Origin of the sequence: Aquimarina sp. Aq78, assembly GCF_900299525.1 — a bacterium.
Lineage (GTDB): Bacteria > Bacteroidota > Bacteroidia > Flavobacteriales > Flavobacteriaceae > Aquimarina.
Genome location: NZ_OMKA01000015.1, coordinates 57,672 through 156,955 on the forward strand (window position 1 = coordinate 57,672; position 99,284 = coordinate 156,955).

74 protein-coding genes, 1 other RNA gene and 1 pseudogene (1 of these 76 only partly in view) are annotated in these 99,284 nt (G+C 33.5%); 42 read left to right on the plus strand and 34 right to left on the minus strand.

Annotation, left to right across the window (positions count from 1 at the left end):
* Positions 1–89 carry the 5' portion of a DUF1684 domain-containing protein gene (locus tag DG435_RS10060; RefSeq protein WP_106792379.1) on the minus strand. The gene continues 526 nt to the left of window position 1, outside the view, so 89 of the gene's 615 nt are visible here — the first part of the coding sequence; its start codon is at positions 87–89; the stop codon falls past the left edge of the window.
* Between the two features lie 134 nt (positions 90–223).
* Here DG435_RS10060 and DG435_RS10065 point away from each other — a divergent pair, with 134 nt between their 5' ends.
* Together DG435_RS10065 and DG435_RS10070 are read left to right on the plus strand one after the other, a co-directional pair.
* Positions 224–1,438 carry an MFS transporter gene (locus tag DG435_RS10065; RefSeq protein ID WP_106792337.1) on the plus strand — a complete coding sequence of 405 codons (1,215 nt, stop codon included), beginning with the start codon at positions 224–226 and terminating at the stop codon, positions 1,436–1,438.
* 24 nt (positions 1,439–1,462) lie between these two features.
* A complete protein-coding gene (locus DG435_RS10070; protein WP_106792336.1) occupies positions 1,463–2,224 on the plus strand; it encodes a DJ-1/PfpI family protein in 762 nt (253 codons plus the stop codon).
* A 299-nt stretch (positions 2,225–2,523) separates the two neighbouring features.
* Here DG435_RS10070 and DG435_RS10075 read toward each other — a convergent pair whose 3' ends face one another.
* From DG435_RS10075 to DG435_RS10085, 3 genes are all read right to left on the minus strand, one after another.
* Entirely contained in the window at positions 2,524–3,843 is a 1,320-nt protein-coding gene (locus DG435_RS10075; RefSeq protein WP_106792335.1) for a hypothetical protein, read from the minus strand.
* Between the two features lie 178 nt (positions 3,844–4,021).
* Positions 4,022–4,558 (minus strand): RNA polymerase sigma factor SigZ, encoded by a 537-nt coding sequence (gene sigZ, locus DG435_RS10080; RefSeq protein ID WP_106792334.1) that lies wholly within the window; start codon positions 4,556–4,558, stop codon positions 4,022–4,024.
* 391 nt (positions 4,559–4,949) lie between these two features.
* Positions 4,950–5,414: an Lrp/AsnC family transcriptional regulator gene (locus DG435_RS10085; RefSeq protein WP_024772129.1), complete on the minus strand. Its 465-nt coding sequence runs from the start codon at positions 5,412–5,414 to the stop codon at positions 4,950–4,952.
* Between the two features lie 250 nt (positions 5,415–5,664).
* Here DG435_RS10085 and DG435_RS10090 point away from each other — a divergent pair, with 250 nt between their 5' ends.
* Positions 5,665–6,048, plus strand: coding sequence for a hypothetical protein (locus tag DG435_RS10090; protein ID WP_106792333.1), 384 nt, complete (start codon positions 5,665–5,667; stop codon positions 6,046–6,048).
* Positions 6,049–6,089: 41 nt separating this feature from the next.
* On the opposite strand, the gene DG435_RS10095 is transcribed toward DG435_RS10090, so the two are convergent.
* The 3 genes from DG435_RS10095 to DG435_RS10105 form a co-directional block, all read right to left on the minus strand.
* On the minus strand, positions 6,090–7,634 hold the full coding sequence (locus DG435_RS10095; protein WP_106792332.1) for a sodium:alanine symporter family protein: 1,545 nt from the start codon (positions 7,632–7,634) through the stop codon (positions 6,090–6,092).
* Positions 7,635–7,727: 93 nt separating this feature from the next.
* Positions 7,728–8,846 carry a hypothetical protein gene (locus DG435_RS10100; protein WP_106792331.1) on the minus strand — a complete coding sequence of 373 codons (1,119 nt, stop codon included), beginning with the start codon at positions 8,844–8,846 and terminating at the stop codon, positions 7,728–7,730.
* Between the two features lie 239 nt (positions 8,847–9,085).
* Positions 9,086–12,520, minus strand: coding sequence for a methylmalonyl-CoA mutase family protein (locus tag DG435_RS10105; RefSeq protein ID WP_106792330.1), 3,435 nt, complete (start codon positions 12,518–12,520; stop codon positions 9,086–9,088).
* A 284-nt stretch (positions 12,521–12,804) separates the two neighbouring features.
* Here DG435_RS10105 and purU point away from each other — a divergent pair, with 284 nt between their 5' ends.
* A complete protein-coding gene (purU, locus tag DG435_RS10110; protein ID WP_106792329.1) occupies positions 12,805–13,659 on the plus strand; it encodes a formyltetrahydrofolate deformylase in 855 nt (284 codons plus the stop codon).
* A 71-nt stretch (positions 13,660–13,730) separates the two neighbouring features.
* On the opposite strand, the gene DG435_RS10115 is transcribed toward purU, so the two are convergent.
* Both DG435_RS10115 and DG435_RS10120 read right to left on the minus strand, forming a co-directional pair.
* A complete protein-coding gene (locus tag DG435_RS10115; RefSeq protein ID WP_108840599.1) occupies positions 13,731–15,188 on the minus strand; it encodes an ankyrin repeat domain-containing protein in 1,458 nt (485 codons plus the stop codon).
* 200 nt (positions 15,189–15,388) lie between these two features.
* Positions 15,389–16,345, minus strand: coding sequence for an MBL fold metallo-hydrolase (locus DG435_RS10120; protein ID WP_106792328.1), 957 nt, complete (start codon positions 16,343–16,345; stop codon positions 15,389–15,391).
* Positions 16,346–16,473: 128 nt separating this feature from the next.
* Between DG435_RS10120 and DG435_RS10125 the strand changes: the two genes are divergently transcribed.
* Positions 16,474–17,187 (plus strand): DUF4197 domain-containing protein, encoded by a 714-nt coding sequence (locus tag DG435_RS10125; protein WP_106792327.1) that lies wholly within the window; start codon positions 16,474–16,476, stop codon positions 17,185–17,187.
* Between the two features lie 138 nt (positions 17,188–17,325).
* Entirely contained in the window at positions 17,326–17,502 is a 177-nt protein-coding gene (locus tag DG435_RS10130) for a Lacal_2735 family protein (protein WP_106792326.1), read from the plus strand.
* Positions 17,503–17,567: 65 nt separating this feature from the next.
* Here the strand turns inward: DG435_RS10130 and DG435_RS10135 are convergent, their stop codons facing one another.
* The 3 genes from DG435_RS10135 to DG435_RS10145 all read right to left on the minus strand — a co-directional run bounded on the left by DG435_RS10135 (position 17,568) and on the right by DG435_RS10145 (position 20,706).
* A complete protein-coding gene (locus tag DG435_RS10135; protein ID WP_106792325.1) occupies positions 17,568–18,353 on the minus strand; it encodes an ABC transporter substrate-binding protein in 786 nt (261 codons plus the stop codon).
* Positions 18,354–18,659: 306 nt separating this feature from the next.
* Positions 18,660–19,472 (minus strand): orotidine-5'-phosphate decarboxylase, encoded by an 813-nt coding sequence (gene pyrF, locus DG435_RS10140; RefSeq protein WP_106792324.1) that lies wholly within the window; start codon positions 19,470–19,472, stop codon positions 18,660–18,662.
* A 25-nt stretch (positions 19,473–19,497) separates the two neighbouring features.
* A complete protein-coding gene (locus tag DG435_RS10145; protein ID WP_106792323.1) occupies positions 19,498–20,706 on the minus strand; it encodes an NAD(P)-dependent oxidoreductase in 1,209 nt (402 codons plus the stop codon).
* 150 nt (positions 20,707–20,856) lie between these two features.
* On the opposite strand from DG435_RS10145, the gene ssrA reads away from it, so the two are divergent.
* Positions 20,857–21,254, plus strand: a transfer-messenger RNA (tmRNA) gene (ssrA, locus tag DG435_RS10150).
* Positions 21,255–21,613: 359 nt separating this feature from the next.
* Here ssrA and DG435_RS10155 read toward each other — a convergent pair.
* Entirely contained in the window at positions 21,614–21,934 is a 321-nt protein-coding gene (locus DG435_RS10155; RefSeq protein WP_106792322.1) for a hypothetical protein, read from the minus strand.
* 401 nt (positions 21,935–22,335) lie between these two features.
* On the opposite strand from DG435_RS10155, the gene DG435_RS10160 reads away from it, so the two are divergent.
* On the plus strand, positions 22,336–23,784 hold the full coding sequence (locus tag DG435_RS10160) for a glycosyltransferase family 2 protein (protein WP_106792321.1): 1,449 nt from the start codon (positions 22,336–22,338) through the stop codon (positions 23,782–23,784).
* A gap of 76 nt (positions 23,785–23,860) precedes the next feature.
* Here DG435_RS10160 and DG435_RS10165 read toward each other — a convergent pair whose 3' ends face one another.
* From DG435_RS10165 to DG435_RS10180, 4 genes are all read right to left on the minus strand, one after another.
* Positions 23,861–24,214 (minus strand): hypothetical protein, encoded by a 354-nt coding sequence (locus DG435_RS10165; RefSeq protein ID WP_106792320.1) that lies wholly within the window; start codon positions 24,212–24,214, stop codon positions 23,861–23,863.
* 101 nt (positions 24,215–24,315) lie between these two features.
* Positions 24,316–24,930 carry a response regulator transcription factor gene (locus tag DG435_RS10170; protein ID WP_106792319.1) on the minus strand — a complete coding sequence of 205 codons (615 nt, stop codon included), beginning with the start codon at positions 24,928–24,930 and terminating at the stop codon, positions 24,316–24,318.
* Entirely contained in the window at positions 24,927–26,741 is a 1,815-nt protein-coding gene (locus DG435_RS10175; RefSeq protein ID WP_159025542.1) for a sensor histidine kinase, read from the minus strand. The genes DG435_RS10170 and DG435_RS10175 overlap by 4 nt, the downstream gene beginning before the upstream one ends.
* A gap of 49 nt (positions 26,742–26,790) precedes the next feature.
* The gene (locus DG435_RS10180; protein WP_106792317.1) at positions 26,791–27,486 is read right to left on the minus strand and encodes a hypothetical protein; all 696 of its coding nucleotides are present in this window, start codon (positions 27,484–27,486) and stop codon (positions 26,791–26,793) included.
* Between the two features lie 472 nt (positions 27,487–27,958).
* Here DG435_RS10180 and DG435_RS10185 point away from each other — a divergent pair, with 472 nt between their 5' ends.
* The 9 genes from DG435_RS10185 to DG435_RS10225 all read left to right on the plus strand — a co-directional run bounded on the left by DG435_RS10185 (position 27,959) and on the right by DG435_RS10225 (position 39,333).
* A complete protein-coding gene (locus DG435_RS10185; RefSeq protein ID WP_106792316.1) occupies positions 27,959–29,170 on the plus strand; it encodes a caspase family protein in 1,212 nt (403 codons plus the stop codon).
* Between the two features lie 57 nt (positions 29,171–29,227).
* Entirely contained in the window at positions 29,228–32,494 is a 3,267-nt protein-coding gene (locus tag DG435_RS10190; RefSeq protein WP_106792315.1) for a hypothetical protein, read from the plus strand.
* A 63-nt stretch (positions 32,495–32,557) separates the two neighbouring features.
* Positions 32,558–33,325 carry a hypothetical protein gene (locus DG435_RS10195; RefSeq protein WP_106792314.1) on the plus strand — a complete coding sequence of 256 codons (768 nt, stop codon included), beginning with the start codon at positions 32,558–32,560 and terminating at the stop codon, positions 33,323–33,325.
* A 236-nt stretch (positions 33,326–33,561) separates the two neighbouring features.
* On the plus strand, positions 33,562–35,814 hold the full coding sequence (locus tag DG435_RS10200; protein WP_106792313.1) for a S9 family peptidase: 2,253 nt from the start codon (positions 33,562–33,564) through the stop codon (positions 35,812–35,814).
* Positions 35,815–35,964: 150 nt separating this feature from the next.
* Entirely contained in the window at positions 35,965–36,594 is a 630-nt protein-coding gene (locus DG435_RS10205) for a Crp/Fnr family transcriptional regulator (protein WP_106792312.1), read from the plus strand.
* 106 nt (positions 36,595–36,700) lie between these two features.
* Positions 36,701–37,534, plus strand: coding sequence for an alpha/beta fold hydrolase (locus DG435_RS10210; RefSeq protein ID WP_199852663.1), 834 nt, complete (start codon positions 36,701–36,703; stop codon positions 37,532–37,534).
* Positions 37,535–37,744: 210 nt separating this feature from the next.
* Positions 37,745–38,077 carry a cyclic nucleotide-binding domain-containing protein gene (locus DG435_RS10215; protein ID WP_106792311.1) on the plus strand — a complete coding sequence of 111 codons (333 nt, stop codon included), beginning with the start codon at positions 37,745–37,747 and terminating at the stop codon, positions 38,075–38,077.
* A gap of 66 nt (positions 38,078–38,143) precedes the next feature.
* Positions 38,144–38,368 carry a helix-turn-helix domain-containing protein gene (locus tag DG435_RS10220; RefSeq protein WP_255409722.1) on the plus strand — a complete coding sequence of 75 codons (225 nt, stop codon included), beginning with the start codon at positions 38,144–38,146 and terminating at the stop codon, positions 38,366–38,368.
* A gap of 71 nt (positions 38,369–38,439) precedes the next feature.
* On the plus strand, positions 38,440–39,333 hold the full coding sequence (locus DG435_RS10225; RefSeq protein WP_106792309.1) for a hypothetical protein: 894 nt from the start codon (positions 38,440–38,442) through the stop codon (positions 39,331–39,333).
* Between the two features lie 69 nt (positions 39,334–39,402).
* On the opposite strand, the gene DG435_RS10230 is transcribed toward DG435_RS10225, so the two are convergent.
* Positions 39,403–40,701 carry a S28 family serine protease gene (locus DG435_RS10230; protein ID WP_106792308.1) on the minus strand — a complete coding sequence of 433 codons (1,299 nt, stop codon included), beginning with the start codon at positions 40,699–40,701 and terminating at the stop codon, positions 39,403–39,405.
* Between the two features lie 143 nt (positions 40,702–40,844).
* Between DG435_RS10230 and DG435_RS10235 the strand changes: the two genes are divergently transcribed.
* Positions 40,845–41,804 carry an ornithine cyclodeaminase family protein gene (locus tag DG435_RS10235; RefSeq protein ID WP_024772103.1) on the plus strand — a complete coding sequence of 320 codons (960 nt, stop codon included), beginning with the start codon at positions 40,845–40,847 and terminating at the stop codon, positions 41,802–41,804.
* Complete coding sequence (locus DG435_RS10240) at positions 41,797–42,861, plus strand: proline racemase family protein (RefSeq protein WP_106792307.1); 1,065 nt, start codon at positions 41,797–41,799, stop codon at positions 42,859–42,861. The genes DG435_RS10235 and DG435_RS10240 overlap by 8 nt, the downstream gene beginning before the upstream one ends.
* A gap of 66 nt (positions 42,862–42,927) precedes the next feature.
* Here the strand turns inward: DG435_RS10240 and DG435_RS10245 are convergent, their stop codons facing one another.
* The 6 genes from DG435_RS10245 to DG435_RS10270 all read right to left on the minus strand — a co-directional run bounded on the left by DG435_RS10245 (position 42,928) and on the right by DG435_RS10270 (position 53,247).
* On the minus strand, positions 42,928–44,148 hold the full coding sequence (locus DG435_RS10245) for a Xaa-Pro peptidase family protein (RefSeq protein ID WP_106792306.1): 1,221 nt from the start codon (positions 44,146–44,148) through the stop codon (positions 42,928–42,930).
* Positions 44,149–44,171: 23 nt separating this feature from the next.
* The gene (locus DG435_RS10250; RefSeq protein ID WP_106792305.1) at positions 44,172–45,464 is read right to left on the minus strand and encodes an aminopeptidase P family protein; all 1,293 of its coding nucleotides are present in this window, start codon (positions 45,462–45,464) and stop codon (positions 44,172–44,174) included.
* 278 nt (positions 45,465–45,742) lie between these two features.
* Positions 45,743–47,326, minus strand: coding sequence for an aldehyde dehydrogenase (NADP(+)) (locus DG435_RS10255; RefSeq protein ID WP_108840600.1), 1,584 nt, complete (start codon positions 47,324–47,326; stop codon positions 45,743–45,745).
* An 81-nt stretch (positions 47,327–47,407) separates the two neighbouring features.
* Positions 47,408–48,337, minus strand: coding sequence for a dihydrodipicolinate synthase family protein (locus DG435_RS10260; protein WP_106794818.1), 930 nt, complete (start codon positions 48,335–48,337; stop codon positions 47,408–47,410).
* A gap of 259 nt (positions 48,338–48,596) precedes the next feature.
* Complete coding sequence (locus DG435_RS10265) at positions 48,597–50,033, minus strand: SusD/RagB family nutrient-binding outer membrane lipoprotein (protein ID WP_106794819.1); 1,437 nt, start codon at positions 50,031–50,033, stop codon at positions 48,597–48,599.
* 4 nt (positions 50,034–50,037) lie between these two features.
* Complete coding sequence (locus DG435_RS10270) at positions 50,038–53,247, minus strand: SusC/RagA family TonB-linked outer membrane protein (protein ID WP_106794820.1); 3,210 nt, start codon at positions 53,245–53,247, stop codon at positions 50,038–50,040.
* A 1,013-nt stretch (positions 53,248–54,260) separates the two neighbouring features.
* Between DG435_RS10270 and DG435_RS10275 the strand changes: the two genes are divergently transcribed.
* Positions 54,261–57,347 carry a basic secretory protein-like protein gene (locus tag DG435_RS10275; RefSeq protein ID WP_106794821.1) on the plus strand — a complete coding sequence of 1,029 codons (3,087 nt, stop codon included), beginning with the start codon at positions 54,261–54,263 and terminating at the stop codon, positions 57,345–57,347.
* An 88-nt stretch (positions 57,348–57,435) separates the two neighbouring features.
* On the opposite strand, the gene DG435_RS10280 is transcribed toward DG435_RS10275, so the two are convergent.
* Positions 57,436–57,891 (minus strand): Lrp/AsnC family transcriptional regulator, encoded by a 456-nt coding sequence (locus DG435_RS10280; RefSeq protein WP_234387186.1) that lies wholly within the window; start codon positions 57,889–57,891, stop codon positions 57,436–57,438.
* 489 nt (positions 57,892–58,380) lie between these two features.
* Here DG435_RS10280 and DG435_RS10285 point away from each other — a divergent pair, with 489 nt between their 5' ends.
* The 7 genes from DG435_RS10285 to DG435_RS10315 all read left to right on the plus strand — a co-directional run bounded on the left by DG435_RS10285 (position 58,381) and on the right by DG435_RS10315 (position 72,516).
* Positions 58,381–61,536 (plus strand): TonB-dependent receptor, encoded by a 3,156-nt coding sequence (locus tag DG435_RS10285; RefSeq protein ID WP_106794822.1) that lies wholly within the window; start codon positions 58,381–58,383, stop codon positions 61,534–61,536.
* Positions 61,537–61,645: 109 nt separating this feature from the next.
* Positions 61,646–63,322 carry a RagB/SusD family nutrient uptake outer membrane protein gene (locus DG435_RS10290; protein WP_106794823.1) on the plus strand — a complete coding sequence of 559 codons (1,677 nt, stop codon included), beginning with the start codon at positions 61,646–61,648 and terminating at the stop codon, positions 63,320–63,322.
* Positions 63,323–63,485: 163 nt separating this feature from the next.
* The gene (locus tag DG435_RS10295) at positions 63,486–66,485 is read left to right on the plus strand and encodes a GH92 family glycosyl hydrolase (RefSeq protein ID WP_106794824.1); all 3,000 of its coding nucleotides are present in this window, start codon (positions 63,486–63,488) and stop codon (positions 66,483–66,485) included.
* 107 nt (positions 66,486–66,592) lie between these two features.
* Positions 66,593–67,507: an ROK family protein gene (locus DG435_RS10300; protein ID WP_106794825.1), complete on the plus strand. Its 915-nt coding sequence runs from the start codon at positions 66,593–66,595 to the stop codon at positions 67,505–67,507.
* 99 nt (positions 67,508–67,606) lie between these two features.
* Positions 67,607–68,905: a sugar MFS transporter gene (locus tag DG435_RS10305; protein ID WP_106794826.1), complete on the plus strand. Its 1,299-nt coding sequence runs from the start codon at positions 67,607–67,609 to the stop codon at positions 68,903–68,905.
* Positions 68,906–68,993: 88 nt separating this feature from the next.
* Positions 68,994–71,336, plus strand: a complete 2,343-nt coding sequence (locus DG435_RS10310) for a GH92 family glycosyl hydrolase (protein ID WP_106794827.1) — start codon at positions 68,994–68,996, stop codon at positions 71,334–71,336.
* Between the two features lie 268 nt (positions 71,337–71,604).
* Positions 71,605–72,516: an ROK family protein gene (locus tag DG435_RS10315; protein WP_106794750.1), complete on the plus strand. Its 912-nt coding sequence runs from the start codon at positions 71,605–71,607 to the stop codon at positions 72,514–72,516.
* A gap of 32 nt (positions 72,517–72,548) precedes the next feature.
* On the opposite strand, the gene DG435_RS10320 is transcribed toward DG435_RS10315, so the two are convergent.
* The 4 genes from DG435_RS10320 to DG435_RS10335 all read right to left on the minus strand — a co-directional run bounded on the left by DG435_RS10320 (position 72,549) and on the right by DG435_RS10335 (position 74,585).
* A complete protein-coding gene (locus tag DG435_RS10320) occupies positions 72,549–72,944 on the minus strand; it encodes a rhodanese-like domain-containing protein (protein WP_106794751.1) in 396 nt (131 codons plus the stop codon).
* 11 nt (positions 72,945–72,955) lie between these two features.
* Complete coding sequence (locus DG435_RS10325; protein WP_106794752.1) at positions 72,956–73,273, minus strand: rhodanese-like domain-containing protein; 318 nt, start codon at positions 73,271–73,273, stop codon at positions 72,956–72,958.
* A gap of 120 nt (positions 73,274–73,393) precedes the next feature.
* Complete coding sequence (locus DG435_RS10330) at positions 73,394–74,020, minus strand: thioredoxin family protein (RefSeq protein ID WP_106794753.1); 627 nt, start codon at positions 74,018–74,020, stop codon at positions 73,394–73,396.
* A gap of 37 nt (positions 74,021–74,057) precedes the next feature.
* Positions 74,058–74,585 carry a TlpA disulfide reductase family protein gene (locus DG435_RS10335; RefSeq protein WP_234420905.1) on the minus strand — a complete coding sequence of 176 codons (528 nt, stop codon included), beginning with the start codon at positions 74,583–74,585 and terminating at the stop codon, positions 74,058–74,060.
* A gap of 327 nt (positions 74,586–74,912) precedes the next feature.
* Between DG435_RS10335 and DG435_RS10340 the strand changes: the two genes are divergently transcribed.
* From DG435_RS10340 to trpA, 10 genes are all read left to right on the plus strand, one after another.
* Positions 74,913–75,284, plus strand: a complete 372-nt coding sequence (locus DG435_RS10340; protein WP_369871890.1) for a MarR family winged helix-turn-helix transcriptional regulator — start codon at positions 74,913–74,915, stop codon at positions 75,282–75,284.
* 30 nt (positions 75,285–75,314) lie between these two features.
* Positions 75,315–75,881, plus strand: coding sequence for a YceI family protein (locus tag DG435_RS10345; protein WP_024772873.1), 567 nt, complete (start codon positions 75,315–75,317; stop codon positions 75,879–75,881).
* Positions 75,882–76,107: 226 nt separating this feature from the next.
* Positions 76,108–77,505 (plus strand): anthranilate synthase component I family protein, encoded by a 1,398-nt coding sequence (locus DG435_RS10350; protein ID WP_106794756.1) that lies wholly within the window; start codon positions 76,108–76,110, stop codon positions 77,503–77,505.
* 132 nt (positions 77,506–77,637) lie between these two features.
* Positions 77,638–78,210, plus strand: coding sequence for an aminodeoxychorismate/anthranilate synthase component II (locus DG435_RS10355; RefSeq protein ID WP_024772875.1), 573 nt, complete (start codon positions 77,638–77,640; stop codon positions 78,208–78,210).
* 94 nt (positions 78,211–78,304) lie between these two features.
* Positions 78,305–79,300 (plus strand): anthranilate phosphoribosyltransferase, encoded by a 996-nt coding sequence (gene trpD / locus DG435_RS10360; protein ID WP_106794757.1) that lies wholly within the window; start codon positions 78,305–78,307, stop codon positions 79,298–79,300.
* Positions 79,301–79,367: 67 nt separating this feature from the next.
* A complete protein-coding gene (locus DG435_RS10365) occupies positions 79,368–79,889 on the plus strand; it encodes a hypothetical protein (protein WP_106794758.1) in 522 nt (173 codons plus the stop codon).
* Positions 79,890–79,965: 76 nt separating this feature from the next.
* Entirely contained in the window at positions 79,966–80,751 is a 786-nt protein-coding gene (gene trpC, locus DG435_RS10370) for an indole-3-glycerol phosphate synthase TrpC (protein WP_106794759.1), read from the plus strand.
* Positions 80,748–81,434, plus strand: coding sequence for a phosphoribosylanthranilate isomerase (locus DG435_RS10375; RefSeq protein WP_106794760.1), 687 nt, complete (start codon positions 80,748–80,750; stop codon positions 81,432–81,434). Before trpC ends, DG435_RS10375 begins: the two co-directional genes overlap by 4 nt.
* Before the next feature lie 19 nt (positions 81,435–81,453).
* A complete protein-coding gene (gene trpB, locus DG435_RS10380; RefSeq protein ID WP_106794761.1) occupies positions 81,454–82,635 on the plus strand; it encodes a tryptophan synthase subunit beta in 1,182 nt (393 codons plus the stop codon).
* An 80-nt stretch (positions 82,636–82,715) separates the two neighbouring features.
* The gene (trpA, locus tag DG435_RS10385; RefSeq protein ID WP_106794762.1) at positions 82,716–83,477 is read left to right on the plus strand and encodes a tryptophan synthase subunit alpha; all 762 of its coding nucleotides are present in this window, start codon (positions 82,716–82,718) and stop codon (positions 83,475–83,477) included.
* Between the two features lie 68 nt (positions 83,478–83,545).
* Here the strand turns inward: trpA and DG435_RS10390 are convergent, their stop codons facing one another.
* Positions 83,546–84,469, minus strand: coding sequence for a zinc metalloprotease (locus DG435_RS10390; protein ID WP_106794763.1), 924 nt, complete (start codon positions 84,467–84,469; stop codon positions 83,546–83,548).
* A gap of 795 nt (positions 84,470–85,264) precedes the next feature.
* Between DG435_RS10390 and DG435_RS10395 the strand changes: the two genes are divergently transcribed.
* Positions 85,265–85,852, plus strand: a complete 588-nt coding sequence (locus DG435_RS10395; RefSeq protein ID WP_106794764.1) for a DUF1287 domain-containing protein — start codon at positions 85,265–85,267, stop codon at positions 85,850–85,852.
* A gap of 7 nt (positions 85,853–85,859) precedes the next feature.
* Here DG435_RS10395 and DG435_RS10400 read toward each other — a convergent pair whose 3' ends face one another.
* From DG435_RS10400 to DG435_RS10410, 3 genes are all read right to left on the minus strand, one after another.
* A complete protein-coding gene (locus tag DG435_RS10400; protein WP_024772883.1) occupies positions 85,860–87,284 on the minus strand; it encodes a flotillin family protein in 1,425 nt (474 codons plus the stop codon).
* A gap of 20 nt (positions 87,285–87,304) precedes the next feature.
* Positions 87,305–87,883 (minus strand): hypothetical protein, encoded by a 579-nt coding sequence (locus DG435_RS10405; protein WP_106794765.1) that lies wholly within the window; start codon positions 87,881–87,883, stop codon positions 87,305–87,307.
* A gap of 229 nt (positions 87,884–88,112) precedes the next feature.
* Positions 88,113–89,039 carry an endonuclease/exonuclease/phosphatase family protein gene (locus DG435_RS10410; protein ID WP_159025770.1) on the minus strand — a complete coding sequence of 309 codons (927 nt, stop codon included), beginning with the start codon at positions 89,037–89,039 and terminating at the stop codon, positions 88,113–88,115.
* Positions 89,040–89,456: 417 nt separating this feature from the next.
* Between DG435_RS10410 and DG435_RS25945 the strand changes: the two are divergent.
* Positions 89,457–89,531: pseudogene (locus DG435_RS25945) on the plus strand (30S ribosomal protein THX); the annotation flags it as partial.
* Between the two features lie 246 nt (positions 89,532–89,777).
* Here DG435_RS25945 and DG435_RS10420 read toward each other — a convergent pair.
* On the minus strand, positions 89,778–90,431 hold the full coding sequence (locus DG435_RS10420; RefSeq protein WP_106794768.1) for a uracil-DNA glycosylase family protein: 654 nt from the start codon (positions 90,429–90,431) through the stop codon (positions 89,778–89,780).
* 215 nt (positions 90,432–90,646) lie between these two features.
* Between DG435_RS10420 and DG435_RS10425 the strand changes: the two genes are divergently transcribed.
* The 3 genes from DG435_RS10425 to DG435_RS10435 are packed head-to-tail and all read left to right on the plus strand — an operon-like array spanning position 90,647 to position 99,186.
* Complete coding sequence (locus tag DG435_RS10425) at positions 90,647–94,990, plus strand: RHS repeat domain-containing protein (RefSeq protein ID WP_106794769.1); 4,344 nt, start codon at positions 90,647–90,649, stop codon at positions 94,988–94,990.
* Between the two features lie 21 nt (positions 94,991–95,011).
* The gene (locus DG435_RS10430; protein WP_106794770.1) at positions 95,012–98,647 is read left to right on the plus strand and encodes a DUF6443 domain-containing protein; all 3,636 of its coding nucleotides are present in this window, start codon (positions 95,012–95,014) and stop codon (positions 98,645–98,647) included.
* A gap of 2 nt (positions 98,648–98,649) precedes the next feature.
* Entirely contained in the window at positions 98,650–99,186 is a 537-nt protein-coding gene (locus DG435_RS10435) for a hypothetical protein (RefSeq protein WP_106794771.1), read from the plus strand.
* The last annotated feature ends 98 nt before the right edge of the window (positions 99,187–99,284 follow it).

Below are 99,284 nucleotides of genomic sequence, written 5' to 3' on the forward strand. Positions count from 1 at the left end.
TGAAAAGATAATATTTTTTTTATCGCTATAGAATCCTGAGCAATTATATTCCCAATAAAAAACACAAATAAAATTGATATTCTGAACACTTCCCCTTTATTTTTTTGCAAAAGTACAATTTACAATTAGTTAACTAATTAATTTTAATAAAATTATGCTTAAATAATAGATAAAAAGCTACTTTTATCTATTAATTGGAAGTCTAATACAAATCATAAATACATTGCTAAAACTTTTACTTCATTACTTCAACTCTTTTTCTGGATTATCAAAAGAGGTGTGGTGGTTAGCTTTGATCACACTAATCAATAGAGCCGGGGCAATGGTAATCCCCTTTTTATCTCTATACTTAACCGATGACCTGGACTTTTCGCTACAACAAGTAGGATGGATTATGACCAGTTATGGATTAGGTTCTTTTTTAGGTGCTTGGTTAGGAGGCAAATTATGTGATCAAATTGGTTACTATAAAGTCATACTTATTTCTTTGTTATTAACAGGAGTTTCATTTATAACTATTCAATATTTTACTAGTTTCTGGAGTATTTGTGTTGGTTTCTTTATTCTAATTGCAATTGCTGATATGGCAAGGCCTGCTTTTTTTGTAGCATTAAGCGCCTATAGTAAACCAGAGAATAAAACCAGATCATTAACTTTTATTCGACTTGCTATCAATCTAGGTTTCTCTGCCGGTCCTGCAATTGGCGGGCTAATTATAGCGTCTATAGGTTATTATGGTTTGTTTTGGATAGACGGGATTACCTGCATTATAGCTGGGTTTGTCATGATACAAACGCTTCATCCCAAAAAAGCAAAAGTATTGGATAAGGAAGTTGTTGTCGAAAACCCGGTAAGTGCTCATAGTGATGGCACTTATGTCTTGTTTCTAATTGCATTGGCTTTATTTGGTTTTATATTTGTGCAGTATTTTTCTACAATCCCATTGTATTATAAAGAAATACACCAATTATCAGAGCAGAAAATTGGATTATTACTTGCTTTAAATGGTGCTTTGATATTTTTCTTTGAAATGCCATTAATAGCATACCTAGAAAAAACCAAACTATCTAGAATAGGCAATGTTATTGGAGGTTTTGTCCTAACAGGTATAAGCTTTCTACTACTATTGTTTACTCCCTGGGCAGGAGTTTTGGTTATCGGAATGATTATCGCCACACTCGGGGAGATGGTCGCATTTCCCTTTGGAAATGCTTTTGCTTTAGATAGGTCAAAAAAAGGAAGACAAGGAGCCTATATGGCATTATATAGTATGTCTTTTTCTCTTGCTCATATCTTTGGTCATAATTCTGGAATGCAATTCATAAATAATTTTGGGTATGAAAATACCTGGATTTTTATGACCCTGATTGCTGCCATAGGAACATTTTTATTATACATCGTAAAACGAAAACTTAACCAGGAAAAAACACCTGGTTAACTATCATTTATAAAACTCATAGCAATGAAAAATTTCTTTTTCACCTTTTGTATTATATTAATTTATGGTTGTACTCAAGTACAGCAGGAAAAGCAATCCAATACTGTAGAAACAAAAATAGAAACAGTAAAAAAGAAAAAGAGTTTTCCCAAATTAGAACCTAACCGATATAATGTTGCTTTCCTCATTATGGATGGAACTTATAATACTGAGTTTACTGCTCCTTTTGATATTTTTCAACATACTCAATATCGTAAGAACATAAAACAAATGAATGTTTTTACAGTTGCAAATACAGATCACCCAATAACCACGTTTGAAGGTGTAAAAATTATACCTGATTATAATTATGTAAAAGATTCTTTGCCTAAAATAGATATTTTGGTAGTTCCTAGTGCCGAGCACCATTTAGATACCGATTTAGATGATAAAGTGATGATTGATTTTGTAAAACAAGTTGATAAAACTGCCTCGTTTATGACTTCGCACTGTGATGGAGCATTTGTTCTCGCTAAAGCTGGAGTTCTTGATGATGTGGTGTCCACTACTTTTCCTAGCGATATAGATCAAATGCGTAGTACATTTCCCAACCTGGATATCAGAAAAGAAGTCCTATTTGTACATGACAAAAAGTATATAACTTCTGCCGGAGGTGCTAAAAGTTTTGAAGCTGCATTATATTTATGTGAATATCTATATGGTGCAGAAATTGCAAGATCACTTGCAGGAGGATTAGTAATTGATTGGAACCTGAAAAATGTACCTCATCTTGTAGTTAATAAATAAAAATAATAAAAGCGATCTTATTCAGATCGCTTTCAGTATTTAGGGAAAATTACGTACTCTCTTTAGCTTCAAGATTCGGGGTCTTTAGACTAATGTCCTCACACTTAATTTATCCCTGATGTATTCCAAACTAATATTTTAAATCCATATCGTCATACAGTTTAAAATGTTAATTCTGGATGACACATCAAGTATTTTTTACTATTGTAAATATAATGTAAAAAAATCATACAAACCAAAAAAACTACGACAAAAAACACATAAATTCGATGAAATACACAAAATTTTATGATTTCAATTTATTTTGAAAAGAAGTATTTAGAATTTCCGAGGTATTTTTTCACTAATTCATTATACTTTTTAGATATTCTCAAGGCTAATGTACCTTCTATAGTATACAATGCATTTAGATCTTTATATCCATTTTTCAGCATTTGCTCTAAATAAAACAAAGCTGTTTCATTATCCTGATCCTGGGCACTTAATGAAATTATTTTTCGATAAGATTCAAAATCCTTTTTATCCACTATGGTACTCAATATATTAAGGAATAAATTTTCTTCCAGATTTTCTTCTTTTTCAGGAAGTTCATTTTTATAACTATCGACCAGATATCTCACATAACCTTTCATTCTATACCCCATATGACGGGCATGTTTTTCTTTGCCTAAAATCAAGGTATCTAATTCTGACATTTGATATTTCCACCACCCCAAGTTTTCAAACTCTTTTACTCCGATATCTTCCTCCATAGAAAGTAAATATGCTTCTCTAAGAAAACTTTCCTTGTTCAGGTATTTTGCCTCTAGTCGTTTCTGTTGTTTATACTCTTTAGTTTTTTTAATTTCTTTCTGTTTTTCTTTTAGATCATTAGTATTAAAAAAAACGCCGTATTTGAGTCGTATACGTTTTACTTCATTAAAAGCATTTAAGAATCTACCTTCACCCTGATAAGATTCTACTTGTTTCATTTCTTTCTGAAATAAACCTCGAACCCAAATTGAATCTATTGGCATCCTTCCTTTATTCATTGCGTGTAATGTAAAATCAGAAAGTGTTTTTTTTATATGTTTATTGAGTAGTAATCCAGAATCTTTCTCACATACATAAACCTCAGCAGGAACTGCCCTGCTTTTTAAGTATTTTTTAATATTGAAAAAATCCTGGTACCTATAATTATCAATACTTACAATACCCCGATAAGAGAAGTTTTTTTTAATCCTTATTCTCGAATCATAGAAATAAGTATCTTCTATTGCAATTACCCCAAATACTTCATTAGGATATAAAGCGGCTAGTAGACTTGCTAATTTTGCATCTTCCTGTATCCCCGCAATGTAGACTCTTCCTTTTTGAATCTGAAAAAGAGAAAAAATATGGCTCATAAAATCAGATACATACTCTACTCTTTTTTGTGCTTCTTGATCTTTCTGAAAATTACTAATAGCTACAATATACCCTTGTTCTTCAGCTGCTTCCCTATATAATTGCGCAGTTTTTCCTGTATTTCCCGAACTATCAAACCCCAAGAGTAAGGGCCAACTTTTATCTAAATCAAAAGATTTGGGTAAATAAATACTAAAATGATTACCTGTAGAAGGAATAATCAAAGAATCCATAACAACACCCTTTTTGAGTGTAAGCGTATTTTGCCCATAGTTTATGAAGCTTATGCAAAGTACAACAAAAAAGAGATGCTTTTTAAGAAACAATATTGACACAACACAATGAATTTATAACTAAATAACACAAAAAAAACACCACCTAATAGCTTTTAGCAGTATTTTAATATCTTTTTTATCTACATATTTTACAATTTTCCTTCCCTTTAGTCTCTCCTACTAATTTCCCTTCATCATTAAGTTTATAGTCACAGCAATCCATATACCCTTGTATGATCATTTTTCGAGCACGTTGTATTTGTGATTTAACAGTAGACAAAGGTATTCCTAATTGTTCTGCAATTTGTTTTTGCTTAAGACCTTTCACATCAGAAAGAAGTAATGGGTTTCGATATTTTTCTGGCAATCTATTTATTAATTCTGGGAGACAATCTTTTTCAGAATGATCAGTATCAGTCTCTTCATATATTTGTTCATTTATAAAATCTGTAGTTTGTCTATTTTCTTTAAAATAATCATATACTATATTTCTTGCAATTGTAAATAACCAGGATTTGATTTTAGAATGATCTCTAAGTTTATTTTTATTACTATGTACCTTTATAAAAGTCTCTTGTATCAAATCATCAACAATTTGATCGTTTTTCACTTTACTTTTTATAAACAATCTAATGTCTTTATGATAGGTTTTCCAAAGATTCGAAGTTTCCATAAATCAAAACAGAAATATCCCTATTTCTATTTTTAATAGAAATAGGGAAGTTATTGTTAACAGCTACATCCTGTACATTCGCGTCCTAGTAATGGAGCAGTTAGAACATTGCCCTTCTGCGCAACTTGAACATGTGCAGGTACATTCTTTATTTTTCATAATGCTATGATTTAATATAATTATATATCTATAGGACTAAAAGGAGTACAAAAAGATGCATAATTATTCTATAAATTTAATGAAATCTGGATTAGAACAATAAAAAAACGTCTGAATGCATTCAGACGTTTTTCACCTTTTCCCTGTACTCTCTTTAGTTCCCCATACTAATGTCCTCACACAAGATAAAGATTGTTCTTTGTATAGATATAATCAAATCTCATGCCATAAATTAGATGTCTAATTCTCTAAATTCGGCATGACCAGTAATTGGATTATTCTCGATAAGATTAGAAAGTATAATATGTGTTTTGACTTCTCCATAAGTAATAAGTCTATCTATAAATTCTTGCAAATGTATCTGATCTCTTAATACTACTTCCATAACTATATTTTCATTACCTGTGATTCGATAACAATTCATGACTTCCTTAAATTCTGATACTTTTATCAAAAATGGTTTTAATCTTCCCATAAATGCTCGCAGCGTGATTATTGCCTTTAATTGATACCCAGTTTTGGTATATGAAACATCGGCAATATATCCTTTTAAAACTCCATAATCTTCCATCTTCTTTATCCTTTCGGCAACTGCAGGAGAACTTAAACCTACTTTTCTTCCTATCTCAGTATTAGATAATCTTGCATTTTGTTGCAAACATTTTAGAATATCCCAGTTTATAGCATCTATTTTCATTGGTGTATTTTTCATTTTTTTAATGATCATTTAGAATTTGCATAAGCATCTTTTTTCTATCCTTATCTATACTTTTATGCTCTGTATTATATATAGCTACATCTTCTAATTATTATTTCATTTACAAAAATTTCATTTTTAAGCAAAAAATAACAAAAGTCCTTAATTGCTAATGTAAATTAATCATTTGACTTTAAATAATAAAGAAAAAATACTAAAAATAACATTATTTTTGAAGTAACAAACTAATATGAGATTACAGCCCCGAAATAAAAGATTATACAAGAAAGCTCTTGAGATATTTACACTCTCGAGAAGCATTTCAAATTATCTTGTTCATGACTTGGCTGCATTACAAAATAATGGGAGTGAGAATCCTCATATTTATTTTACAGGTGACATCATAAGACAATCAGATGCGCTGGCTCCTAAAATAATTAAAGCCGAAAACCAAGTCTTTCAAGATGAGCGTATAAGGCATGCTACTTCTCTAATACATATTACCAATAAGCTTTATAAAAATTGTGAGCGTCTCGAGCAATCCGAAAGTAACGGAAAAGAATTCTTAATTCTATTGCGTAAAGAACTTAGAAAATTTAAACATCTGCAACGTTCCTGGATGATGAGTTTATAAAGTATACTTTTTATAGATTTCTATTTCATGATATTTTTTGATTATTTTATCCTTCCGGCAATACTTTTTTTGTAGCGTATTAATTCATCTTTTACTTTAGGGCTTAATAAAAATAAACCTATCATATTAGGTACCATCATAGCAAAAATCATTGCATCACTAAAATCTGTAACTGCATTTAATGTAGCTGCAGCACCTATTACTGTAAAACAGCAAAAAATAAACTTATACAAGTATTCTGTGCGTTTGCTTCTTCCAAAAAGATAGCTCCAGGCCTGGTATCCATAATATGACCATGAAATCATAGAAGAGAAAGCAAAAAGTAATACTGCAATTGTGAGGAGATACGGAAACCATGAGACACCACTCTCTAATGCAGAAGCAGTAAGGAGAACACCTTGTTCAAAATCAATTTCGGTACTTGTATCTACCTGCCCGGTTATAATTAACACCAAAGCAGTCATTGTACACACAACCACAGTATCGATAAAAGGCTCGAGCAATGCCACTAGTCCTTCACTTGCAGGAAAACGTGTTTTTACAGCACTATGAGCTATTGAAGCACTACCAACTCCTGCTTCATTACTAAATGCTCCTCGTCTAAACCCTTGAACCAATACTCCTACAAAACCTCCCATTACTCCTTCAGGATGAAAAGCACCTTCCCAAATCGCTCTAAACGCTGCAGGAATAGCAGAGCTATACAATACCAAAACAATCAAAACTGCTGCGATATAAATCAATACCATAAAGGGTACAATTTTATCCGTGACACTTGCTATTTTTTTGATTCCGCCAATGATAACAACACCAACTAATATTGCCATGATAACTCCAAACACCCAACCTTGTCCATGTAACATTGAGTTATCCGAAATTATCACATGATCAAACAATTTAAATGCCTGATTTACCTGAAACATATTACCACCACCAAACGATCCACCTATACACATAATAGCAAAAAGCACAGATAGAACTTTTCCTAATTTGGCATAACCTTTTTCTCCTAACCCTTTGGTTAAATAATACATAGGACCACCAAAAACTTTTCCATCACTATCTACCTCCCGGTATTTAACTCCCAATGTACATTCTACAAATTTTGAAGACATTCCCAACACTCCTATAATGATCATCCAGAGTGTTGCTCCCGCACCACCAATAGATAAGGCAATTGCTACACCAGCAATATTACCCAGTCCTACTGTAGCCGAAACGGCTGTAGTTAATGCCTGAAAATGACTAACTTCTCCATTTACATCATCAGTATTTTTTTCTTTTACTAAAGTGCTTTCAGAAGATAAATCATTAGAACCTTCCTGATCCAAATTTTCTACAGCATCATATTTTCCCCGAACCACTTGTATCGCGGTATAAAAACTTCTTACATTAATAAACTTAAAATACAGCGTAAAATATCCAGCTCCTAATATCAATACCACAACCACCCAAGGAATTCCTACAGTCTCTGTGATTGGGATTTCGGCCAGAATTGCATCGACAAACCAACTGGTAGCATCACCAAAAACACGATTGATATTTTCATCTAAATTTTGTTCTGAAATAATACAAGGAAATAACATAGTGAAATTTTTAAAGCAAATTGCTCTAAAAACCAACACTACAAAAGGTTAAGTAGTATTCAAAATTTATGACCAGAATGGTTAAGCATACGGTTACGTATCATCTTTTAGTGAAGTATACTGAAGAAAACTATTAGCCTTTGCAAAAGCAATCAACTGTTCTTTTCCCCCTGTCCCACTTATGTTAAGCATCTTTTTTATTTGATGGATATGGGTCTGAAATCCATCTGTACTAATGTGCATTTCCTGGGCAATTTCGGTATATGATTTATAGCTTCCATAATACGCCAGGTATCCTAAAACCTCTTTTTGTCTTTCGGAAAGTTCTATTTTTGATGTTGCTTTTATCGTTTTTAGGTTATTTTTTAATGTCTTGATCGTATCCAAATGGCTTTCGTTTGCCAATAGCAATTGTTCTTTTTCTTTTTCGAGTTTAGCTTTTTGAATTTCCAGTTTTTGAGCCAGACTTTGCTGTTGTTCTTTTTCTGAAAGAAATTTCCAACTGTATAAAAGAATAGAAAATAAAAGAATAAAAAGAAATTTGAACGAAATAGCAGTAATACTACCTAATACTCCCCAGAATTGCTGATCAATAAATTGTAAAACTCTATCCTGCGGTATCATACGATGGCAAACAGCGATTACAATTAAAACAAATAATGCAAACGTGGGTAAATACATAAATCTCATTTGCCTTCCTACAAAAGCTTTATTAAGCTCATAAAGCAATGAAATAGCCACCAAAATAGAAATAGGGATATCAATCAACCAAATAAAATTATTACTAATCTCGGGATTGCCATAGGAAGATGCGATGAAAACAAAAGTGATCATTCCTAAAACACCGCAAAAGAGCCCTATAAATTCGCGAACACTAAAACGTTGTACCAGTCGCACTACAATCCCAGGTTTTTGAGGATGTTCTATTGAAGGAAGGGATAATAAAATAAACAATGAGTTTGCCAAAGAAACCAGTACTCCAAAATAAATCAGGATTTTATTGGTCGAAGGCCATTGTAATCCTTCAACCATAATCAAGTTAACCAAGGCTCCAAGACCCCAAACAAATATTGCCAGTCCAAACCACTTGATTCCATGAATAGCTTTTTTATCAGCTCCACGAAGTTTTTCTTTGCTAAAAATACGTTGAATTACTATTGCCGAAATAAGGCACACAATTGCGGTTACTGTATATTCTATGGTACTAAACACGAATTAGATTTTTATACCAATTTCAAAGTTAAAATGGTATTACTCATGCCTAAAGATATTGAAATTTTGATCATTATTAATCTTTCTTAGATAAACCCTAAATAAATCGAGTATTGAATTGAGTTCGTCTAATGCTACAAACAATAAACCTCACAGGGATACCGAAACAAGCTAAGTATCTCTGTGAGGTTTTGTTAAAAGAATTCTATATTATGCTTCGCTCTTACGAGTTAAGCAACTTACATATTTCGTCTATACTGCCCTCCTACTTCAAACAGTGCTGATGTAATCTGGCCTAAAGAACATTTTTTACATACATCCATTAAAGCTTCAAAAATGTTCTGATTACTGATTGCTTTTTGTTGTAAGTTTTTTAGTAGTTCTGCTGTAGTGTCAGCATTTCCTTTATGCAATTCGTTTAGCATTTTGATCTGATACTGCTTTTCTTCTTCTGTTGCACGAATTACTTCTCCTGGTGTTACCGTTGGTGATCCTTTAGAGCTTAAAAATGTATTCACTCCAATAATCGGAAACTCTCCATTATGTTTCAACGTTTCATAATACAAGCTCTCTTCTTGTATTTTACTACGTTGGTACATGGTTTCCATAGCTCCAAGCACTCCTCCTCGTTCTGTAATCCTGTCAAACTCTGCTAATACCGCATCTTCAACAAGATCTGTTAGTTCTTCTATAATAAAAGATCCCTGAATTGGGTTTTCATTTTTAGCTAGTCCTAATTCTTTATTAATGATTAATTGTATTGCCATTGCTCTACGCACAGACTCTTCTGTTGGCGTGGTAATCGCTTCATCATAAGCATTGGTATGCAATGAGTTACAATTATCATAAATCGCATATAAAGCTTGAAGTGTTGTACGAATATCATTAAAATCAATTTCCTGGGCATGTAATGATCGACCCGAGGTTTGAATATGATATTTCAACATCTGAGCTCTAGAATTTGCTCCGTATTTATTTCTTAAAGCTTTTGCCCATATTTTACGTGCTACACGCCCAATAACTGCATATTCTGGATCAATACCATTAGAGAAGAAAAAGGATAAGTTAGGTCCAAATTTATTAATATCCATTCCACGGCTTAGATAATATTCTACATAAGTAAAACCATTTGCCAATGTTAATGCTAACTGTGTGATTGGATTTGCACCTGCTTCTGCTATATGATATCCAGAAATGGATACCGAATAGAAGTTACGTACTTGTTTGTCAATAAAATATTCTTGTACATCTCCCATCAAACGCAGTGCAAATTCTGTAGAGAAAATACAAGTATTTTGTGCTTGATCTTCTTTAAGTATATCTGCCTGTACTGTACCACGAACAGTATTTAAGGTTGTAGCTTTAATGTCATTATATACATCTGCGGGTAATACCTGATCTCCTGTAACACCAAGAAGCATTAGTCCTAATCCATCATTACCTTCAGGGAGTTCGCCTTGATATTCTGGACGTTCTACTCCTTTTTTGGTATATATTTTTTTGATTTTCGACGCTACTTCGGTTTCAAGGTTATTTTCTTTAATATATTTCTCACAGTTTTGATCGATCGCTGCATTCATAAAGAAACCTAGTAACATTGGTGCAGGACCATTAATGGTCATACTTACCGAAGTCATGGCGTGTGTTAAATCAAATCCAGAGTATAATTTCTTTGCATCATCAAGACAGCAAATTGATACTCCTGCATTACCAATTTTACCATAAATATCAGGTCTTTGGTCGGGATCATTTCCATAAAGTGTTACCGAATCAAAGGCAGTAGAAAGTCGCTTAGCCGGCATTCCTAAACTCACATAGTGAAAACGACGATTGGTACGTTCGGGACCACCTTCTCCAGCAAACATACGTGTTGGGTCTTCTCCGGTACGTTTAAAAGGATATAAGCCCGAAGCATAAGGAAACTCACCCGGTACATTTTCTTGTAAACACCATTTCAAGATATCACCCCAGGCTTCATATTTTGGTAATGCCACCTTAGGAATCTGACTATGCGACAGAGATTCTGTATGTGTTTCTATTTTAATTTCTTTATCTCTTACCTTAAAAGAATAAATAGGATCTTTATATTTTTTGATCTTAACAGCCCACCCTGTAATAATTTCCCAATTATGAGGATCAAGATTAAGTTTTACTCTATCAAACTCTGCTAAAAGTAACTTCAAAAATGATGCATTATCCTCGGTTTTTACATTTTGAAGACTCTCTTCTTCAATACCATTCTTAGATAAAGCAATAGAATCAACATTAGCAACGCTACAGATCGTTTTATAAATACCATATAATTTTTGTGCAACTTCTACCTGAGTGTTTGCAGTTTTATCATATGCTCTGTTATTCTCTGAGATTTCTGATAAATATCGAGTTCTACTTGGTGGAATAACAAATATCTTTTCAGACATTTCTTTAGAAATATGAAAATCAGACTTCAACTCAACTCCGGTTTTCTCTACAATTTTATCCATAATTGCCTTGTAGAGTGTATTCATCCCCGGGTCATTAAACTGCGAAGCAATAGTCCCAAATACTGGTAACTCATCTTGTGGAATATCCCATAATTGATGATTACGCATATATTGTTTTTTTACATCTCGTAATGCATCCAAAGAGCCTCTTTTATCAAATTTATTGATGGCTACCAAGTCTGCAAAATCCAACATATCTATTTTCTCTAATTGCGTTGCTGCACCAAATTCTGGTGTCATTACATATAAAGAAGTATCACTATGCTCTAAGATTTCGGTATCAGACTGACCGATTCCCGAAGTTTCGAGAATGATAAGATCAAACTCAGCAGCTTTAAGCACTTCTATAGCTTCTGCCACATACTTAGACAATGCCAGATTAGATTGGCGTGTAGCCAGAGAACGCATATATACTCTTGGAGAATTAATAGCATTCATTCTAATTCTATCTCCTAATAATGCTCCTCCCGTTTTACGTTTAGAAGGGTCTACAGAAATTAATCCGATTGTTTTCTCTGGAAAATCAATTAAAAACCGGCGAACCAACTCATCAACTAATGATGATTTACCAGCTCCACCAGTACCAGTAATACCAAGTACAGGTGTTTTTGACGTTTTATTTTTTATATGTATTTGATCTAAGGCTCCTTTAGCTATTTCAGGAAAATTTTCTGCTGCAGAAATAACTCGAGCAATAGAACCGATTTCTTTTTCTACCAGATGCTCTACTTCTCCATTAAGCTGATCTCCTATAGGAAAATCCGACCTTTCTACAAGGTCATTAATCATTCCTTGTAACCCTAATTCTCTTCCATCATCAGGAGAGTATATACGAGTAATCCCATAATCCATCAGTTCTTTAATCTCTTCGGGAAGGATTACTCCACCACCGCCACCAAATATTTTAATGTGAGTTGCTCCTTTTTCTTTTAGCAAATCATACATATACTTAAAATATTCGTTATGCCCTCCTTGATAGGAAGTCATAGCTATAGCATTAGCATCTTCTTGTATGGCACAATTCACAACCTCTTCTACACTACGATCGTGACCTAAGTGAATGACTTCTACTCCTGTAGATTGGATAATACGGCGCATAATATTAATAGCCGCATCGTGTCCATCAAATAATGAAGCTGCGGTAACTATTCTTACTTTATTCTTGGGTGTATATGGTGCTTTTTGTTCCATTGATAATAAAAAGTGGTTTTAGTGCTGCTAATTTACGAAATACGCATCAAAAAGGATTATTTTTTTAGAATTATATAATTTATTTAACCTATCAAATGCTTTCATTATTTATAGTTCAAATTTAATACTTATTATGTTAGTTTTCTAAAAATCATACATTGATCAAGGCAATACAGTTCAAATCAATAAAAGAATAAGGCTAATTCATAAAATTTAAGAAAAAAACAATTTCTAAAATCAGTTCAATAATAGTAAGTTTATGTCTTGAGAAAACACAAGTCATAATGAAAAAAACAACCCTATTAATTAATTGCCCCGACAGAAAAGGAATTATAGCAACAGTCACCAATTTCATTCTGGCCAAAAAAGGGAATACCATATACATAGAACAGCATGTAGATCGTGAACTAAAGGAATTCTTTATGAGATTAGAATGCGAATTTGATGAAGACGAAGAAAAACTTGCGTTATTTAAAGAGTCCTTTACTACACACGTTGCAGAAAATTATAACATGCATTGGGAAATGTATGATACAGAAAAGAAGCCTCGAATGGCTCTTTTTGTTTCTAAATACAATCATTGTCTTTATGATATTTTGGGAAGATATGCCTCTGGAGAACTAAAAGTATACATCCCTATTATTATAAGTAATCATGAAGATCTTAAGCCTATCGCTGATGCTTTTGATATCCCATTTAAGCATATTCCGGTAACAAAAGATACCAAAAAACAAGCTGAAACACAGCAAATAGAACTTCTAAAAGAACATAATATTGACTTTGTAGTTCTGGCGAGATATATGCAAATTATTTCTTCTGATTTTATAGAGCAATTTCCTTATAAAATCATAAACATACACCGTTCTTTTTTACCTGCTTTTCCTGGAACAAAGCCATATCACTCTGCTTATGAAAGAGGTGTAAAAATCATTGGCGCAACAAGTCATTATGTAACTTCTGATCCAGAAGGCGGACCTATTATTGAGCAAGAGATTGCGCGTGTATCGCACATTCATAATGCACATGATTTTGTTCTTAAAGGTCGTGATCTCGAAAAAATTGTATTATCTCGAGCTATTAAACATCATCTTGAAAGAAAATTACTGGTCTATAATAATAAAACTGTTGTTTTTTCATGAAGGAAAAACTCCCTTGTTTAAATGTATTTCTGTTTCAAAGTGTAGCGCTTTAAAACGAGAGATACCGCTTTTTATAAATATTTACGTTGTTTTAACCACTTTACCATTTTAGGATTAATCTTATGTCGCGGTAATTTCCTAAGTGGTTTGGTCTTTGCCCGATTCTGTACAAGAAGGGTAACCATCTCTGTATGATTATTTAAGACCGCAATACATAGTGGCGTTTCTGTATATAAACCCGTGTGGGTTCCATGTTCAATCGGCACCTTATGTTCTAATAGTACTTTTACTGCTTCCAGAGCATTTTCTTGTGCTGCTATCATCAAAGGTGTTTTATGAAAGTAATTTGGTGTGTTAGGATCTGCACCATGATCTAATATTAATTTTATAACAGTTGCATTATTTTCCTTAACCGCAGATATAAGTGGTGTTTCACCTAAGCCAAACACAGCTGTGTTCTGAAGATTGATATCTGCACCAGCATCAAGAAGCATATGTATTAACTTGATATTATTCTTAATGACTGCCATATTCAACGCAGAAAACCCTAATTTAGAAGTCGTATTTATATCTACCCCTATTTGTAGTAAATGCTTCACTAATGGAATATCTTCTTGAGCACAAGCTTCTACCAAAGATATCTTCTCTATTCCCTCAATAGTATCTATTTTGAATTCTTTAGCATTTTCGGGTGTTTCCTGTTGTATTTCTTCCAAAAAATCTTCTTTAAGCCTGGTAGGTGTTTTTACAACTTCTTGTGAAGTCTTAATTTCTTTTACAGAATTCGAAACAGAATCTGTTACACCATTTTTTTTAAGATACTTTATACTTTGCTTGAAATATTTTGCTACAGTTTTATTTAGAAATTTAGCATAGTCAATAGATTCTCCTCGTTTAATTGATAAATATGCCATCGAATAGGCAATAACTTGCTCTGGTAAATACCCTTGTTTACTCATTTTCCAATTGTTCCCAATTCCTATTTGTTCTGAAGAAAAATTAAATTTAGAGTTTCCAATAAAAATTCCAAAACCACATACTATGGCCAGAAGATCTGTGAGATACTCGTCATTATCCTTAATCCATTGTTCTCCTAAAAGCAGTTGATGTGATAGTTCGTGAGCTATTGTAGCAATTAGAGTTTCTAAGTTGTTAAGCTGATCGGTGGCTATAAAAATCGTAGTAACATCATTTAAATTTTGATACATCCCTGCCGTACCTTTCCATCTCCCATTGATATCGGCTGGAGTAGTAAGAATGCTACCATCTTCCATTTTTACTGCCCCCTCATTGAATAATTTCAACTGAATACTTACATCCTCTATTCCCATTAGTTGCATAACCTGATTCAATACAAACTTAGCATCTGATAGCGTGCCTTCAAACTTCTTACTAAAATAAGGATGAGTTGGTAATACAGTTTTCGTCTCTCGTCCTTTTAACTTATCATCAAGAAACGCAATACTTTCTTCTACCCACTTTTTATCTTCTGGAGTAATAGGCAATTTCAAGTTCTCTTTCCAAAACATATATAGTTTTTCACTTTATAAATTATCTATAAAGATAAAACGATACTCAGTAGTAGCATCCCCCATTTTCAGTGATTTTATGTTTCAAATTTTATCACTAATGTTTATAGTTTTTATATTTATAAAGAATGTGTTTTCCCAATTAATTAAGATCTATACAACAAAATAAGCAATCACTTATAACAATAATACTGTAGTTTTTATAGCGGAAAAACATCCTTGGTATTTGCAAAATGATATCCTTGTTCTTCCAGGGCTGTTCTTCCTTTGTAATCTTTTTGAAGTGCCGGATTCGAATGATTAAAATGAATAAATATTATTTTTGATTTTACTTCTTTTGATTCATTTTCAAATAAAGCAATGGTTTCTTCGATAAAAGGATGTGGCACCTCGGACATTGGTCTTGGAATTTCTCCATTTTGAAAGAAAGTAGCATCAATAAAGGCATAATCTACTTGTTTGACCTGATCTACTATATTTTTCTTCCAAAGAGACCACTTATTAATATCCGGGATAAATAACGCTTTTTTACTATTTCCGATAATTTTATATCCTACTGTTTCAGAATATTCATCTCTATGAGGTACCAAAAAGGGAATTACCTGTATCGCATTTGTTAACGCAATTGTAGAATCTGCCTGTATAGGTTTAATGGTTATATTCTTCAAAGAGACCAATTGTGACCATGGGCCGTTAGTTTCTAAAAAAGATTGCATTCTTGGCATTGCATACACAGGTATTTTATTTGCTCCCATGGCTTCTCTCCCAAAATGCATCAATCCTGTATAGTGCCCTATATGAGCATGTGTTAAAAATACGCCATCAATAATAGCATCATTTTTTAGATGTTCATTGTCTAAAACTGCCAATTGTTCTGGCATATCTGGTGTTGCCTCGAATATAAATTTTTTATGGTGTTTCTTATCAATCACACCTAATGCAGTAACCAATTCTTTATCAACCTTACCTTTTTGAACAGCTACGTATTCATTTGTATTATTAATATGAGGAAACCCTCCGTCCTGTGCAATTCCTAATACAGCAATATACTGGTCAAATTCATTTTGTGGAACAGATTGGCTTTTTATCGATACTTTTTCATTTTTACATGAAATAATTAGAATAGATAGTATTAAAAAAATTAAATTTGATTTCATCTGACTACATTTATTAATTTTAAAGGTTAGGTAAAATTCGCAATACGTAATTATGATTGGATATCAACCTAATCATAATTACGTATTACATATAGTTATAATTACAATCTCAAATCTAATAAGAAATCATGAAACAAATTTTTATTATACTCGCTATCTTTTTATTATCAAGTTGTGCAGAGTTACAACAAGTCGTAAATAACCTTCCGCAAACTACCGGAGGTTTTGGATTGAGCAATATTGATATCTCTAATGGATTAAGAGAAGCTTTAGATAATGGTATTGATAAGCAAGTCACAAAACTTACCCAAAAAGATGGTTTTTATAGAAATCAACTTGTTAAAATTCTTCTTCCCCAAGAGTTACGAAAAGTAGATAAGACATTAAGAGATATTGGATTAAGCAAACTTGCAGATGAAGGGTTAAAAGCAATTAATCGTGCTGCAGAAGATGCTGTAAAAGAAGCAACACCTATATTCGTAGGTGCTGTAAAACAAATAACGTTTAATGATGCTAAACAAATACTGCTAGGTAATAACAGGGCAGCTACTCAATATCTTGAGAGTAAAACGCGAAGTCAACTATACCAAAAGTTTAATCCTGTAATCAACAAATCATTTTCTAAAGTAGGTGCAGATAAAATTTGGTCTAATATTATCACAAAATACAATGCAATACCACTCACCAATAATGTAAACCCGGATCTAACAGATTATGTAACGGGTGAAGCTCTTAAAGGAGTGTATGCCATGATTGCCGTAGAAGAAAAAGACATTCGAACTAAGCTTAGCTCCAGAACAACCGATTTATTGCGACGGGTATTTGCTTTGCAAGATCGATAAAATCTTAAATAAGCCTCTTAATCAATAATTAAGAGGCTTATTTACATTTATAACAATTTTAGGCTACCTTAACTGATCCTTAAGAAACCTCCTTTCTATTATCCAGTATCTTTGCATTATAAATGTAAGAGAAGAGAAATGTTTGCCTGGTTAAAGAACAAAACTGAATTGCAAAAGTTACAGTATACCTACTGTAAATTAATGAAGAGTGCTTATAAATTAGCACTTACAGATAAAAATAAAAGTGATCAGCTTCATCAAAAAGCTGGTGAAATCTTAATCCAAATAAAAGAAATCGAGGGACAATCTATCTAATCGATATTTGTCTAATTGCCTATTGAAGTTTATTATTTATTCTCATAAGAAAGTATAGGTTTATTTTAAACTTCATGCAGTGTTTTGAAGTATGAAAAAGCTTGGGCTAAACGAGATCCGTACCACGAAAAATACTCTCCATCAACCAAAATAACCTTTGCATTGGATATATTTGCCAGTTCATCAATATGCTTTTCTGAAAAAGGATACGGTTCTGAAGATAACATGATCAAATCCAAATCTTGTATTGAGCTAAGTTCCTCTTTTGACACTTCTGGATAACGTTTTTTATCATCAAAAACGTTTATGAAACGATTTGCTTTTAGCAGATAATCTACAAATGTATCTTTACCGGTTACCATCCAGGGATCCTTCCAGATGAAATATGCCACTCGTTTTTGGGGCATTGTAGACACAAAATCATCAAAAGATTCTTTTTCTAATCTTATTTTAGATATAAGTGCAGTTGCTTCAGTTTTTTTGTTAAAAATCTCTCCGTATTGCTTAATCATTTCTAAAGCTTCTGATATCGAAAAAATATCTGAAACATGCACAGGATATTCTTCTTGCAAGTACGCTACGATCTCTTTTGTGTTTTCTTCCTTATTACAAAGAATAATATCCGGGTTTAGCTTTTTTATTTTTTCATAATCGACTTTTTTAGTCCCCCCTACAATAGCTTTTTGAGTTCTTATCGCTTTTGGGTGAACACAAAATTTAGTCACACCAACAATATTATCTGATAATCCTAACGAAACTAATAACTCGGTTTGCGAAGGCACCAAAGAAACAATACGTTTTGGAGGTTTTAAAAATTCAATTTCCCTACCCAATTGATCTATACATATCATAGCACTAGCGGTGTTACTTTTAAGAATTTTCAAAAATCATAAAAAAATCATAAATACTTAATAATTAGATACTTAAAAATAGGATTTTAGAAAACATCTTCTTATCTTAGAAGATATTAATATTAAAATTTTGGGGCTATGAGTTCAATATTACTAAATGTTATCATTTATGGTATAATGGCATTTTTCGTTATTTTTATTGCATACGGACTTTACGGGTATGCAAAACACGTTTTTAACGCTAATAGGCGTTAATTCTATCCTTTTGGAAAGGAACAAGAGTATACACTATTCTTGTTCCTTTTTTTATTTCAAGATATCTTCCATTTGCTTTTGAAGTTCTAATGCTTTGTTTGCTGCTGCTTCGGCATAATCAATTCCGTCTGAAGCATATATAATACCTCTTGAAGAGTTGATTAACAATCCTACCTGATCATTCAATCCATATTTACATACTTCTTGTAAATTTCCGCCTTGTGCTCCTACACCGGGAACCAAAAGAAAACTATCAGGTATAATTTTTCTAATTTCTCCAATAAACTCAGCCTTGGTTGCTCCAACCACATACATTAAGTTTTCAGAGTTCTTATATGATTTAGAAACTTCTAATACCTGCTTGTATAGTTCTTTTCCCTCTACATCTTTTGTTTGAAAATCAAAAGCTCCCTGATTAGAGGTTAGTGCAAGAAGTATTGTATGTTTATTTTTAAATGCCAGAAATGGTTCTACAGAATCCTTACCCATATAAGGAGCAATAGTAACCGAATCAAACGCTAAGTCTTCAAAAAAAGCTTTGGCATACATTGTACTTGTATTACCAATATCTCCACGTTTGGCATCTGCAATCGTAAAAATCTCAGGATAATTTGCATTTAGATAGTTAATCGTTTTTTCCAGAGATTTCCACCCGTTGATACCATAGGCTTCATAAAAAGCAGTATTAGGTTTATAAGCAACAGCAAGATGGTGTGTTGCGTCTATAATTGCTTTATTAAACTCAAAAATAGGGTCTTCCTTATCCAATAAATGCTTAGGGATTTTATTTAAATCCACATCTAATCCTATACATAAAAATGATTGTTTTGCATGTATTTGGGCAACCAGTTCTTGAGTTGTCATATTGTATTGATCTATTTAATAAAAATTATTCTTTACCCTCTAGATAATCCTGAAGGTAACTATATCTTTCTGTCAGTTTTCCGTCTTTGGTCATTCTTGCTCTTTCGAGAATACCATCTTTATCATCGTTAAAAAATGCAGGGATTACATGTTCTAAAAACATTTCTCCAAATCCTGTACTAGCATCCTTGGGTAATTCGCATGGCAAATTATCAACTGCCATTACCCCTATTGCATTTGGGTCTTTAACATCGGTTTCTGTTTCGGTCTGCGGATCATATCCATATATAGGGTCTGCAATTGTAGAAGATCTGATTGTAGTTGCTACCGGCCCATCAATATCACATGAAACATCTGCCACCAACTTGATTTTAAAATCTTTGGACTTGGCATCTTCTCTAGTAAAAATAAAAGGTGCTCCGTCTCCAAAAAAGTGGCCAGCAATATACATATCACTCACTTTTGCAAATCGCATAAAGTCTCCTTCATATTCTTGTGGGTTCGTATAAAAATCACCCTTATCTACAGTACGCCCGTCTTTGCGTTTATTATAATCCAACACATCGATTTGAACATAAACTGGTTCATCAAACGTCGTATTCAAATATTCATCTACAGAAACTTCTTTAATATTCATGGCATCAAGAATCTCTTTGGCCCCACTTCCTACTTTTCCATTTCCTGTAAGTACAATCTTTATATTTGGCAATTTGATTTTAGACAATTCAGATTCTAATGCTTTCTGATCGTTAAGTGTTTCGGCCTTAGGTAAGGCAAAAGTATCAAACTTAAGTCCCCAGGCTCTAAATCCATTATATGCACCAACGATCCCAGCGTATTTCCCAAATCCTATTAATCTAAAACCATGCTGCCCCACAATGACTTCGTGATCATACAGTTCTATATTATTTTTAAGGATAGCATTAAGTAAATCTCTATTATACGTTTGCTTTTTGATCGTATGCGAAAAGAAAAAATACTTTTTGTTAGGTAATAAAGCCGTAATAGGTACTTCTTTTACACCAAGTAAGACATCACAATCTGATAAATCATCAGAAACTGCAAAGCCAGCTTTTTCGTACTCAGAGTCATTAAAAACTCTAACACTAGAAGGTTCTACAATAAAAGAGGCTTGAGGAAATTTGGTCACTACTGATTTTAGGCCATCTGGCGAAAAAACTACACGACGATCTGGCGGGTTTTTTCGCTCTTTAATGACACCGAACTTAGTCATATGAATTGGTATAAATTTTGTACTAAAAAAACGAGGGTAAAGATATGATAATTATGATTATATTTGCTGCCCGAAAGTATTTTTGATCAAATTGAAAACAGATTCTGTTTTAAAAAGAAATATAATGATCAAATTTCGGAAAATACTACTGGGGTCGACTGGTTTTGACAGCGAGATTAATAAGGTAGTAAGCACGTCGAGCGCTGAGATATAGCTCGTAAATATCATATTTCACTTTTTTAAACGGCGAGAATAACTACGCCCTAGCTGCATAATCTGAATTTTAGTAGGATAATGCCTCGGTCTACAAGGTAGACAAGCAGGATACTCTTCAAAAGCCTTGGTTTATGGCGTTTGGTTTTGAGTATCGTAAAAATAGACCTAGAAATTATAGGATCTTGATATAATTTCGAAACTTAATTGAGAATAAGCGATAAGTTGGCGGTTTTTGGTCTTTCCTATCGACGAAAATTAAACAAAAACTAAACGTGTAGAAAGCTATTGTATTACTTGTTTGGACGAGGGTTCGAATCCCTCCGACTCCACTACAAACCTGCCAAACGGCAGGTTTTTGTGTATCCGGGGGATTCGGCCAATACATCGGCTGGCTCTTTCGCTGCAAATGTCCTAAGGACATTTACTAATCACTGCAGCCCTCTCCGACTCCACTACAAACCTGTCAAACGGCAGGGTTGCAGTGTATCCGGAGGATTCGGCCAATGCGCCAGCTGGCTCTTTCGCTGCAAATGTCCTAAGGACATTTACTGATCGCTGCAGCCCTCTCCGACTCCATTGCATTAACAAAAAACCTCTGTATTTGCAGATGTTTTTGTTTTTCACGGGAAAGTAAATAGGAAAGTAATTATTGTTTCATTATTATTTTTTAAAATTTAAACAAATATCCCTTCTATTTATCCATTAGTATAATGTCATTATTTAAACTAGACCAGTACTCTAATGAATGAATAGATGAAGTTGAATTCAGGTTTTTAATTTTAAATACCTTCTTTAATCGATACTCTACTCCGTTTAGTATCATTTCTTTTTCATTACTTTTTTCATTTTCAAAATGAATCATCTGCATTATAATGTATTTTTCTTTCTCTATATGTAAGAACGATAAATCACCTTCTCTATAAAATTTAGATACATTTACCTGTGTTTTTCGCTCTTGGCTATAACCACACAAGGATATTAAAAGAATAAATACTATAATTAGGTTTCTCATTTGTTTATTGAACTTTAGTTTTTTAATTTTTTCTATAAATTTCTACTCAGTCATGAAAATATAAAAAATCCCATAATTCCGATTCATTTATTATAGTTTTATTCAATCCCTTCTCATTTTTTTGTAATACCTGAGTTTCTCCCTCATAAAGCGCAAACCTATTCTAGGATTAAATAAAAACTTGTAAACTTTTTTCAGGACAAGATATCTGATGCCTTTTTACTAATAAAAGCATACGTATCACATTTAATTTTATACAATAATGATGTATAAATACACACAAGTGTGTAAGATTTCTACACCCAAAAAATTAGAACAACCGCCTAAACACTTGTTGTTCAAATCATACTAAAAATGGCATCAATGTTGTTTTCTCTCACGAGTAATTTAAGGAAACATTCATGAAGCAATCAACATCTTGCGAATCTTTGGAAACATCAATATCTATAAATAAATCCCCTAATCTTCTAGAAAAATTTATTTCAAATGTATCATCACCTCTCATTCTAATAGCAACATTTCTATTAATATTTGGGGGTGTATCTTTATTTTATTTTCTACAACCTTATTTTGAAAAAGTGTATTTAGAAAGAATGAATACCATCTGGGGAATCCCCCTAATGATCACTGGTATCATGCTACTTACGGTTAAGATTAGTTTTTTAATTTATTTGCTGTTTTTATATCTACGTTATAAGGTCATTAAACCAGTATCACATGAAAAATTACCCTCGTGTACAGTTATAGTACCTGCTTATAATGAAGGAGAATTGGTTTATAAAACTTTAATTAGTCTTGCCGAAAGTGATTATCCGAAAGAAAAATTACAGTTAATTTCTATTGATGATGGAAGTCAGGATAATACCTGGCAATGGATGCAAAAAGCTAAAGAAGTATTAGGCGATCGTGTTTCGATTTACCAACAACCAAAAAACAAAGGAAAAAGGCATGCATTATACCGTGGGTTCAATTTAGCCACAGGAGAAGTATTTATAACTGTTGATAGTGATTCTATAGTTAAAAAAGATACGTTGCGCCTTATGGCAAGTCCTTTTGTTGTAAATAAAGAGTGTGGAGCTGTAGCAGGAAATGTACGTGTATTAAACAGAGAAAAAGCTGTAATTCCACGTATGTTAAATGTGAGTTTTGCCTTTAGTTTCGAATTTATACGTTCTGCACAAAGTAGATTAGGTTCAGTATTATGCACACCAGGCGCTTTATCTGCTTATCGCAGAGAGGCAGTCTTCAATTGTCTTCAAGACTGGATTAATCAGACTTTTATGGGAGAAGTTTCGAAAATCGGTGAGGATCGTGCTATGACTAATATGATTTTGAAGCAAGGTTATAAAGTATTTTTTCAGCGTGAGGCATACGTTTATACCAACACTCCAGAGCGTTATAAAAACCTATCTAAAATGTTTATCCGTTGGGAGAGAAGTAACATTCGAGAGAATATTGCTATGAGTAGATTTGCTTTTACAAATTTTAGAAAAGGGACTAAAATTGGTACCAGAGTACTACTCTTAAACCAATGGTTAAAAATGATAGCAGCATATCCAGCCATGCTGTTAATGTTATTTTTTATAGGTACATATCCACTATTATTCTTTAGTTCTACATTGGTGAGTATATTAGTTTTTTCGAGTATCCAAGCTTTATTTTATGCCAGAAAACATACTATATTAGAGTCTTTTTGGGCGTATCCATATAGTGTTTTTTATGCATTTACTTTATTTTGGATTACTCCTTATGCAATAGCTACAGCTGGTAGAAGCGGTTGGTTAACACGAGACTTAAACGAAGATGAATTAAAGAAACAACAGATCGTTACAGTACCACTTAGTAATTAGTAAGCACAACTAGTTGTATTTGCTTCAATTAGTACTAACAAATACAACTAAGTTAAAACTTCAACTTCGTACAGCTTTACACACTTTTAAAATAATCTTTCATTTTAAATGGGGCTGGGTCAGATTTCGTTGTAAGAGAACGAGGACCATCACCAGCCGGTAGCCATCCCAGTACTACTTTAACTAATTTCTTTAGTACCGAAGGAAACGCAAAAGCAACCACCAGGTAATGCCAATTTTCACTTCCCTCAAAGCTATCTACCAAAATGGGAGTGGCAAATGTGAATAGCACTATTGCAACTAAAGTTATTGCCCAATAATCAATAGATTTTGTAATTTTCACTTCTTCACCTAGTTTCTGTTTTAAGTCCACCCAGTGTAGTACTTCTTGAAGGCATGCGCCTAAAAAACATGTTATATAAATGCTCATAATTTCTATATTTTAGTATAGCTAAGCTACCACCATTGATCGAAAAAAAAAATCCCCATTAGTGGGGATTTTCCAATTCAATTCTGTGATCAATACGGTGTTTAAAAATCATATTTTCGTTCCAGAGCAAACCTAAGTAACTCCCCTGCACCATTAAGTCCTAGTTTTCGAATCATATTCTTACGATGCGTATCTACTGTGCTCTTTCCTATAAAAAGTTGATCTGCAATTTCGTGTGAAGTTTTGCCTCTGGCAATTAGGCCTAAAATTTCCTTTTCACGAGAGGATAAAACACTTTTGGAGTTATTTTTTTCGGCAGAAGGCAGATGGATTTTTTTATCAAAATAAGTTTTCCCTTCTGCAACCGTACGTATAGCTTCCAGAACTATTTGTAAAGGAGAATTTTTTAGGATATACCCTACAGCTCCAGCTTCTAACATCTGCCGGATTGCTTCTTCCTGGTCAAACATCGTAAACGCAATTACCTGGATTTCAGGATATTCATTTCGAATACGTTTGGTTACTGTAATTCCATCCATTTTTGGCATTCGGATATCACAGAGTACTATCGAAGGTGTGTGTCTTTGAATAACTTCTAGCAAAGCATCTCCATCATTAGCATGGCCTACAACTTTAATATCGTCTTCATACTCAAGATAAGATAGAATTCCATCTATAAGCGCCTGATGATCTTCTGCAATAACGACCTTAATCATAATGGTATATCGATTATAATGGAAGTTCCTTTCCCAGGGGTACTATCAATTGTAAAATTACCTTCCAAATGTTCTATTCGTTTTTCAATATTATATAGACCAATTCCTTCAGAAGAGGCTTCTATTTTCGAAAAATTAAAACCTCTTCCGTTATCTTCAATTAAAATATTTAAACTTTCTTCATGCTTTGTAAACTGGATACTTCCTGCGGTTGCCTCTGCATGCTTAACAATATTCGTAACCAGTTCCTGGATAATTCTAAAAATAGTAAGCTCCAAAGAATTTTCCATACGTTCTTCCATACCAAAATTGTGAACTTCCAACACTATTGTATTGGTTTCTGAAATGGATTTGGCCATCCTCATCACTGCCGGAATTAACCCCTGAGAGGCAATAACTCCAGAGTTTTTAGAATGAGCCATTCCTCGTATCTTCTGGTATGCTTCTTCTAACAACTCACTTGCTTTTTCTAGAGAATTATCTTTTTTATCAACTTTAATATTTTCAAAATAAAGCCTAACCGTAGCCATCAAGCTTCCTAAATCATCATGCAACTCATTTGCCACTCGTTGTCGTTCTTTTTCTTGCCCTTCAATCATGGCATCTATACTTAACAGCTCTTGCTCTTTTAGTAATGTTGCTACTTTTCGCTTTTGAATCTCACGCTCTTGCTCTGCTAGTTTCTGTTTTTTTGAAGTGTTTTTTTGAAGTAAAATAGCTACCAAACTTCCCAAACCAATGATCACCAGAGCTATAATCAGGAAATTTTGATTTTGTTTTGTCTTTTGACGTTCTTCTAATAGCTGTCTTTCTTTTTTTTCAGTCTCATACAGAACATTCATCCGAGAAATTTCGAGAGAATTTTTACGATATTGTAATTGATACTCGGCATCAAGTGACTTATTTAATGAAACATAAGCCGAATCGAATTGTTTTGACCTGGCATAAAAATCTGCCTTATATCTATCTATATAAAAAAAACTTTTTAACGTATCTCGACTATCAATATATCTACTGGCAGAATCCAGATGCTTGAGCGCATTATTCAAATTCCCCTCCTCACTATCCATGACTCCTAATCGTATAAAAGAACCAAAAGCCATATATTTCAAAAAAGGTTTTTTAACATGGGGAATCACCTTGGCATAATAAACTCGTGCATCTTTAAAATTCCTATCGAAACCATAATAAACGGCCTTTTCGTAATAAAATTTTGTGAGAAGGACATCACTTATTTCATTCGTATTTGATACCAAAAGAGCTAGCTTATTAAGACTGGAAGAAGATAATTGGTCTATCTCACTTATCGTTTTTGAATCTAAAATAGAGGTATACAGAAGAAACCAAAACCTATCAATATCATCTTCAATCAAATTCTCAAAATCAGATAAATAAGAAATATACTGTTGATTGCTTTGTAGAATCTCTGAATGATACAATTCTAATAAACCAAGAAGAAATTGTTTCTCTAGTGGCTTATATCCAATCTTTTTCGCAAGAACATATCCATCACTAAAATACTGATAAGCATTTGCTTGCACAGGGTGATAATAAAGTTCTTTGTACCCTTGTAGCAGTAAATATATACTGTTATTAATTTCGGTTGAATCCCTTAACTGTATACTATCATAATACGATTCATTCGTTGTTTGTCCGGCATCATATAGCAAATCCAATAAAACTGTTAATAATTCGGATGCTTTATCATCTTGAACAGATGTTATATCTTCTTTCGCCTTATTCAATTCTAAATTCTTAAGATGATAGAAGAATGTATCGAAATTGGTTACATCTGTTTTAGCATGCCCCATTAAACAGAGCATACTAAAAAAGATAAGTATAATATGAGTATTTTTTTTTCTAATATTTAGCAATACTTTTTGATTTAGGGCACCTGCCTCCAGGAGCTTTGGGTATAACTTGTTTATGAGGAATAATCAATATGCCAGAGTGATACTTAATGGTATTTGCCATTCTTGCATCATTCCTTTCCAGAGTTGCGGGAGTACTTAACCATCTTCGCAGCTCACCATCAGAATCGTGCGAGATAAAACCCTTTACATTATCGTCATCTAATCGTAAAGTTCTTTTTCTATTATATAAACCATCTCGCTCAAAAAATTCACAATCATGTACAAGATTATCACCTACTCCTGTATATGGTTTAACATCTATAGGTTCAAGAACTCTTTGAAAATCAATACGGTCAGAGTTTTTAACAGGTACTGCTTCATCAAAACCATAATATTTTAAAATTCCCGATGGCATCATCGCCTTAACCTTAAATCGTATTTCAATTCCATTTTCAATTATTATGGGGTTACTTACTCCAATAATCCCCAGGTTTATCATTCCTTTATAGTTTATTAACTGCAGAACGATTCCTTTCAATTTAAGGTCGTTTGGATCGGTTCTATCCACATCAAATGCTCCAAATACAGCAAAAAAGGTTTGATATAGCTGTGAAGCATATACTAATTGCATTCGATCCTCATCTGCCTCACTAAGGCTTATTGTTAATGTTAAGTCTAAAGGATTTAGTTGTTTTGCATTCATTTCTTATTTTTTTTGATTACTCTCCAAAATTGCAAAAGGAAAATGCTTTTAGAAATACCCAGTTACGGGGATTTTTACACTTTGAATATACGCTGAAAATAATTTAATTTCTTATTTGTTTACCAAAAAGTTACCTCTTCTCTTTTTAAGAAATTAATACCATCTCAAAATACCCATAAGTAGGTATTGAAATGTATATCAGCATTATATAGTTTTAGCATACCAAATAATCATAATGATTGATACATATAAATTGGGAAAGGAATATATGATCAACAATCTGTGAATCATTTGGAGTAATGAACTTGGGATAACGGGGATAGAAATCAATGTATTGATTTACTAAAATAAAAGTAAAGGATTCTTTTTTAAAATAACAGTAATTGTTAACTCCATTTAAGTAAAGAAACTTCAGTAAGCGCCTTAGAGAATCCGCAGAATAGTAAACTAAATAATCAAAACAAAAAGTATCATGAATTTAGAAAATGCACATGCCTTACTAATAGGAGTTGGTGGAGATCTTCCGGTAACCATAGATGATGCCAATGCTATTGCAAAAGTTTTAGGAGACAATAATAAAGCGGCTTATGATCCAAAAAATGTAATCCTTTTAACAGAAAAAAATGCTACCCGGGAAAATGTCTTGTCTGAGCTTCAAAACATAGTAGAAAAAGTAAAAAATATCGAAGATGCTACAGTGGTAATTTTCTATTCTGGACATGGTGGAAAATATAGAGGCTCTAATGGTAGTGACTATTATCTGTTAACTAATGGTTATGATCCTTATGATAGAGATAATACTATGATCAAGGGTGATGAATTTTCTGAGTTAATTAATAGCATAGAAGCTAATAGACTCCTGGTGATGTTAGACTGCTGTCATGCCGCAGGAATGATAGACGAAAAACCATTAATCAAACTAAAAAGTGCTGATGAACAAATTGTTAATTCTAATATAGAAATACTAAAGAAATTGAAATCCGGAACAGGAAAGGTCTTTATTACCTCATGTGATGATGATGAACAATCTGTAATTCTTCCCGAATCAAAAAACAGCTTGTTTACCGAAGTCGTTCTAGAAGCTCTTGAAGGTTATGCCAGTAATGGCGAAGAATATGTGGGGATCATAGATATACTTTATCATGTATTAAGACAAGTACCTAAAAGAATTGAAGCTTATCATCATGTACAAAGACCTATAATAAACAAAATAGATGATTTAAGTCCAGATTTTTTTATTTGTAGGGTAGCTAAGTATTTACAAACAGATGAATTTAAGAGTACATCAAATCCAGTAGATAAAGGCCAGCTAACAACGTTAACACACCTATTTAATATTGAAAACAGCAACAAGCCAATTGCAATTCTTGATCATGCTGATCCTACAGAAATAAACCTGGACAATAACCTAATATCAAAAAACCTCAAAGGGATCCAATCATTAATAACTCTGGGAGAAACAGAAAAAGCTATATCACAATTTGTAGACGTCACAAAAACACAGTTCGTTGATTACAGGGCTCAATCACATTTATTAGCCTATAGATATAATGTGCTTCTGAATGACAAAATGATGGATGATATTGATGATCAAACATATAGAAAAGAGCTGACAAAAATTGCACGAGCCCTACATTTTTTTATTGAAAAAGCAGAAAAAGACCTCAATTCTCTTACAGAATAAATCTTTTTAAATCATTAGTAACAAACTCGCAGTATTAAACCTTTAAACCAAAGTATTATGAATCTTCTTCTCACATCTGTAATCGCTTTTTTAATCTGGTTGTTTTTTAAAAAAACAATAATCCCCTGGACTCTTAATAGGAGTTTCAAGTATAAGAAATTTGGTGAACTTACTAAAATTGGGCGACTAGCTGCATTTGGGTATCTAAAAAAACTCTCCTTTATTGCTTCGATAACTTATTTTTCTATTTGGTTATTTCTAAAAATATTAAATCTATTTACATCTGTATTCAAGGATTCTTCGGGAGTAATCGATAACGTACTTAATACGTTGACATGGTCTGAAAAAGCCATTGAAAGCATAGACAATCGCAAGTTTTATTTTTTACTAATCATTCTGTGCATTGTGGTGATTGCATTGATTATCAGGAATGCCAAACAGTTTGGAAAATCTGTGTATGTAGAATTATATGAGAAATATCAACGAGGAGAACTTGCTTATGAAGCTCCTTCACTAAAAATGGATGAGATATCAGATAGTATTGCTAAAGCCGAAGAAGAGCATAGACGAATCTCTTCGATAAATCTTGATAAGTTAACCTCAAAAGAAAAGGAAGAAATAAAAAACAACCTGGAATATCTGAACAATATCATATGGGCGCTTAAGTATCAATTGAAAGAAGAAGATATCAAACGTCGAATTATACCAAGTATAGAAAAGGTGGATAATGATTCAGCCTCAAAAAACTCTTTTAGAGAAAAAATAGTACTATTTTTTAGCAGCAAAGGTTTGGTAAACTCCTTGTACCGAACTAGTAGAGCCATAAGTTCACTAGGATTGGTGTTTATTTTACTATCCTTTATGGCGGCATCTTCACCTATTATCACTTCTGATACTAATAAGGCGGCTACCAAACTTGCAGAACTTCAACTACAGACACACCAAAGTAAACTTGATAAAGAATGGAGAAAAATCGTTAATCCAAACAATACTCCTCAAACAGATAATGATAAAGAGTGGAATGATGAAGATGAAGAAACTGTAAATCAAATAAGTATCATTTTTGAGCGTCAGATCGCTAAAGTATTGGCCAAAAATGCTGATGATATACCTAATTCGACTGATGCTTTCAAAATAAGAGCTAATACAGTACGAGAAAACATTCTAAAGACTTATGCCTCAGAACCTGATGGTGCTTCCAAAAAAGGATATACAGTTTATGAGCAAAAAACGAAAGGAACACCATCTAATGCTGAGTATGCAAAGAAATATAGTCAAACATATGCCGAAAACATAAACCCCAAAGAGCCTACAACGGATATAGGAAAGCAGTTTAAAGAAAAGCTTAAAAAAGATGTAAAATCTAATAGAACAGTATTAGAGCAATTAAAGGTAAAAGTAAAAAATTACAAAGGTACTTTTAGCAAGCCTGCAAGCATGAGAGAAGTGGCAGGTATGATTTTAGGAGAAAGCTATGAAGAATTTTCAGGTCAATTGGGGCGCATGTTACAATCACAGAATATAGAAGCAAAACTTGGACAGGATTTAGCAGAGCATATTGGCAATAAGACAGTAAAAAACTGGATTCAAAAACAAGGAAAACAATTTCCAATTGATTTAGTAAAAAAAACTGTAAAAGAAGCAGTCGATAATATTTCTACACCCAATATCCAGGCAGATCAATTTATGGCATATGCTGTCGAAGATTTAGACTTCCCAAAAGCAGTAGATATTGCCGTAAACTTATCAGAAGATCATAAACCTTCTCTTTCTCATAATCAATTGAGCAAAACAAAAATTAATAGCTCAAAACAAGCCATCAAAAAATTAGCAGGTTTAAACCCGGAACAAGGTTTGCGAATGACAGAGTCCCTGGCAGACTTAAATCATTATTTCCCGGGGCAAGTAGGTACAGATCTCGGTTCGACTGCAGCCCAAGTTGTTGGTGAATTATCAGGGAATATTGCATCTCTTGATGGTTCGGGAGGGAGTTCTATAAATTCTCCCAGATCTACTTCCAAAAAAAGTGTAACTCGGGCCAGAAGTTTTAAAAGGTTAAAAGGTTTTCGTAGAGTTGGTGGTGTATTGATTGGACAGGACCCTACCAATACCGGAAAAACAGACGTTAACTTTACAGATATCACTTGGAGAACTAAGGGCAAAAAACTGGAGATATACCTAAAAAGAGCCGATGGTAAAATAGTATTTGCAGGCAGCTATGATAAAGATATTATACAACAAGCCTTAAGTTATGTTGCCGATGGGAGACCCATAGCTGTAACCATGGTACAAGCCAATCCTTTACCATTTTTTAAAATATTATTACACCCATCATTGGTAAATACAGACTTGGGTTGTAAGGCAATTGGTCTGGACAGACTAGTGGATAAATATGCTGGGGCAGATTCTAACTATCAAATTAAAAAAGCATTGAAATCCTATCGATACCAGGAACTCTTATACCGTTATATAAGTTTCCAAATCATTGCTATGCAAAATCAGGAAACAAGACTTGCACTATATGACAGAATAATCGAACTGGAAAAAACGCTGGAAAGTGAATGGACAAACATCTATACGCTTCTATCTAATGGGAAAATATTAAATAATCCCAATCTATCTCATATGAAAAACAAACCTAAGTATTTCAGTCAAAGTGTAGTACAATTAATTAAAACAACTGTTAAAAAATCGAATGGACACTTTTTTATGTTTAAATACTATGTAAAACAAAATAATATCGATAGTAACCCGGATGTTCTTATTTTATCTGAAACAGAACTTTGGTCGGGAGTTCGCGAACTACCATACAAAGTAGACAAGGAACTTTCTTTCTTAAGACCTCGCGACACTAAGAATGTTTCATTCTTCCCTCTTCGTTTTATTCGTCAAATCACCTATAGTCCAATATCAAAAGATAACACACTAGATGAAGATACTATAGACCCCTGGGAATTTCCCCAACTCAAAGCTTCAGGAACCATCGAACGGATGGTTCGGAATGGAATTTATAACAACGTTTCAGATCATGCTGTAGTGAAACGGATGCAGTCGTTTTCATTAGTACAACGACTATTTAGAGTGATCTTAAACGGAGATCTAGGGAGCTCTTTTCCTGTAGAAAGATTAGCCACCTTAGCAGAAAAAACACAAAATGACATCAAAACATTACCCACACCTACCTGGAATTCTAGTGGGATTACATGGGCAATTGCAAAACAGCAATACGGTAAAAGCATGGATACAGAAGTATTAGAAAATTTTAAATTACTATGGTACGCTCAAGAAATTGACGCCTTTAAAAATAGATTTCCTTGTAATTAAAAAACAGCTTATTTAATATCAGGGTATTAACCGTATAAAAATCAGCATGAAAACACAAATCCAATGAATTTCGATGTAATAAGAGAACTAATTATCGATAACAAGATAGAAGAGGCTATTAAGATTTTGTTGGATGAGGGTAATTCTGAAATAAAAAACAAAATTACGCTACTGGGTTCTCAATACAATGCCTGGAAAAGTAAAGACGTTATGGATATTGGAGCTCCAATTGAAGAACGTAACAGGATTATATATGAGATCCTTACTTTGGTAACCGAGACTGAAAAAGCAACTGCCACCGGCAGAAAATATAAAAAATTAGAAAATCTTGCTGCGGTAGAAAAAGAACTCTCTACAACCTTTGACTCGTTATCATCGTTACGTAGTAAAGGAGCGATAGATCTTTTTATGGAATGGTTTAGGAAAACTAATCCAGAAGTCTATACTGCAGTATTAGCCCAAGAAAAAACTACCGGAAAAGCAACCAGCCTCAATACAATTCTTTCCACTTTAAACCTCAACGATTTTATCCTTGAGTACGGACTTAGTGCACCAGCAGAACAAATACAGGAGTATATTTCTAGAAAAAATGATGAAATTCCTAGGTTTTTCAATGGTTGGATGGATTATAATAAACAGAAGAATTATAAAATAAAAGTGCTAGTTAATTCTATACCAGAAAAATTCAAAAAACATAAGATGTTACTATCTGGTATGCTTGGCAGTTTAATAGGTACACTTGCATTTAGTATAATTGAAAACTACCTGGATGACATTTCAGATGATGACGGGCCTGAAGAATCAGAAATGGATGATGACGATGATGATTAGTTGGTCGTCATTATAATTGAATACTTTGTATGCATTACACTACATAAATATGTACAAATTAGATGACGAGCACGAATAGTTTAGCATTATTTTCTCATGATTTTCAACAAAACAATATCAAAAAAGGTAATATAATATCACATTTAGCTAACTTATAGTATAAAATCCATACGATATCACTATATCTTTGAGAAATCACCAAATTAGATATCTCTTTAAAATTAAACTTCCGATTAATGATACATTGTAATACGATCAAAAAGATTTGCTGCATATTCTTTGTTATACTAAATGTAAGCATCTTATCTGCTCAACAATCAAAACTTTCACTAGAACAAATCTTTAGTAGCAGAGATTTTTCTTCAGAACGATCAAAAGCCTTAAAATGGTTTGAAGGAGGGGATTCCTATACCACATTAGTAGCTTCTTCAGAAAACAAAGGGTATTATGATATTATTAAAACAGATACCAAAACAGGAGAGCAAAGTATTTTAATTCCAGCAAAATGGATGATTCCTGAAGGAAAAGACACTCCGCTTCGTATAGAAAATTACACCTGGTCTACCGATAAAAGTAAAGTCTTATTCTTTACCAACTCTTCGAGAGTATGGAGGTATAACACCAAAGGAGATTATTGGGTATTACACTTAAAAACAAAAAAACTGACCAAACTGGGCGGTGCAAAGGCAAAATCATCTTCGCTTATGTTTGCCAAGTTTTCACCAGATGGAAATAAGGTAGGGTATGTAAGAAAGCACAATATTTATATCGAATCACTAACCGATGGAAATATCACTGCATTAACAACAGACGGAACAGATAAGATCATTAACGGAACTTTTGATTGGGCATATGAAGAAGAGTTCTCATGTAGAGATGGTTTTAGATGGAGTCCCGATGGTAGTAAGATTGCATACTGGAGAATCAACGCCAGTAAGATTAAGAATTTTCTTATGATCAATACTACAGATTCTATCTATTCGTATACGATACCGGTACAATATCCTAAAGCAGGAGAAAAACCGTCTGAAGCAAAAGTTGGAGTCGTTAATGTATCTGGAGGATCTACAACCTGGATAAAATTACCGGGAGATGCCAGTAATCAATATATTCCCAGAATGATTTGGAAACCAGATTCTAAATCATTGCTTCTGCAACACCTCAACAGAGCACAAAACCATAATAAAGTAACACTTTGCAATGCTCAGGATGGTAATACTCAGATAATTTATGAAGATAAAGAAACTGCCTGGTTAGAAGCTGTAGATGATTTTAAATATCTTGAGGATGCCGGTACATTTACCTGGGTAAGTGAAAAAAGTGGATGGAAAGCTCTTTACCTTGTTAAAGACGGTAATGAAACCCAAGTATCTCCTACAGATTTAGACATGATTAATATTGAATTAATCGACGAAAAAAACGGATGGCTATACTATATGGCAAGTCCAGAAAATGCTACACAAAGATATCTGTATAGAATCAAACTTAATAAAAAAGGAAAAGCAGAAAGACTATCACCAAAAGATCAACCGGGAACGCATCGATATCGTATTGCTCCAAACGGAAAATTTGCTCAGCATACGTATTCTAAATCTGGCCTTCCTCCTACTACCGATATTATCTCTTTACCCGATCACAAAGTGATTAAAACTTTGGTCTCTAACCAAAAACTAAAAAAACAAATAGCAGCTATAGATCATAATCCACAAGAGTTTTTTAAAATTTCTTTAGACGATGGTACATCACTAGATGCATATATGATCAAACCTCTAGGATTTGATCCATCAAAAAAGTACCCTGTCTTATTTCATGTATATGGTGAACCTTGGTCTCAAACTGTATTAGATTCCTGGGGTGGAAGCAACTATTTATGGCATACAATGTTATCCCAGCAAGGGTATATTGTAATGAGCATTGATAACCGAGGCACTCCTGGTCCTAAGGGAAGAGAATGGAGAAAATGTGTGTATGGACAAATTGGTGTTCTTTCTTCTTCAGACCAGGCTCAAGGAACAAAAAAAATCATTGAAATGTTTAATTTTGTAGATCCAGATCGCGTTGGTATTTGGGGATGGAGCGGTGGTGGTTCTATGACCCTTAATGCTTTATTCAGATATCCCGAAATTTATAAGATGGGAATGGCAGTAGCCCCTGTATCTGATCAAAGATTATATGATAATATCTACCAGGAACGATACTCGGGAATACCGCAACTCATGCCCGAAAGTTATGAAAAAGGATCTCCGGTTAATTTTGCCAAAAATCTTAAAGGAGATTTATTATTGATACACGGGACAGGAGATGATAATGTTCATTATCAAAGTATAGAAGTACTGGCTAATGAGCTTATCCGTCATAATAAAATATTCTCTATGGTATCGTATCCTAATCGATCTCATGGTATATATGAAGGAGAAAACACCTCTCGACACTTGCGTGAAACACTAACCCATTATCTTAAAACAAATTTACCAGGCGGAGGAAAATAGAGGTTAGTATTAGATTTATATACTAAAGCTTAACACAGCAATACTATATAAAACATAATGGTTATTCTAAAATAGATGTACTATAAGTATACACCACTTGTATATATTTGTACTAATTAAGGTGGTACTAACTATTTTTTATTCATAAAAATGACCGAGTTCGAACAGTTATTTAAAGGCTTGAATATTGTAGAAGAAAAACTGCAGGAACATATTCTTAAAGAAGGAATAGTACAAACACTACCTAAGAATACTTTTATTGTAGAACAGGATAAATACATCAAGTGGTTAGCTATTGTTATTTCAGGAAAGGTGAGAGTCTGGCAAGAAAATGAAGATCGCCAAATTTTGCTGTATTATGTTAATCCGATCCAGACCTGTGTATTATCATTATCTGCAACATTTAGAGATTGTAAAAGCCTTGTGCATGCCAAAACAGAAATGGAAACTATAATCATTAAAATTCCAGTACGATTTGTATCCGAATGGAGTTTTACATTTAAATCCTGGAATATCTTTACCACTAACTCTTTTATTATAAGTTATGAAGATTTACTACTTTCTTATAAAGACCTGGCCTTTAAAAAAATAAATGAAAGGTTAATAGACTACTTAAGATCCGAAGCTAATAGAAATAATTCTTCAATCATACAGATATCACACCAACAATTAGCCAAAGAAGTAGGTACTACCCGAGAAGTAGTTTCAAAAATCTTAAAGCAATATGAATTAGATCATATTGTAAAACTTCAATTCAAGAAAATAGAGCTTCTTTCCTAGCATCTTCAGAAAAAAATAAAATGTATTAGCCACTTGTATCAAAAGGTACAAGTTTAAGGCTGTTTCCTCATATACATTTGTGCCATAAGTAATACGCTAAAAATTTATGAAACGAAAATTAAAATTAGTTGCTGTTTTCCTAATCGGAATAGTAACATTTAGCAATGGTGCAAACAACAATGTAAACGCAAAAAAAGGAAACATTATGGAAACAAAAAAAGAAACTTATGTATTGGTACACTCTGCCTGGTTAGGTGCGTGGCAATGGAAAAATGTAGCTTCAAAGCTAAAAGATGAAGGGCATAATGTAATCACTCCCGATCTTCCCGGGCATGGAAAAGATAAAACACCTCCCGCCACAATTACAATGATAGATTATGTAAAAGCAATTACTGATATTCTTGACAAGCAAGAGCAACCTGTAATATTGGCTGGACACAGTTTTAATGGTATTACAGTGAGCAGGGTTGCAGAGGTACGACCTAATAAAATAAAAAGTATTGTCTACCTCTCTGCTTTTTTATTACCCAACGGAGGTTCTTTTTTCAGTGCAGCTCAGGGAGTAGAAGGCTCTGTAGCTGTTGATAATTTCTACCTATCTGAAGATAAAACTTATGCTATGATAGATGAAAATGAAATTCAAAATGCCTTTGCTCATGATATTCCTAAAGAAGCTTTTAATAATGCTAAACCCTATATCGTTCCTGAACCATCTGCCCCGCTAATGTATGAGTTAGAAGTTACAGACAGCAATTTTGGGCGAATCCCAAAGTACTATATAGAATGTACAGAAGATCGAGCTATACCCATCGAAGTGCAAAGAGCAATGTATAAAGGAAAAGTAAAAAAAATATTTACTTTACGCTCCAGTCATACTCCGAATTTCTCTCAACCAGAAAATCTAGCTAATATTCTTCTTGAAATTGTAAATGAAAAATAAAAACCTATAAAAATGTAGAAAGCGCAAATCATAAAGGTTTGCGCTTTTAATAGTTAAATTAATGATGTCATAAACTGGTAAGGTTTTAAAAACATTAATGACTACTTTTATCATCGCTCATAATTGACTTTCAGATACGGTACAAATTAGAAATATCAGTATTATAAAACTTTGAAAGACTATTCTTAAAAACGAAAACACCCCCGGATTATGTTAGATCATGTATTTCGAAAATTACATATAACAGAAGAAGAGCTCAAAAAAGAGCTTCGTGAAAAAACTTCTTTTTCAAAGCATCAAAAAGGTGAGTTTTTAATAAAAGAAAATAAATATATCAAAGTTCTGAAAATTGTAATCAGTGGAAAAGTTAGAGTGTATCAGGAAAATGAGGAACGTGAAATTCTTATTTATTATTTAGGAAATATGGAAACATGTACTCTCTCTTTATCTGCCTGTTTTGAAGATTGTAAAAGTACCGTTAATGCTATTGTTGAAGAAGAATCAATGGTATTAAATATCCCTGTGAGATTTGTAAACGATTGATGTTTCACATATAAATCCTGGAATCGATTTACCATAAATACATTTAGAGATAGCTACAACGTACTTATTAATAACTACTCAAAACTTGCTTTTAACCCCCTTAGAGAACGTTTACTCGAATATTTAATGTTAGAATCTGACAATGCTGTTTTACAAAGATCACATCAACAATTAGCCAGAGAATTGGCTACTACAAGAGAAGTGATTTCAAGACTTTTAAAAAAATTAGAAACAGAAGGAATTGTTGCATTAGGGAAACAAGAAATTAGAATTTTAAAAAAAAGTACGTAGTGTGATAAAAGTCACAAGTATGACATCCTCTCTCCTGCTTTCTTTGCATTTATAATTTAAAAAATAAACAAATGAAAGTAGTAAAAACAATAGCATTATGTTTGATTCTGGTTATTTCTATTGCCTGGATACAACATAAGCCAACCGAAAAAAAGGAAATTGTAAAACAATCCTATGTAGAACATTCTCCTACAGCACATCATGAAATAGCGCTAGAGGTACTTAATGCCAGTGAAAAATGGATAACAGCATTCAATGAAGGAAAAAGTAATATTTGCATTGAGGGCTATGATACAAAAGCTGTGATGAATGCTAAACCTTTTGGTATAAAAAAAGGAACTCAGGAAATAAAAGATTTCTGGCAACCTTTTATAAAATCAGGGGCAACGAATTTAATTTATACAGATCTAAGTATTGAAGTCGTTAATGCAACAACTGCATTATTATCCGCAAATTGGAGTATGAATGTAGGAAGAGGTGTTATTTTTCAAGAAAAATGGGAGAAAAAAAATGATAAGTGGGTCCTTACTTATGATGATTTTGAAGTACTAGAACAATACAAAACACCTACAGAAAATAAAACAAATCCTATTGCAAGTCATCAAATGCTAGAAGCTGTAATTAAAGCATCAATAGAAATAACCAAAGGGTTTAATACACAAAACAATGAAATTTTTACAAATGGATATCTCGAGAATGCTACAATGAATGCTATTCCTATGGCTAAATTGTTACATGGTAAAACGAGTATTAAGCAGTTTTGGCAAAAATTAATCGCCTCTGGCGCAAAAAACTTAACCTATCACAATCCAAGATTTAGTATAGTTTCTCCAGAAGCGGTTAAGATCTCCTCTGATTGGTCAATGAATATTGGAGAAGGAAAAATTTATCAGGAGAAATGGGTGAAAAAAGATGACGCATGGATGCTTAGCTATGACGAATTTCAGGTATTAAAAATGTATTAATCCATCATTAGTTATTATTTTTTTAAGCCTGTAGCATGCTACAGGCTTAAAATTTATTGCAAATATAGTTTAGTCATCCTTGGACAACCACGTTTGTAACTTGTCATAGATTTTTCTTTGATCTTCTTTTGAGAAATTTTTAATTCTGGTACTATGACTTCCTTTGGGCAACACCATTTTTAAAGCGTTTACATGAGGTTTTGGATTAGGTGAACAAGCTCCCCACGGGTCATATTCTCCATAAATGTAAATGACATGATCACCTTCATTCTCTACATAATCCCTAACCTTTTTAATATAATTTTGATCATAAATCATAGGAATATTTTTTGGAGCAAATCTCATATTAGTTGGCTGTTTTACCACTTTAACTAAGTCCTGTACAGGAGTAGTGTCAAATCCATAATACCCAAGCTCTATCATATGTTGATAATAAGAAGGTAACAGGTCGTGATATGTTTTATCATTATAGAAACCGATTCCTACCACTTTATTAAGATAAGCAAACAATGTAGCAGCGTCGGCATGCCCATTAGGAATTTCATCACACTTTCCTCCCCATTGCCAAAATGAAAAAGGAAACTCTAATACTGCATATTCAAGAGCCTCCTCTGATGATACTTTTGTAAAACTCATTTTCTTTTTTCTGGAATGCTGATCAATTTCCTTCAAAAGAGCTTCTCTTCGAGTCAACAATAATCGTTGAAAATTAGTGATCTTAGTTCTGCATTCTTCGGTTCCAACGGTAGCAATATGTTGTTGTGTTCTTGGATCTTCACGAGTATTGATCAAAGGAGCAACATAAGAAACAGCAGCGTCCATATCTTTTGGGTACTGCGATTTATAGATCAATACCGTCTCCCCTCCTTTACTTATTCCTGTAGAAATCCACTTATTAGTGTATATTTTTTTTAGCTTCATAACCAGAAGATGATAATCCTGAATTGCCTGATCATTAGTCAAATACTTCCATGGAATTGGATTAGGTCTTGATTTTCCATAAAACCTATATTCTACCATAACCTGATTTGCTTTTAGCAAGGTGCTCAATTCATACGTTCTGTGTTTTGCAGAATATCCTTCGGTAACTAATACTGTGGGTTGCGAATAATCAGAATGTGATACATATACATAATGATCAAAAGTTCCTGCATCTGGATTATTATGATCTAATGGCTGTTTTAATATCAACCGATACGATTCTGTAAAATGATCATTCACCTTTATTGCACTTATCTCTGCAGTAGGGAATAAATTCTTTAATTTTTGCTCAAACGATATCTCAGTAGTAGATGGTAATGAACTTTTACAAGAAAAAAGAGAAAGATTAACAAGAAGTAGTAATAATATATACTTAGCTCGATTCATAAAATAAATAGTTTTTAATATTTTAAAGATAGCTTAAAAGAGTACTGACTTAATGATACTATATTACCTAAGAATAATATCATTTTAATAACATTTGAGTTAGTATGTCATTACGAATTGGGATTTGTTTACATTTATAACCTATGGATACAATTGTTCAGGTCAGTACCGATTTTATTGAAAACAACACTAATTTTAATGAGCTAATTGCTGAATTAAAAGACAAATTTGCGTCAAATTCTATTCTGGTGCCCATGCGTCATCATCATGATTTTCCAAATCCAGCGGTTCAGGAAGACTCTACTTTACTATTGATGCCGGCCTGGAATCCTGGTAAAGAGGCAGGAGTCAAGGTTGTAACGGTAAGTCCAGAAAACGGTCAGTTTGATCTACCGTCGATCCAAGGCACATATTTATATATGGACGCCATCAAAGGTACCATAAAAGCTATAATGGAAGCAAAAAGTTTGACCGTAAAACGAACAGCTTCGGCATCTGCCTTGGCATCATCGTATTTATCTAAAACTGATGCTTCTTCCTTATTAATGATTGGAACGGGAGCGCTCTCTACGAATTTAATTAAAGCCCACGCCAGCGTAAGGCCTATTAAAACAGTCTATATCTGGGGAAGGAATTATGAAAAAGCTAAAAAAATATCAACTGAATTAGAAGGAGAAGATTTTGAAATTCATGCTATACATACAATAGAAGAAAAAATTTCTGAAGTAGATATTATATCCTGCGCAACATTATCCAAAACTCCTTTGGTTTTGGGTAAATACTTAAAAACCGGGCAGCATGTAGATTTGGTTGGAGCTTACAAAAAAGATATGCGTGAAGCTGATAATGAAAGCATAAAAAAAGCGACTGTCTTTGTGGATACTTTTCAGGGAGGACTTAAAGAAAGTGGAGATATTGTTATTCCTCTTAAAGAAGGTATTCTAAAAGAAGGTGATATCGGAGCTGATTTATTCGAACTCTGCTCTAAGGCTAAGCAAGGAAGAACCAGTGATAGTGAAATAACTATTTTTAAATCTGTAGGACATGCCCTCGAAGATTTAGCAGCAGCTACTTATTACTATAATAAATATACACATGAGTAAAACTTATCAAAATATCCTAAGAAATATTGATTTCAAGCCAAAAGAAGATTGGTTGCAAATCAAAACAATAGATATGCATACAGGAGGAGAGCCCCTTAGGGTTATTGTTGATGGTTTTCCCGAACTGAAAGGAAATTCGGTCTTAGAATACAGAAGATATTGTAAAGAGCATTATGATCATTTACGTACCTCACTTATGTTTGAACCTCGCGGTCATGCCGATATGTATGGATGTATCTTACTACCGCCTAATGATGATGATGGGGATTTTGGTATCATGTTTATACACAACGAAGGATATAGCACCATGTGTGGTCATGCTATTATCGCGATTTCTACATTGGCTGTAGAGATGAACTGGATAGATTATAATGAAGGAGATAATACCATAAAAATTGATGCTCCTTGTGGTCGAATCATATCTTATGCACAAGTAAAAAATGGAAAAGTGACCGGAGTTCGTTTTCATTGCGTTCCCAGTTTTGTAGTTGGGTTGGATAGAAAAGTAAAGGTAGACGGTATAGGAGAAGTAATTTATGATTTAGCATACGGAGGAGCTTTTTATGCATATGTAGATATGGCTAAAAACAACTTTGATTTTGATTTGACTTCAAATTCATATAGAATGTTGATTTCCAAAGGAATGGACATAAAACATGCCGTAATGGAGCAAGATTCTAATATTTTACATCCTTACGAAGAAGATCTTAGCTTTTTATACGGTACCATTTTTATTGGAGATTCTACAAAAGAAAATATCGATAGTAGAAATGTATGTATTTTTGCTGAAGGAGAAGTTGATCGGTGTCCTACAGGATCAGGAGTTTCTGGTAGAATGGCAATACATAAAATGAGAAATGAAATACAATATGGAGATACGATGACTATAGAAAGTATCACAGATTCTGTATTTAAGGGTTCTGTTATTTCTGAAGAAGAGTACGGCCCCTATAAAGCGGTAATACCACAAGTTGAAGGAACAGCCCACATTACAGGAATGCATACTTTTATGATCGATCCTGATGACCCTATGAAAAACGGATTTATTTTTAGATAACAAACAAAACTATCCCAAAGTATTATCGATGATACTTTGGGATAGCTTTGTTTGCCCTATATCTCTTTACAGAGATAAACCGAAAGGATCTTCAATTGAATGCGCAGGTTGCGTAAACCATTTTGGTCCTTCGTCGGTCATATAGATATGATCTTCTAATCTAATACCAAATTCATCAGGTACACAGATCATAGGTTCATTACTGAAACACATTCCGGATGTAAGAATCGCCTCTTCATGTCTTGCTATATATGGCCATTCATGGATATCTAATCCGATTCCGTGGCCGGTGCGGTGAGGCAAACCCGGTAATTTATAATCAGGACCAAGACCTTTGGTTTCTAATGTTTTTCTTGAAGCATTATCTATTACAGCACATGGTTCTCCTAATTGAGCAGCAGCAAATGCAGAGAGTTGAGTTTCTTTCTCAAGATTCCATATCTTACGCTGTAACTCATTGATTTCACCATACACATATGTTCGAGTGATATCTGAAATATAATCATGTAAGACACATCCTGTATCTACTAGTACTACTTCGTTTTGCTCAAGGTTTTTTGGTGTTTTTACGCCATGGGGAAAAGAAGAATCTACACCAAATAACACAATACAAAAGTATGATCCCGAAGGAATACCGTATCGTTTATGAGCTTCATTAATAAAACCAGTAACTTCTTTAGCACTAATCCCAGGTTTCAATATTCTTGCTGCAGCTTTTTGCACTTCCATAGTAATATCCATAGCAGTTTGCATGATGGCAATTTCTGCTTTAGATTTTATCATTCTACAACCTGCTGTAATCGGTTTTGCATTAATCAGATGATAAATGGATTGTTCTTTTAGGATTCCATCAATAATAAAAAAGGGTGTTGCTTCATCCATAGCCACATCCTTACCACTAATATTTTTCTTTTTAAGAATATTCACAAATAAGGTATATGGACTTTCATGTTCTTCCCAGCAATGAACAGGGCCTTTTATTAACATAAAATCCAAAATAGTTCCTTCTTCAAATTTAGGACCTATATAATGCACCTCACCATCAGGAAATAGTAATGCTCCGACCATTCGCTCACTCGGATTCCATCGCATTCCTGTAAAGTAAAATAGATTTGTTCCTGCATGCAGATATACTGCAGGAATCTCTTGCTTTTTCATAAGATCACAAGCTTTATGTATTCTGGCTTGAAATTCTTCTTTTTGGATGGGTTTGGCAAGATGAGCTTTTGGCTGTATAGCATTTAATTCTTTTTCGATAGTAGAACCGCCTATTCCTAATGCATTCATAATTTATAATTTTGTAATTAATACTATACTGTCATCAACTTCTCAATTTCTTCAATTTCTATAGGCATAGCTTGTGTAAGATTTATGTTTCCGGTTTCTGTAATGAGGTAATCATTCTCGAGGCGACAGCCTATTCCTTCTTCAGGAATATAGATGCCGGGCTCACAGGTAAGTACCATCCCTGATTCTAAGGCCCTGGAGTACAAACCTACATCGTGAACATCTAATCCAAGATGATGTGCTGTACCATGCATAAAATACTTTTTATACAAAGGTTTATCCGGATTTTGAGCAGCAACTTCAGAAGCATCAAGTAATCCGATTTTAATAAGTTGCTCTTCGACTAAACTGGCCATTTGTTTTTCATAATCTGCTGGGATAACCCCTGGCTTAAGTAACTTGCTTCCTTCTTTTAAACAATAAAGAACCGCAGAATATACTTCTTTTTGTCGATCTGAAAATTTACCATTTACAGGAATACAACGTGTTGTATCACTATTATAATTACCATAGCAAACTCCAAAATCCAACAGTATCATATCACCATCCTGGCAGGTATTATCATTGGTATTATAATGTAATGCACAAGCATTTTTTCCTGAAGCCACAATAGGTTTAAAAGCATGTCTTGTTCCTCCATTTTTAAGAAGTGCATATGTTAATTCTGCTTCTAATTCATACTCTTTGCAGTTTGGCTTTACTGTTTTGAGCACCCTGTAAAAACCTTTGATACTAATATCTGCAGCTTTTTGTATCAGTGTTACTTCTTCATTTGATTTAATAGGACGTAAGGCTCTTGTAATTTTGGCGGCTCGATGATACTGATGCAAAGGATATTTTTCTTTACACCAGTTAATCATTCGATCCTGTTGTGTTTGTTTGTTATATGTAATTCGCTTTATGTGCTCGTTATGTCCTAAATAAAAACCATCTGCTTCGAAGGCCATTAATTGAAGTATTTTTTCAAAATCGTGTACCCATTCTATACGTTTTACCCCAGAAATCTGATACGCTTCTTCTTTGGTTAATTTTTCACCATCCCAGATCTTAATATGTTCATTAGTTTCTTTTATGAACAAAATTTCTCTGTTTTCTGGCTTATAAGCATCTGGATATAATACCAATATTGTTTCTTCCTGATCTATTCCTGACAAATAAAATAAATCATTGTTTTGAGCAAACCCCATAACATCATCTGCATTGGTATGCTTGATATCGTTAGACGTAAGAATAGTGATCGTATTCTCTTTGGTTTTGGAAGCAAAATTATTTCGGTTCTGTATAAAAACGGTATTTGGTAAGTTTTCGTAACGCATATTAGAAATTCTATCAGAATAAAATGATTAATAGTTATTTTCCAGTTGTCTCCTCTTCTCTTTTAGTTGTTAAAGGTACAGCCGTCAATTTATAAGTTGTTTTACTCATTTCATTCTATTTCCTGTTTTTTTTGTAAACAAAATTCATTTCTACATCTTATTCTTTTACAAGTTTACACCAAAAAGGTATGATAAAGAACCATACCCTCTTGATTATAAACTCAACAATACCAACATTTAAACAGATTGTTATTAGAATATTGTTCTAGAGTCAAAACTTATACTTTCTCATTAGAATGAGTTCCATCTACAGCTCTTGTTATTTCATAAGGGTTTTCATTTTTAAGTGCATTTGGGAGCAATTCATTTGGCCAATCCTGATAGCTAAATGGTCTTACCCATCGTTTTATAGCATTTGTTCCCACAGCAGAAAATCTGGAATCAGACGATGCCGGATATGGGCCTCCGTGTGTCATAGAAGGACAAACTTCTACTCCTGTGGGTACTCCATTAAAAATTACACGTCCAACTCTGTCTTGAAGTGCATCAACGATATTACCTAAGTTTTGATAATCTGATTCTTCTGCCAGGATAGTTCCTGTTAGTTGTCCTTCGAGGCTATTGATGATTTCTACTAGTTCTGCTTCATCTTTACATCTAACTACTAATGAAAAAGGACCAAAGACTTCCTGGTGCATTTTTGGATTAGTTAAAAAATCGGCTCCAGAAACAGCAGAAATTTGAGTAGGGGCAAAATTAGGTTCTACCTCATCGTCTAAAGAAGCTACAACTTCTACGCCTGATTGGGAAGATATTGTCGTTCTATTTTCTACAAAATCTCTTTTTATATTAGGATGCAGCATGCACTGAGGAGCTATTGCAGTACTTTTTTCTGCTAAGTCCTTGATAAAATTTCTTGTTTTATCGTTATCAATAGTTAAGATCAAGCCTGGATTTGTACAAAACTGACCTGTACCCACTGTAATAGAATTAGCATAGGTAGTTGCAATTTCGTCTGCTCTTTTGGTAATTGCTTCGGGTGTAATAATTACAGGATTAACACTTCCCATTTCTGCAAAAACAGGAATTGGTTCTTCTCTATTTGCTGCCAGATTAAATAAAGCTCTTCCTCCCGAGATACTACCGGTAAAACCAACAGCTTTTACTTTTGAATGTTTTACCAGGGCAGCTCCCACTACTCTTCCGCTTCCGGTAATATTTGAAAAAACTCCATTTGGCATTCCTGTTTTTTCGGCTGCTTTTATGATAGCAGATGAAACCAGTTCTCCTGTTCCAGAGTGCATCGCATGTGATTTAACGATTACCGGGCATCCTGAAGCCAATGCGCTAGCGGTATCTCCTCCTGCAGTAGAAAATGCTAAAGGAAAATTACTGGCTGCAAATACTACTACCGGCCCCAAAGGAATATTAGTTTTTCTAATATCTGGTTTAGGAGCAGGTGTTCGTTTGGTATCTGCCAAATCGATTGTATTTTCTCGCCACTCTTCATTAGAGACCAATTCTGCAAAAGAACGTAATTGAAAAATTGTGCGACCTCTTTCTCCCATTGCTCTTCCTTCTGGCAATCCAGTTTCTGAAGTATATGCCTGAATCAGTTCATCATCTAAAGCCAGAATCTCATCTGCAATAGCATTTAAGAATTCTGCTCTTTTAGCTCCTGTAACGTTTCTATATTCTTTAAAAGCCTGATGTGCTAGTTCTGTAGCTTCATTTACTTCTTCTAAAGTAGCTTCGTAAAATTCGTATTCGTTCTCAATATTTAGTTTTGGATTGAATGTTTTACGAGAAACTGAACCTGCGGCCGATAATCTATTTCCTATATAATTTTTTCCAGTTATCATATATTGATTAATGGTTTTAATATAAAATGAATTAATAATAAAATTGTTTAAAATAAAAACAAGATGTTGAGGAGCAAAAATCTAACTCACTACAGCATTTAGTTCTTTATACTCTGGTAAGGCAGGTCTTGTTTTTAATCCATTTTCAATAATTCTAAGTACATTTTTACGTTCCTCACCAATAAGTGGTAGTCTTGGTGCACGTACATTTTCTGTACCGATTCCTGTAGCTACTTCTGCAAGCTTAATATTTTGTACTAGTTTTGCATTTATATCCAACTCTAATAACGGTAAAAACCATCTGTATATCTCAAGTGCTTCCTGAAGTCTTCCTGCTTTTTGTAATTCGTAAATAGCAACAGTTTCTGCAGGAAAAGCATCTACAAGTCCAGCAACCCAGCCATCTGCTCCCATCAAAAGACTCTCTAAAGCTAAAGTATCAACACCAGAAAGAATTTTTAGACGGTTTCCGAATTTATTTTTGATTCGTGTAATATTAGATATATCTCTTGTAGATTCTTTTACAGCTTGTATATTATCCATTTCTAATAACTCTTCAAACATATCCAGAGTTACTTCAATCTTATAATCTACAGGATTATTATATACCATAATCGGTAGCTCTGTACTTTTAGCTACTTCTTTAAAATACACTACTGTTTCACGATCTCCAGCTTTGTAACGCATTGGAGGTAGCATCATTAATCCCTGAGCACCATCTTCTTTAGCTTTTGCAGCTGCATCGATTGCATTTTTGGTCGTTTGTTCTGCAATGTTCATGATTACAGGAACTCTGCCATTAACAATTTCAACTGTCTTTTTTACCAATATTCTCTTTTCTGTATCACTTAAGGTACTAGCCTCTCCCAGCGTTCCTCCCAGAATAATTCCGTGAACTCCAGCTTCTAGTTGAGCATTAATATTAACTTCAAACATATCTAGGTCCAAAGTATCCTCATTAGTGAATTTAGTTGTTACTGCTGGCATTACGCCTTTCCAATTTATAGCCATAATTGTGGTTTAATATTTCGGGTCAAATATACCATGAATTTAAAGTGTAAAGTACCTAGAAATTATCCATGTATGGTATTAAATTACCCTACACAACGGTAAATATTGATTTTTTGATTAATATTCATTCAGATTAAAAAAAAGTAGGTCAAGTTCTAATTTTGTTTTATAAATCAAAATTCCCTCTTAATTGATCAGGTTATACTGTCTATTAAGAGGGAAAAGGACTATCACAAATTAAAAATGAGTTCTATATCTCTTAATTCACATCCCAGAATATTTTGGTACTCAATTCATCTCCTCCAATATTTGAAGCAGCGTTTGCTACATTTGTACCATTAGTATTGTATTCTCTAATAGGGTATTTTATTCTTCTTGGAATAGGATTACCTTCTGAGCTATCGTTTAAATTAGGGAAACCTAATCTTCTATAACTTGACCATCCTTCAAAACCTCTGTTATAAAAAGCGATCCACTGCTGAGTTCCTATCTTTTGTCTATAGTTTCCGGTTGCAGTTGTGTATGCCACACTTGCTTGTCCTAGATAAGTTGTTGCATCACCTGATGAACCTCCCCAATACGTAATAGATGCTGTAATTGCATTATTGTAATGATTTTCTGCATCTGCCGGAGATCCAACTAAAGAACGTTCTGCTGCTTCTGCCAATAAAAACTCTACTTCTGCATAGTCAAATAACAACCCTTCTAAATCTGGTTGATGAAAAGCTGTACCAATGTGGGTAAAATTGTCAAATACATTAAGATTTCCTAGTATTCCTCCTACATAAGGAGTTAGGTTATTATCAAAATAACCAGATTGTCTCGGATCATTAATCGGTTGCATAATATCTACTATAGCCTCTGCAACAACATAATCTTCTCTACCGCTATTTACAAGAGTTTCCCATATTGGATTTGTATTAGGTGTTGTTGTCTCATATACTAATGACGCATTGTCTGCATTAGCAGTAAATACTCCAGAATTAACCGCCTCTGTTGCTAATGTTCCAGCTTGATTAGAATCCACATCAGCAATTCTTAGTGCTAATCGTAACTTTAAGGAATTTGCAAATTTTGCCCATTTAGAAACATCTCCTTGATAAATCAAGTCTGAATCACCAAATGATTTTCCGGAAGTATTAAGGTTACTAATCGCAGTATTTAGCTGATTTATGATATTAGTATATATATTTTGATCATCATCATATGCTGGATTCAAAATATTTTCATCCAAAGACAGTGCTTCAGAGTAAGGAACATCTCCAAAAAGATCTACCAAAACATGAAAAGTATATACTTTCAAAATTTCGATAATCGCTAATCTATTTTGCTTATCTATTTCGGTAAAACCGAATACTTCTTCTTCTGGAATTAATCGAGCCGCTTCGTTAAGGTCACTTAGAACATCTCTATAAAGTGTATTCCAATAATTTTGTGGAAAACTCTTAAGATCTTGAAAATTAGTTTCAGGACCTATAAAACCAGTACCCGCCCAATATTGCGCATAAAATTTCAGATGATTATCAAAAACACTTTGAGTAACCATTTGGTCAACCAAATTTCGTTGCCCATTAGTAAATAATGTTGTTGAAGGAACTTCAGAAATCTGTTTATCACTCACGTTAAGATCATCTACCTTACAGGAAAAGATCGTAAACAAGCAGAATAGTATGGCTAAAATTTTACTATTTTTCATTTTTTTAGAATTTTACTTTTAGGTTAAAACCATATTCTTTGGATGTGGGATATGCAGAAGATTGAAATCCTTGTAAGTTACCTGCACTTAATCCTGCTTCTGGATCAGAATATGGAATGTTTTTATCAATAATCCATAAGTTTCTACCAATTACAGAAACCACCACATCATTAATAGGTAGGTTATCTAATAACTTTGTTGGTAGAGAATAAGAGAATATTACTTCTCTTAATTTTACAAAAGAAGCATCATAAACATCCTGTTCATCTGTTGATCTGTAATAAATAAATGGGCTATCAAAACTATTTACGGGGGTTCTTACTGTATTAGGGGTCCCATCTTCTCTAACGCCAGGAGCAATTATTCCTCCTCCATCGGCAACAGCATCTCTTATAGGATTACCTAAATCATTAAGTCCTGCAGTTTCAGGGAATATTCCGGTAGCATATCCATATGTATGATCGAGAGAATAGATATCTCCTCCTTTTTGCATATCAATTAAGAAACTAAGCGAAGCATTTTTATATCTAAAAGTATTGTTGATTCCTCCATTCCAATCTGGAATTATATTACCAATCACTCCATTTTCTTCGTTAGTCACGTAGTATCCGTTTTCATCAACAACTCGTTGGCCATTAAGGTATTTAAAACTAGATCCTCTAATCGTACCATAAGGTTCTCCTACAGTAGCATTAATAGAAACGTCTTCTTGTAATGTTCCTGATAAACTTAAATTATCAATTCCATCCAATAGAGAAACTACTTCACTTTTGTATGTACTCCAGTTTACATTGATATTCCATTCAAAGTTTTGGGTTTTAATTGGAGTTCCAAAAAGACTAACTTCATATCCTTTATTTTCAATTTCACCAGCATTTACAATTTTTGAATTAAATCCTGTAGAAGTAGATATATCTAATGGAAGAATTTGATCTTTACTATTTGTTTGATATGCTGTTAAATCAAATCCAAATCTATTTTTAAAAAGCTTAATTTCTAATCCTGCCTCATAACTTATAACGGTTTCATGCTTAAGTGTAGGATTATTTTTATTATTTGGTAATGAGAAAAGAGATTGCCCAGCAAAACCATTAACAAAAGTATATACATCATCTACAAGAAGTACTCCTGCACTATTACCCACTTCGGCGTAGTTCAACCTCAATTTCCCGAAATTTAACCAATCACTTGTAAAGAGGTTAGAAAAAAGAAAACTAGTAGAAATTGATGGATAATTAAATTGTCTTTTACCATCTGGTAGTGTTGATGATCGATCTATTCTATATGTTGCATCTAAGAATAATATATCATCATAACCAAACGACGCACTAGCATAATACCCATTAACGCCCATGCTAGACTTTCTTTCGATAGGTGGTGCTATTGGATTTACTGAATTGGATAAAGAATAAAATCCAAAAGTATTAAGTCCTCCATTCGTTTCTGCAAAAATAGAACTTCTATTCGTTCTGGTAAGATTCATTCCCAGTAGTCCTTTAAAATTAAGCTTTTCAGTAATATCAAAATTAAAGTTCCCTATCATGTCGTAGTTCATTTCTCTAAAAAACCCATTAAATCTGTTATACTCAGATGGGTTGAAACTAGAAACATTGACTCTTTCTTCTCTTATTTCATCAAATCTATCCATAGTCACTCTTGCCAAAACATCAAACCAATCATTCACTTTATATGTTAAAGCTACATTTCCAAAAACACGATCTCTACCATCGGTTTGATAATTTTCATATAATGTCCAATACGGATTATCCCAATATTGTGGTCTTGGTGCATAAGGATCGTCGCCTGTACGTGCTGATGACCGTAAATTCCAGGTAGCATTTCTTCCTAACCTAAAATATGCATCTCTTTGCTCTCTTAAGTCAACATTTGTCTGATACCATTGTCGCAATCCAGGTAAAACACTATTTTCGTCATATCCTGTAGCGAATCTACCTCGTCCACTATTTTTTGTATACGTAACCTTTGCTCTCGCTGTGACTTTATCGGTCAACTTATAACTTCCTCCAAAATCTACCGTTTGCCTTTTAATTAAACTATTGGGCAAAATACCTGTTTGTTCTACATTGGTAAATCCTAACCTGAAATTTCCTTTGTCTGAAGCCCCATCAACACTAACATTGGTTGATTGCAATAAACCTGTCTGAAAGATAGAGGTAGGGTCATTTTTTGCCGCTACCCATGGTGTAGGAGTACGATAATTAGGGTTTTCTGGAAAAAAAGCTCCCGATTGGTATACCAAAAGATTAGAGTCAAATCTTGGTCCCCAGGAAGCATCGCCTCCTGTATCTACAACATCATCTAAAATACCATCTCCATTTACATCTTCCTGTACAAAAGAAGCTCCATAACCTCCTCCATATTCTTTTTGATATCTCGCGAATGTTTTAGGATCAAATTTGCTAAATGTAGTGTTTGAATTAATTGTTATCCCTAATCCTTTATTTTTAGACCCTTTTTTTGTAGTGATTATAATTACTCCGTTTCCTGCTCTAGATCCATATAAAGCAGATGCAGCAGCTCCTTTTAATACGTTAATACTTTCTATATCATCTGGATTAATATCAGATGCAGCATTACCATAATCATATCCTCCTCTACCGGCTGTTGAATTTCTCGAATTGTTAATTCTATTACTAATCGGAGTACCATCAATCACAAATAAAGGTTGGTTATTACCAGTCAAGGAAGAATACCCCCTGATAATCACATTCGTCGAACCTCCGAAGTTATTATTTCTAGAAACCGTAACTCCAGCAAGTTTACCAGACAATGAATTCACAAAGTTTACACCTTTAGCTTTGCTAATATCTTCTGATTCTATCTTTTGAGTTGCATATCCCAAAGATTTTTTAGATCTACTTATACCAAGAGCTGTTACTACGATTTCATCTAGTGAAGTAGCATCTTGATACATCGTCATATTGACTGTAGTCTCATTTCCTACTAGTTTTTCTTCTGTTTTAAAACCCAGATAAGAAAAAATAAGTGTTTGACCTGCTTCTACCTGCAAAGAGTAATTACCATCAAAATCAGATTGTGCACCAGATGATGTTCCTTTGACTAGAATATTTACTCCTGGAAGAGGAATCCCAGAATCCTCTGTTATTTTACCGGATACTGTTTTTTCTTGTGCAAAACCTAGTGTACAAAAAATCAGCATGAGTATAACCGAAAGATTAATTTTTGTGTTCATTAGTTTGTTTTATTAAATTTTAAAATTACTTGACGGATCTTTTGGTATTTTCCCAAGTACCTGATCCATAATTTTGTAGAAAGATTTAAGACGTAGAAGTATATCTATGATTAACTTTTAAGATGATATTTCTATTTGTCTTTTCTTATCAATCCCCTTTGTAATGTTTTAGAAAGAAGGATATGGGATTTTAGTTTTGTTAACGATTTTTGTAAAGTTTAGTTTCCAAGCCCTTGTCGAAAAAAGCTTTGAGAACTGATTTGTGTCTACTTTTTTTTCCATATGTTTTTAAGATTGATTATTTAGAGGCGAAATATATCTTAGAGTTATGGTATTACCACCATTTGGATTAATAAAGTATCATATATGGATATTTTAGTACTATTCCTTACACATTCTCTCCTGATTTCAACAAACCAATGAGGATTATATAATCATCTAAAACATTGAAATTAAGTGTAGATTCCTTTAGATAGTAAGTGAAGAAAATACTGTTCTAAATTAGTAAACCAAGCGATTTCTAAAGAGTTCCTTGCTATATTAAAACATAAGAGATACGTTTTACACATATATAAATAGGTATGTTCATGTACTCTTTTTACAATCTATTTTATTAAAAAAACCGTGTTGATTTACTTCTTGTTTAAAGTGGTATATGGTTTTTGTATATCTACTTAATTATGTTCTCATGTGATAGTAAGCAATTTTTAGATGGATCAAAACTGTCTAAAAAAAGCTTATCTAAAAGCTCTACTTATCTATAATTCACAGAAAATGCTTTTTTATTCTATACTTATCCTATAGAGATGTTATTTTTTTAGCATAAAAAACACTTTATAAAATCAACATACTTCCTTCTAAAAAGAAAAAAAACTAAAAAAGAATAAAAAAGAATAAAAAACACTGAAATTAAGTCCAAAAAATGAAAACATACCCCAATACTGTAATTTTATTGCAACTAACATTTATTAGTTTTTTTATAAATCATACTAATAAAAAACACAAACTTCACAATGAAAAATTACAAAAAGCACATACTTCGGATAAGCATGGTAGCAGCCATGGTATTTGCAGTCAAAATGAGCGCACGACCCGTAAATCCTATTACAAGTAGTAAAAACAACACTTCTTCTATTTCCAAAAGTAAACAAGCTTGTGTATGGGGGAATGATTTTCTTACTCCAAGAGTAGAATTTAGAGATTTTGATGGATCAACTATTGGATCACAAATATTTAAACAAGTGATCCCTAATGCAGAAAACTACATGAAACAACGTTGTCTTGATGTAGCTAAAATTTTGTACCGTAACTCTGCAGATGCTCCAAAATTCAGGCTATTAAAATTCAACTTAAAAAATGAAGATTTTGTAGCTCACAAATTTGGAGAAGGTGATCAAATGACCATAGAAGTAAGCACGCAACATCTGGCCAAAATCTATAGAGATTCTGGTAATGATTCTCAGGTTATAAAAGATGAGATTGATGGTATTTTATTTCACGAAGTAACCCATGGATATAACTACTCACCAACTACAGGAGGAACTTATGACGGATCTTCTCCTTTTTGGGCATATACTGAAGGTATAGCAGATGGCGTAAGAATTTATGCAGGATTTCATCAGACCAGAACTCCAAACGTAAATGATTCCAGGAAATGGTTAGGTGGATACACCACAACAGGATTCTTTCTACAATATGTTACCCAAAAATATGATAAGAATTTTATCTATAAATTTAATAAGGCAGCAAAAGATTTAGGAAACTCCTGGTCATTTGACAATGCGTTTAAAGATATTCTTGGAAAAGGTGTAGAAACCGTATGGAATGAGTACAAAAACTACATCAATAATGGTAATACTCTTGATTATGATGGGGATTACCCATGGAGTCTGGATTGTGGTGGAGATACTCCTCCTCCTACAGGAGCTATAGACATTACTAATGATGGTGGTAGTATATCTAGCCAACACAACGACTCCCCTTCTAATGAAGGTATCTCTAATTTGATCGATAACAATATCAATTCTAAGTATCTAACGTTTAATGCATCTGCATGGGTACAGTATAAAGCTAGTACGTCTTATGTTTTATCTTCTTACACGATATCTTCTGCAAATGATGCAGCAGAAAGAGATCCAAAAAACTGGACGATACAAGGATCAACAAACGGAAGTTCTTGGCAAAACATCGATCAGAAATCCAATCAAGATTTCCCAAATAGAAATCAAAAAAGGACTTTTCAGGTTAGCACCACTTCTTCATATCAATATTATCGATTATCGATGAGTAATAATAGTGGGACTATTCTACAATTATCTGAACTCGAATTGTTTGGAAAAGAAAAAAACACACAACAACTTCCCGTAGCTGATTTTAGAGCAAATAAAACCAACATAAAAGAAGGAGAAAGTGTGTCTTTTACTAATTCTTCAACCGATGCTACTTCATATAATTGGACGTTTGATGGAGGTAGTCCATCTAGTAGTACGCAAACTAATCCTATAGTGAAGTATAATAGAGAAGGAACCTATTCGGTAACTCTTAAAGCAATAAACGGAGATGGATCTGATACAGAAACTAAAACTTCAATTATTAAAGTTTCTTCAAATGGAGGTGGAGGAGAAATTATTGACATCACTAATGACGGGGGAAACATTTCTGATCAACATAATGATTCTCCATCTTTTGAGGATATAACAAAACTTATTGATAATGATCCTAATTCTAAATTCTTAACTTTTAACACCTCTGCATGGGTACAGTATAAAGCAACCAAAAACTATACATTATCTTCATATACGATAACCTCTGGGAACGACGCACCAGATAGAGACCCTAAAAGCTGGACTCTGCAAGGATCTACTAACGGAAGTTCCTGGCAAAATATTGATCAAAGATCCAATCAGGATTTTCCGAATAGAAATCAAAAAAGAACTTTTCAGGTAACTACTACTTCTTCCTACAACTATTATCGATTATCGATGAGAAACAATAGTGGAACCATTCTACAATTATCTGAACTCGAACTGTTTGGAAAAGAAAGTTCTACCGATGGAGGTTCTTGTGCATGGGGTAATGATTTTCTTACTCCAAGAGTAGAATTTAGAGATTTTGATGGATCAACTATTGGATCACAAATATTTAAACAAGTGATCCCAAATGCAGAAAACTACATGAAACAACGTTGTCTTGATGTAGCTAAAATTTTGTACCGTAACTCTGCAGATGCTCCAAAATTTAGGCTATTAAAATTCAACTTAAAAAATGAAGATTTTGTAGCTCACAAATTTGGAGAAGGTGATCAAATGACCATAGAAGTAAGCACGCAACATCTCGCCAAAATCTATAGAGATTCTGGTAATGATTCTCAGGTTATAAAAGATGAGATTGATGGTATTTTATTTCACGAAGTAACTCATGGATATAACTACTCTCCAACTACAGGAGGAACTTATGACGGGTCTTCTCCTTTTTGGGCATATACTGAAGGTATAGCAGATGGCGTAAGAATTTATGCAGGATTTCATCAAACCAGAACTCCAAACGTAAATGATTCCAGAAAATGGCTAGGTGGATACACCACAACAGGATTCTTTCTACAATATGTTACCCAAAAATATGACAAGAATTTTATCTATAAATTTAATAAGGCAGCAAAAGATTTAGGAAACTCCTGGTCATTTGACAATGCGTTTAAAGATATTCTTGGAAAAGATGTAGAAACCGTATGGAATGAGTACAAAAACTACATCAATAATGGTAATACTCTTGATTATGATGGGGATTACCCATGGAATCTGGATTGCGGTGGAAATAACAGAAATAACATGCTTGCAATGGAAAATAAAAAACCAGAAGAAGCATTCAATTTAAAGTCATACCCAAACCCAATAAAAGATAGATTGTTTTTCACAAAACCACAAAACTTAAAAAACACACCTCTGGTTTTTGAAGTTTACGACACACAAGGTTCTTTAATTTTTACAGAAAAAACTTCAAGAAATGAATTAAGTCTGAATCATTTGGAAAGCAAAATGTATTTTATAATTGTTAAACAAAATGGGGAAACCATATATAGAAATAGATTTATAAAGCGATAACATCGGTTTATACTATACCATAGTTAATTAGAATTGTTAAAACACCTGTGCCTATACGTAACAGGTGTTTTTTCATAAAATATATTGTTTATAGATAATATTCTGAAGTATGTTTAATTACCTTTAATGAAAAAGTAGTATTTAAAACTCCGATATTATCAATTTTTGACAATTTAGAGCGCATAAATTCGTGATATTCTTCTAAGCTATTCATGTTAATTTTTAACAGAAAATCTACCTGTCCCGCCATATGAAAGCATTCTTGAACCTCTTTCAAGTTTTTTATTTGATTTTCAAACTTATCAATAAATGACTCTCCATGAGACTGAAGAGATACCTGACAAAATGCTGTAATTGGTAGACCAATCATATTCTTATTCACAATTGCAACATATTTTTCTATATACCCTTTACTTTCTAAACGTTTTATCCTTTCATATATAGGAGACACTGTTAAGTTCAAAAGATTTGCTATCTCTTTCGCTGTTTTTTTAGAATCTCTTTGAAGGATTCGTAAAATGGTTTTGTCTGTGTTATCTAACATTTCCATGTGAATAATACTAAAATTACGTTATACAGATAAAAAAACTTTTATTTTATAATAATACAGTTTTTTTTACCACAATCATATAATTATTCCATTTATTTAACCAGATATGTTTTTATTTTAGAAATAGAATTCAAAATAAAAACAAATTGATTTCACATCAAATTAACATTTTAAGCGCATTATACTCTCATAAAAGACATATTCAATCCTTTTTATCAAAAAAAGACTCCTATTTTAACAAGAAAAAAGACTTAATAGCAGATATATACATATTCCAAAAAGATAAAAAAACTTTATAAATCAATTTTTGCCATAAAAATCACTAATATTTATATCAAAATACAAATATTAATCTTCATACTATAAATTTGAAAACAATAATTCTCTTAAACATAACACTTTGTTAATCTTTTAGAAATACAAATCAATTAAGAGCTTATTAGAGAAATCAGCAGTCAAATTATTAACTAAACCAATTTTAATATGAAGAATAAATTAGGATATCTATTTTTTGTGCTTACCTTCATGTCATTTGCCAATATGGCCACGGCCCAGGAAATTACAATTACTGGAAAAGTAACAGATAACACTGGAATGTTACTACCTGGAGTAAATATTATTATAAAAGACTCTTCCACAGGAACACAAACCGATTTTGACGGAAACTATTCATTAACAGCTTCATCAGGAGATACTCTGTTATTTAGCTATCTGGGAATGGAAACTCAAAGTATTACTGTATCAGACTCGGGGGTGCATGATATAGCTATGCAGGAGAGTTCTAATCAATTAGAGGAAATTGTAGTTACCGGGTATTCAAAACAATCGGTGAGAAACATAACCGGATCTGTTACTGTAATCAAAGCAGAAGATCTAGCCGCTACCACACCTGTAGATATCGAACAATCTTTGCAAGGATTAGCCGCGGGTGTTACTGTAAGTTCTGAAGGAGGACCCGGAGGATCTGCAATGGTAAGAATACGAGGATTTGGAACAATCAATAATAATGATCCTCTTTATGTAATTGATGGTACACCAACAACTACTGGAATTAACCAATTAAATCCAGCTGATATCGAATCAATGCAGATATTAAAAGACGCTTCTTCTTCTGCAATTTATGGATTTAGAGCTGCCAACGGAGTAATCCTTATCACCACCAAAGGAGGTAAGTATAATAGCAAAACTAAGTTTACATTTAATACAAGCTTAGGAATTGATAACATTCCTAAATCTGCTTTTCCAGATTTATTATCTCCCCAAGAGACTGCAAATGCTATTTGGACTCGTTTTAACAATGATGGTTTTGCTCCTTCTCACCCTCAATATGGTAACGGAAATACTCCAGTATTACCAAACTACTTAACCCCAGCTGGAGCAGATTCTGCAGATCTATCCACATATGACTCTCAAACTAATAAGATCACCAGAGCGAATAAAGAAGGTACAGATTGGTTTGATGAATATTTCAACGATGCATTTGTTCAAAATTATAACCTAGGGTTATCTGGAGGATCTGAAAACGCAAAATTTCATGTCGGAATGGGTGCACTAAAACAGGAAGGTGCAGCCTTACATACCTTCTATAACAGATATGTATTAAGAGCAAATTCAGAATTCAAAATAACCAATAATTTTAGAATAGGAGAATCTTTTAACCTTTCTTACTCTGATAGAGTTGGTTCTGTTGGAAATCAATCCACCGGAGGAGATATTTCTTTCTTATATAGAGCGCAACCTATTATTCCTGTATATGATATTGCAGGCAACTATGCGGGCCCTCAAAGTCCGGGGTTAGGTAATGGTATTAACCCTGTAGCCAGCGCAACTCGAAATAAAAACAACTTACAAAGAAGTTACAGAACAATTGGTAATGCATATGCAGAATTAGATTTTCTAAACGATTTTACTTTTAAAACCAACATAGGGCTTGATTATAATAATAATAATAGTTCTTTCTACACTTTTCTTAACCCTGAAGTTGCAGAACCTAATTCTGTTAATCGATTATCTGAAAATAACGACTATACAATTTCTTCTACATGGTATAACACCCTTAGCTATTCTAAGAACATAGGAAACCATTCTATTAATGCTATGTTAGGAACAGAATCTAATAAAACACAAAGAAAATTTTTAAGTGCTTCAAGAACTGATTTCTTTACCGATGAACTAGATTATAGGTATTTAGATAGAGGAACCGGTTCAAGAGATAATAATGGTAGTGGGATAAAAAGTGGATATTTCTCTAGCTTTGGAAAATTAGATTATGGTTACAACGATAAGTACTTATTATCATTTTCTCTAAGAAGAGATGCCACTTCAAAATTTTCGCAAAACAAAAGATCAGATTACTTCCCTTCATATAGTGCTGCATGGAGACTATCTAGCGAAAATTTCATGAAAAGCGTATCGTTTATAAATGACCTCAAAATAAAAGCAGGATACGGAGAATTAGGAAACGAAAGTATTCCTCAAGGTAGAATATTTAGCCAATATATTAATAACGATGATAGCAATTATGATATCGGAGGTAATAACTCTAATGTAACGCCTGGATATAGTTTATTCATATTCGGAAACCCGGATTTGGAGTGGGAAACAACAGCAACAAAGAACATCGGAATTGATGGAGTTTTATTCGATCAAAAATTAACATTCAGCTTTGAATACTATAATGCACTAACAAAAAAATTATTAGTTCAAGATCAAGCCAATGTAACCCTTATAGGTCTTGCTCAGGCTAAATATATCAATGCAGGGTCTGTAGAAAATAAAGGATTTGACTTTTCATTAGGGTATAACGATCAAATTAATAAAAATTTAAAGTACCATGCTTCAATAAATATTTCTGCTTACAATAACACAGTCAAAGAATTAGGAGATAATCCCAATTATTTTATAGAAGGAAACCTAGCACGAGAAACCAGGCCTTCTAGAACACAAGCAGGTCATTCTATTGCTTCTTTCCATGGTTTTATTATTGATGGTATCATCCAAAATGACGCAGAACTTGCAGCAACTGGTGATTACTTAGGAAAAGAGATAGGAACATTTAAATACAGAGATATTAATAACGACGGAGTGATTAATGATGACGATAGAGATTTTATTGGGAGTCCTCATCCAGACTTTACCTATAGCTTTAATATGGGAGTAGAATATAAAAATATTGATTTCGGAATATTCTTCCAGGGAAGCCAAGGAAACGATATTTATAATTTCACCAAATTCTTTACCGATTTCAATAGCTTTCCCGGAGCAAAAAGCAGAGATTACCTAAACTCCTGGAGTCCCACTAATACGGGAGCTAGGCTACCTAAACTATCTAACAATCCGGCAGAACACTATTCTAGTGCCAGTAGTTATTATATAGAAGACGGGTCATACTTACGACTTAAAAATGTTCAATTAGGGTATAGCCTTCCAGAACGGTTAATATCTAAATTAAATATTTCGAGATTAAGGTTTTTCTTACAGGCCAAAAACCTACATACCTGGACAAAATACTCTGGGTTAGATCCCGAAATCAACTTACAACAATATGGTGGCGACTCTGTAAATCTGGATATCGGTATTGATAGAGGTGCATACCCTGTAGCAAGAACATTCATACTAGGTGTTAATCTTGCTTTATAAATAAAAAACGAGGTAAAATGAGCATTGATAAACAAGTAAATGAAGATGAAACCAATGATAATCTTATAGCCCGTTTTACAAAAAAATCAAAAAAATCAAATATAAACAGATGAAAAAAATAATCTTATTTGTATTCGTTACAGCACTAGTGATTTCTTGCGAGAAAGAACTAGACATTGAACCACAAGGATCTCTTGTCGAAGGGGTAATAGAATTTGATAAAGAGTGGGTCGACCAACAACTTATCAGTGCTTATGCTATTTTGGATGGAAATCCTGGTTATTTCTGGGCACCAGCATCTAACTGGGCCCTAGGAGATGTAGCCTCTGATGATTTTCATAAAGGTTCGTCTATAGATGATCAACCTCAACTAAATGATGTAGAGCGTTTCTCTTCGGGAACTACAAATATTTATATATCCAGAAAATGGGAATCTTTATTTGAAGGTATTTCCAGAGCAAATCAAACGATAGAATCAATTACCAAAGCTATAGAAAAAGGTACTCCAGAAACAGATTTAACCGTCCTAGGTGCAGAAGCACATTTCCTAAGAGCACATTACCATATGGATGCAAAAAAAATATGGAACAATGTACCTTTTATGAAAGAAGGGCTAACTACTACTCCATCTAATAATACTGATATTTGGCCACAAATAGAAGATGATCTAACATATGCAATAAATAACCTCCCTGAAAGTCAGGATGATGCCGGAAGAGCTAACTCATGGATAGCAAAAGCATATCTAGCAAAAGCACATATGTTTCAAAATGATCATGAAGCAGCAAGGCCTATTTTAGATAATATCATTAATGAAGGGCCATTTCAATTGGTTCCATATTATCATGATAATTTTAATGCCGAAAAAGATAATAATTCAGAATCTGTATTTGCTGTTCAGAATTCTGTAAATGATGGAGGAGATGGATTTATTAATGGCAATAGAGGTAATAGACTAAACCATCCTTATGCCTCTGATGCTCCCGGAGGAGGATGTTGTGGCTTTTTTCAACCTAGTCAAAATTTAGTAAATGCATTTAAAACAGATGCTAATGGCTTACCACTATTAGACTCTTTTAATGACTCTGATATCACTAATGATCAAGGAATAACATCTGATCAACCTTTTACACCACATATCGGGAATCTAGATCCAAGATTAGACTGGACAGTTGGTAGAAGGGGTATAGAATATTTAGGCTGGGGAATTATGCCCGGATCAAGATGGACACGTGATCAATCTAACGGAGGGCCATATGTTGGTAAGAAACATGAGATATTAAAATCTCAGGAAGGCTCAATGTCTGCAGCCGGACTACCCCAATATAATGCCATCAACACACCTTTGATAAGATATTCTGATGTATTGCTATGGAGAGCTGAGATTTATGCACAGGACGGTCAATTAAATGAAGCTATGAACCTTGTTAACAGAATAAGAGCTAGAGCTGCAAATCCAGATGGATTTGTTAAAAACCCCGACGGAACACCAGCTGCAAACTATGTAATCAATGAGTACACATCATTTCCTGATCAGGAATATGCCATTAAAGCGGTTCGTTTTGAAAGAAGATTAGAATTAGCCTCAGAAGGACATCGATTTTTTGATTTAGTACGCTGGGGAGTAGCTCCACAGGTATTGAATAAATACATCAATGAAGAATCTTCAAAACGTGTTTACCTTAATGGAGCAAGTTTTACTCAGGGAAAAAGCGAATACTACCCTATTCCTCTGGATGCAATAAATTCTTCTGGAGGAGCTTTAAATCAAAACTCCGGATATTAACCATAAACTATATTTCACTAATAGATTTGTTTCATTAGTTATTTTTTGTTTTAGATTGTAAAGACAGAATCATTTATACAGATTCTGTCTTTCATATGTTAATTCATCATACATTTTTTAAAATCCTATGTAATTCAATCACAACGTTCAAAATAAATGAATCATGAAATTGCTTATGTTTAGAAGAATACTCCTAACCCTCTTTATTGCAGGATTAGGTATACACTGTACAAATAAAGAAGAAGTAAAAAAACCGGTAGACTATGTAGATGTTTTCATTGGAACAAAATCACCAGGACATACATTCCCTGGTCCTATGCTTCCTTTCGGAATGGTACAATTGAGTCCCGACACCAGGAATGATCACACTAGTTGGCCTGCTTGTGCAGGATATGACTATATGGACACTTCTATTATAGGGTTTACCCATACACACTTATCAGGAACAGGAGTTCCTGATTTAGGTGATATTCTATTCATGCCAGCAACAGGAGAAATACAATTTCGGGCCGGAACTCCAGAAAATCCTGATTCTGGATATCGTTCTAGATATAGTCACGACAATGAATTTGCAGAACCAGGGTATTATTCAGTAGTTCTTGATGACTACAATATAAAAACAGAACTAACAACTACAAAACGAGTTGGAGTACACAGATATACCTACCCTAAAGCAGAAAAAACCAGTATTATTATTGATCTAGAGCATCGTGATCCGGTAATAGAATCAGAGTTTGAGATCATCAGTAAAACAGAAATTGCCGGATATCGAAGATCAAAAGCATGGGCAGGAAATCAACGCCAGTATTTTGTTGCACGATTTTCAAAACCAATCGTATCATATCAAATTCTTAATGGAAAAAAAACAGTAACTACCGGCACTAAATTTAGTAGCAAAAAAATAATAGCAGCTCTTAATTTTGATAGTTCTGGAGATCAGATTATAGCTAAAGTGGCATTATCTGCTGTAAGTATAGATGGTGCCAGAAAAAACCTGGAAAAAGAATTATCTCATTGGCGATTTGATGAAATTAGAAAAAAGGCAAAAAAAACCTGGAATAATTCGTTAAGTAAAATAGAAATATCCGATGGCAATGAAGATAAAAAAGAAATATTCTATACCTCATTATATCACAGTCTTTTGACTCCTAACTTATATAATGATATTGATGGTCAATATCGAGGGATGGATGACAAAATACATACAGCACAAGGATTCAATAATTACACGGTTTTTTCTCTTTGGGATACTTTTAGAGGTTTACACCCACTGTTAACAATTATAGAGCCAGACGTAACCCGGGATATCGTTGTTACTTTACAAAAAAAACATGAGCAATATGGCGAAATCCCCATGTGGGAACTGGCAGCAAATGACACAAGATGTATGATAGGGTATCACGGAGTATCGGTAATGGCAGATGCATATTTAAAAGGAATAACAGATGTGAATACCGAAAAAGTATTAAATGCAATGATAGAAAGTTCTAATGTAAAAAAGAGGGGCATTAATTACTATACCGAATTAGGTTTCGTACCTTCAAACAAAAGTAGTCAATCGGTTTCCAAAACACTAGAATATGCATACGATGACTGGTGTATTGCTCAAATGGCAAAAGCTTTAAACAAAACAGACATCTATAATGAATATTCTAGAAGAGCTCAATTTTTTGTTAATCTATATGATCAACAAACAGGTTTTATGAGACCTCGATATTCTAATAGAAAATGGTATGAGGATTTTAATCCTACATCTGTCGAAAAAACGTATAATTTTAATTTCACCGAAGGGAACTCATATCAATACAGCCTGTTTGTTCCTCATGATATAGCAAGCATTATTGATTTAGTTGGTGGTGACACTAATTTTAATCAATGGCTAGACAACCTTTTCTCTAAAAATTTTGATGAAGAAATTAGCAAAGATTCTGATGTTTCTGGGTTGCTAGGTCAATATTCTCATGGAAACGAACCCAGCCATCACCTCGCTTACTTATACAACTATGCCGGTAAGCCCTGGAAATCACAGCAAACTATTCATAAAATATTAAATGAAATGTATACCTCTGAACCTGATGGGCTCTGCGGAAACGATGATTGCGGACAAATGTCTGCATGGTACGTATTGAGCAGTTTAGGATTTTACTCTGTTACTCCAGGAGCTCCAGAATATGTTATTGGAAGCCCTTCGTTTGAAAAGGCCGAAATCAAACTTGATAATGGAAATACTTTTACCATAATAGCCAATAATGCCAGTGAAAAAAATATCCACTTTTCATCCTTGAAACTTAATGGTAAAGAATACCCTAATACGTATCTAAAACACGAAGACATTGTAAAAGGAGGTGAATTGGTTTTTGAAATGACAGATATCCCAAATAAAAATTGGGGTATCCATCCTTCAAACAGACCTTTATCAGACACTAAAAAAACAGTAAGTATACCGTATCTAAAATCTGATCACGCCACATTTTTAGATACCAAAACAATCGTTTTAGATTGTGATACAGAAAATGCCAATATGTATTACACAATCGATGGTAGTGAACCTACAGAAAATAGTTTGCGATATAATTCTCCTTTTGAGGTTAAAAAATCTACAAAACTAAAAATCAAAGCTTTTAAAAAAGGTTTAATATCTAGTTATACAACAACATTATTCCTCGAAAAACTAGAGAGTATAGATCCGAAGAAACTAAGAACCAAGCTTAAAAACGGGCTTTCGTATAAATATTACGAAGGTATTTTTAGATCTGTTTACGATTTTTCACAAGAAGACCCCATACAAAAAGGAGAAGTATCAAATATCAATATAGAATCCCGTTTAAGAGATGAATGGATAGGTTTCGAATTTGATGGATTTATAAATATTCCAAAAAATGGGATATATAATTTTGAAATTTCTGCCAATGATGGCGCTCAATTACTAATTGATAATAAAGAATTGTTTGAAAGTGATGGAAGGAAATCGTTTAGCTTCACTCAAAAGAATGATATCATTCTATCTAAAGGATTACATAAATTTACTATTCGATATTTTCAATGTTCGGATAATATCGGTCTAAAAACATTATGGAGTGGCCCAGGTTTTAAGAAAACAGAAATTGACACTTCTTATCTTTATCATATGGTTGATCAAAATGGAGATGTATCCAATCCATAATTTTCAAAAGATAGTAAAACACATATTTAAGTTAACATCAAAACTATACTTGATTGCTAATAAAAAGAACTAATAATTAACTAAATAAAAAAACTGTAGAATAAACAATGATATTAGGAGTAGATATAGGAGGTAGTCACATTACTGTAGGCCGTGTTGACACCAAAAACCATAAAATACCCGACTCTAATTTAATTTCGGCAGAGGTAGACAGCACCGCTCAAGCAAGTGAAATTATTGATCAATGGATCCGGGTTTTACAAAAAAGTATAGACTCTCTTAATAAGGATAAAGAACCTCTAGAAGGAATATGCATTGCATTACCAGGTCCCTTTGATTATTACCAGGGTATTTTTGCATACAAAATGGAGAACAAATTCACTTCTCTGTTAGGTATAAATATCAAGAAAATAATTATCAAACGATTAGCTTTATCAGATACCACACCTTTACGGTTTTATAATGATGCAGCCTGTTTTGGTATAGGAGAATTTTGGAAAGGAAAACTTAAATCCGCAGAAAAAGCATTGGCTATAACTCTAGGCACTGGTTTTGGAGCCACCTTCTTATCACAGGGACTTCCTATGCTTTCTGGAGATGGTGTTCCCGAAAATGGTGAACTGTACAATATTCCCTTTAAAAACGGAATAGCAGATGAATATTTCTCTACCCGCTGGTTTATTAAAAAATACAAGGAGGCAACAGGGATTACTATAAGTGGCGTAAAAGATCTAATTACTGATTTTAAATCCAGCCCACATACAGATCAAATATTCGAGGAATTTTCTAGAAATTTAGCCGTTTTTCTATCTCCATGGTTAAAAGGATATAATGCAGATGCTGTAGTAATAGGAGGAAATATATCTAAAGCATGGAATTCTTTTGCGGATAATCTTGACACAGAATTAAAAAACCAAGGATGCAATACAAAAATATACCAAAGTGAATTAAAAGAAAAAGCTATTTTACTAGGTGGGGCACGTCTGGTTAACAATATATTTTATGAAAGTCTCTGTTTTTGAAGTCATATAAACCGAGCATATCAGCAAAAGATTAAACTCTAGTTTAAAATCCTCAATACTAAAAGATAAAACATATAATAATCTAAAAAAAACACTATTTTGAAAAACAGTACAACCCATAAAAGTGCTTTTATATTTTTAACCTCCTTATTTTTTTTGTGGGGATTTATAACAGTACTAGTCGACTCTCTAATTCCTAGACTTCGCGAAGTTTTTACTTTAAATTACTTTCAGGCTGGATTAGTTCAATTTGCGTTTTTTGGAGCTTACTTTTTATTATCAATACCTTCTGGGTTTATTCTATCTAAAATTGGTTATAAAAAAGGAATCATATTAGGCTTATTAACACTCGCAACAGGATGTTTATTATTTTACCCCGCTGCATCTTATCGTGAATTTAGTATTTTTATGTTAGCATACTTTGTAGTAGCAAGTGGAATTACTATTCTACAAGTTGCTGCTAACCCATATGTAGCTGTACTAGGCTCTGAAGAAGGTGCTTCAAGCAGACTTAATTTGTCACAGGCTTTTAATTCATTAGGTACAACTATTGCTCCAGCTATCGGAGCTATGTTTATTTTAAGTGATAAAGTTAAAAACCCTCAGGAAATTGCTGCCTTAAACACTTTAGATAAAGAAAACTATTATATTTCTGAAGCTGCTGCAGTTCAATCTCCTTTCATAGGAATCGCCATATTTGTAGCCATCCTGGCCTTTGCTTTTATATTTATCAAACTCCCTAAATTAATAAAAGATAGTCCGAAAGGCGGATATGTAAAAGTTTTACAAAATAAGTCTTTGGTTATGGGAGCCATTGGGATATTTGTATATGTTGGAGCCGAAGTTGCAATAGGTAGTTATCTAATCAATTATTTTTTAGATATGAACCTTGCTACCCTAATCAAAGAAAGTACATTCATGAGGAGTATTTCTGAAGGGATTCTGGGAGCTGATAGCCAAATACTGGATAATAAAGCAATAGTAGGTGCTTTTGTTACCTTTTATTGGAGTGGTGCTATGATTGGTCGGTTTATAGGGGCGCATTTAACCAAAATCATAAAACCAGCAAAGGTTTTAAGCTTCTTTGCCATTGGAGCTACTATATTGATTTTGATATCTATATCAACTTCTGGTTTTATAGCTATGTGGAGTATTCTGGCGGTAGGGTTATTTAACTCCATTATGTTCCCTACCATATTTTCCTTATCAATAGAAGGATTAGAAGATCTAAAACCACAGGCATCCGGTGTTTTATGCACTATGATTGTAGGTGGAGCAATAATTCCTCCTTTATTTGGATTACTTTCTGATCAAACAGGATTTAAGACTGCATTTATCCTAGTTTTAATCTGCTATATTTATATAGTCTTTTATGGTAGAAGAAAGGCTAATTCTTAAAACATAAAAATAAACTCTCATCACTCTATATAAAAAGTGTTTAAACATCAGACCCTTTGTTAAAAGTGAAAACAAAAATCATATAGTAATGAAATATCTATCAATTCTAATAACAGTAATACTTTGTTTTTCTTCATGCAAGAAAGATTCTACAGATCCGGTAACCCAGAATCCTGTATCAAAAACTATCAAAAAAACAGATTTTACAAAATATGTTAATCCATTTATTGGCACCAGCAAAATGGGACATACCTACCCAGGAGCAACAGCGCCTTTCGGGATGGTACAAGTAAGCCCACAAACGAATTTTGAAGTAATGTTTAACAAGGATGGTAGTTACAACAAAGAAACTTATGAATATTGCGCTGGGTATCAATACAGGGATTCTACAATAATAGGTTTTTCTCACACTAACCTAAGTGGTACGGGGCACTCTGATCTAGGGGATTTTTTAGTAATGCCAACAACTGGGAGTTTAGTGCTCGATCCCATAAAAACAGCAGATGGCTCTAAAGGATTTTATTCTACGTTTTCTCATGATAATGAGTATGCTTCACCAGGATACTATAGAGTAAAACTAAAGGATTATGACATAACAGCAGAACTTACTGCAACAGAACGTGTAGGAGTTCATCAATATACTTTTCCCGAAACAAAAGATGCACACATTATTTTGGATTTAGTTTATAATGTTTATCATCATGATGACAAAAACGTATGGACATTCTTACGAGTAGAAAATGATTCCTTAGTAACCGGTTATCGTCAAACCAAAGGATGGGCAAGAACCAAAAAAGTATTTTTTGCTATGCAATTCTCTAAACCTTTTAATAGTTATGGACACAAAAAGTACGATACTGTAAAATATGATGGGTTTTATCGTCGTTTTGAGCAACAGGAAAATTTCCCTGAAATGGCAGGAAAAGATATTCGCGCATATTTTAATTTTGACACAAAGACTAACGAAAAAATCAATATCAAATTTGCACTATCCTCTGTTAGTACCGACGGGGCATTAAAAAACCTGAAATCCGAGTTACCTAATTGGGATTTTGAGAAAACGAAACAGAAAACTGAGAACAAATGGAATGATGAGTTATCAAAAATAGAAGTAAAAACGATTACAGAAGCAGACAAAACTACATTCTACACTGCACTATATCACACAATGCTTAGTCCAATTATTTATGAAGATGTAGATGGTAGTTATCTTGGGCTGGATCAAAACATTCATGTTTCCGAAAATTTCACAAACTACTCGGTTTTCTCTCTTTGGGATACATATAGAGCCTTACATCCCTTGTTTAATATTACACAACCTAGTCGTAACAACGATATGATCAAATCGATGCTGGCTCATCAAGAACAAAGTGTACATCATATGTTACCGATCTGGAGTCATTATGCTAATGAAAACTGGTGTATGATAGGCTATCATGCGACTTCGGTAATTGCAGATGCAATCGCTAAAAACGTTGGAGATTTTGATAAAAACAAAGCTCTTGCAGCATCAGTAAGTACCGCCAATGTTCCTTATTTTGATGGCTTAGGGGATTATATCAAATATCAATACGTACCTGATGATAAAAGCCACTCTTCTGTTTCTAAAACACTAGAATTAGCGTACAATGATTGGTGTATTGCCCAGATTGCAAATAGTACAGGAGATAAGAAGACTACGGATCAATTTCTAAAAAGATCAGAGTATTATAACAATGTGTATGATCCCAAAATTGGATATATGCGTCCTAAATTATCTAATGGTGAATTTAGAAAAGAATTTGACCCTTTAGATACGCACGGGCAAGGTTTTATTGAAGGAAATGCATGGAATTATGGATTATATGTACCTCATCAATTAGAAAAAATGGTAAAAATGATGGGAGGAAATGAACGATTTAGTCAACATCTAGATTCTTTGTTCACTATGAAATTAGAAGACAAATTTATAGAAAAACACGAAGACATTACTCGAGACGGAATTATAGGCAATTATGTACATGGCAATGAACCCGGTCATCATATCCCTTATTTATATAACTGGACAGGGAAACCACATAAAACCCAAGAGCGTGTTCGTATGATTATGAATACTATGTATGGCCCTACAGTAGATGGATTGTGTGGTAATGATGATGCAGGACAAATGAGCGCGTGGTATATATTTAGTAGTTTAGGATTTTATCCCGTTACACCTGGGTCGCCCGATTATGCAATAGGAAGCCCTCTGGTTAAAGAAGCAATACTTCATTTGGAAAACGGAAAAGATCTTAGGATTATAGTAAAAAATCAAAGTAAAGATAACATCTATGTTAATCAAGTTACTGTAAATGGTAGAGTCATAAATAATGTTACTCTTTCGCATAATGACATTATAAAAGGTGGAGAGATTATTTTTGAAATGCAAAGCACTCCTAAGATTACAGAATAACGCTTATCATAAGTTTTTCACCTTATTGAAATTTATGTAGTATATAAAATGCATTGTCAAATTTCATATATGTAATACCGTAAGATTTATCATATATCTTGATAAAAAGAATAAAAGAAACCCCAAGTCAAAGCCTTGGGGTTTACTATATGATACAATTTACAAGAAGAATAATTAATAATAATCAAAGCAAAAACTATTTTAAATTGTAATTTTGGCGACTAGCTATTTTTTAGTTAGTATTACTTAAATAGACTATATACAACAAATGATATTAGGAGTAGATATTGGAGGTAATTATATTACTGTAGCTGGAATAGACACCAAAACAAACAAATTATCAGAAGCTAATCTAGTTTCTATTACGGTAGATAATACAGCCGAAGCTGATGAAATATTAGAACGGTGGTTATTTGCATTGCAGAAAGTTATCGATACTCTTGTAGATGATCCTCTAGAAGGAATTGGCATAGCTATACCTGGACCATTTGATTATTATAATGGGATTTTTGCCTTCAAAATGCAGCAAAAATATGCTTCTCTTTTTTGTATAAATATTAAAGAAATACTGAAGAAAAAATTACAACTATCTGATGATATTCCTATACGGTTTTATAATGATGCCGCTTGCTTTGGTATTGGTGAAGTCTGGAGAGGAAAGCTTAAATCAATTCGAAGAGGCCTAGGGATAATATTGGGTGCAGGTTTTGGTGCTTCTTTTCTTTTTCATGGACTTCCAATTCTTTCTGGAGATGGAATCCCTAAGGATGGAGAGTTATATCACATCCCATATAAAGATGGAATCGCTGATGATTATTTTTCTACCCGGTGGTTTATCAAAAGATATAAAGAGATTACCGATACTACAATTGATAATGTTAAAGAACTTACAGAAGCTTCTTTAAAAAATGATGTTGCGGTACAACAAGTTTTTAATGAATTTTCTGAAAATCTAGCTGAATTTTTAAGTCCCTGGTTAAAATCTTACAATGCAGAAGCTATAGTTATTGGAGGTAATATTGCCAAAGCATGGCCTTTTTTTGCTAATGAGCTTGAGAAAAAAATAAACGCCCAAGATTGTCTTGTGAAAATACACAAAAGCGAACTTCAGGAAAAAGCAATATTATTGGGTAGTGCAAGATTAGTTAATGATACTTTCTATAAAGGGCTAGCTTTTTAATAAAATATATCTTATATATAATTAAATAAGCTTTATCTAATTACTTTTCTCTTTTTAAACTTCCATTCTGTGATACCACCATCGAGATCATAGATTTTAGTAAATCCTGCTTTTTTCATATAGCTAGAGCATTTATTACTTCTTCCACCTCGGGCACAATATACAATTACGGGTTTTGTTTTATCAATTTTAGAAATTAGGTCTTCAAAATTTTCATTTCTAAAATCGATATTCACAGCCCCTTCGATATATCCTTGGGCATACTCACCTGGTGTTCTTACATCAATAAGTTGCACTTTACTCATTTCTAATAATGAATCCATTTCTTCAACTGTAATTAACTCTACTACAGAATCTTCTTCAACCCGTTTGCAATTAAGCAATACTGAAGAAATAAAAATGATTACTAAAAATGATTTGATTTTCATAAGATAGTATACTAATCTTCTACGATTTCGCCTTCCCAATTCATAAAGCCTCCAACCAAATTATATGTAGTTTCGAATCCCATTTGATTCATTAACATACACGCTTGAGCACTACGTGCCCCAGAACGACAGTATACATAGTAGTTTTTGGTTTTATCCAGCTTTCCTATCTCATCAAGAAAACCTTGTCCCTGACGAATATCTACATTAAGCATATTGGGTATATACCCATCCTCTACTTCTTCTTCTGTTCTTACATCTAAAATTACTGCATTATTGTCATTAGCAATTTGCTCTTGCCATTCTTCTTGAGTGATATCTTCTGCCATTATAAAATGTGTTCTACTAAAATTGGACTTTTGTTTTTTTATATTCCTTACAAATATAAAGAGTAGTTCATTAATTGTGTTAAAACTACACCTTCAATTTATTAAAAAATTACAAAAAAACTATGCTTTAATACTACAACCGATAGCTTTTGTAATTTCTACAGGAACTTTTTCTCCTTTTAATAGGGCATTTACAGCATCTTCGACATATTTCTGATCGGCAGCCGATGCATCTTTATAATTATTATCAATTGCACCTATATACCGAACGATATTACCTGTAGGTGTTTTCTCTAGAACATAGACATGAGGAGTTTTAGTAGCTCCATACTGAGGATATATTTTTTGTCCGTCATCAAATAAATACGGAAAAGTAAATCCTTTATCTTTTGCTCTTATCTGCATATTATCAAAACTATCATCTGGATAAGCCTTTGGATTATTAGGATTTATAGCTACAACAGGGTATCCTTTTTCTTTAAAAGCAGCATCTAATTCAATTATTCTATCTTCGTAAGCCACAGAATATGGACAGTGGTTACATGTAAAGATTACAATAAACCCTTTGGCTTCTTTATAATCTGCCAATGATATTAAAGTATCATCAACATTTTTTAGTTTAAAATCTGTAGCAACATCTCCAATCGAATATCCTCCTTCAATTTTAGTACCAGACACTTTATCCAATGCAAATGCGCTTATCGCGATCACAAAGGCTACTCCTACCAGAATTTTTAAAGTTTTCATCTGTTTAATTTTTGATTGCTTTTCTATTAATTAGTATTTACAGCATTTTTTTAAGCTCTTTTTCTAATTCATTATAAGTAAAAGATCTTTCATAAAAATTACTATCACCATTTTTATATATTACTGTTGCCGGTATAGAACCAGACCAATCACGGTTAACTTTTGGGATCCAATTATTTGCATCGGGATCATCTAGTAAAATCACTTTACTTCCTATCTTTTGTTTTTTTACAAATGGAATTAACTTAGATTCTACTTGACTGGGTAAATCCAGGCTTACCAAAATCACCTCAACCTTATTCTTAGGATACCTACTGTTGATTAACTCAAAATAAGGCAACTCGGCTACACATGGTTTACACCATGTAGCCCAGAAATTAATCACTCTTATTTTCCCGTCATTAATATTTAATAGCGGTTTAAAACTCTCAAAATCATATACAGGTATCTCTATACCTTTACTTTCGAAAACATCTGTTGCATCAAGAGCTACAGTCTGTTGCTCTCCTTTACAATTAGTAAAAAGCACTATAAATACGGTATATAAAATTAATCTCGACATCATACTAATGTATCAAAACCTTTAATTCTGCAAAAGAAAATTAACAAGGTTTCTATATTTTATCTAAATATTTTCAGAATTTTTCACAATTGTTTAACGCAATAACGATACTTTTCTAAATGACAATAATACTATTAAACCTGATCTCAAAACCCGAATTTAACAAAGAATTAATAACAATTTACAATTTTCGAAATAAAAATTAACATACATTTGTATAGACAAATATTGTAGATACAATTGAATATAGAAAAAATCATAAAAACAGAGATTGAACTTCCGCTACCTAAAAAAATCGTAATAAATTTATTATATACGGAAAACTGGATAATGGATAAAATCAATATCAATTTAAAAGCTTATGATATTTCACTTCAACAATTTAATGTCTTACGAATCCTAAAAGGACAAAAAGAAAAACCAGCTAACCTCTCTACCATACAAGAAAGAATGGTTACTAAAATGAGTAATACTACTCGATTGGTAGATAAGCTCATCAACAAAGGCTATGTAAAACGTATAACCTGTGAATCTAATCGGAGAAAGGTTGAAATTACTATTACAGAGCAAGGGAAAAAATTTTTGGATAAAGTAAGTCCTGTAATGGATGAATTGGAAAACAGTGTTACTTCAAATTTCTCTACAGAGGATTTGATCCAATTAAATGAATTATTAAACAAACTTAGAAATTCTAACTCATAAATAACAATAACTATTAATTTTTAAACGATCATGAAAACTAGACTTAAATCATTATTCTTAGCAATTGCAATAGTTGCAACAACATCTACTTTTGCACAAAAAAAAGAAATCAAAACTTCAGAAAGTACAATTAACTGGACAGGTAAAAAAGTTACCGGATCTCATACTGGAACACTAAATCTATCAGAAGGTTTTTTAGTATTTGATGGTGATAACCTTACAGGAGGTGAATTTACAGTAGATATGACTACACTAGCCGTTAGTGATCTTGAAGCTGGAAAAGGAAAAGAAAAACTTGAAGGACACTTAAGCTCTGATGATTTCTTCGGAATAGCAAATCATAAAAGTGCAAAATTAGTGGTTACAAAAACTAAAAAAACAGACAAAGGTTATGTAGTAGCCGGAGATCTTACGATTAAAGGAAAAACAAATCCAATCAAATTTATTTTAGCTGTAAATGGTGCTACCGCATCAACAACACTTAAAGTAGATAGAACAAAGTATGACATCAAGTACGGGTCAGGAAGTTTCTTTGATAACTTAGGTGATAAAGCAATCAGCGATGAATTCGAATTAGCTGTTAATTTAAAAATGTAATTTTTTATTGTTCTGAATTATAATTAATTTATATATTTGGCCTAACAAATAAAAAAAATGAAAACAATCTTAACAAATAATTGGTGGTGGTCATCTCAAAACGAAAACGTCGTGAGATAGATCCTATCATTGTGTTAAGTAAAACATATCAAAGGCTTGTCGAATCACGACAAGCCTTTTTTTTGTTCCCTAAACAGAGATTGTATTTAAAAATTAAAAACGCAAAATGAATTATAAATTAACCACACATTTCAAACAAATCCTGGCAGACACCTTTACTCCGGTGAGTGTTTATCTAAAAATCAGAGACCGTTTTCCTAATAGCCTATTATTAGAAAATAACGATTATAGAGGGAGTGAAAATAGTTTTTCTTACATCTGCTGTAATCCGATTGCCAATATCAAAGTAGAAAACGAAACTATTTATCAATCCTTTCCCGATAAAACCATCGAGGAAACCCCAATAACCGATACCACCAACATCGCAGAAGTTGTTGAGCAATTTGGTAAAAAATTTATAACCTCCAAAAGTAAGTTCAAATTCATTAACAATGGTCTTTTTGGTTATATCTCCTATGATGCTGTTCGATATTTTGAAGATATCTCTATTTCTAAAAAAGAAGAAGGTTTAAATATTCCAGACATACAATACACGGTATATCAAAACATTATTGCTATCAGTAATTTTACTAATGAAGCTTATATTTTTGCTCACTGCTATGAATCAGAAAGCAATATTGCCGAAATAGAATCTTTACTTAAAGTCAAAAATTTTGCTTCCTATAATTTTACTACAGTCGGTGATACCACCTCTAATCTTAATGATGAACAATATAAAGAACATGTAACCTTAGCCAAAAAACATTGTCATCGCGGAGACGTATTTCAATTAGTACTATCCAAACGCTTTTCGCAAAAATTCAAAGGAGATGAATTTAATGTCTATCGGGCATTACGAAGTGTTAACCCTTCACCTTACTTGTTTTACTTTGATTATGGTGATTTTAAAATATTTGGTAGTTCTCCCGAGGCACAACTAGTAGTCAAAGATGATATTGCCGAGATTCACCCCATCGCAGGAACTTTTAAACGCACAGGCAATGACGAGCAAGATGCAGAATTAGCAAAAAAACTATCTGTAGATGAAAAAGAAAATGCAGAACACGTGATGCTGGTAGACCTGGCTCGTAATGACCTAAGTCGAAACGGAAACCATGTTACTGTAGAAACCTATAGAGAAGTTCAATTTTATTCTCATGTGATCCACTTAGTTAGTAAAGTCACTAGCAAAAAACACAAAGACACCACCACTATGCAAATAGTAGGAGACACTTTCCCGGCAGGTACATTAAGTGGTGCACCAAAACATATGGCCATGCAACTTATCGAAAAATACGAAAACGTAAACCGTGATTTCTACGGGGGAGCTATTGGTTTTATGGATTTTTCAGGAAACTTTAATCACGCGATCATGATCCGTACATTTCTAAGTAAAAATCACAAATTACACTGGCAGGCAGGAGCTGGACTGGTTAATGAATCAAATGAAGAAAACGAATTACAAGAAGTCTATAATAAATTAGGAGCATTAACAAAAGCATTAAAACTTGCAGAAGAAATATAAGGGTGTTTCCCCAATTATTTGGGGTCGGGCTATTCGCGCTACAAGGTAGCTAGCTTCTATCCCTAACACAAAAAAGTAGTAAAGAGACAAAGTAACAAAGTGTAAAAACTCTGAAACTCTAAAAAAAAAACAATGAATACAAAAATATTAGTAATAGACAATTACGACTCATTCGTATACAATCTGGTTCATTATCTAGAAGATCTTGGTTGTGAGGTTGTCGTAAAACGTAATGACCAATTACGATTAGAAGATGTAGATGCTTTTCAAAAAATATTATTGTCTCCGGGTCCTGGGATTCCAGATGAAGCAGGATTACTAAAAGATATTATCCGTGAATATGCAAATACCAAAAGTATTTTTGGAGTTTGCCTAGGACAACAGGCTATAGGAGAAGTTTTTGGAGGTAGCCTCATCAACCTCAATGAAGTGTATCATGGTGTAGCAACCAATGTAACACTATCAGTCACAGATGAATCTCTTTTTGAGGGACTTAATACCAATTTTGATGTAGGAAGATATCACTCCTGGGTAGTAGAAGATAAAGATTTACCCGATTGCCTGCAAGTGACTTCATATGATCAAAACGGGCAAATCATGTCTCTACGTCATAAAGAATTAGATGTTCGTGGGGTGCAATTTCATCCAGAATCTGTATTAACCCCCGACGGAAAAAAGATACTAGAAAACTGGGTTAATAATTGATATTAATACCTAAATGATAATAAATACTAACTTTTAAAAATACTCCATACAAACTCTCTTTCCAATGTTGTGAGAGAGTTGGAGTGAGGGACTTATGAAAAACTTACTCAATCGATTAATCAATCACGAAACCATCTCTAAAGAAGAAGCCAAAGGTGTTTTGGTTAACATTTCTAAAGGAGAATACAATCAAAGTCAGATCGCTTCATTTCTTACTGTATATATGATGCGTAGCATTACCATCGAAGAATTAGAAGGTTTTAGAGATGCATTACTAGAGCTTTGTATCGCAATAGACCTTAGCGAGTACAACCCCGTAGATCTTTGTGGTACTGGTGGTGACGGTAAAGACACCTTTAATATTTCAACGCTTTCTTCTTTTGTCTCGGCAGGAGCAGGAATTAAAGTTACTAAACACGGAAACTACGGAGTTTCTTCAACATGTGGTAGTTCGAATGTAATGGAGCATTTGGGGATTAAGTTCAGTAATGATAAAGACTTTTTAAAACGTAGTATCGATGAAGCCGGGATATGTGTATTACATGCTCCATTATTTCATCCTGCGATGAAAAATGTTGCTCCGATACGTAGAGAATTAGGTGTAAAAACCTTTTTCAATATGCTTGGACCAATGGTAAATCCAGCATTTCCAAAAAATCAAATCGTAGGAGTTTTTAACCTAGAATTAGCAAGGATGTATGGATACCTATATCAAAATACAGATAAAAAATTCACTATTATCCATGCTCTGGATGGATACGATGAGATTTCGCTAACCGGAAACACAAAAACAATCTCTAATACTACAGAAGGAATGCTCTCGCCATTAGATTTTGGAGTACCAACATTGAAACAAGAAGATATTTACGGAGGAGATTCTATCGAAGCATCTGCTGCTATATTTATGAATATCTTAAGTGGTAATGGTACCGAAGCTCAAAATAATGTAGTCTGTGCCAATGCAGGAATGGCTATCGCCACTGTAGAAGGTCTCGAACCAAAACAAGGATTCGAAAAAGCAAAAGAATCACTACGTTCTGGAAAAGGATTAATAGCACTAAAAAAAGTTCAGGAATTAAGTAAGAATTAAAATAATTTATCACTCCAGTACTTCTGCTGGGATTTATAAATACACAAAAGAAATTCAATGTAATAAAATGAAAGTCGAAACATACAAAATCACAGGTTGGGAAGAGAAAGAAACCGGGCTACTTATTAGCGAAAATGAAGATTGGATTTTGGTTAAACATATACCCGTAGACTATGTGGTTGACGGATTTAAATTGTATAGAAAAAAAACTGTAAAAAAGAGAAAATCTAAAACAAAAGAAGGTAAGATTTCGAGGGTTTTAAAACTCAAAAATATTAAAACAGATGTGCCAGATGGGTTTAAATTCGGGAACACACTTGAAATACTTCAATGGTCTGAGAAAAAACATGGAGTCTTCGAATTTCAAGACAATGAAGCAGAAATATTTTACGGAAAATTGAATCAAACAAAAGAAAATATATTTAACATTGATTTGGTAAATTCTGATGGTAGTATCGAAAAAAACTACGATTACGATTTTTTAACCGATGATATCACGGCAATTACATTCGAAACCGATTATTTTGAATCTGTTCGATTACTAATGAATGATGAACTAAAAAAAGAAGGAAAACTAAATATTGTTTAGTAAGCACAACATTTATTATATGCCTCACTAAAAAAAATAAAGTACTAAAATGAATGTAGCCAACAAACAACCATAAATGAACATACTAGATAAAATAATAGCAGATAAACATAAAGAAGTTGAACTCAAAAAAAGTTTAATTCCTATCAAACAATTAGAGAACTCTGTTTTGTTTGACCGTCAAACAAATTCATTAGCCAAAGCTTTACAGAATAGTGATACAGGTATCATTGCAGAACACAAGCGTAGATCCCCTTCAAAATCTGTGATTAATCAAACTGTAAGCGTACAAGATGTAGCACAGGGGTATGAAAATGCAGGAGCTTGTGGGATGTCGGTGCTATCAGATGGTAAGTATTTTGGAGGATCCTTAGAAGATCTTTTACTTGCCAGAGCTACAGTACAAATGCCTTTACTACGTAAAGAATTTATCATCGACGAATATCAATTATTAGAAGCCAAAGCTCATGGAGCCGATGTCATCTTATTAATCGCAGCCGTTTTATCACGCGATGAGATCAAATCTTTATCCCAGTTTGCTAAAAGCTTATCACTCGATGTATTATTAGAAGTTCATAACCAAGACGAACTACAAAAATCTATTATGCCATCTTTGGATATGCTGGGCGTGAACAATCGAAATCTAAAAACATTCGAAGTGAGTACAGATATTAGTAAAACGCTAAGTACTCAAATCCCAGATGATTTTGTAAAAGTTTCAGAGAGTGGCATTAGTACCATTGAAGCAATAAAAGACCTAAAGCAATATGGATATAAAGGTTTTCTTATCGGTGAAAACTTCATGAAAACCGAAAACCCCGGAGCCAGTGCTGTAGAATTCATAAAAGACCTAAAGAAATGAAACTGAAAGTCTGTGGGATGAAATATAAGGAAAACATAGAAGCTGTTGCAGCTATGAAACCAGATTACCTTGGCTTTATTTTCTATGAAAACTCTCCCAGAAATTTTGAAGGAGAAATTCCGAAACTACCCTCGACAATTAAAAAAGTAGGGGTTTTTGTTAATGAACCAATAAATCAAGTTGTTTCAAAAATTGCTAAACATAGTTTAGATGCTATCCAACTTCATGGAGATGAGAGTTCCGAATATTGCAAGGCGTTAAAAGAAGTAGAACTGTCTCTTCCAGTTAGTAAAAATGGAAAAGAAATTGGTTTTGAACGCTATAATTTCGAAGTGTGGAAAGTATTTTCGATCAAAGATGAGTTTGATTTCGACCGTTTACAACCCTACGAAGGTATTGTAGATTATTTTCTCTTTGATACCAAAGGAAAAGAAAAAGGAGGTAATGGATATACTTTTGATTGGAGTGTCTTAAAAGGATACCCTTCTTCTACCCCATTCATTTTAAGTGGTGGTATTGGACTCGATGAAATAGAAGATCTTTTATCTTTTCTCGAGAGTCCCGAATCTAAATATTTACACGCTATTGATGTAAATAGCAAATTCGAAAGCAAACCAGGATTAAAAAAAACAGAAGATCTCGAAAAATTTATAAAGCTTGTCATTCCAACACAAACGCAATGACAACCAAAAACTACAAAAAATGAATTATCAAGCTAACGAAAAAGGATATTACGGAGATTTTGGAGGAGCATATATACCAGAAATGCTTTACCCTAATGTTGAAGAATTACGAACTACTTATCTGGATATTATGAATGAACCTTCTTTTAAAGAAGAGTTTGATCAATTATTAAAAGACTACGTTGGTCGCCCTTCTCCATTATATTTCGCCAAACGTCTTTCAGAAAAACACAATACAAAAGTATACCTTAAACGTGAAGACCTTAACCATACCGGTGCACATAAAGTAAATAATACTATTGGACAAATTCTTGTAGCCAAACGATTAGGTAAAAACAGGATTATTGCAGAAACGGGTGCAGGACAACATGGAGTAGCTACAGCCACAGTATGTGCACTTATGGGTATCAAATGTATTGTCTATATGGGCGAGATTGATATCAAACGACAAGCACCTAATGTAGCGCGAATGAAAATGCTTGGCGCCGAGGTAAGACCTGCCAAATCAGGAAGTAAAACTCTTAAAGATGCTACCAACGAAGCTATACGAGATTGGATCAATAATCCTGTCGACACACATTATATTATTGGCTCTGCCATAGGACCTCATCCATACCCGGATATGGTAACACGATTTCAATCTATAATTTCAGAAGAAATCAAGTGGCAGCTAAAGGAAAAAGAAGGTAGAGAGCATCCTGATTATGTAGTAGCCTGTATTGGTGGTGGTAGTAATGCTGCAGGAACATATTATCATTTTTTAGAAGAACCTAGTGTTGGAATTATTGCTGTAGAAGCTGCCGGAAAAGGAGTACATAGTGGCGAGAGTGCCGCTACCTCTCAATTAGGAAAAGAAGGAATCATTCATGGATGTAAAACCCTGTTAATGCAAACCTCTGATGGACAAATCACAGAACCTTATTCTATTTCTGCAGGACTGGATTACCCCGGTGTTGGACCACTACATGCCCATCTATACAAAACTGCACGAGGAGAATTTTATTCTGTAACCGATGATGATGCCATGGCCGCCGGATTAGAACTATCGCAATTAGAAGGAATTATTCCCGCAATAGAATCTTCGCACGCCCTGGCGATCTTTAATGATAAAAAATTCAGACCCGATGATATTGTGGTGATAAGCCTATCTGGTAGAGGAGATAAGGATCTCGACACATATATAGACTATTTTAAATTATAACAATTAAGTAGTAAGTACATTGCAATGAGCACTAATTTCCAACTACTCAATACGTACTACTCAATACTCAATACTAAAAAATGAACAGAATAAATACAGCATTGAAGCAAGATAAAAAGTTACTATCTATATATTTTACCGCTGGTTACCCATCACTAAACGATACCGCAAAAATCATACAAGATCTAGAAAAAAACGGTGTAGATATGATCGAAATAGGATTACCTTTTAGTGACCCTTTGGCAGACGGACCAACGATACAAGAGAGTTCGACTATTGCTCTTAAAAATGGTATGACTACTCAACTTCTATTTGAACAATTAAAAGACATTCGTAAATCGGTTAACATTCCTTTAATTATTATGGGGTATTTTAATCCTATGATGCAGTATGGCATAGAAGCTTTTTGTGCTAAGTGCCAGGAAATTGGTATCGACGGATTGATTATTCCCGATCTACCGGTTAATGAATATCACGAACATTATCAGGAAACTTTTGAAAAATATGGCTTGATCAATGTATTTCTAATCACTCCACAGACTTCAGATGAACGAATTCGATTCATAGATAGTGTATCTAATGGTTTCATCTATATGGTGAGTTCTGCAAGTACCACCGGAGCCAAAAGTACATTTGGCGATACGCAACAGCAATATTTTGAACGCATTGAAGCTTTGGATCTAAAAAATCCGCAAATTGTTGGTTTTGGAATCAGTAACAAGGAAACGTTTACACAAGCTACAAAAACAGCTAAAGGTGCTATCATTGGCTCTGCTTTCATAAAACACCTTACTAATGAAGGGGTAGACACTATTGACAAGTTTGTTGGAAGCATTAGATAATTATATAGTATTCATGAAGCTGTCAATCAAAAGTATTTTTTTTGACAGTTTCATGATTTCACTTCTCTTTACTTATTCTCAAGATATAGAGCTCTTCTGGCACCTCCTTCATTAAACAATGCTCGTATTCTTTCTTTCTGGCCATTAGTAAACATAAACATCGTATCATCATCAACACGATCCATGAAATTCATAAACATCTCATTATTATCACAAGAGTTTTTAGGATGAATTGGTTTTCCTAAGTTTTGGCTTTCCTGATCAGGAGTATCTGCTACTTCATCTCCAACTTCACAACTACCATCTTTACCGTATATATGTTTTAAGTTCAACCAATGCCCTATTTCATGAGTAGCCGTTCTACCTAATTCATATCCTGCTTCTAATGGGGGTAATGTGCCAAATACTCTAGGATCTATAACTACTGCATCTATTCTTGGGTCTGCTCCAGGAAAATATGCATACCCTGCCAAACCTAATTTACCCCACCTATCTGTCATGTCTGCTATATAAATATTTAGATATTTATCCCTAGGCCAAATATCCTGTCCTCCTTTATTGTCAAAAAAAAGTTTGTATTCTTCTATAGGCAACTCACCTGTTAAATCATTTCCAGAAAAACCCGATATATCTGATTCTGTTCTAATAATTCCTGTAGTCGGTTTTCCGTCTGGATCTGTAGTTGCCAAATAAAACTCTATACCAACATCTGCAACCAAACCTATAAACTCATCTGGGGTTTTTACATGATCTTCATTTTTTTTCCTATAATCCTTATTGAGTACATCGATTTGGGATTGTATTTTTTCATCACTAATAACAAATGGTCGTGATGGTGGATTGATCACATGTATAACTACTGGGATTTTAATAATTTCATCTGGTGGAACAATTACCTCTTCGGGCATTTTTAAGTTATTTTCATCATCGCTACAAGAATAAAAAAACAACATCAATACAATTGTTGCTATACTAGGTATTTTTTTTATCATACAACTATTTATTATTTAGGTATCATAGATTTGATGCACATCTGATAAATAGGTTGCGTATCAAATCCTGTTTTTAAGTAAATTTTAAGTGGTATTACCATATAATGTAGACACAAAATTACTAATAATGCGCTATAGCAAACTGCTCACTGATCCCAAAGTTTTGCCAAATACTACAAGTATATTTTCGAAATTTGCTTTGTGTATTTGTAGTTAACTTTTTCAATTTCTTGAGTACTGTATAGGTATTTTTAACCTTTCTACTGTATTCTAAACAAATACTTTTCAACTCCCTCTAGTCCTATTACTATTCATTGTAGTAATACTTATTATAGCTGAACTCTTTATTTCTTTTAATGAAAACAGCTAAATGATTACTTCTATTTTTATCATTTTAAAGATTTACTATTCATAAAAATAAACCTGACTAACTGTTTTCAATTATAAGAGTTACCAGTATGGTCATGTATTTTAATATGTAATCTGATACCATTTATACATTGAATTTACTGTAACCGAAAATTCAAAATACAAATGGTATGAGTTTGATTATAAGGCTTTAATTAAAAAAAATGTCAGATTGAGTGGTTTTTCATAATGACTTCCCGACTGCGCTTGAATGGTGTGGAGAAAATTTGTGTCAAAATTAAAGTTTTGATGAAAATTTACTTGTCTCGATACAATTTTCTGTCGAAAATCATTATGACCGACGTAAATTTTGCTACAGCCAACCCTCTTTATATAGACTATATAGCATTGTTTTACTTATATTTAATAATTTATAAGAGCTAATTTATGATTACAAAACATCTACTTTCTCTATTGCTTTTCATACTTTTTGTTCAATTTAATTTTGGGCAAACTGATTTTAAAATTCAATTATCTGATGCTGCAATAGAATTAACCAAAAACAAAGTGACGTACGATCCTTCTTATTTCTCTATTGACTACCCAAATGGAGATGTTCCTGGTGATAAAGGAGTGTGTACAGATGTAGTGATCAGAGCGTATAGAACACTGGATATTGACTTACAAAAAGAAGTACATGAAGATATGTACATCAATTTTGGACTATATCCCAAAAACTGGGGATTGTCTAAAACCGATAAAAACATTGACCACAGAAGAGTCCCTAATCTAATGAAGTTTTTTTCCAGATTTGGAAAAACAAAACCAATAACTAACGATTCTAAAGATTATCTACCTGGTGATATTGTATGTTGGAACCTGGGAGGAGGACTCACACATATTGGCTTAGTAGTGAATAAAAAATCCAACGATCAACAGCGCTATCTAATTGTTCATAATATTGGTGGCGGACAAGTATTAGCAGATTGTCTGTTTGATTATAAAATTATTGGTCATTATCAGTATGAGAAGTAAGACATCTTTATTCCTTGTCCTTGGTATTAGTATCTTTTTTTATTTCAGAATCCAGGTTTTCTTTCTCTTCTCCTTTTAAGTAATTAGGCAATTGCATTCCTGCCATATTGAACATTTCTTGTAAAGGTGGTACTGCTTTATACATCCCCGAAATAAAGTTGGAGGTCGAAGTTTTACCATCTTCTCCATTACCATTTTCCCAGACCGTAATTTTATCTATTTTAATATTTTTAATTGCTTCTGCTTGTGTTTTAACTAACTCAGGTAATTTATCTGCTATCAATAACAACACTGCTTCTTTAGGGTCATTTCCAGCTGCTTTAACAATGCGGTCTAACCCTTCTGCTTGTTTAGTTAAAATTTCATACATCCCTTTTGCTTCAGCTTCTTTTTTCATAAAAATTGCATCCGCCTCTCCTTTTGCAATTCGTCTAATTTGTTCTGCTTCCGCTTCTGCATCAATTTCAATTTTTTTCTTATCAATTTGTGCAGGAACAATGATATCTGCACCTTGCTCTGCTTCTTTACGTTTTGCTCTTGCATCTTCGGCGATCTTTTCTGCTGCATAGGCTTCTTCTAATGCTTTTGCCGATTGTACTTTTTCTGAAGCATTAGCTATTCTCTCTGCCTCTGCTTCACGAGCTCTTCTATCTGCATCAGAATTAGCAACCTGAACCTTTGCTGTATTTTCACCTTCGACCGCTTTTGCATTTGCTGCAGCAACTTGAACTCTTTGATCCTGAACAGCTTCTGCTTGTCCTATTGCTCCATCTCTATCTTTTTGAGCTACAGAAATAATAGCATCATTAATAGCTTTTGCTGCGGCTTCTTTTCCTAAGGCTTCGATATATCCAGACTCGTCATGTATATCTGTAATATTTACATTAATCAGTTTTAAACCTACTTTCTTTAACTCAGCTTCAACACTATGAGTAATATGCGATAAGAATTTATCTCTATCTGTATTAATTTCTTCAATATCCATTGATGCAACAACCAATCGCAGCTGGCCAAAAATAATTTCTTGTGCTAATTCTTGAACAGCATCTAAGCTTAACCCCAACAAACGTTCTGCTGCATTTTGCATTATAGATGGTTCTGTAGAAATACCAATAGTAAATCTAGAAGGTACATTTACACGGATATTTTGTTTACTCAATGCATTAATCAAATTTACTTCTATCGAAATCGGAGTTAAATCCAGAAACGAATAATCCTGAATTATAGGCCATATAAATGCCGCTCCTCCATGAATACATTTAGAAGAACTTTCCCCGCCAGTTTTTCCATAAACCACCAACACTTTATCAGAAGGACAACGCTTGTACCTTCTGAACATAGAAAACATAAAAACAACAAAAATTAATATAACTGCAGCTACTAAGTATATGCCAGTAACTCCAGATCCAGCAAATAATGAAAATATATTCATTCGTATTTTATTTAAAATTTTTAGTTAGATAATTTTTCGACCAGTAGTAATTCTGAGCTTATAATTTCAACAACTTTTACCAAAGTAGAAGTGCTTAAAATTTCTTCAGAATCTGTTACTGCTTCTAATTCTCGTAAACTACCTTGTACTTTAATCTGTATTTTTCCTATACTCGACCTGTTTGCTCCAACTGGTAAATATACTTCGCCAATTACTCCAATAGCATTTTTAATTTTTAATGTACCAGATTCAGCCATTTTATGCATCCAGAAAAACAAGAGAGAGGTTAATATCATCATTAGTAATCCTGCAAAAGAAGAAATAACGATTGTAACAATAGTAGATAATTCGTTATCAATACATAAAATACCTGTCCAACCAAAAATGGTAAAAAAAGCAATCACATTTTTAAATGTGAAAAATTGAAAACCTACACCTCCATCATCTGCATCAACATCAGAAATATCTGCTTCCATATCCACATCACTAGCACCAATAAAGGTTAAAGCAAAAATAACCAGGAATATAATAGAACCTAATATTGCTATAATCCAATATGCTTGCTCGAAGGTTGACATACCTTCAAAAAATTCTTTCATAGATTTTAGAATTAACAGGCATAAATCTACTAAAAAAAATCAAGATTTAGTCATGATAAGAATATTAGAGATGTTAATTTATGAATCCAATCTGCATAAATAAGAAAAGTGAAAAATGAAGTCATGTTGGATTTCAAACTCCTCTATTGCTAGATTAGACCATAATGAAATACATAAAAAACATAGGTTTCATTTTCCATTTCTAACTCAACACATTAATCTATCATGTTTATTCATATACTCCTATTAAGAGCGCATGGTCTGATATTTTGTAATGTTCTTTTTTCAGAAAAACCGGTTTAATCTTTTTAGCACTCCAAATTTGATCTATTTCGAATAAAGGAATACCATAAGGCCATGTTGCTGTAAATCCTTTAGAAGTCATATGAAAACTATTCAGGTTATTTTTAAAATCACCAAAATGTACACTTTCATAAGGTGTATTAAAATCCCCTACAATAAAAGATGGGTTATTTTTTATAGTGAATTCATAAATAGTATGTAATGCGGATTTTCTATTCGTAAAAGGTACTGCATTAACATCTGCAATAAGTATTGATTTTTTTTGATTATCAAGCGTAACGGTTATATAATTAAATTTAAAACTCTCGTCTTTGTAGTGATACTTGATGTTATTTATTTCTCCTTTTACTGCTAGTACCATCCCTCCTTCTAATTTTTGTATACTATAAGATGAAAATGTATCCTTAAATCGCATTACATCCTTATCAGTCACCTCTTCGGCCTCTACCAATGCTATAAAAGACGGCTCTTGTTCCTTTACTTTTTTGATAATAACATCCATCGATCGTTCTCCTTTTCTCGCGATATTCCAAAATAATATGCTCTTACTCTTATCAGAAGGTTCTGGTGGTGATTTCGCATTATAGTAGGTAGCAAACCAATACAATGATAAACATAAAAGACACCCTATTAAAGTATAAAACACCTTTTTAACTTTAAAAAACAATACGGTTAATATTAGATTTCCAATGAGCAGAAATAGTATGGGGCATGCATAATATATAATATTGATCGGATATATAGTATCTCTAAGAATGAAATGAATAAAAATAAGTATGCTATAAAGTATAAGAAGAAGTTTTCTATTCGAAATACTATACCTACGTTTTAATGTTTTTCGAAATGAACTCATCCTACTTTTTTGATTCGCTCGAAAATAGTTTTTTTTACTGAAGTAGTTTAACCTTTTTTTGATTGAAGTGAAAATAATTAAACCATTTCAATCAAAAACAATACTACCCCCTAACGTATACCTGATACAAAACAGTTTTAAAAAATATTATTTTTCATAGCTGTTGTGCATTTAGGAAAATTATTACGAAAAAAGCGTCAATTCGAGTGTTTTGTAGTAATGAAATGGAGACAAAATGTATCGAGAATAGCTTTTTTAAGCTAAAATCCTATTCTCGATACACTTCTCCTAAAGTCGAATTGACGGATTATAGTTAAAAAAACATCTAAATGCACAACAGGTTTTTTCATTTTTCATTTCTAAATCCTTACATTAGTAATTCACACCTAATCAATTATTTAATATAAAATCTAATATATGGGTAAAGGAGATAAAAAAACACGTCGTGGTAAAATCGGTATTGGTTCTTATGGAAAACTAAGACGTCGTAAAAAATTGACCGCTATAGTAGAAACAACAAAGCCTAAATCAACCCCAAAACCTAAAGCAGTGGCTAAAACTGAGCCCGCACCAAAAACTGAAGCAACGCCAAAAGCCGAGACAAAAGCTGAGACAAAACCTAAAACTGAAGCAACGCCTAAAGCTGAGGCAAAAACAAAGACTGAGGCAACACCTAAAGCTAAACCAGCTGCAAAGAAGACTACAAAAAAGAAAGCTGACGAAGAATCTGAATAAGCTTTAAAAATATTTTTGATATTGCATCACCCTAAAATCAATAGTATTGAATTTAGGGTTTGCTTTTTTTAATGCCTTATATTCCTGTAAACTCCCTATAGATCGATTGGCAGCCCCCGATGGTGCAGTAAGAGATACCGTATTGATTATTCTATCTCCTAAACTAAACCGATGTATTCTAGGAATATCGTTTGATATCACTTCTAACTTTAGGCCATATCCTTTTAAGTGTCTTCTAAAAAAATATTCAGGACCATTTTTACTATTACCTCCTGTAAAAAGCAACGTATCTATTTGTGGATATTGCTTTAAATACGATACTATATCTCTAAGGGTACTATTTTGCATTCCTAAATCTGATGCATCGATCTTTTCTCGTTCACAACTATGTACAATATCACAAACTCCTATCCCTCTAGAGGTTAAGAAATCCTTTCTTTGATCTATTGCGTTTTGAGTGGTCTCAAACTTTAAATCCAGATCAAATATGTTATCCAAAACAGGCCATAACAAACCGCTTATACTACCATAACAGAAATTAACATCTCCTTTTTTTAATTCCCCCATAGTAAACCTTGGTGGTGGTAATGTTCCTACAATTAGTTTGGTAGCTCCTTTAGGGAAAAACGGTTCGTATGGGTGCGTATGTAGAAACAAATGAATTATGAATTAATGAATCACGAAGGTAGTCGTATTATTTAAAAAAGTAAAAGAAGAAATTTATCCCATTATTCAAACACCTATAACTTCTCGATTCTTGACTTCAAAAAAAGCATTTATTTTTTCTCAGTCCCGAAAAATGAAACTGGCGTGCTTTAATATTGCATTGGGAACACGATTAAAAAACAAAATCAGTCATTAAATATTTACCTATGAACAAAGCAACAATACTACTACTCTTCCTGTTTTGCTATGGACTCTATGCTCAAACCCAAGAGGAATTTAAACCGGATTATCTCACGTACCATGCCGAGTATATACCAGAGACTCCTAATGCATCTACATTTACGATTTATGGAAACACTCCGGTAAATCATGCTACTGGGATTCCACAGATTGAAATCCCTATATTCACTATACAAGAAGATGGAAACTCGATTCCTATTTCACTATCATATCATGCTTCTGGGGTTAAGGTCGATGATCTCGCCAGTGTAGTTGGGTTGAAATGGACCTTGAATGCGGGAGGAGGAATATTTAGACAAGTGAATGATAAGATCGACGAAGAAGGCTGGTTAGTTCCTAATTCGAGAGGGATTGTAAATCCTGATTGGATAGCCTCAAAAGGGCAAATTGATACTTGGCCTGTTCAACAACAAATAGGAAGTTCTGATTATTATCATGATTATTATCCCGATGATTTTAGTTATAGATTTTTAAACCACTCAGGAGCTTTTATTTTTAATCAAGATGGAACAACAGAGCAAGAAAAACAATCTTCTATGTTGATTGAAAAAGTTACAGGAGCAGGAAACTCAGCTTATTTTAAAGCTCTAGATGAAAATGGTAACACCTATTATTTTGATAATGATACCATGCGGGAACTAAATTCTAAACAAGTACTCACAGGTACTAATAGCGGAAACATAAGTACAAATACAGAATCATATCCAACTGGTTGGATGATTAATAAATTGATTACTAAAAACAATAAAGAAATCAATTTTACCTACACCCATTATGATCTGGATTATACGATCAATAATGCTTCTCATTCTATAGATGTTGCCCCGGGATGTGAACAAAGTAGCCCTCAATGTGGGTGTTCTGGATTGGGAATTAATAATAACACTTCAGTTTCTACTACAACTATAGGGTATTCTACCAGAAATCAACTTATTAGCACTATTGAATCTGCTACTATTAAAGTGACTTTTAATTACGAACAAGACACTACATTATCTACCTGGCAAAAGAAGTTAAGCTCTATTACCATTTTAGATAAAATAGCCAACAAAACAAAGTCTTACACCTTTACTTACGGTAAATTCTCTGGAGATTCACGCTTACGATTAGATCAAATCCAGGAAGTAGGTTTTGATGGGAGTACCAAACCGCCATATAAGTTTTATTATCAAGGAGGTAATCTTCCTTCAAAGGGAAGTATGGCAAAAGATTATCATGGGTATTATAATGGAAAAAATAATAGCACCTTGGTACCCTACTCTCTCAATGCATATAATACCATAGCTCAAAATTATCGTAGTAGCCTTGCAGATCGTAGAGAAGATTTTAATTTTCTTAAAAGAGGTGTCTTAAATAAAGTTGAGTATCCTACAGGAGGCTCGACTGAATTTACTTATGAGCCTAACGCTGTTCCTTCTACAACCAATAATGATCCGAGGTATGTACATAAAGAAATTCCAATACATGCTTCTGGTGACTATTTTACATCGGGAGGATATAGAGTATTTAGAACTACTTTTTCTTTGACCGATGATTTACTGGGTAATTTAGGAACTCCCGTTACCTACGGGGCAACTTCAACAATTTGTAATAATGATCCTAATAACCCAAGTATAGATTGTTCAAGGTTTAACATCTACCCAAAACAAAGTGATGGCAGTCTGGGAACGCCTATATTTTCTCCCTTTAAAGTGATTGGAGCAGAAGGGAGTAAAAATCTTTTAAAAGGAGATTATATTTTAGAACTTAAAGTAAAAGAATCAGAACTTATAGCTAATCCTACTGCACGAATATCAGTAAATCTAAGTTGGAGTGAAAAAGAAACGTCTAATACCCAAACTACACGTTATGCAGGAGGACTTAGAGTAAAATCTATAGTAGATAAAGACACTAATGACAATGTTACCGGGGAGACCCAATATACTTATGATGGACTCACTGGAAATAGCTTAAATATCAACAACACCATTAAAAGTTATGGAGAAAGAACAGCATTTTCTGCAGAAAATATCGCTTTAAATCCAGCTTTAATCAAATCAGGATATTTTTATAAACAGGTTACTATTAACAAAATAGGAACAGATGAATCGATCAAAACAATAGAAAAGTACACCGATGCTTTTCAAAATAAGTCTTATGAATCTCAATTGTTAGAACAAGAGCTGTATAACAAAAATGATAAGGTAAAAAAGATCATCTATGCTTATGATAATGCTATTGTAAAGACAACACAATTTTGGACACTTAGCGATAAGACACTTTGTTTTACTCCTCTTGGTAGTAGTAAACCTGGTCTTGGATATACCAATCCTAATTCGACTAATTATTATCATCGTAAAAATGTACTTTCTCAGAAAACAGAGATCGATTACCTTTATAAAACCGGAGAACCCTTTAAAGCTTCGGTTACCAGATATAAGTATGAGTATAATAATGATATCCTGGTTATCAAACAAGAATTAGAGGGTAGATTGCATGCAGATAGTGAACAAGCTATTCTGGATGATAACTATAGTACAGTACCCGATGGCAAACATGTAGAAATTAGATATACTTATCCTGTAGATCATCAATCAGAAAATACCACTATTGCTACGTTATATAATAACCACCAAACCGGTTTACCGATAAGCAAGAAAGTATATGTGAATAGTGATCTTATCCAGGGGCAATACATGGATTATAACCTTAAAGGTAATGTGATTGCTACGTACAGGCATCATAAAGGATTATCTACTCACCAATCTGCTGTAGGTCATATCCCATCGAATTATGAATTATATCAGGCGTTTAAACTCGAAGCAGGAAAACCTATTGAAGTACAACGCAAAAACGGGGTTCCTACTGCTATCTTATGGGACACCACACATAACTATGTTTTGGCACAACTCATAGGAGTAACCAAAACCGAATTAGAAGGAGTGACCGGGGCTGTTAATCTAAAAACAACAACCGATAGTCAACTCAATACGCTGTATAGTAATTTACGAAACTCTTTTACCAATGCACAGATTACCACTTTTGTTTATGATCCGCTAAAAGGAGTTGTGGCAGCAACCGATGCAAGAGGATATACTACCCAATATGATTATGATGGTCTAAGTCGATTGACTTTGGTAAAAGATAATGAGGATAAAGTAATCCAAAGAATTAACTATAATTATATAGGGCAAAATCCTGATCCTTATGATGGAATTATATTTAGTATCACCAGTTCGGGTGCTGTTACTCCCGGGAAACCAATTACATTTACAGCTGGTGATATTCAGAATCCTAATGATTACTTATACACCTGGTTTGTAAATGGTAATCAAGAACAGTGTGATAGCACAACATCTTTTACTAGAACGTTTACTAATGAAGGTAGCTATAGTATTACATTAGTAGCGTATAATACCAAGACCAAAAGGTTATTAAAAAGTAAGTCAACACCAGTTTTACTACGATATCCAGAACTAATTACTCCAACAGTAAGTGCAAATCATACTTATGTTGTAAAAGGAACTAACGTTGATTTTAGTGCGGCTAACATAGGAGGAGGTTCAGGTAGCTTAAGATACGAATGGTTTGTAAATAATGTAAGACAAGCTAGTAGAACCACTACTTTAAGATATAAGCCTAGTACCACAGGAACATATAATATTCGTTTTCAAACAATTGACACTAAAAGTGGAAAAACAAAGCTTAGTGCTATAAAAACACTGTACGCATATAATCCGTTGACCACTCCTGCGGTAAGTGCTTCAAAAACTTATATTGTACGAGGAACAACCATAAATTTTACAACTAGTAGTATTGGTGGAGGATCAGGAGTTCGTAGATACGAATGGTATGTAAACAATGTAAAGCAAAGTACCACAGGTACTAGTTACTCTAATAACTTCCCCAGTCGTGGAACATACACGGTTAAGTTCCGTGTTGTGGATAATGCAATCTCTGGGCATTTCAAAGAAAAGAGTGTAACGGTATACTCTTATGACCCTATGAGTGTTACTGTTAGTCCGGGTTCTGCTCATCTTAACAATACAAACCCAAGTGAAACTTTTAGCATCACTAGAGTAAGCGGTGGTTCTGGGCACTATACCAGAACGCAATGGAAACTATGGAGAATGAGCAATCCCACATGGACACGTAATGTAGGGAGTGGATCAAGCTTTACAGCAGGAATGAGTGAAAGCGGAGATTATGAATTGAGTGTAACATATACCGATTCCCGAACCCAACAAGTTGTGATAAAAACCATGCCAATTACAGTACGTAAATCTTCTGGCGGTGGTGGCGGTGGTGACCCTATTGGAATACAACATTAATCCCATAAACAATATAACAAGATGAAAAAACAAATTATATACAGTATTATAGTACTGCTTATGGGACTCAATCTTCAGGCCCAGGTAGTATTATCAGACAAGAACTATGTACATGTAGTAGCTCCACAAACGCCAATGACTATTACAGAGTTAGAAAATGTAAACTGCTCTACTATTAATGATCTGGATAGAGCTATAGAAAGCATAACCTACTATGATGGATTAGGCAGACCTATACAAGAAAGAGCTATTCAGGCCTCACCTGGCGGTAGTGATATTGTGACTCATATCACCTATGATGCCTATGGCAGACAAGCAAAACAATACCTGCCTTTTGAATCTGATAAAACTATAGGAAGTTATCAAAATGTGGATATAAACATGGATATCAACCAATATTATAAAACCACTTATGCCGATGATTTTATAGGGATCGATGCAAATCATAACGATTTTAATGCCTACTCAGAAAGTGTATATGAAGCTTCCCCTCTTAATAGAGTATTAGAACAGGGGGCACCAGGAAAAGCCTGGAAAGCTAATAAAGAAGATGACACAGATCATACCATTAAATTTGATTGGGATACCAATGTGGCGAATGAAGTAGTGTATTTTAAAGTTGATTTTACAACACCAACTAATACAGAAGTACCTACCTTAACAAAAGTTAGAAACTATGCTGCGGGAGAATTATATGTCACTAGTACCAAAGACGAAAACTGGACTCCGGCAGATGGGAATCTGCATACCACTAGAGAATACAAGGACAAGCAAGGCAGAATCGTCTTAAAAAGAACCTTTGCCAATGTTGGGGCGCCGAGCGTGGTCGAGGCGCATGACACCTATTATGTATATGATAAATATGGTAATCTTACTTATGTGATCCCGCCCAAAGTAGATACTAGTACTACGAGTATCTCTGATACTGAGCTTGCCGAACTCTGTTATCAGTATCGTTATGATTACAGAAACCGATTGATTGAAAAGAAAATCCCTGGTAAAGACAAGGAGCATATTGTATACAACTCGTTAGATCAACCGATTATGACACAAGACGCTAATTTAAAAGCAGATAATGCGTGGCTATACACCAAATACGATGCTTTTGGTCGGGTGGCTTATACAGGTAAGATTACCGATGCCAGAGATCGGTCTGCTATACAAACCGAAGCTACAGCCTATAGTAATGTATTATGGGTAGCACGTATCGCTCCTGTGTTGGTCGATGGAGTGCAACTATACTATAACGACGGAGGATATCCCAAAATAAGTAGTGCCACATTATTAACGATTAATTATTATGATGACTATACTTTTGATATCGCCGGATTAACCAACCCGGGAACGGTATATACCGAAGCTATTACCGATCGAACCAAAACACTAGCTACAGGAAGCAAAGTACGGGTGTTAGATACTTATGATTGGATCACTACCGTTACCTATTATGATAAAAAAGCACGACCCATCTACGTAGCTAGTACAAATGAGTATCTTAATACTACCGATATCGTAGCAACCCAACTGGATTTTGTAGGTAAGGTCGAAGAGACTAAAACAACTCATACTAAAGGTAACAATGCTGCCATTATAACCATAGATCGTTTTACTTATGATCATATGGGCAGGATACTCACCCAACGGCAATGTATAGAAGATGCTTCTGGGGTAAATTGTACGGGTAATACCGGGGTTACACCAGCAGTAACCTTATCACAACCGATCACCCAAACCACGACTACTGTAGCAGGTAATACCATTACCTTATCTAATGGATTTCATTTTGCAGCCACTGCTAGTACTTCTTTCTTTGCTAAGATCCAGAACGAGGAATTCCCGGGAGAATTAATCGTATCTAATACTTATGATAAGTTAGGACAATTAATTTCTAAAGAAGTTGGTGGTGGGTTACAGGATGTAAATTACAAATATAATGTACGAGGATGGTTAAAAAGCATCAATCAAGACAGTTATGATGATAATGACCTGTTTGATTTTACGATCAATTATAATATACCACAACATGGGGCTACTGCACTGTTTAATGGCAATATCTCTGAAACAGCATGGAAAACTGCCAATGATAATGTAGAGCGACATTACAAATACAGCTATGATGCTTTAAATCGAATTACCGATGCAAATTATAATACCCAGGATAATAGTGAGCAGGATTGGTTTAGAGTTTTTGGGATTACCTATGATAAGAACGGTAACCTAAAATCACTAAAAAGACATAAAAAGGGAAATGTGGCATTGGATTACCTATCGTATACTTATGATGCTGGAAATAAACTCTTAACTGTAGAAGAACAAATCGATGGAGCCAGTGGGTTTGAAGATGGTAGCAATACCAATAATGATTACATCTATGATGCCAATGGTAATATGACTATAGATCAAAACAAAGGGATTACAGGGATTACCTATAATCATTTAAATCTCCCTAAAACAGTAACGGTAAATAATGCTTCTCATACCGGAAATATTACCTATATTTACGACGCCACTGGGGTAAAACTAAAAAAGATTACCACAGAGGGAAGTTCTTTAACAACCGAGTATGCCGGGAATTATGTCTATAAGAATGGTACATTAGAATTCTTTAACCATACAGAAGGTATTGTAGAAAAAGAAACTGATGGGTTTAAGTATGTATATCAGTTTAAAGATCATTTAGGGAATATAAGACTATCCTATAAAGACGCCAATAAAGACGGTAATATCACTACTTCTGAGATCGTAGAAGAGAAAAACTATTATCCTTTTGGACTCGAACATAAAGGATACAATTTTGCCGTGAATGGTAGGGAGCATGATTATAAATTTCAGGGAGTTGAGTTTAATGAAGATTTAGGATTAAACCTATATGAAATGGACTTTAGACAATATGATCCAGCAATTGCAAGGTTTACTTCAATTGATCCACTTGCAGAAGAAAGAAGCTGGTTAACACCTTATAATTTTGTACAGAACAATCCTATTCTTAGAATTGATCCTTCTGGTTTACTTGATGATTATGCGCTTAATCAAGATGGCTCTTTTGTGAAAATAGCTGATACTAATGCTCCTGATAGAGTTTTTGCGACAGATAGTAACAATAATGTTAAGGAAGACGATTTTGTAACTTTAGAAAAGGATGGGCAGATAGAATCAATGACAACCACAGAAGTAAATACTGTTGGTCCTGATGGAACTAAAACGACCAAAAATGTCTACCATATACAATTTGAGGATGATTCTGTTGCAAGTGAAGCCTTTGAGTTTTTTGCTGATAATTCTGTTGTAGAATGGTCTCAAGTCAAAGCAGCTAATTCAGATTCTTTTGTAGGTACTACACGTAGTGAGGACTCAGATGCTTCAGGTAATTTTATGACTTTGAAATTGATCAATAGTGGCAGTACTGATATTACTAAAAGACATTCTCATCCCCGTAGCACTAGCGAATTATTAAAAGCTGCTGCCGGTATTTCTACACTGAATCAAGAACCAAGTAGAGGAGATATAAATAGTGCTAGAATCATAAACGCAAGATTCCCAAATGTTAATATAAAATCTCAAGTTTATGATCCTATTAATGTTACTAGTTATAACTATAATTATAGAGGTTTTCAAAAACCGGCATCATCTTTGACTCCACAACCTATAAAACAATAAATATGAATAACAGTATAAACCTATTATTAGCGTTGTTTAGTTTGTTCATCACATCATCATCATCTTGTAGTATATATAATCGTGATAATTCTAACAAAATAGAACCTACACATATACTTAAAAATGATATTATTTTAGAACCTATTCAACAAAAAATTAAAAATGAAATCTCAAAAGACCCTTTATTAAATGTAATACTTTTAAGAATTGATTCTACAAATACCGAGGGCATTAATATTTATCTTAAAGCAAGTAATTTTCAAACAGAACAACAATATTTTAAATTAGAAAGTAATCCTTTAACACCTAAAGGCTACTTTGTTGTTAATAATGTTGTAGTAATAATTTATAATGATGTAGAAATGTTTTTTGATAAAATAAAAAAGTCAGATAACATTTTGGAGACCAAGGATGAAGTAGAAACGTTAGTAGATATTCATACAAGTTATAAACATTATATCTACCATGAATATAACATTAATGAAAACAAAGAAGAATATCTGGAATATAAAGGTGAAATTGATGATATAGATAGATAGTTCAGAAATTCCCCCGCTCCCGCTAGCGTCTCGCTAGTGACACTACAGTTTAGATAACCCAAAAAATATCAATCTCTACACTGTATTATGGTTAGCGG

Excerpts from the sequence above, each read along its gene's own strand:
- DG435_RS10120 (WP_106792328.1), bottom strand. The coding sequence starts at position 16,345 with ATGAAATCAAATTTAATTTTTTTAATACTATCTATTCTAATTATTTCA.
- DG435_RS10190 (WP_106792315.1), top strand. The coding sequence starts at position 29,228 with ATGAATCTTCTTCTCACATCTGTAATCGCTTTTTTAATCTGGTTGTTT.
- DG435_RS10355 (WP_024772875.1), top strand. The coding sequence starts at position 77,638 with ATGAATACAAAAATATTAGTAATAGACAATTACGACTCATTCGTATAC.
- DG435_RS10125 (WP_106792327.1), top strand. The coding sequence starts at position 16,474 with ATGAAACAAATTTTTATTATACTCGCTATCTTTTTATTATCAAGTTGT.
- DG435_RS10435 (WP_106794771.1), top strand. The coding sequence starts at position 98,650 with ATGAATAACAGTATAAACCTATTATTAGCGTTGTTTAGTTTGTTCATC.
- DG435_RS10225 (WP_106792309.1), top strand. The coding sequence starts at position 38,440 with ATGAAAGTAGTAAAAACAATAGCATTATGTTTGATTCTGGTTATTTCT.
- purU (WP_106792329.1), top strand. The coding sequence starts at position 12,805 with ATGAAAAAAACAACCCTATTAATTAATTGCCCCGACAGAAAAGGAATT.
- DG435_RS10265 (WP_106794819.1), bottom strand. The coding sequence starts at position 50,033 with ATGAAAAATAGTAAAATTTTAGCCATACTATTCTGCTTGTTTACGATC.
- DG435_RS10280 (WP_234387186.1), bottom strand. The coding sequence starts at position 57,891 with ATGTTAGATAACACAGACAAAACCATTTTACGAATCCTTCAAAGAGAT.
- DG435_RS10400 (WP_024772883.1), bottom strand. The coding sequence starts at position 87,284 with ATGAATATATTTTCATTATTTGCTGGATCTGGAGTTACTGGCATATAC.
- DG435_RS10145 (WP_106792323.1), bottom strand. The coding sequence starts at position 20,706 with ATGACTAAGTTCGGTGTCATTAAAGAGCGAAAAAACCCGCCAGATCGT.
- DG435_RS10295 (WP_106794824.1), top strand. The coding sequence starts at position 63,486 with ATGAAATTGCTTATGTTTAGAAGAATACTCCTAACCCTCTTTATTGCA.
- DG435_RS10235 (WP_024772103.1), top strand. The coding sequence starts at position 40,845 with ATGGATACAATTGTTCAGGTCAGTACCGATTTTATTGAAAACAACACT.
- DG435_RS10085 (WP_024772129.1), bottom strand. The coding sequence starts at position 5,414 with ATGAAAATAGATGCTATAAACTGGGATATTCTAAAATGTTTGCAACAA.
- DG435_RS10165 (WP_106792320.1), bottom strand. The coding sequence starts at position 24,214 with ATGAGCATTTATATAACATGTTTTTTAGGCGCATGCCTTCAAGAAGTA.
- DG435_RS10270 (WP_106794820.1), bottom strand. The coding sequence starts at position 53,247 with ATGAACACAAAAATTAATCTTTCGGTTATACTCATGCTGATTTTTTGT.
- DG435_RS10260 (WP_106794818.1), bottom strand. The coding sequence starts at position 48,337 with ATGGCTATAAATTGGAAAGGCGTAATGCCAGCAGTAACAACTAAATTC.
- DG435_RS10250 (WP_106792305.1), bottom strand. The coding sequence starts at position 45,464 with ATGCGTTACGAAAACTTACCAAATACCGTTTTTATACAGAACCGAAAT.
- DG435_RS10155 (WP_106792322.1), bottom strand. The coding sequence starts at position 21,934 with ATGAGAAACCTAATTATAGTATTTATTCTTTTAATATCCTTGTGTGGT.
- DG435_RS10170 (WP_106792319.1), bottom strand. The coding sequence starts at position 24,930 with ATGATTAAGGTCGTTATTGCAGAAGATCATCAGGCGCTTATAGATGGA.
- DG435_RS10375 (WP_106794760.1), top strand. The coding sequence starts at position 80,748 with ATGAAACTGAAAGTCTGTGGGATGAAATATAAGGAAAACATAGAAGCT.
- DG435_RS10310 (WP_106794827.1), top strand. The coding sequence starts at position 68,994 with ATGAAATATCTATCAATTCTAATAACAGTAATACTTTGTTTTTCTTCA.
- DG435_RS10430 (WP_106794770.1), top strand. The coding sequence starts at position 95,012 with ATGAAAAAACAAATTATATACAGTATTATAGTACTGCTTATGGGACTC.
- DG435_RS10135 (WP_106792325.1), bottom strand. The coding sequence starts at position 18,353 with ATGATATGTATAGATCAATTGGGTAGGGAAATTGAATTTTTAAAACCT.
- DG435_RS10345 (WP_024772873.1), top strand. The coding sequence starts at position 75,315 with ATGAAAACTAGACTTAAATCATTATTCTTAGCAATTGCAATAGTTGCA.
- pyrF (WP_106792324.1), bottom strand. The coding sequence starts at position 19,472 with ATGACAACTCAAGAACTGGTTGCCCAAATACATGCAAAACAATCATTT.
- trpD (WP_106794757.1), top strand. The coding sequence starts at position 78,305 with ATGAAAAACTTACTCAATCGATTAATCAATCACGAAACCATCTCTAAA.
- DG435_RS10130 (WP_106792326.1), top strand. The coding sequence starts at position 17,326 with ATGTTTGCCTGGTTAAAGAACAAAACTGAATTGCAAAAGTTACAGTAT.
- DG435_RS10405 (WP_106794765.1), bottom strand. The coding sequence starts at position 87,883 with ATGAAAGAATTTTTTGAAGGTATGTCAACCTTCGAGCAAGCATATTGG.
- trpB (WP_106794761.1), top strand. The coding sequence starts at position 81,454 with ATGAATTATCAAGCTAACGAAAAAGGATATTACGGAGATTTTGGAGGA.
- DG435_RS10210 (WP_199852663.1), top strand. The coding sequence starts at position 36,701 with ATGAAACGAAAATTAAAATTAGTTGCTGTTTTCCTAATCGGAATAGTA.
- DG435_RS10205 (WP_106792312.1), top strand. The coding sequence starts at position 35,965 with ATGACCGAGTTCGAACAGTTATTTAAAGGCTTGAATATTGTAGAAGAA.
- DG435_RS10330 (WP_106794753.1), bottom strand. The coding sequence starts at position 74,020 with ATGAAAACTTTAAAAATTCTGGTAGGAGTAGCCTTTGTGATCGCGATA.
- trpA (WP_106794762.1), top strand. The coding sequence starts at position 82,716 with ATGAACAGAATAAATACAGCATTGAAGCAAGATAAAAAGTTACTATCT.
- DG435_RS10365 (WP_106794758.1), top strand. The coding sequence starts at position 79,368 with ATGAAAGTCGAAACATACAAAATCACAGGTTGGGAAGAGAAAGAAACC.
- DG435_RS10300 (WP_106794825.1), top strand. The coding sequence starts at position 66,593 with ATGATATTAGGAGTAGATATAGGAGGTAGTCACATTACTGTAGGCCGT.
- DG435_RS10335 (WP_234420905.1), bottom strand. The coding sequence starts at position 74,585 with ATGATGTCGAGATTAATTTTATATACCGTATTTATAGTGCTTTTTACT.
- DG435_RS10275 (WP_106794821.1), top strand. The coding sequence starts at position 54,261 with ATGAAAAATTACAAAAAGCACATACTTCGGATAAGCATGGTAGCAGCC.
- DG435_RS10230 (WP_106792308.1), bottom strand. The coding sequence starts at position 40,701 with ATGAATCGAGCTAAGTATATATTATTACTACTTCTTGTTAATCTTTCT.
- DG435_RS10160 (WP_106792321.1), top strand. The coding sequence starts at position 22,336 with ATGAAGCAATCAACATCTTGCGAATCTTTGGAAACATCAATATCTATA.
- DG435_RS10315 (WP_106794750.1), top strand. The coding sequence starts at position 71,605 with ATGATATTAGGAGTAGATATTGGAGGTAATTATATTACTGTAGCTGGA.
- DG435_RS10285 (WP_106794822.1), top strand. The coding sequence starts at position 58,381 with ATGAAGAATAAATTAGGATATCTATTTTTTGTGCTTACCTTCATGTCA.
- DG435_RS10395 (WP_106794764.1), top strand. The coding sequence starts at position 85,265 with ATGATTACAAAACATCTACTTTCTCTATTGCTTTTCATACTTTTTGTT.
- DG435_RS10240 (WP_106792307.1), top strand. The coding sequence starts at position 41,797 with ATGAGTAAAACTTATCAAAATATCCTAAGAAATATTGATTTCAAGCCA.
- DG435_RS10425 (WP_106794769.1), top strand. The coding sequence starts at position 90,647 with ATGAACAAAGCAACAATACTACTACTCTTCCTGTTTTGCTATGGACTC.
- DG435_RS10175 (WP_159025542.1), bottom strand. The coding sequence starts at position 26,741 with ATGGGGCATGCTAAAACAGATGTAACCAATTTCGATACATTCTTCTAT.
- DG435_RS10325 (WP_106794752.1), bottom strand. The coding sequence starts at position 73,273 with ATGGCAGAAGATATCACTCAAGAAGAATGGCAAGAGCAAATTGCTAAT.
- trpC (WP_106794759.1), top strand. The coding sequence starts at position 79,966 with ATGAACATACTAGATAAAATAATAGCAGATAAACATAAAGAAGTTGAA.
- DG435_RS10410 (WP_159025770.1), bottom strand. The coding sequence starts at position 89,039 with ATGAGTTCATTTCGAAAAACATTAAAACGTAGGTATAGTATTTCGAAT.
- DG435_RS10090 (WP_106792333.1), top strand. The coding sequence starts at position 5,665 with ATGAGATTACAGCCCCGAAATAAAAGATTATACAAGAAAGCTCTTGAG.
- DG435_RS10255 (WP_108840600.1), bottom strand. The coding sequence starts at position 47,326 with ATGATAACTGGAAAAAATTATATAGGAAATAGATTATCGGCCGCAGGT.
- DG435_RS10105 (WP_106792330.1), bottom strand. The coding sequence starts at position 12,520 with ATGGAACAAAAAGCACCATATACACCCAAGAATAAAGTAAGAATAGTT.
- DG435_RS10200 (WP_106792313.1), top strand. The coding sequence starts at position 33,562 with ATGATACATTGTAATACGATCAAAAAGATTTGCTGCATATTCTTTGTT.
- DG435_RS10350 (WP_106794756.1), top strand. The coding sequence starts at position 76,108 with ATGAATTATAAATTAACCACACATTTCAAACAAATCCTGGCAGACACC.
- DG435_RS10390 (WP_106794763.1), bottom strand. The coding sequence starts at position 84,469 with ATGATAAAAAAAATACCTAGTATAGCAACAATTGTATTGATGTTGTTT.
- DG435_RS10180 (WP_106792317.1), bottom strand. The coding sequence starts at position 27,486 with ATGAATGCAAAACAACTAAATCCTTTAGACTTAACATTAACAATAAGC.
- sigZ (WP_106792334.1), bottom strand. The coding sequence starts at position 4,558 with ATGGAAACTTCGAATCTTTGGAAAACCTATCATAAAGACATTAGATTG.
- DG435_RS10185 (WP_106792316.1), top strand. The coding sequence starts at position 27,959 with ATGAATTTAGAAAATGCACATGCCTTACTAATAGGAGTTGGTGGAGAT.
- DG435_RS10070 (WP_106792336.1), top strand. The coding sequence starts at position 1,463 with ATGAAAAATTTCTTTTTCACCTTTTGTATTATATTAATTTATGGTTGT.
- DG435_RS10075 (WP_106792335.1), bottom strand. The coding sequence starts at position 3,843 with ATGGATTCTTTGATTATTCCTTCTACAGGTAATCATTTTAGTATTTAT.
- DG435_RS10195 (WP_106792314.1), top strand. The coding sequence starts at position 32,558 with ATGAATTTCGATGTAATAAGAGAACTAATTATCGATAACAAGATAGAA.
- DG435_RS10340 (WP_369871890.1), top strand. The coding sequence starts at position 74,913 with ATGGATAAAATCAATATCAATTTAAAAGCTTATGATATTTCACTTCAA.
- DG435_RS10215 (WP_106792311.1), top strand. The coding sequence starts at position 37,745 with ATGTTAGATCATGTATTTCGAAAATTACATATAACAGAAGAAGAGCTC.
- DG435_RS10320 (WP_106794751.1), bottom strand. The coding sequence starts at position 72,944 with ATGAAAATCAAATCATTTTTAGTAATCATTTTTATTTCTTCAGTATTG.
- DG435_RS10115 (WP_108840599.1), bottom strand. The coding sequence starts at position 15,188 with ATGTTTTGGAAAGAGAACTTGAAATTGCCTATTACTCCAGAAGATAAA.
- DG435_RS10245 (WP_106792306.1), bottom strand. The coding sequence starts at position 44,148 with ATGAATGCATTAGGAATAGGCGGTTCTACTATCGAAAAAGAATTAAAT.
- DG435_RS10095 (WP_106792332.1), bottom strand. The coding sequence starts at position 7,634 with ATGTTATTTCCTTGTATTATTTCAGAACAAAATTTAGATGAAAATATC.
- DG435_RS10290 (WP_106794823.1), top strand. The coding sequence starts at position 61,646 with ATGAAAAAAATAATCTTATTTGTATTCGTTACAGCACTAGTGATTTCT.